Consider the following 115,343-nt stretch of genomic DNA (forward strand, 5'->3'; position numbering starts at 1 on the left):
CCGATGGCAATTCTTTCAATGACCCAATGAATAGATTTTTATTCTCCAAGATATCAAAATTGATCTTCACAGCTTCCTCCACAGTTCTTCATGTAGGCCGGAAGTGTATCAGATAAAAAAGACTCCGTCTATAATTTTATATGTCGCTGTCGTGTTAAAAGACCGGTTTTTAATAAAGGTCTCACACCTTGTGTGTGATGTAGCCGGGGTAAAAGAAATTGCCGGTGAATTGTCAAAAATTTTTTTAACCGCCTTAAAGACGATCCGGATTTCAAACCGGAACCGGATCTTGAGGATTAGCGGGGATTCTGGCAGATTTTCCGGCAAGTCCCTGGTATGCCGTCCCCAGGTGTAAAAAAACTCTGAGTTTTGCTTCCAATAGGGTTTTTGGCAGTCAGTCCTAATTGTTTATGCCGGCCCATAATTCGAATTGCACATTTTTTCCTATTTCTCTGTAAATAGAGAAAGCTATTTAAGTAAGTTCACACATTTTTTTCATAGTTTTTCGGCAATTGTGCCAGACTTTTCAATTATTCCTTATTGCTGCGTTATTGCTCCTTGACTTTGTGCTTTAATTTGGTAGACCATTTTGGATAAGAAGAGGTATCCGACACTGTTTTATAAAAAAGTCGCCGGTAAACCCGGGTTGTCACGTTCAACTTCCGTTGTGGAGCACGCCTCGGTTAAAAACCAAGTTGGTCCGAGGCCGTTATATCGGTCAGCGGAAGGACATCGTCTGACATAACTTTCACCTGGCTCAATGCCGGTACAATTTATGGGGGGCATTATGATTCGCAAACTCATTTTGGTATTGGTTATCCTGATGTGGACAACCATGTGCGGCACAGCATCGGCAGAAGACTTGGGCATAATCACCGGCGGCGCCAAAGGTACTTACTTCCAATTTGGCCTGAACCTGAGGGAATTGGGCAAAAAATTCGGATATAATATCCATGTATACAACTCCCGGGGATCCGTGGAAAACGTATATGCCGTGTACAAGCGCCCCAAGACCCAGATGGGGATTGTCCAGTCCGATGTGCTGGCATTTGTGCTTAAGGTGAAATCCAACAAAGTTCTGAAGCAGATCGCAAGAAAAACCAAAATGGTTTTTCCCTTGTATAACGAAGAGATCCATCTGCTGGGTAAAAACGAAATTGCGTCGTTTGATGACTTGGAGAACAGGCGGGTGGCCGTGGGCAAGGAAGGTTCGGGCACCTATCTCACTGCCAAGCTCCTTTTTGAGGTATCGGGCATCAAGCCCGCTCAAACCCTGGCCGTGGGCACGAACGAGGCCCTGGCCATGCTCAAGGCAGGCATCATCGACGCCATGTTCTACGTGGCCGGATTTCCCGTGGCTCTTTTTTCCGAGCATGTCTCAGCCGGAGACGGCTTGCACATCGTACCCATCGGGAACAAGAGTATTACCGAATTTTATCCCATCGCCCAGATTCCGGGCGGTACCTATCCATGGCAGAGCCAAGCCGTATCCACCGTTGCGGTAAAGGCTGTGCTGGTTTCATTTGATTTCAGGCGGAACAACTGCGACAATGTGGGAGAATTTGCCAATATTGTCTATGAAAATTTGGACTGGCTCCAACAAAACGGCCATCCAAAATGGAAAAGTGTAGATCTGGACTACCCTCTTAAAGGATGGGAGCAGTATGACTGCGTGAAGAAATACCGCAGACGCGGCAATTTTGGAGGAACGTCTCAGCCTATGGAAAAGAACCCGCTGCTGGATGCCATTAAGGAGATTCTATGATTCCGGCCTGGCGAAATTGGTCGGCTAAGGACCACAGATGAAATAAGGCAGACGAAATAAGGCAGACGAAATTGCGGTTCGATTAAGTGGAGGCACCCCATGTATTGCACCCATTTTAACCTGAAGAAAAAACCGTTCCAGCTCAGTTCGGATAACAGCTTTCTGTGGCTGGGTGACACCCATGCCAGGGCTTTAGGTCTTCTCAAGGCCGGCATTGACGGATCCCAGCGGTTGATGGTCCTCACTGGTGACATCGGTACGGGCAAGACCACACTGATCCATGAACTGCGTCAATGCCTGCCCCAAACCACCGCCGTGGCCCATGTCACCGATCCGAGCATTGAACTTGATTATCTGTTTCGTTCCATTGCCCAGGATTTGGGATTTGATGCACTTTATGGAGAAGGAGAAGAGTTTGCCCCGATACTGTCCGCTTTTTTAAACCGTCGGCACCAGGCCCGGGAAAAATGCCTCATCATCATTGACGAGGCCCACTTGATTCCGGAGCGATTCCTGGCACTGCTTCCCTCTTGGGTAAAAGTTGCACCGGACAAGACCCTCACGGTCATTCTCGCCGGTCAGTTGGAGCTTCACCAAGTCATGGAAGAAACCCTGGGGCGTTCTTGGAAAGAGCAGGTAGATGTCCGTGCCATGCTCTTTCCCTTGGAAGAAGAACAGACCCGGGACTATATCAACCGGCGCCTTGAACTGGCCGGTGCCGCACACAGTATTTTTACTCCGGGAGCTGTCCGGGAAGTACACAGATATACCAAGGGCATTCCCCGGCGTATTAACATCGCCTGCGACCAGGCCATGATCGCCGCTTGCGCCAAAGATATGCAAACCGTTGATGCCCAGATCTTTCATGAGGCCGTGGGGATTCTGGAACTCCCCCTGGTGCCGATGGCTGTCTCTCAACCGGCGCTGGTCGCTCCAAAATCCCGGCGGTCGGTAAGGGTTCTGCCAGCCCTGGCCGCAGCCGTTCTCCTGGTCGTCGTCGCCTATATCTCTTATTTCCGGGTGCTTTCCGTTCCGCCCCCTGAGGCTACGGCAGCCCATGGGGATCTGCCCGGAGCCGGAGCCCGGCTGGAGGCATTTCAGGCAGAATCCTACGAACCTGTGGAATCCCAGGCTGCTACCTTGGAACCTAGTAAAGTATCGCTGCTCCCCTCTGAACAGATCGTTGTTAAACCAAGAAGGAGTGCAGATATGGATGCGTTTATCAAAGAGGTCTTCATTATGCATAAGGCCGATTCTATGGCCCGAGTCCCAGATCCGTCCCACCAGCCATCGGCCCATAACGTACCGGCATCTGAAACGCCCGCCTCTGGCCCTGCCCACGAATCTGTCCGGGCCTCATCCGCCCAGCCGGAACCGGATGCCATCATCGACTGGCTTATAAAAGAAAAATCTCAATGATTTCCCTCTAAGGAATGAGTCTCTTGCAGAAATAATTTATCTGCAAGTCAATGTTCTATATGTTGTGGTTAGGATGACATGGTTAAACCATATGTTCTAATCCCGCTTACAGAAACGTTTTATCTGCAAGAGGCTCGAATGAATCCGAAATAATTTATACATCATCTAAAATTTCACTTGGCTTCGATATATTAAGCCATTTTAAATGGAAACCTTTGCGAATCATCTCGAATATGTGGTAAGGTTTTTATTGATCTCCTTAATTTTCAAGTGTTCTCCCGTCAGCAAAGTGGGTATGAAAGATAAATCAAAGATCCATTTGTCAACCATATAAAACCGAAATGAATTTAGAAACCGGCATCATATCAAACTGGAATAGAGAAAAAGGGTTTGGTTTCATAACACCAACATCTGGTGGAAAGTCATTATTTTTCCATATCAATGACTACAGCCGACGGCATAGATATCCTATTGAAAACTTAAAAGTACAATATGCCAAAGCAACTGACCAAAAAGGTCGGGTATGTGCAATTGGTGTTGCGCCATTGGCAGGGCATAAAAACGGTAGTCGGGAACTATGGCAAAAATTTTTTTCCTTGGTGCTGTTTGGTTTTTTCTCTTTCGTTTTATTTTACCTCTTTGATTCAAAGTTAATTCCCATAGAGCTGGTTTGCCTGTATGCCGTCATGAGTGTTACTGCATTTGTGATGTATGCAAAAGATAAAAGTGCGGCACAAGGGGGTAAATGGCGTACTGCTGAGCGTACATTGCATGTATTGTCGTTATTAGGGGGGTGGCCGGGAGCCAATGTTGCACAAAGTTTTTTAAGGCACAAATCTAAAAAAGTATCTTTTCGAATCACGTATTGGGTAACTGTCATCGCAAATTGCAGTGTTCTGTATTGTTTAACCACACCAAGGGGAGGTGTTTGGTTAAACCGTTTTATACGGAACATCTGCGCTTTGTGGGATGGGATTTACCATGAGCTTCTTCATTGGCTCTCTCGCCTGTGAAGAAACAGGCGTTAACCTTTTAAATCAGGCATGCGACTTTATCTTGACACAGGCTGTAATTCCCGGGTATTAAAAGAGTTTTTTTTATTAACCCAAACGGTTCAGGAAGTCTGGTAATGGCATATAAGATAGCAGTGAACGGATATGGAAGGATCGGACGTTGCGTGGTGCGTGCCCTTTACGAGTCCAGGGCATACAGAGAAAAACTTTGTCTTGTGGCTATTAATGAAACCTGGCATCCGGATACGGTGTATCATTTAACCCGGTTTGATTCCACCCATGGGCGGTTTCCCGCAGATGTGAAGAAAACTGCCCGGGGGATGTCCATTGAAACCGATGAGATTTGCCTGCTCCAGGAAAAAGATATTGAGCGCCTGCCCTGGAAGGACCTTGGGGTGGACGCGGTCCTGGACTGCACCGGGATTTTTAATGACAGGCAGGCCGCTCAACGGCATATCCTGGCCGGTGCTGCCAAGGTTATTTATTCTCATCCCGGCAAGGATGAAATGGATGCCACCATTGTATACGGGGTGAATCATAACAATCTGAAAGCCGGACATGCCGTTATTTCCAATGCCTCCTGCACCTCTAACTGTCTGATTCCCATTTTAAGTGTCATTGATGCTGTGCTTGGCATCGACAGCGGCTCAATTACCACCATTCATTCTGCTATGAACGACCAGCCCGTGATCGACGCATATAATACGGATCTGCGAAAAACAAGGTCTGCCCTGCAATCCATAATTCCGGTGACTACATCTCTTGCAAAGGGAATCGGCAAGTTTCTGCCCCATCTGGGCAACAGATTTGAAACCCTGGCCATCCGGGTCCCTACCACCAATGTTTCCATCATGGACATTGCCCTTGTGGTGGCGGCGGATACGGATGCCGATCAGGTCAATGGCCTGCTTGCCCGGGCTGCAGAATCCGATTTACAAGGCATTTTAGGGGTGAATGATGAACAACTGGTGTCCTGTGATTTTAACCATGATCCCAGGTCCGCCATTGTTGATTTGTCCCAGACCCGGGTATCGGGATCACGGCTCGTAAAGATTCAGGCATGGTTCGACAATGAGTGGGGGTATTCCAACAGAATGCTTGACACCACAATTGCCGCCCTTAATAAATAGTGTCTGAGCGAAAACCTGGAAATTTTGTTGAGTACAAGGCGGGCTCAAATTTTAACCGGAGGAATATATGAAGTATTTCGAGGATTAAAATTTGCGACCAACGCCGTAATCGGCAAAATTTGCGGTTTTCGGTCGGGCACTAAATAACAGCCATGGGCTGCTGACCTGGCCTATCAATACCCAGGCTCAACCCACAACAAAAGTTGAAAGCGCTGTGTGGATAATAAAGACTTTTTTTAAAAAAAGTAAAGGAGGTTGGCTATGGCGTTGGATCCAACCAAACATGCAGATTGGGAAATTGCAGAAGATGCAGAAAAACGGATGCTCACCATTTATAAAATTGGTGAAAAACTTGGATTAACCAAAGAAGAACTGCTGCCCCATGGGCATTACATTGGCAAAATTGATTTCATGAAAGTACTTGACCGGCTGAAAAACAAGCCCAACGGAAAGTATATTGATGTCACCGCCATTACCCCCACCCCCCTTGGCGAAGGTAAATCCACTTCCGCCATAGGGCTGGTGCAGGGCCTTGGAAAACTGGGAAAAAGTGTTTCTGCGGCCATTCGTCAGCCGTCAGGCGGCCCGACCATGAACATCAAGGGATCTGCCGCCGGCGGCGGTCTGTCCCAGTGCATTCCTTTGACGCCCTTTTCTTTAGGGTTTACCGGCGACATCAATGCCATCATGAACGCCCATAACCTGGCCATGGTTGCTCTGACTGCCCGTATGCAGCACGAAAGAAACTATACGGATGAGCAGCTGGAGCGCCTCTCGGGCATGGAGAGAATCGATATTGATCCCACCAACATCGAAATGGGCTGGGTCATGGATTTCTGCTGCCAGGCCCTGCGCAACATCATCATCGGTATTGACGATGTAAACGGCAAGTTCGACGGTTTTATGATGAAATCCAAATTCGGTATTGCCGTGTCTTCGGAAGTTATGGCCATTCTCTCCCTGGCCACCGACCTTAAGGACATGCGTGAAAGAATGGGCAAGATCGTTGTGGCATACACCAAAAAAGGTAAACCGGTTACCACCGAAGACTTAAAGGTTGCCGGTGCCATGACCGCCTGGATGGTTGATGCTATGAAACCCTCTTTGATGCAGACCCTGGAGGGCCAGCCTGTTATTGTTCATGCCGCGCCGTTTGCAAACATCGCCATTGGCCAGAGCTCCATCATTGCCGACAAAGTCGGCTTGAAATTGGCTGATTACCACGTGACCGAATCAGGCTTTGGTGCCGGTATCGGTTTTGAAAAATTCTGGAACCTGAAATGCCGTTACTCCGGGTTGACACCAGACTGTGCAGTTGTTGTTGCAACGATCCGTGCCTTGAAGTGCCATGGCGGCGCACCTGTGCCTATTCCGGGTAAACCCATGCCCGAAGCGTACAACTCCGAAAACGTTGAATGGGTTGAAAAAGGATGCGTTAATCTCATTCATCATATCCGCAACGTGCGTAAAGCCGGCATCTCTCCGGTTGTTTGCATCAATGCGTTCTATACCGACACTGACGCTGAAATCGCCAAGGTGCGTGATATGGTCGAAGCTGAAGGTGCAAGGGTGGCGCTTTCCCGGCACTGGGAAAAAGGCGGCGATGGTGCCATTGAATTTGCCGAGGCCGTTGTGGACGCATGTGAGGAGAAAACCGAATTTAAGTTCCTCTACATGCTGGATATGCCGCTTAAACAAAGAATCGAACTGATTGCCAAAGAAGTTTACGGTGCCGATGGTGTTGATTACTCTCCTGTTGCCGACAGGAAACTGGCTCAACTCCAGGCCGATCCGGACGTTACTAAGATGGGGGTGTGTATGGTGAAAACCCACCTGTCCTTGTCTGATAACCCTGGGCTTAAGGGCGCCCCCAAGGGGTGGCGCCTGGCCATCCGTGAAGTTTTGATTTATAGAGGCGCAGGGTTCATTGTTCCAGTTGCCGGGGATATTTCTTTGATGCCGGGGACCTGTTCCAACCCGGCTTTTAAACGCATTGATGTTGATGTTGAAACCGGTAAGGTTCAAGGTATATTTTAATTTTTAAGTTCAAGATTTAACCAGCCCGGTAAAGAAAACGGCGTTGTCCGTTGTTTTCCCCTTGCCGGACCATATCAGGAGAAAGTGCATGACCGCAGAAATCATCAGCGGAACCGAGATTAGAAAGACTATTCTGGCTGAAATTAAGGCCGATGTTGAAAAGATGAAGGCCAAACACGGCAAAGTGCCTGGCCTGGCAACTATTCTTGTGGGCAAAGACCCGGCGTCTATCAGTTATGTAACCTTGAAGGTAAAAACCGCGTTGTCGGTTGGATTCAATGAAATTCAGGATGATCAGCCCGAAGATATCAGCGAAGCAAATCTATTGGCTTTAATCGATAAATACAACAATGATCCCGACATCCACGGTATTCTGGTTCAGTTGCCGCTACCCAGGCATATTGACGAAAAAAAAGTGATTAATGCCATCAATCCGGACAAGGACGTGGATGCATTCCATCCGGCTAATGTGGGCAGTCTGATGATCAACTGCGATGAAGCTAAATTTTTGCCCTGCACCCCGGCCGGTATCCAGGAAATGATTGTCCGTTCAGGCACCCAAACATCCGGTGCCGAGGTCGTTGTGGTCGGCCGTTCCAATATCGTGGGCAAACCCATTGCCATGATGCTGGCCCAAAAAAGTGTTTGTGCCAACGCGACTGTAACCATTGTTCATACAAGGACCAAGGATCTTGCCGCCCATTGCAAACGTGCTGATATTCTGATTGTTGCAGCCGGCGTACCTGGTCTTGTTAAACCTGAATGGATCAAGCCGGGGGCCACTGTTATTGACGTCGGCGTTAACCGTGTGGGTGTGAACGAAGCCACCGGAAAAGCCATCCTTAAAGGTGACGTGGACTTTGATGCAGCCAAGGAAATTGCAGGAAAGATCACCCCTGTTCCCGGTGGCGTCGGCCCCATGACCATTGCCATGCTCATGAAAAATACCCTGAGGGCCGCCCAGTATGCTTTGGGAGATTTATAGTTTAAAATTGAAAGTTTATCTGCCGGGTATGGATTGACAGCGCCTAAAGGTCATGGCAGATTCTTTTATCCCATGATATAACGGCAGTGGATATCGTAATATTGTGGGGTGGATAAACCTTTTGTTGTGACAAGAAGGAGGAAAAATGGCTCAGGGAGATGGATTTGTAATGAATGAGGCGCAAACCGATGGATCAGCCTCTGGAGGCGCATTACCCAAGATAGATTTTTCAAGTTTTATTTTGTCGTTGTATTCATCCGGTCTTGTTCAGCTTGGAACGGTGGAGGATCCCTCCACCGGGAAAAAAACAAAGGATCTGGAAATGGCTAAACATACCATTGAGATGATTGCAATGCTTCAGGAAAAAACTTCAGGCAACCTGACTGGGGATGAAGAAAACTTGCTTAAAGCCTTGCTCAGTGAACTGCGCATGGCCTATGTGAAAGCTAAGGGCTGATGCCGGTGCACCTTTCTCCTGCTAAAATTAATTTGTTTCTTTATGTCACGGGCCGGCGGGCGGATGGTTACCACGAGCTGTTTTCCCTGATGGCTCCTTTGACACTTGCCGATCGTCTGGAAATTGTCCGGTCAGGCAGTGGCATTAGGGCGGTGTGCAGCCATCCGGATGTGCCCGAAGATGATACGAACTTGGCATGCAGGGCGGCAGCCCTTTTCAGGTCTGCGATGATTGAAAAAAAAGGGGATCCCGGTTTTCATCATCTGACCATTTTTATTGATAAAAAAATCCCTGTGTGCGGTGGGCTTGGCGGGGGCAGTTCCAATGCAGCCTGTGTGCTGCTGGCCTTAAATGAATATAGCGAAACGCCGTTTTCCACAGAAGAACTGATGTATTTAGGCTTGACCTTGGGGGCGGATGTACCTTTTTTTATTATCAACGGGCCGGCGTTCGCCTCCGGTGTCGGGGAAAAGCTTGTTCCTTGTAAGCAGATGCCTGGCCTGTCGGTGATTATTGTTAATCCGGGTGTGGCTGCCTCGACAGTAAATGTTTTCAGAAAGTTGGAATTTGGATTGACATTCACTCCTTCATATATTATAAATCCGAGTTCGAATGCACTGCCATTCGGAATAAAACTTGATGGCAGGGAAATTTTGCATAACGATCTTGAAGGACCGGCATGCAGTTTATACCCTGAGATCGGTGTTGCAAAAAAAGAGGTGGCGTTATTGCTGCAAAGAAATGTATATATGTCTGGAAGCGGCTCGTCTCTTTTTGCTCTTTATTCGGACCACGATGTGGCCGAAAGGGATTATGAACAGCTTTTGAAGGCCCGGTCGGAAAATATGAAATTTGTTTTTCTTTCCAGGATTGGGTTTTTGGACGGCTGATGTAAATAAAGTTTTGGGGCGTCGTCAAGTGGTAAGACACAGGGTTTTGATCCCTGCATTCAGAGGTTCGAATCCTCTCGCCCCAGCCAAAATTTTAAAAGGCCAGGAATGGTTAGAAAACAAAGAGGTTTATTATGAACGGCCTGTCAATTTTTGCCGGAAACTCCAATGCCCCCCTTGCAGAAAGAATATCGGAATATTTGGCCAAACCTCTGGGGCGATTGAAAGTCAACCGGTTCAGTGACGGGGAAACCCAGGTTGAGATTCATGAAAATGTACGTCGACGGGAAGTCTATGTCATTCAATCCACATGCAAGCCTGTCAACGACAATTTGGTGGAGCTTCTTCTGCTCGTCGATGCCTTCAGACGCTCTTCTGCTGCACGGGTGACGGCTGTAATTCCCTATTTTGGTTATTCCCGCCAAGATAAGAAGGTTGCGCCCCGGGTGCCCATCAGTGCCAAGGTGGTTGCAGAACTGCTTGAAACTACCGGTGTTGACAGGGTTATCACCATGGACCTGCATGCCGGACAAATCCAGGGCTTTTTCAATGTGCCCGTGGATAATCTTTATGCTGCCCCCATTATTATTGACGATATAAAAACTCGTTTCAGTGATAATATTGTTGTCGTTTCTCCGGACGCAGGCGGAGTGGAGCGGGCCAGAGCCTATGCCAAGCGCTTGGATACCGGCCTTGCCATCGTGGATAAACGCCGCAGTGCACCCAATCAGGCCAAGGCCATGGCCATCATCGGAGATGTGGAGGGCAAAATTGCCTTGGTCATTGACGACATGGTGGACACCGCGGGCACTCTGACCGAGGCTGCCGGCGTTATCAGGGAAAAGGGTGCCAAGGAAGTGCATGCCTATTGTACCCATCCGGTATTGTCAGGTCCGGCCATTGACAGAATAACACAATCATCTTTGAGCTCCCTTGTTGCAACGGATACCGTCCCCTTGTCGGAAGAGGCCCGTTCCTGTGACAAGATAAAGACGCTTTCCATTGCAAAACTTGTCGGAGAGGCGATTATGCGCAGCTACAGGGGAGATTCTGTAAATTCTTTATTTGTATAAAAAGATATATTTGATCAACCTGTCTTTTGTGTGAAAGGGCAGGTACGAAAGGTTTAAGCATGGAACTTATAGAACTAAGTGTCGCAAAAAGAGAGGGCACCGGAAAGGGTGCTGCCAGAAGATTACGGGCAGACAATGCTATCCCGGGCATTGTTTATGGCGCAAAAAAGGAGCCTGTAAAGCTGTCGATTGATGTTACCGCCTTTGATAAGGTGATCCGGGAAAATGGTACCACAGGTCTTTTTTTTGATTTGAACATCGAAGGGGACAGTGCTAGGAGTGTTATGCTCAAGGAGATTCAGATGGATCCCTTTGGCCTGCGCTACCAGCATATTGATTTCCATGAAATTGATATGGATAAAAAAGTGTCCATCGTCGTTCCGGTTGAGACCGAAGGTGTCAGTGCCGGCGTTAAGGAAGGCGGGATGCTCCAGATTATCCGTCGTGAGCTTGAAGTTATTTGCAAACCCAAATTTACCCCTGAAAGTATCAAACTCGATATCTCGGCATTGGAGATCGGGGACGGCATTCATGTGGAAGATATTGACCTGGGTGATGAAATTGAGATTCCCTTTGATAACAATTTTACAGTAATCACCATTGTTCCGCCTGAAAGTGATGCAGGCGAGGACGAGGAAACTGAAGACCAAGCTGAAATTGGTGAAGTTGCTGAAGCGGCTGAAGAAGCCAAAGCTGCTGCTGAATAGACACAACGTTTTTTATGTTTCCGTTTTGTCTTTGCCTCAGCACTTTTTGATTTTAGATTCTTCGTATAGTTCATGTCTGACTCAAAACGATTATTAGCGGGTCTGGGAAATCCTGGAGATCAGTATTCCCGGACCCGTCATAATATAGGCTTTGATGTTGTTGATGCTTTGGCGAGTCGGGCCGGATGCCGTGTAAACAAGGAAAAATTCAATGCTGCTTACATCGGCACACGTATGGGGCTCCAGGATATCATTCTGGTCAAGCCCCTTTCTTATATGAACAAAAGCGGTATTCCCATCCAGAAGCTGGCAGCGTATTTCAAAATCGATATCGCGGATATCATCGTGGTTCATGACGATATGGATCTTGCCTTTGGAAAGATTAAGATTGTGCAGGGCAGGGGGCATGGCGGCCATAACGGCATCCGTTCAATTATTGATGCCTTTGGCCAAAAGGCATGTGTCCGGGTTCGGGTGGGTATTGGCCGGCCCGGAAGTGACAGGTCCGTGACCGGACATGTTTTGGGTAAATATGCCCCGGATGAGCAGGCCTGTCTGGATCAGGTTATTGATGATGCCTGTGATGCCTGTCTCGCGATCCTGGAAAAAGGGGTGATCAAGGCCATGAATATCGTTAATTCTTCTCGGTAACAAGCTTTCCTCTATTTCTCCCACGTTTCATTCTTTTTGCTAAAAGGTTCATTCTAAGAGAATCGGTCCAGAATCTGCTGCATTGATCCTTTCATTGTCCTTATAATGTGTCGTTTTCTATCTCCTCGAAGCAGGTACGTTCACAACTTATTGATTCTTATTAATTAGGATTGTTGCCTTTAAATTTAAAATTACTGATTAATAATGTTGACAATATTGTTTAGATATGGTTCTCTGCCTGAGAATGGATAACGTGTATCTTTAAAATAATAAGGTAGGCATAAATGGCAAAACAATCTGGGACAACGAAGGCTAAAGAAAATTGCAAGTCAACCAAAACAGCGTTTTCAAAGGGCGACATGGCGGTCTATCCTGCACACGGTGTCGGCTGTATTGAATCCATAGAAAGCCAGGAGATAAATGGGGATACTTTGAATTTCTACATGATGAAAATTGTGGAAAACGGTATGACAATCATGATCCCTACATCCAATGTTGAATCCGTGGGTTTGCGCGAAGTAATTCCTGAGACTGAAGTGGCTCAGGTTTACGAGGTTATGCAGAAAAAGGCTCAGGCCAGTGACAACCAGACTTGGAACCGTCGTTACAGAGAGTACATGGATAAGATTAAAACCGGTTCTATTTATGATGTGGCCGAGGTCTTCAGGGATCTTTTTCAGCTTAAGCTTGAAAAAGACCTTAGTTTTGGCGAAAGAAAACTTCTTGATACTGCCCAGAATCTTTTGGTCCAGGAACTTTCCATGGCCAAAGATGTTGATGAAGCGCACATGATTAAAGAGATCGAAAATCTGTTCAACTAAATACCTTAATTCTGATACAGCAAACATACCGGCAGGTGTTACCCCTGCCGGTTTTGTATTTTTATATGCACATAAAAATAGAAATTCCACCTGATCAGGCAGGTCTCAGACTTGACCAGGCCGTTGTTGCTTCCCAATCCCAACTGTCCCGCTCCAGGGTTGCCGGCCTGATTTCCCAGGGTATGATTTTGGTGAACAACGGGTGTAAACGCCCAGGTTATAAAGTTAAGCCAAGAGACTTGGTTGAAGGGGATGTTCCCTCATCGGATCAGTTGAGTAGAAAACCACTCCTCCCGGAATTTATCCCTTTGGATATCCTTTACGAGGACGACTATATCCTAATGATTGATAAGCCTGCAGGTCTTGTGGTGCATCCCGGAGCAGGAAATGATTCCGGTACCCTGGTCAACAGTTTGATTGCACACCATCCGGTTTTCTGCGAACAAGGCTGGGACAAAGAACGCCCAGGTATTGTTCACCGTCTGGACAAAGACACCTCGGGGCTGATGGTCATCGCCAAAACCCTGAAGTCCCTTGAATTTCTTCAAAAAGAATTTAAACAACGGCGGGTGGAAAAGCACTACCTGGCCCTGGCCCGGGGAGAAAATATTCCGGATGCAGGGGTGATCGAGCGTCCCATTGGCCGGCACCCCCATCATCGTATGCGCATGGCCGTCCTGGATGAAATCGGCAGATACGCAAAAACTCAGTTTCGTGTAATAAAACGGTTCAATTCAGGGTGTCTTATGGATGTCCGTCTTTATACAGGCAGAACCCATCAAATTCGCGTTCATTTTTATGACCAGGGCATGCCACTGTTCGGCGACTGCGTCTACCAGGAGCGAAGGTTCCGGAAAAAAGACCCTATGGCGCCGCGTCAGATGCTTCACTCCCGGACTTTATCCTTTCGTCATCCCTATTCAGGTTTGCGTCTGCATTTTGAAGCTGCCATGCCCGAAGATTTTAAAACCACTTTGCTGCATCTATCCGGTGCATCCCAATAGAAATTGAGATGTTTTTATTTTTCAAGGGATAACTTTTTTGCGCAAAGGCATATACCATGATATATGTGATGATTAAGGCTTTGTAAAAGCATACGAATTTGGATCAAACCATGGCTTTTTATGAACGGAACTGAGGACTCTATCCGGTATCTGGACTGGAAAAGACGGCTGTTTGGGGAGAAGTGATGAAGAAATATTTTACGGTAAAAAAAGTGGCCTTAAGTGCTGCCGCCCTATTTATCTTTTATCTGCTTTTAACAGGACTTGTGGCGCCCTGGGCCGGAAAACGCATCGCTGTAAATTCTTTGACCGAAACCCTTGGAAGGCAAACCCGGATTGAATCCATATCGTTTAATCCGTTCACCCTGGAAGCCCGGGTTAAAAATTTTTCCATTGAAAGTAAAATCAATGGGGAAAATTTAGCCTCGGTTCAAGAGATTTATCTTAACCTGTCCACCACCTCCTTGTTTCATCTGGCCCCGGTGATTTCGGATATTCAGGTGACGGCACCTGAATTTTCCCTTCATTTGAATAAGGACAACACCTTAAATATTTCAGATCTGCTTGAAGGGCAAAAGACAACGGCCGCACCGGAGCCGGAGACCGCCGAAGATGAGCCCGGCGCTTTGTTTGAAATCAAGGTGTCTAATGTAAAAATTACGGGCGGGGCCCTGGTTTTCACCGATCATATCCGTTCCGTCACTCATTCAGTGGCGCAGTTAAATTTTGATCTTCCCTTTGTCAGTACCATGGAAAAGGATCTGGCAACGCCTATCAAGGCAGTTATGAGTTGCCTGATGGATAAGGCCCGGGTGGATGTCGATGTAACGGGTGTTCCTTTTGATGTCACCCGTAAACTGTCGTTTTCACTGAATATGCTGCCATTGGATCTCAACACGTTTGCTCCCTATATTGATCTGCCGGCGCCCTATAAAATCAAATCCGCCGGTAACCTTGCCCTGACCGTTTCAGGCCAATATGAGATTCCGAACGGAAAAGCCGCTGAAGACCAAATGCTTGCCGTTAACCTGAAGACTTTAGTCAAAAATATAGATCTGGACAGTGTAGCCGGGGGCAATTTGTTTGCCTGTCCTCAGCTGACGGTGGAGGCTTCATCCCGGAATGTATTTGATATGAATTTTCTGGTGGACAAGATGTCCATTGGCCAGGCCTCTTTGTTTGTTGAACGCAATGCCCAGGGGGGTATCAATCTGATTCCCCCTGGGCCGGGAACAAAAGCGGCATCCCCACCCCAAACATCTACCCGGACGCCGGACGCATTAAATTCCGGCACCCAGGCAGAAGTCTCCCCGGATCAGGCTGCCCAAGCCGATACGGCGGCAGCTGAAAATGAAACGACTCAGGCCGATGAGATTCAATCTCCGGCTGTCTCTGCTGATTATTCAAAGATCGATGGTGCGGATGCTGCCCCCCCGGTGCCCCATACTGTAGCCAACGAAAATGTGCCGGCATCGTCCGAACAAATTGCAGAGATCCCGTCCGAAACCGATACCGGAGGGGTGCCGGTCATTCAGAATCAGGCGGCCCCGGTGCAAGAAAACAACGACTCTTTAAATCCGGTCATTGCACTATCTTTGCCCTTTACTGTGACTATCAATCAGGCCGCCGTGAAACGCATGCATATCCGTTTCAGGGATAAGATGGTATCACCAGAGGTGGTTAAAGAGATCTCCAGCCTGGATTTTATCCTCACTGACGTACACTTAGGTGCCAAGGCCGCAGGAAAGTATGACCTTCACATTTTGACCGGGGATGACGAAGAGATAAAAACGGCCGGGGATTTTCATATTCAAAATGATCTGGCTGTCAACGGCACTGTTTCCGTGAACGGCATTGACCTTAATAATTTTCGCCCCTATCTGGCACCCTATCTTGGCGATAATGTCACCCTTGAAAATGTAGCCGCTGCACTGAACTTTAAGGTGGGGCTGTCCCAGGCGGGTTTAGGTGTAAATATCGCCGACGGCCGGGTAATCCTTGATAAATTCGGTCTGACGGAGCAGGGCAAAAAAGAGCCCCTGGCGCAGTTCGATCAACTGGCATTATCCCGGATTTCCTGCAACCTTTTAAAACAGGAGGCAGAGGTGGGCCTTGTGGAATTGCATAAGGCCCAGGTTGAGGTTAACCGGGACAAAAACGGCCGGATGGATCTGCTTACAGCGATTGAGCAGGCCCTGAAAACAGGAGCGGATTCCGGCCAAACGGTTACGACAGCTAAACCTGTACAAACAAAACAGGCCTTAACCACGCAGGGTGAGCAGAACGTGTCTGCACCGGCCTGGATTGCAACGATTCATAAAACGGTTTTAGACCGGTGTCAGGCTCAGTTCATTGATCAGGCAAAGAAAGAGCCGGTGAAAGTGATTATGAAAGACATTGGTGTCACCGTTGAAAATATTTCCACAAAAAAAGGGGAAAAAGCAACCTTCAAAGCATCCATGACCAATAAGAACGAGGGAGAAATTAACCTTGACGGAAGCTTTGACATTTCAGGTCCTGCGGCAACGGTAAACATTGACCTCAACCGGATTGACGTGAATACGGCAGAACCTTATTTTACTGATTTTTTGAAGATTTCAATATCCAAGGGTTATCTCGACACCAAGGGAACCGTGGTCATGACCCCGGCCAAAAAGAAAAATGATCCGCCAACGATCACATACAAGGGCCGGGTTTCCCTTAATAATTTTTTGTCTAAAAACAAGGTGGATGACACAGATTTCTTTGCATGCAAATCGTTGTATGCCACGGGCATGGATATTTCAGTAAACCCCATGAAGGTGATAATTAAAGAAATCGCGCTGACCGATTTTTATCAGCGGGCTATACTGAACAAAGACGCCCAACTCAATTACAAAGAGATCATGGTAGAACAGCCCGAAGACAAAACCGCGGCAAAAAATAAACCCAAGAACAGGGCGGCATCGGGTAAGGAGAACGGCAGTGCGATGCCCGATATCCGCATTGATGCCATTACCCTGCAGGGTGGCCATATCAATTTCAGCGATTACTTTACCAAACCCAATTTTACCGCCAACATGACCGAGATTGCAGGCAGCCTCACAGGACTGTCATCCAGGGGCAATACACATGCCCAGCTTGTACTCAAAGGTGTCCATGGCGGGTATGCACCTTTGGATATTACAGGGCAGGTGGATCCTCTAAAAGACAATCGTTTTGTTGATCTGACCATCTCCTTTAAAAATATCGAGCTGCCTAAATTTAATGTCTATTCCAAAAAGTTTCTGGGGTATGAAATTGAAAAGGGAAAACTGATCCTGGATTTGCATTACAATATAGATCAGGATAAGCTGAATTCAAGCAATCGCGTCCTGTTTGACCAGTTGACTCTGGGCAAGAAAGTGGACAGTAAGGATGCAACCTCTCTTCCTATTGAATTCGCCATTTCCTTACTTAAAAATTCCAAGGGCGAAATTGACCTGGATCTGCCCATTACCGGGGATATCAGTGATCCCAAATTTCATTTCGGAAAAGTTGTGGGAACGGTTCTGAGAAATTTCATTATGGGAATTGTGACGGCCCCGTTTAAATTTTTAGGCAACCTTGTGGGTGTCGGCAGTGGTCAGGATCTGGGATATGTGACGTTTGATCCGGGAAAAAGCCGGCTTGGTCAGGCCCAGAAAGAAAAACTGGACAAGCTTATAACGGTTCTGGGTAAAAAACCGAGCCTGAAGCTTGAAATCATGAGCCTGTACAATAACCGATACGATGGTGAGCAGTTAAGATATGAGGCTTTTGAAGCCATGGTCTTGTCCTTGGACAAAAAATTGCCCGCAGACGGTACGGTGAAACTGGCTGATTTGGATGAAGAGAAACGTACCCGTCTCATTGAAAAGTCTTATGACAGGGCCCAGTTCCCCAAACCCAGGGACGCATCCGGAAAGGAAAAAGAGTTGACTCTTGATGAAAAAGAAAAGCTTCTGGTTACCAGCATGCCCCTGGATGGGGATGCCTTAAGTGCGCTTGGGCGGGAACGTGGGCATGAAGTCGCTCGTTATCTGACAGAAACGGGCAAGATTGATATAAGACGTGTCTTTGTTACAGAGCCTGATCCTGTTGCTGAAGATGAAGAAAATAATGCCAGGATTAAGGCGACATTTAATTTGAAATGAGGAATAATGACAGATCCCATAAATAATTACTGGCAGCTGAAGCTGGAAGCCGTAAAGCAACGTCTTGAAGCCAATACGTTTGACGTTTATATTGCTGATTCCGCAGAAAAGGCCAAGGAAATAGCCTTGAGCACCATCATTCCGCCCCTGGGGGCAAAGAGCGTGTCCTGGGGTGGTTCTGTCTCTTTTGTGTCCACAGGTCTTTTCCATGCCTTAAAGGACAACCCCGATTTTGAAGTGATGGACACTTTTGATACAAGTTTACCGGCAGAGCAGAAATTTGAACTGCGCAGGCGTTCCCTGATGGCCGATTTGTTTATCACCGGGACAAACGCCATTACCGAAGACGGCCGGTTGGTCAATCTGGATATGATCGGCAACCGGGTGGCAGCTATCATGTGGGGACCCAAACATGTGCTGCTCATTGTGGGCCGTAACAAGATCTGCGGGAATATTGAAGATGCCATGTACCGGGTTAAAAATTATGCGGCGCCTGTAAACTGCATGAAACTTGACAAGAAAACACCTTGTGCCAAAAAGGGGTTCTGCCACGATTGTTCAAGCCCGGACAGAATTTGTAATTACTGGACCATAACGGAAAAATCCTTTCAACAAGGCCGGATAAAGATCATACTTGTCAATGAGGACCTGGGATTCTAATATCGGATTTCAAAATGTGTTAATGCATGATCCACTGGAACCGTTCGGGTGTTGACATCCTTTACTTCTGAAAACGTGGCTCCTTTGCGGCACCAGGCCAGCATATCCTGTATATTTCCCTGCTCACCCTGGAACAGGGCATGGACAGATCCGTCGGGCATATTTCTGACATAACCTGAGAGCCGGCGGTCCTGGGCGGCCAGGTGGGTTTCATGCCTGAAGCATACGCCCTGGACCCTTCCTGTAATATTGACTTCCACAGCACAAAGCGGGTTCATTTTCTGGTCTCCTATGTATTTGTTTGAAACTTTATAGTTTTTTAGGTTTGCTTTTTTTAGGGCATCCGGGCCGAATTTTGCGAGAACCGAATCCATGGCCCGGTCCACATCCTCCCATTGTCTGCTATTTATTTGGTTTTTATCTGTAAATAAAGACAGTTGTACGGGCGTTTCCCGGTTCCGGAATTCAGATACCCCCACTCCCACCAGACGGATTTTTTTTGTAATTTTTAGATTATTATATAATGATACGGCCTGGTCAAAAATTGCATTGGATGAGCAGATCCATGTTTCAAGTGTTTTGCTCCGGGTGATCTGGGAAAAATCGGAGAATTTAAGTTTAATGCTGACCGTTTTGCATCTTTGGTTGCCGGCCCGCAGTTCAGTGCCGACTCTATGTGCCTGGGCAAGAAGCACTGATTTTACGTCCCGGGGATTTGAAATATCCCGGGACAACGTGACTTCACCGGAGATGGATTTTCGGGGCCTTTCCGGTTCTATGGGGGTGGCATCAATCCCTTGGGCCAGCTGGAACAGCCTTTGTCCGAAGCTGCCGAATTTGTTGTTTAACAGCTTGGGATCAAATTTCTTCACATCGCCTAAGGTTTCGATTTGAAGGTTTTGCATCTGGGCCATGGCCTTGGCGCCGACGCCCGGCACCTTACTGATGAGAAGGGTGTCAATCACCTGGGCCATGTCCTTTCGGGAGATAATGGTCAGCCCGTCCGGCTTGTTCATATCCGATGCGATTTTTGCAAGAAACCGGACCGGTGCCCCGCCTACTGAGCAGGTCAGGGCGAGCTGATTGACAATTGCCGTTTTGATTTTTTTTGCTGCCTGTTCAGGCGTTCCGATCAGTTTTTCACAGCCCGTGATGTCCAGAAAGGCTTCATCAATGGAAACAGGCTCCACCAAAGGGGAAAACTGCCTTAAAATCCCCATGATCTTTCTTGAATCCCGGGCATATTTTTCCCGGCTGCCCGGCTGGATAATGAGATGCGGGCATCTCTGTTTGGCTTGAAATACCGGCATGGCTGAGTGGATGCCGAATTTTCTTGCCTCGTAACTGGCCGCAGATACCACACTGCGGCTGGAATGCCCTGCCACAATAACGGGTTTACCCAAAAGGTCCGGGTTATCCCGCTGTTCCACTGAAGCAAAAAATGCATCCATGTCCACATGGAGGATCATGGGATGAAAACTCCTCTTGGATCAGGTTAAAAATTGCTGTATTGTTTTACTTTTTGAAAATTGCTGTCAAGGATTGATTGTAATCTTTTTACACGCTCGGGAAGATATAATAAAGATGCTGTCCAGACGGGTTCTATTTGCAATATCGGCTATTCTTTTGTTTAGCCTTTTAGGCGGGTTGTTGGGATGTTCATCATCAGACCGGCCCCAAGATGCGCCCTCATCTGAACTGCCTTCCAATGCGGGGCTTGCACCCCTGGTGTATCAAAAATTGCCGGATAATATACAATGGCTCACCAATGATACAGACCCGGTGTTTGCCTCGGACAACGCTGAAAAAGGCGGGATGATCCGGGAAGCCATCATAAATTTCCCCATGACCTTCAGGGTGGTGGGGCCGGATTCCAACGGCTCTTTCAGAAGCGCAATTTTGAACAATCAGCTCGCTTTGATCAATATTCATCCGGTCTCCCGGCGAATTATCCCCGAGCTTGCTACCTACTGGGCCTATGATTCTGATAAAAAAACCATGTATTTCAAGCTGGACCCTGGAGCCCTGTGGTCAGACGGGGTGCCGGTTACCGCCAGGGACTATTTGTATACCCTTACGTTCATGCGTTCTGAACATATTGTGGCACCCTGGTATAATGATTACTACACCCGGGAGATCGAATCCGTTACCGCCTTTGACGACTACACCATTGCGGTAAAAAGCACCAAGGCCGTGCCGGACCTTTATCTGAAACTTGGCATCAGTCCAACGCCTGAACATTTTTTTAAAAAACTGGGGGGTGATTTTGTATCTCGGTTCAACTGGGCGGTCGTGCCCAATACCGGGGCGTATCAGATCAGTGACTTTAAAAAAGGGCGGTTTATCCGTTTTCTTCGTAAAAAACAGTGGTGGGCAAAAAATCGGCGGTATTTTAAAAACCGGTTTAATGTGGATTCGGTGCTTTTTACGGTAATCCGTGATTTCAACATGCAGTGGGAATATTTTAAGAAAGGCCGGCTGGATACCTTTGGTATGGTGCTGCCCAAATTCTGGCACCAGAAATCCAACACCCCGGTTATTAATAAAGGATATGTGGAACGGATTTGGTTTTTTAATGATCTGGAACAGCCGTCCAGGGGACTGTGGCTGAACCTGGATCGGTCCATATTCAAGGATATTCGGGTCAGGCAGGCCTTTGCCCATGCCATGAACATGGATAAGGTGATCAAGCAGGTTTTACGGGGGGATTATTTCCGATTGCCCCAGGCTTTTTATGGCTATGGCGACTATACGGATTACACCATTAAACCCCGTGGGTACGATATTTCAAAGGTAGAAGCGCTGATGAACCAGGCCGGCTGGCACAGAGGGCCGGACGGCATCTGGCAGAAAGGGGATATGCGATTCTCCGTTACCGTTACCTATTATCTGGAAGAGCATATGCCCCGGTTGGCCGTCTTGAAGGAAGAAGCGCTCAAGGCCGGCATTGACCTGGAGCTGGAACGTCTTGATCCCACGGCCATGTTCAAGAAAACCCTGGAAAAAAAACATGATGTGGCCTGGATGGGGTGGAGTACCGGTATGCGGCCCTCCTTTTGGCAGGGGTGGCACTCGGACAACGCACACAAACCCCAGACCAACAACATTACCAACACGGATGACCCTGAACTGGACAAACTCATTGACCGGTACCGGGACAGCCTGGATGAGCAGGAGCGCATCAATCTGTCCAAAACGATTCAAGATAAGATTCATGATATCTGTGCGTATGTACCTTCTTATATGGTACCCTATGTCCGATTGGCATATTGGCGGTGGATGCGGTTGCCTGCATTTCACGGCACCCCTGTGTCCGATGGTTTGTTTGATCCTTTTGCCTCGGATACGGGAGGGCTTTTTTGGATTGATGAGCACATTCGGCAACAGACCCTTGCCGCCGTGAAAGCGGGACAGGTGTTTGCCCCCGTCACCATCATTGACGACAAATATAAAAGAAAGGGCCGTTCAGAATGAATCAAAAGGATTGTCCACCGCTTTTAGCTGTTAAACATCTTGGGGTTGCATTTGAGACCGATCAGGGACAGGTCCTTGCCGTGGATGATGTCAGTTTTGAACTTACGTCCGGCCAGGTACTGGGTATTGCCGGGGAATCCGGGTGCGGCAAGAGCGTGACGGCCTTGAGTTTAATGCGGCTGTTGCCAAAGCCTGTGTCAAAAATTAAAGAAGGAGAGATCCTGTTCAAAGGGCAAAACCTGCTTGACCTTTCCACTGACGCCCTAGGTAAAATCCGGGGCAAGAAAATATCCATGATTTTCCAGGAACCCATGACCGCATTAAACCCGGTTCACACCGTAGGCCGCCAGATCGTTGAAAGTTATTCCCTGCATTCCCCGGGCATGGGAGAAAAAGAAAAAATCAGGGCGTCGTCACAGATGCTTGCAAAGGTGGGAATCCCAGATGCCCGGCAGGTCATGAAAAAGTATCCCCATCAATTGTCCGGTGGGATGCGCCAGCGGGTCATGATCGGTATGGCGCTTGCTTGTGAACCCGATATTCTTATTGCCGATGAGCCGACCACGGCCCTGGATGTAACCGTGCAGGCCCAGATTATGGATCTCATTTTTCAATTTCGGGATAAAACGGGGATGGCTGTGATTTTAATTACCCATGATCTTGGACTGATTGCAGAGAACTGCGACCGGGTTGTTATCATGTATGCCGGTACCGTGGCGGAGAGCGCCTCTGTGACAACCCTGTTTCGGAATCCCTTTCACCCTTACACCAAAAAACTTTTGCAATCCATACCCTCCCGGGCCCAAACGGCGAAAGAGCCGCTTCCCACCATTCCCGGAAATGTGCCTGCTTTGTCTGAAATGCCTGCCGGGTGTCGGTTTGCAAAACGTTGCGAACATGCATATACACCGTGCGAAAAGCATCTCCCCCGGCTGATATCCGTCTCTTCCGACCATTTTGCCGCGTGTCATTTGGCACATTCCGGCGGAAAAAAATCAAATTTTAATAAATAATCCTTGATTTTTAAGCAAAAGCTAATAATATACATTCAAAGCTGCGAAATGCAGGGCTTTGAAAGTTTCGTTCTAAGGGCTGGACCCCATTGTTGGCGTGGCAGGACCTGAGTTTGAAACTAAATTTATTCACTACAAGTAAGGAGAGAGTCGCAATGGCAAATGGGATCGTAAAGTGGTTTAATGATGCAAAGGGGTACGGATTTATTGAGCAGGAGGAGGGACCTGACGTATTCGTGCATCATACCGGCATCAATGCAACAGGCTTTAAATCTCTTAATGAGGGTGACCGGGTCACTTTTGATGTAGAGGACGGACAGAAAGGGCCTGCAGCGGTCAATGTAACTGTCCAGTAAGACTATTCTCAAAGGGTTTTTGAACAACGGTTTTGTTCGGAAGCCCTTTTTTTGCGTCCTTTTTTTTACCATTTCTTTAAAATCCGTTCTTAATTATGTCTTTTCTGTCCGTGATCATAACCCATGTCTCCATATTCAAGAAAGAGCAAAATAGAACAAATTTTGTAATAATTCAATTGAAAAAATGTAAATTTTTGTTTTATTTTTAATGGTTAGTTTTTTCTACCATAGCTGCGGCCTTGGGTGTTTTGAAGTATCTTGTTTTTTTTGCACCTGTCGTGCTATTTTCCGGGTGCAGGTCATTTGGAAATTGCGTTTATAAGAAAGTCTGGGTAAGTTACTCAGATTTTTCAAGCTTTGTTGTGGGCCGAAGTCTTGGTGTAGATAGACCAAGGACGGCCCGTGGCCGTTATACGGAAAAGGATGAATGGGACACTCAGACTATGCAGCAAGCTGCCGACCGATTCTGGATATTCAGCATCTGAAAAAATATTTTCCGGTCACTTCGGGTGTTTTCATGCGCCGGACCGGTAATGTTCATGCGGTGGACGATGTCAGTTTTTCGGTTTTCAAGGGGGAAACCCTTGGTATCGTGGGAGAATCCGGGTGCGGAAAAACCACATTGGGGCGGTGTATCATGGGGTTGTATCCTTTGACACAGGGGCGCATTCTTCTGGATGGAGAACCATTGTCCTCCATGACCCGGAAAATGCGTAAAGCGTTTTCAACCCGGGCGCAGATGATTTTTCAGGACCCCTTTGAATCCTTAAATCCCAGGCAGACCGTACGTCAGATCCTGGAAGAAAAATTTCGTATCCACGGGGTGTCTAAACAAAAAACGGCTATTCAGGTTGCGTCGTTACTGGAGCAGGTGGGCCTTGACCCTGGGGCTTTGACCAAATATCCCCATGAGTTTTCAGGGGGGCAGCGCCAACGCATCGGTATTGCCCGGGCCATCAGCATGACCCCACAGATTGTTATCTGTGATGAACCGGTTTCCGCCCTGGATGTCTCGGTTCAGTCAAAGATTTTGAATCTGTTGCTGAACCTGCAGTCTGAAATGGACCTTACTTACCTGTTTATTTCCCATGATTTGTCGGTGGTCCGCCACATGTCTGATCGCATTATTGTCATGTATCTGGGCCGTATCATGGAAATTGCGGATGCCCAAAAGGTATATAACCATCCGGGCCATCCCTACACAAAAGCATTGTTGGAGGCTGTCCCCGTAGCCGATCCGGATCATCCTTCAAACAGAACCCCGCTTAAAGGTGAAATCCCTTCAGCGGAACATCCGCCTTTGGGCTGTAGATTTTCTTCCCGATGTCCCGTGGCTCGGCCTCTATGTTTTGAGAAGGCGCCAACGCTTGCTGTCCGTCACCATGACCCGGAGCATCTGACGGCCTGCCATTTCCCCTTGTCCGATTAACCTGGTTTTCTTCAAAGATTATGTTTTCGTGAGGGGGTGTCAATGGTTTGAGGGGGGGTTGCGAAAAAACAGGCATAATGCTAAAAGTTTCCAAAATTTAAGGAAACGGGCCATGATTTGCTTCTTTTTCTTATCTTTGTTTTGAAAAATTTTTGAAGGAAAAATTCCCAAAATACATACACCGGCTCATGGCAGTGGGTCACAATGGGAATATAAAATGAACGGTATTGGAAATATCTGGTACGGCATAAAAGACGTCAATGGATTTTCAAGGGGATTTTTAAATACCTTGTCTTTTGGGGTTATATTGCTCATAGCCGCAGGGCTTGCAATTGTACTGGGATCCGGGTGTACGGATCAGAAAAAAATTGAACAGAAAGTCAGCATCATAAAAGCCGGCAACGTGGAAATCAGCCGGGCTGATTTTGCCCTGGAACTAGAGGTCAAACAGGCCAACTACCCCTATGATATAAAAGACAATCCCCGGGAATATAATGCCATGGTTCTGGATCTTGTTTCTGATTTGTCTGATGAGGCTGTCTTGCTGGCGGCCGCCTCAGCCAAAGGGATTGATGTCTGTGCCAAAGAACTTGAAGCTGCCGTCGACGACTTTAAAAAAGACTATCCGGAAGACAGCTTTGACCGGATGCTACTTGAAAGGGCCATATCATATCCTGTCTGGAAAAAGAGATTAAAAAAGGATATGGTCATCCAGAAATTAATCATGCAGGATCTGGTGGCGTCCCAGAATATTCATCCAGAGGACATGATTGCCTTTTACGACCGCTTTGCAGAACAGACCGAAGTCCAGAACAATGATAATTCAAAAATGATGGATGAAGAAGATTTGGTGCTTAGGTTGCGCATGGAAAAAAGTCAGGAAGTGTTTGGAGAATGGCTGCAGGGAATACAGGACAGTTATCCTGTGCACATTGACAGACAGGTGTTAGGCTCCTTTTTAATAAACGCTGAAAATTAATAAGGCGGATGTATGGGAAAGAAACGAGAGATTCTTTTAATAGTTTTTTTACTTGGTTTTTGGGGGGCGGCAAGTTGCCTGGCCCAGGAGGAGGTGGTTGACCGGATAGTCGCCATTGTAAATAACGATATTGTCACCCTGTCCCAACTTGACTTGGCAGCGGCCCCATACCGGGAAAATATTGAGGCATCCCAGGAGTCTTTGGCCCGGAAAAAAGAGATGATGACGCAAATGTATACCCAAATGCTCAATCAACTGGTGGAAAACAGTCTGGTGGTCCAGGAGGCTAAACGAATGGGCATTGGCGTGGATGACACGGATGTGGATCATGCCGTGGAAAATTTTAAAAAAGAGCACAATCTTGACCAGGAAAGTCTGAAACTCGGCTTGGCCGCCCAGGGTATGACCCTTGAGCAATATCGCGAAAGAATTCGGGAGCAGATTCTCCAGAGTATGATCGTTTCAAGGGCTGTCCGTGCCAAAATCGTTGTCACGGATGAGGAGATAAAAGCGTATTACGACAGCCATTATCAGGAATTCAAGGGCAAGAAAAAATATCATTTGAAAAATATAATCGTAAGAAATTCAAAGGATCTTTCCACGGTCCTGGAAAAATTGAAAAACAACATTGATTTTTCACAGGTTGCCAAAGACTATTCAATCGGCTCCAATGCAGCCTCCGGTGGTGAACTCGGTACGTTTGACATATCAAGTTTCAGCGATGAGATCAAAAAGGCGCTTGAGGGGGTTGGCAAGGGTCAATACTCCAGGCCCATAGATATGGGGGATTCCTACCAGGTTCTTTATGTGGCGGATATCATTTCCCAGGGACAGGGCCCCGTGCAAGAAGAGGTTGAAAAACAGATCCAGAATATTTTATATCGGGAACACGGGGAAGCACAGTTTAAAAAGTGGATGGAAAATCTTAAAAACAGTGCTCACATTAAAATAATGCTTTAGCCCCCTTCAATGCTGTCTGCCTAAAGGAACGTTACCCATGCAAAAAGAGCAAATTCTGATACTTGAGAACAGTATTACCCGGTTGCTACGCCGGGGAGCCAATAAGCAGCTTCTCAATATCATAAAAAAAACCCACATGGCAGACTTGTCTATCGTTTTTGAGAATCTGACCCCCCTGAACCAGGAAAAGTTGTTTAATTTGCTGGACAATCCCGAGGATATCGGCCTGTTATTTTCTCACCTGCCTGAAAAGACCTTTGTGGATTTTGTCAAAATTGTAGATTTCGACAAGCTGGTAACTGTTTTTGACCACATGGCTTCGGATGACGCTGCCGAGCTGCTCGGATGCCTGGACGAGGAAGTGTCCGACAAGATTCTGTCCAAAATGAAAAAGGAAGAATCTTACAATGTCGAGCAGATCATGAGCTATGATGAAGATACTGCCGGCAGCCTCATGGTCAAGGATTATGTGGCACTGGAAGAAGACGTAAAGGCAAAAGAGGTTATCGAAGCACTGCAAAACAAGTATCTTGATGTTGAGATGCCTTTCTATATCTATGTGATAGACAGCTATGGCAAGCTCGTTGGGGTCAGTTCCCTTCGTCAGTTGGTGGTGGAATCCCCTGATAAACCCCTTAAAAATTTCATGTCCACGGATATTGTATCGGTCAAGCCTTATACGGACAGAGACGTTGTGGCCCGTCTGGTTTCCCGGTATGATTTTTTGGCCATACCGGTCGTGGACGATGATAACCGGATTATCGGTATTGTTACCGTGGATGACGTCATTGACATTTTGCACGAGAGCGCCACCGAAGATATGTTGAAAATGGCGGGTGTGGGTGAAGATTATGTTGAGACACAGTCCATTCTCAAAGGTACCCGGATCCGGTTGCCCTGGCTGTTTGCAAGCTGCCTTGGCGGAATCGCCAACTTTTTTATCATCGGCCGGTTTGAATCCACTTTGGCTCAGCTCACAGGTCTTGCCGCTTTTCTCCCCATCATTATGGGCATGGGGGGTAACATCGGCACCCAGAGTGCCACCATCGTGGTCCGGGGAATTGCCACGGGCCGGGTGAATATCCGGGATTTTGCCAAGGTCATTTCCAGGGAACTTGGCGTCGGGTTTATTTTGGGAATGACCTATGGTGCTTTAATCGCCGCTGTGGCCAAGTTTAGTTTTATGGCCGAATCCTTTTCCTGGGCCTTGTCCGTGGTCGTTGGATGTTCAATTTTGTCTTCCATGACCGTGGCGGCTTTTGTGGGGACCTCGGTGCCTATGATTTTCCAGCGGCTCAATATTGATCCGGCAGTGGCCACAGGCCCCTTTGTCACCACCACCATGGACCTGATCAGCGTTTACTGCTATTTCACGATTACAAGGCTGCTGCTTGGTTTTTGAGAACAATATGGGCGATTTCAGTACGGACGCCATACTGCTTCGCAAAATTGAATACGGAGATCACGACCTGATCATCACTTTTCTGACCCGGGATAAAGGAAAGATCAGTGTGATGGCAAAAAACGCCAAAAAGAGTGTGCGCAGGTTTTCCGGTGCCATGGATCTGTTTTCGGTCAATCATATTCAATGCGCCTTTCCCAAAAAAAACAGGGACGCCATGATTAATTTGTGCCAGACGGTCCTTGAAAACGGGTTTTCCCATATCCGGTATGATGTGCTGAACACGGCTTATGCCTCCTACTGGACGGAAATTGTGACCCAATGGCTGGAGGAGGGAAAGGCCCAGCCCGATATTTTTGAACTGCTTTACACGGCCCTTGAAATGGTGGATGACGGTTTTATCCGAACCGAAGTGATCAGCCTGCTGTTTCAGATCCGTTTTATGCGGTTATCCGGGTTTTCTCCGGGGCTTGACCAGTGCGATGCCTGTCGTACAGGTATAGAGGACGTTGATTCGGCTAAGCTTTGGTTTGATTTTAAAGCGGGTCGGGTCGTTTGCCCACAGTGCAAGGGCTGTATATGCGGGGTGCAGGACCCTGCCGGACCTTTTGGCGGCGGTGCCCGGGGGTGCTGGGTGTCCAAGGGGACCTTAAAGCAATTGTCCTGGATCAATACCGTGGAGATGGCCCGGGCAGATCGAATCAAGTTTTCTTCCGTTGCCATTCAGGAGGGCGAGACCCTGCTTGAATCCTTTATCCCGTTTCATATCGGACGTAATTTCAATAGCTTGAAGTTTTTACATAAAATGAGATCTGAAATATGAATCTTGCCCCAATACTTGAGAACAAACAGATACATGTTTGCGTGCCCTGCCGCATTGATTTTGGCGGCACCCTGGATATTTCCACCTTTTATCTGCCCCTGGCCGATTTGAAGCCGGCGACCCTGAACCTGGCCCTTGATATGCGCACCCATGTCTATCTGTCGCCGGGGGAACAGGGACGGATTAAAATTTCTTCCAAGGGTTTTGACACCATTGACCGCAGCCGGGATGAGAAGGGATGGGACGGCCCCATGGGGCTGATGTTTGCCGTTTTTCAGTATTTTAATGTCCATGGGGTACATCTGCACATTGAATCGGAATCGCCTGTCCGAAGTGCCCTTGGCGGATCTTCCTGTGCTGCTGTGGCCATTATTGCTGCCGTTTATACTGCTTTGGAAAAACCGATTGACCCTGAACATATTGTTTGGTTGGCCCATTATCTGGAAGGTGCCGTGGCAGGTGTGCTGTGCGGGGTCCAGGACCAGGCGGCTGCAGCCTTTGGGGGCGTGAATCTGTGGGAATGGACTTTTGGACATAAAGGCCCTGAATTTCAGCGCTGCCCGGTGTTTGATTCCCATGAAGAAATAGAAAAATTGAATCGCCATATATTGGTGGCCTATTGCGGCATTCCCCATGAGTCCAGTGATGTCAACTCCCGGTGGGTGAATGATTTTAGATCTGGCAGGGCGTATGATGCATTTGAACAGATCACCCGTCTTACACGGCAATTTACCAACGCTTTAGGTGCTTTTTCCTTTAAGGAGGCCGCACGGTTAATGAACCGGGAAACCGCTGTTCGTTGTGAAATGACCCCGGATGTGTTGGATGATACCGGTATAAAGCTGTGGGAATCGGCAAAGGCGAAAGGCTGCGGGGCCAGATTCACCGGTGCCGGGGGCGGTGGCTGTCTGTGGGCCATTGGTGAAGAAGCAGATATTAATCAGCTGAAAACACAGTGGCAGAAAATTCTTGATCCCATTGACGGGGCGATGGTACTGGATACGGCCATAGATCCCAAAGGAATTTTTGTACATTAATCGATAAAAGGAGATAAAATATGGCAGGATATGATCCCGAACAGGATAAAAAGATAGCTGAATGGAAAAATGAGGAAACCGGATTAATTATTTCCATCATGCAGTATGGCCAGGGCGAACCCAAACTACAGGTCGGTCCCAGAATTTTGAAGAAAAAAGACGGATCGGACCGGGCGCCCATGAAGGCGGGCCGGCTCTCCGTGGAAGATGTCATGTGGCTGTATGACATTATTGATGAGGTTAAAGATGAATTATCCGACATGGTCGGACCTGAATAGCCCTTCAATTGTTCCGCCGTTAGGGAAAAGAAAAGCAAGGGGCGTGGGGCCCGCTGCATTGATGGTCAGCGCGGACCCGGATATGGGACTGATCCGCCAGGGGTTTGGCAAGTGGCAGTCCCGCGCTTTTTTTAACAGCAGTCTGCTGGTCAAAGAAGATGACCCTTTGGGGGTGAGTGTGACCGGTCCTTTTATCGGGGCGCCCTATGGGGTGATGCTGCTGGAGTCATTGATTGCAAAGGGAGCCCGGGCTGTTATTGTTCTGGGCTGGTGTGGCGGCCTTTCCCCGGATCTTTCCCCGGGTGATCTGTTGGTGGCGGAAAATGCATTGGTGGATGAGGGGACATCCCGGCATTATGTGGATTTACGGGGTGATTTTCCGGCAGTCAATGCCGATGCCCGCCTTACCGCAACGCTTTTTGCCGCCCTTGGCGCAGCCGGGCTTGAGGCCCACCCCCAAGCTACTATCTGGACCACGGATGCCATTTACCGGGAAACGCTCGAAAAGGTGTCCTGGTACAAGGATAAAGGGGCCTGCGCCGTGGAGATGGAGTGCTCGGCCCTGTTTGCGGCCGCCGCGTTTAGAAAAATCCCCATCGCGGCGCTGCTTGTGGTGTCCGACAGCCTTGCCCGGGCAGACGGCGCCTGGGACCCGGGTTTTGATAAAAAAAGGTTTAAAGCCATGCGCAAAAAGGCCTGTGGCGTTGCCATGACATTGACGGGAAAACTTGCCCATGGATTTTGAGACATGCCGGATTGAGGCGCAAAAACTGCGCCGGGAATTAACAGAACACAGTTACCGCTATCATGTATTGGATGATCCGGTTATTGATGACCAGACCTATGACATGATGTTGAGGCAGCTCATTGACATTGAAACCCGCTACCCTGAGCTTGTCACGGAAGATTCCCCCACACGGCGTATCGGGGCACCGCCCTTGACCGCCTTTGATACGGCCCCCCACTCGGTCCCCATGCTCAGTTTGGACAATGCCTTTAATGATCAGGAGATTCTGGAGTTTCATACCCGGTGTCTGAAAACTTCCGGGGCCCATGCCCTGACCTATACGGCAGAGCCCAAGCTGGACGGCCTGGCTGTGGAATTGACATATGAAAACGGGGTACTGGTTTTGGCCACCACCCGGGGGGACGGATACATAGGCGAGGTGATCACGGAAAATATCAGGACCATCCGATCTGTGCCCCTGCGTCTGATGGACACTAAAACACCTGTACCGGATTTCATTGAAGTGCGCGGAGAGGTGATCATCCGGCATAAAGATTTTGAAATGCTTAATCAGCGCCGCATGAATAAAGGTGAATCTGTTTTTGCCAATCCCCGAAATGCTGCTGCAGGCTCCCTGCGCCAGCTGGATTCAAAGATCACAGCTCAGCGGCCGTTGACCATATTTGTCTATGGTGTGGGTGTGGTGCGCGGTCTTGACTTTTCCTCCCAGGCCCGGATGCTTGAATTTCTTTCAGATTTGGGATTTCCAGTGAATCCGCTTATTAAAAAAGGAATCTCAATCCAGCAAGTGTTAGAGCATTTTAAGCATCTGGAAGGTCTTCGTCCGGAACTGGCCTATGACATCGACGGCATGGTGATCAAGGTGGATGATATTTTAATCCAGCAGGCCCTGGGCGAAAAAATAAAAAGTCCCAGGTGGGCCATTGCCTATAAATTTCCGGCCATGGAGAAGACCAGTAAAATACTGGATATTACAGTCCAGGTGGGCCGCACCGGAACCCTGACCCCTGTGGCGGAACTTGCGCCGGTGAACATCGGCGGTGTAACGGTTTCCAGGGCCACCCTGCACAATGCCGATGAGATTGAACGAAAAGATATCCGTATCGGTGATACGGCATTAATCACCAGGGCAGGGGATGTAATCCCCAAGGTGGTGAAAATCATTCCTGCAGCCCGTACCGGTGAAGAACGGGTGTTTACCATGCCCGACACCTGTCCGGTCTGCGGTTCCAGGGTAAGACGCCTTGAGGGCGAAGCTGCCGTCAAATGCATTAATGCCGAATGCAGCGCCCAGATCAAAGAGCGCATCCGCCATTTTGTATCCAAAAAAGCGTTTGATATGGACGGGCTCGGCAAAAAGCTGGTGGAACAGCTGGTGGATCAAAAACTTGTAAACTCTTTTGCCGATCTCTTTCATCTGGACCGGGATACGCTGGCAGGGCTTGAGCGTATGGGATTAAAGTCTGCCGACAATATCATCGCTGCCGTTGAGCAGTCCAAAACAGTTTCTTTTCCACGGTTTATTTTTGCTTTGGGCATTGACCACACAGGCGAGCATGCGGCCCGTCTGTTAGCTCAAAAGTTTGCGGATCTTGATGCACTGATGGCCGCAGATACACAGACGATCAGCAGCATCCATGGCATGGGGGACACCACGGCCGGGGCAGTGACCGGATTTTTTTCCATTGAAGAAAATATCAAAACGGTGAAAAATTTGCTTGGTGCAGGCGTATCCATTACCAATGACCTGTACGGTGAAGCCGATGGAAAGGATAACGCATTCAATGGAAAAACCATTGTCCTGACAGGCAGTTTTGAAACGCTGACAAGGAATCAGGCCAAGGCAAAGCTGCTGGCCTTGGGTGCCAAGGTGACAGGGTCGGTATCAAAGAAAACCGATATTGTTATTGCCGGCAGTAAGGCCGGTTCCAAACTGACCAAAGCCGAAGAATTCGGTATCACTGTTTGGGATGAAACCCGGCTTCTGGCGTTGATTGGCAGCAAAAATAATTAAGGGCATATATCTCAATATGCCCTGGCGCCGGACCAAAAATTCGAATAACGGCCATGGGCCGACCTGGTCTATCAACATCCAGGACCACTCCAAAACAAATCATGAAAGTAATTCAGTAATCTCTCATGTGTCGGAATTTGTTCGTATAGGTTAGAATTTTCTTCTGGGTGGTCCTGTTTTTAACTGTTAATCTTGAAGAATAACTTATTTGCCTTAATGCTGAATTTTATAAAATATAATGATTTTAATTAGTTGACATGGAATTTTCTAAACTTTAATATATAGAGCAGTGTAAAACATGGCCAAGTTTTTAAGCGGTGGATTGTGAAAAAAGACTGGCCGATTTAAAGTACAGATTCAAGGAGCAAGCACCACATGTCACAAATTTTAAGAATTAACACCAGGGAAAAAACGTATTCATTTGAAACACCGGCTGAAGAGATTGCAGGGCTTGGCGGACGGGCCCTGACGTCGAAAATGATTTTAAATGAAGTCCCTGCCACATCCCATCCTTTAAGCAAATATAACAAACTGGTCTTTGCACCGGGATTGTTGTCGGGTACTCCAGCTGCCAACTCAGGACGGCTTTCAGTGGGCGGAAAATCTCCGTTGACCGGCGGCATCAAAGAGAGTAACAGCGGCGGCCTGGTTTCTCAGAAATTGGCCCGGCTTGGGATTAAAGCCTTGGTTTTGGAGGATAAACCCGAGGACGATGCGTTCTCCATGATTGTTATTAAAAAAGACAGTGTTGAGTTCCTTGCTGCAGACGAGTACGTGGGTGTAAACAACGGCGATATGATCACAAAGCTCTGGGACCGGTTTGGAAAACGTGTGGCCACTGCAAGTATTGGGGTTGCCGGGGAACAGCGCCTGACAGCCGCATCCATCCACTTTGCCGATCCCAAAGGCCATCCTGGTCGGGCTGCCGGCCGCGGCGGTCTTGGGGCGGTCATGGGGTCAAAGAAGATCAAAGCCATTGTGGTGGATGACAAAGGTGCAGGGCGTGTAGAGCTTAATGATCCCGAAGCCTTTAAGGCTGCCAATAAAAAATGGGTGGAACTGCTCACGACCCATCCGGTTTCAGGCCAGGGCCTGCCGGCCTTTGGTACCGCCGTACTGGTCAATGTTATCAATGAAGCCGGTGCCATGCCGACAAAGAATTTCAGGACCGGACGGTTTGAACATGCCAAGGAGATCAGTGGCGAAGTTCTGGCCGCCAACATTGAAAAGCGCGGCGGGGTTGCAGCCGAAGGGTGTCATCCGGGCTGTGTGATCAAATGTTCCCAGATTTACAATGACAAGGACAACAACTACCTTACCTCGGGGTTTGAATATGAGACGGTCTGGGCTTTTGGTTCCCACTGTCTGATCAAGGATTTGGATGATATTGCCATGATGGACAGGCTGTGTGACGAGTATGGCCTGGATACCATTGATACGGGTGTGGCTATGGGTATTGCCATGGAAGGCGGCGTTATCCCTTGGGGAGATGGCAAGGCGGCCATAGAGCTGCTTAAAAAAGTGGGCACAGGCGATCCCATGGGTAAAATCATTGGAAACGGTGCGGCATTTACAGGCCAGGCCCTGGGCGTTGACCGGGTGCCGGTGGTAAAACGTCAGGCCCTGCCGGCTTATGACCCAAGGGCGGTCAAAGCTGTGGGTGTCACATATGCCACAACTCCCATGGGCGCGGATCATACCGCAGGATACGGTGTGTGCCAGAACATTTTAGGTGTAGGCGGTTCCATTGATCCTTTGAAAAAGGACAATAACGTGGAAACCTCCAAGACGCTGCAGATCGCCACCGCAGCCATTGATGCTGCCGGGTTGTGTCTGTTCGTGGCCTTTCCCATACTTGACAATCCCGAAGGTCTGCAGCTGGTTGTGGATATGATCAATGCCAGATATGGCCTGAGTCTTACGACTGATGATGTGGTAAACCTGGGTATTTCCATTCTGAAGGACGAGCTGGAATTTAACCGCCGGGCCGGTTTTACGCCCAAGGATGACCAACTGCCCGATATGTTCAAGGAAAAGGTTGCACCGCACAATGTCTCTTGGGATTTCACAGATGAGGAATTGTCTGAAGCCGTAAAATTCTAATTTGTGTTTTAACCGTTTGTTTTCCGGGGCAGTGCCGCGTGCGGGCTGCTCCGGTGTTTTTTTATGCAATGCCGGAGATTACATGGGCTCTATACTATTTAATGCGTTTTCATTTCTGCAGAAAAAACTTAAAGCGCAAAATATTCCTTGTGTAGATGCGGTTCTTGATTTAGATGATGGTCAATGTGTACAGGATATTTTAGACGGTCTGGGAATCGCCCCCCAGGAGATTGAAGGGGTTTTTGTTAACGGGAAGATCGCACCCCTTGACACACTGCTTCATGACGGAGACCGGATCGCGGCCCTGCCGCCCGGTACCCCCGGGCCATACCGGCTTCTCTTGGGGCTTGTCTCTTCCCCAAACAAAGAATCGGATAAAAAATCAGACAAAAAAACGGACAGCATGAAATGAAAATCGAAATCAGGCTTTTTGCCACCCTTGCCTCCTATGCCGACCATGGGGATATGGATTCCGACGGTTGTCTCAGTTTTGACGGACCTGCCACGATACGGGATGCGGCCCGGCGTTTAGGTGTTCCTGAACAGGATATTAAGCTGGTGTTTCTCAATGGGGTTGGCGCATCCCTGGATTCCTCCCTGAAAGACAAGGACCGTGTGGGGATTTTTCCCCCAATTGGAGGCGGATGATGCCAAAGGATCATTCACTGGAATCCAGGGCCCGTACTGAAAAAGACTGCCAAGGGAAGCGTTTCCGCGTTATTTCCGATCAGGATCTGTGGGAACTGGCTGATATCTTGAACATCCCCTTGCATCAGGTGTATCTGCAAAGCATGGAAAAGGGTATTTTACCCTTACGTTATTTTCGCAACATGCCTTCCATCACTTTAAAAGAGCAGATCATCCTGCAAACGTCCCAAGTGGCCGTGGTCGGGGCAGGGGGCCTTGGGGGGCGTGTTATAGAAGGGCTTTCCCGTTTGGGTGTCGGCGCGCTACACATTTTTGATCCGGATTTTTTTGATGAAACCAATCTCAACCGTCAGATTTTTGCGGACCAAAATAGTCTGGGCAACCCCAAGGTCGAAGTGGTGCAGGAGTGCTGCCGGCTGATCAATCCTACTGTACGGATTACTGCTCATCGGATTGCGGTGACGGATCAAAATCAGGATGACCTGTTTGCAGATGTCCAGGTGATTGTTGATGCCCTTGATACGCCGGGTGACAGATTGACCCTGGCTGCAATTGCCGGCAAATGCCGGTTACCCCTGGTGCATGGGGCCGTTGCCGGATTTGGGGGGCGTGTGATGGTCATCCAGCCCCTGGATGGGCGCATGGAAATGCTCTATGGCGGCCAGGAAGAGGCCCGTTCCGCCGAACACCTTTTAGGTACGCCGGTCCTGTCTCCGGCACTTGTTGCATCCTTTCAGATGATGGCTGTGCTTAATATCCTTCTTGGAAAAAATCAGTCCAGGGACAGCCGGATGGTCTATATGGATATGGAGAAACCATCCCTGGATCTTTTTGAATTATAGAATCAGTTATCTACATATTCCGTCTGTATTTCCCACCTACTTCATATAAGGCGTTTGTCATGGTTCCCAGGCTGCAGACACGGACGGCCTTCATCAGCTGTTCAAACATATTACCCGAACCTAAGGCCGTTTGCTTTAAATCCCCAACAGCTTCTTTAACCTCTTTTTTATGCCTCTCTTTAAAAGCGTTTAATCGATTCAGCTGGGAATCTTTCTGCGCTGTTGTGGACCTGGACAATTCCAGGTGGTCGGCCGTCTCTTCATAGTCGGCATCCGGATCAGTAAATGTGTTGACCCCGATAATCGGATATTTTCCGCTATGTTTAAGATATTCGTAATAGATGGATTCTTCCTGGATTTTTCCCCGCTGATACCCGGTTTCCATGGCTCCCATCACTCCGCCCCGCTGGGTGATGCGGTCAAACTCCGAAAGGACGGCCTCCTCAACAAGATCTGTCAGTTCGTCCACGATAAAACTGCCCTGCAGCGGATTTTCATTTTTGGCAAGTCCCCATTCCCGGTTGACGATCAGTTGAATGGCTAGGGCTCTTCTTACCGATTCGGCAGAAGGGGTCGTGATGGCCTCGTCAAACGCATTGGTGTGCAGACTGTTGCAATTATCGTATATGGCGCACAGCCCCTGGAGGGTGGTACGGATATCATTGAATTGAATTTCCTGACTGTGCAGGGATCTCCCCGATGTCTGGATATGATACTTCAGTTTCTGGGATTTTTCGCTTGCTTTGTATTTATACTTCATGGCAAGTGCCCATATCCGCCTGGCGACCCGGCCGATGACGGTATATTCCGGGTCCATTCCATTTGAAAAGAAAAAGGATAGGGACGGTGCAAAATCGTCAATATCCATCCCCCTTGATAAATAATACTCCACATAGGTGAAACCGTTGGCCAGCGTCAATGCCAGCTGGGTGATGGGGTTAGCCCCGGCCTCGGCAATGTGATAGCCTGAAATGGACACCGAATAAAAATTACGGACCTGATGATCGATAAAATACTGCTGGATGTCCCCCATCATTCTCAAGGCAAATTCAATGGAAAAGATGCAGGTGTTCTGTCCCTGGTCTTCTTTGAGGATATCTGCCTGGACCGTTCCCCGTACATTTGACAGGGCATACTGCCGGATTGTTGCCGCTTCGTCTTTTGAGGGCGCACGCCCATGCTCTTTTTTAAACTTTTCCGTCTGCTGATCTATGGCGGTATTTAAAAACATGGCCAGGATCATGGGGGCGGGCCCGTTGATGGTCATGGAAACAGAGGTATTGGGCGCACAAAGATCAAACCCGTCATATAACACCTTTACATCATCCACGGTACAGATGCTGACCCCGGATGTACCGATTTTACCGTAGATATCCGGCCGGATATCCGGATCAAAGCCGTACAGAGTCACTGAATCAAACGCAGTGGACAGGCGCTTGGCCGGGTATTCAGCGGACAGCAGCTTGAACCTTTTGTTGGTATCTTCAGGGCCACCCTCCCCGGCAAACATCCGGGTCGGATCTTCATCTGACCGCTTTAACGGAAAGACGCCGGCGGTATACGGAAAAAACCCTGCAAAATTTTCTTTTCTGACCCATTTATACTGTTCTGCCGGATCATCAAACCGCGGGATTGAAATCCTTGGGATCTTTGAATGGGACAGGGACTGTGTAAACAGCGGGGCCCTGAATTCTCTGCCGCGTACCTGATAGACCAGCTCCTCCTGTTGATATTGGGTTTTCCTGTCGTTGAATTCATCAATGGCCCGGTCGGTTTCCGAATTAACCCCGGCGGCCGCATCATCGACGGCTTTTTTAAGTTCCGCCAGTAGATCCTGGGACGAAAGCTCATCCCTGCTTTCAAATATCTTCAGGGTATACATCAGGTGCTCTCGGCTTCGAACCGCCTTGGCCTGGATTTTGGTCGTTTCGTGGTACCCCCGGATGGTATCTGCGATTTCAGAAAGATATCGTACACGGTCACCGGGAATGATAATAGTTTTGGAAGAAGACTCCTTTTTATCCGTTTTCGGAAGGCATGATTTATACTGGATCTGTGTTTTGTTCTCTATCAAATTCAGCAGACCATGATAAAAAGCGGTAATCCCGTCATCATTGAATTTAGAGGCAATTGTGCCAAATACCGGCATTGCGTCCGGTGACTGGTCAAAGGCTTTCCGGTTTCGCTGGACCTGTTTTCTGATATCTCGAAGCGCATCTTCGCTACCTTTTTTTTCGTATTTATTGAGTACCACCATATCCGCATAATCCAGCATGTCGATCTTTTCCAGTTGGGATGGTGCCCCGAAATCCGCAGTCATGATATAAACGGACAGGTCCACCAGATCCACGATTCTTGAATCACCTTGTCCGATACCGGCGGTTTCCACAATAATGATATCAAATCCCGCCGCCTTGACCACATTAACGGCATCCGGCAATACCTCCGGCAACTCTGTCTGTGACCGGCGGGTGGCAAGGGATCGCATATAAACCCGGTTGTTTTCAATGGCGTTCATCCGTATCCGGTCTCCAAGTAAGGCTCCCCCTGTTTTTCTTCTTGAAGGGTCGCAGGAGATCACGGCAATGTGAATATCCGGAAAATCATGAAGGAACCGGGTGATTAATTCGTCGGCAAAAGAGGATTTGCCGGCACCGCCGGTGCCGGTCAGGCCGATTACCGGGACTTTTATGTCGGCGGCAGCCGTTTTTATCTTGGATAATGTCAGATCCTGTCGATCCCCGGCAGATTCGGATTGTTCCTGTACTGCTGTGATAAACCGGGCCGTCATGGCAGGATTATGGACATTCAAAAGTTTCAGATCAAGTTGGTCCGGATTTACCGGCGGTTCGTCCATTTTTTCCAGCATATCGTTAATCATGCCCTGGAGCCCCATTTTGCTGCCGTCTTCCGGGGAATAAATCCGGGCCACCCCATAATCGTGCAGTTGTCTTATCTCCGAGGGGATAATCACGCCACCGCCGCCGCCAAAGACCTTGATATGGGAAGCATTATTTTCCTTTAAAAGATCCACAATATATTTAAAGTACTCAATATGTCCGCCCTGATAACTGGAAACCGCGACGCCCTGGGCATCTTCCTGTATGGCTGCATTCACGATTTCACCGGCAGATCGATTATGCCCGATGTGGACGACCTCGGCACCGGAATCCTGCAGAATTCTTCTCATGATATTGATGGCTGCGTCATGGCCGTCAAACAGGGACGTGGCCGTAACAACCTTAATGGAATGTCTTGGGGTGTAAACTTCGATCTTTGTGTTCATAACACCTTCCTTTCTGACCGTTGAAATGATTATTTCAGAACTAATTAAAAGAAAAATCGGGCGTTACAGTATTAAATTAAGGATAGGAAGATAGAATCGTTCTTTTTTAAAGCAAAAATATAACAAAGAATAAAAAGATTATCAAGAGCCTGAAATACGGTCCTAAACGGGTACGACCACAACAGGTTGGGGAATAGGGAAAATCTTATAATAGATTTTCCCTAATGGACGCTGAGGACTAAAAAGCCCGCAATCAGTCATCAAACAGCGCATCAATAAATCGTTTTGCATCAAATTCCTGCAGATCTTCTATGGCCTCACCCACACCGATGTAGGCAATGGGCAGCTTCATGGTGGATGAGACTGCCGCTACAATCCCCCCCTTTGCCGTACCGTCCAGTTTGGAAACACTTATCTGGGTAAGCCCCACGGCCTCGTGGAAAATCTCCGCTTGGGACAAGGCATTTTGGCCGGTGGTGGCGTCAATGACCATCATGACATCATGGGGGGCCCCCTTGTATTTTTTATCCACGGAACGCTTGATTTTCTTTAACTCTTCCATGAGATTTTTCTGGGTGTGCAGCCTGCCTGCCGTGTCAATGAGCACCACATCAACGCCCCTGGCCATGGCTGCTTCAACGGCATCGTAGGCAACTGCGGCAGGGTCTGCCCCTTCTTTGTGCCGGACAATGTCTGCCCCGGCGCGCTGGGCCCATATTTCAACCTGCTCAATGGCTGCGGCCCGAAACGTATCTGCCGCTGCAATCAATACTTTTTTGCCTTGGGCTTTATATTTCATGGCAAGTTTGCCGAGTGTGGTGGTTTTGCCGGTTCCGTTCACACCCACCATCATGATGACATGGGGTTTGGATACGGATGGGGCAGGGGGCGCTGATTCCTGGAAAAGGGTGATCAACTCCTCTTTTAGCACCTGGCGAAGCTCATCCCCCGTGGATAGATTGCGGCTTTTTTTCTTGATCCGCTCCATCATCTCCATAGTGATGTCAATGCCGAGGTCAGATGTGACCAAATGTTCTTCTAGGGTATCAAACAGATCGTCATCTATGGCTTTGGCTGAGGAGAACAGTTCTGTGATATCCGTATTCAAAACCGTCCGGGTTTTGGCCAGACCGGATTTAAGCTTTGAGAACAGTCCTGTGCTCTCTTGGGTTACAGGCTTTTCTTGAACCGATTCCTGTGTCTGGAGAGCCGGTTCTTCAGGCTGGGCCGGCTCCTGTTCTATGTTCGATCCCTTTGCCCCCTCAGATTCATTTGACTGTAAGTCCGGTTCTAAGTCTGATTGCAAAGAAGGTCCCGGTGAACTTGACTCTGCTTCAAACCTGTTTTCTTCTGAAACGATTTTTGTCTCAGGGGTTTTCTTATTCTTCTTAAAAAAGCTAAATACCACCCTTGTGTCTCCTCATTGGGTCTTTATTAATTATCTTAATTTGCTGATTTTAAATCCTGATTTGCCAATCGGGTAAAATTCGGGTTAATATGTGGCATCTTTTACAATTTTTAGCAGACGCAATCAAGCCTTGGGGTCTGTTAAATTAACTTTACTTTCCTTGTCTCACTGGTTAAAAATAATCAACCACTGCAAGTCGTTTAAACTTGGGGATACATTATGGCCGGACAACGCGACGATAGACCAGACCAATTACAAGCTGAAATAATTAAATTAAGATCCCAGAAGGAGCGTCTGCTTAAAGAACTGGATGCGGTCGAGGCGCAGTATGGAAACCTGGATAGCCTTTACAGAAGGTATTTTCCCATTATTTTAGAAGAGCTCTCCCAAGATGGAACGGCATTGGGCAAGGCATGCACCCAGCTGGGTACCGCCATGCGAAAAAAGGCTTCCCCGGCTAAAATTGAATACATTTTCGGCCAGATCAAGACCGCCATGATCCAGGAAGATGTCGGCCCTGTTGCTGCTAAAAAAAAGAAAGGTTTTTTTGCTTCTTTTAGAAAAAATTCATCTGAAGATCAGATGCTGGACAATATCAGGCAGAGTTACCAGGATGTGGTGAATCATCTGAAGTCCAATCTTGATAAAAAATATACCGGAAAATTGGAATCCATCACCACAAATCTGATTAGGATAGAAGACATAATAGATTTTGAAGGGGTTCGGGAAAATATTTTTTCCCTTATTTTCAACTATATTTCAGAAACCAGCCAGGACCGGGAAAAGGTAAATGCGTTTATCCGGGATATCGTGGCAAGGATTTTTGAAATTGAAAAGAGACTGGCCTCTTCCTATGAGCACACAAGCTCTTTGCTTTCTTCAAATCAGGGATTTGAATCCCTTTTAACGGATGAAATGGCCGGGATCAAAAAGTCATTTGATGTGGCTGAAAGCCTAGATGATTTACGGGCAAAGATTTCCACGGGGCTTTCTTCCATTGAAAAGGCATTGCAAAAAAAACAGAAGGTGGACCAGGCCATCAGTCAACTGGCTAAAAAAAGCAAGAACTCCTTTACCTCGGGATTTGCAAAACTCAAGCAGGAACTGCATGCAGCTACAAAATATTCCGAAGAGCTGGAGAAAAAACTCAACGAGGATCAGCTGACCGGTGCCAAAAACCGCAGGGCCTATGATAAGAAAATTGAAGAGGAGATGGACCGGTTTCTGCGGTATAATAATATTTTTTCCCTTTTGATCATTGACGCGGATAAATTCAAAGATATCAATGATACCTATGGGCACGCCATTGGTGACAGATGTCTGCAGGAAATTATTAAACGGACCCGGCCTTTATTAAGAAAAAGTGATATGCTGGCCCGGTATGGCGGCGAAGAGTTTGTCGTCATTATGCCCGAGACCGATGTCGACGGCGCAATGACGGCTGCGGAGAAAATCCGCCAGACCATAGAAAAAATTGAATTTCTTTATAAAGAGGAGACTGTTCGGGTTACGGTCAGCATTGGCGTTTCCTGCATCAAGGAAGGAGATAAGTCTCCAACGGATTTATTTGAACGGGCGGATATGGCTGTATACAAGGCAAAAGAAAATGGTCGAAATCAGGTTATGGCACAGTAAACAAATGAATCTGGAGTAATAATGGAAGACAACACCATCAAGATCAACTCCGATGTGCGGACAAAGGCGCTTGACATTATGAATGAGGACAGCAGGGAAACCCTGGCAAGAAAGCGGTTTTCTCCTGAAAAGATAGATATTTTCAATTCATCACAAACCTGTCTTGAGGCATTGGATGAATACTGCTTTTTGAAAAATACCGAGGCCGAACGTATGCTGCCCGGAATTATCAATAACCCGGTACAGCAGGTGGTTACAGATCCTGACCCCGATGAAAATGCAAAGGCGCAATTTTCAAGGCCGCGGCACATCGGCGTGGTGTTTTCCGGCGGTCCTGCCCCGGGGGGGCACAATGTCATTGCCGGCCTTTTTGGTGAGATGAAGCGTTTTAACAGTGCATCAAAGATGTTCGGGTTCATTAAAGGGCCTGAAGGGCTGCTTGAAAACCGGTACATTGAGATCACCGCAGAACTGGTGGACTATCACCGGAACATGGGCGGTTTTGACATGATTAAAACCGGGCGGACCAAAATTGATTCGGGCAGCAAAATGGAATTGGCTCTGACCGTATGCAAGGGATTGAACCTGGATGCATTGGTGATCATTGGCGGGGATGATTCCAATACCAATGCCGCCTTTCTGGCCCAGCATTTTAAATCGTCAGGAATCAAGGTTATCGGCATCCCCAAAACCATTGACGGCGATATCCAGGTAAAAACAGAAGACGGCAAGGTGTTGTGCGCCACTTCCTTTGGATTTCATTCTGCGGCCCGGGCCTTTGCACAAAATATTTCCAACCTGGCCAATGACAGCAGCTCCGATATTAAATACTGGCATGTCTGCAAGGTGATGGGCCGGGTGGCAAGCCATCTGACGCTGGAGACAGCACTTCAAACCCATGTAAATATCGCCTTGATCGGTGAGGAATTAGCAGACTATGTGGACCAGGAGCGTATGTCCAAGGCCCTGGAGCGGGACGGGCAGATTGATTATAATGCCTATGGAATTACCCTGCGCCATCTGTCCCGGGTAATTTGTGACATTATTGTCCGGCGGGCCGCATTCGGCAAAAATTACGGCTTGATGATCATCCCCGAAGGCATCCTGGAATTCATCAATGAAATTCAAGTGTTCATCACAAAACTGAATAGAATCATAGCCGATTATAATAGAATCCATGACCTGGATTTTCACAGGGCATTTCCCTCTCTGAACAGTAAATTGGATTATCTGCGCAGAATCTCCCAGGGTATGATGGACAAGGACCGGTTTCCCATATGGAATGTTCGGGACGATGAACTGTTCAACCAGCTGCCCGGGTTTTTCAGGGAAGGGCTTTTGGTGGAACGGGATCTTCACGGGAATTTTCAATTTTCCCAGGTCAAAACCGAGAAGATCATCATGGACATGGTGAAAGAATATCTGGACGTGCTTCGGGAGCAGGGGCGCTACAAGGTGGGTATTCTTCGGGACGACTATGTTTCCCTCATGGAGGGTGCGGGCATGGATCCGGACCTGTTTGCCCCGGCATTGTTTAAAAATCCCAAGGATAAATATGTGCTGGTCAAACCGGATATTATTTCCCTTAAAACCCTGAAGCTTGCCCTGGTCCAAGCGGGTATGCTGGATGACGAAGAAGATATCCCGCAGGTTTTTGTAAATATATTTAGAAAGTCCCAGGCCGATTTTAACATCCAGACCCATTTTTACGGGTATGACGGCCGGGGAACCGATCCAACCTATTTTGACTGTTGTTATGCCTACAATTTAGGGCTTACCGCTTTTCACCTGATCGCAGGCGGTGCCACAGGACAGATGGCGGCCATTATCAATTTAGAAAAAGACTTTCACCAGTGGCAGCCGGCAGGCATCCCCATTGCCCGGCTCATGCACCTTGAGGAACGCAAGGGACGCCTGGAACTGGTCATGGAAAAAAGTATTGTTGATCTGGAATCCAACGCCTTTAAGGTGTTCAAGGCGATTCGGGAGGATTGGGTGGCAGCCTGTGCATGTCCTGACCGGTTCAGGAATCCGGGGGCCATCGGATTTTCTCAAGAGACAGACGAGGACCGGCCGTTGACTCTTCGGCTCAACGCTCTGGAATCTTAAGGATCAGACCTGATGTGAATCTGATATAGACTATAGACCGGGCCCTGCCGGGCCCGGTTGTGGTTGCTGTCAGACCCGGCCGCTTTGATTATACACCTTGACACTGATAACTATTTTATACAATAAGGTCAAAACGAACAGGCCCAGGGCCGTGATTCCGGCGGAAATCATTAGTTCATGATGGCTTGGACTGTATTCCGTGACATGGTGCAACGGCGAGGGTACAAATCCACCGGAAATCATTCCCATCCCCTTATCTATCCAGGTGCCTGCAAACAGCGCTGCACAGGCAGCGGCCAGGGTGATTTCATTTTTTCTTAGGATCGGCATCAAAAGGATACATGCAGCCGTTACCATAAGCGCCACCGACGACCACATCCAGGTTACCAGGCCTGTCTTGCCGTAGAGCCCGGCATACAGATAAGTAAAATGGGCCTTGTGGGACGGAATATTTGAATAAAATACCACGAATACCTCACAGACCATGAAAAAAAGGTTGACCACCAGGGCGTATGCCGCAATGACGGCCAGGGATTGAATTGCCTTTTTACCCGGATCAAAATCACTGATTTGCCGGATGACGAGGCTGAGCAGAATGAGCAGGGCAGGGCCTGAGGCAAAGGCAGATGCCAGAAACCGCGGGGCAAGGATCGCAGTCAGCCAGAACCCCCTGCCGGGAAGACCGCAATAGATAAATGCGGTCATGGTATGAATGGACACTGCCATGGGAATGGAAAGGTAGATCAGCAGTTTTGTCCATTTTGGCGGTGCCGCCCAGTTTCTTTCAGCCTCCAGTACCTTCCAGCCAATGATGATATTGAGCAAAAGGTAACCGGACAATACATTCCCGTCCCAGAAAAGCATGGACCAGGGTGTGGGATAAAGGAAAATGTTTAATGCCCGCATGGGCTGCCCCAGGTGGACAAGCAGGTATGACAGACACATAACAATGGACGCCACCGCCAGAAATTCCCCCAGGATCGTAATTTTGCCGAATGTTTTGTAATCATGGAGGTAATAGGGAAGCACCAGCATGATGCCGCCGGCCGCCACCCCCACCAGGAAAGTCATCTGCGCCGTATAAAATCCCCAGGATACATCCCGGCTCTGGCCTGTGACCATAAGACCGTGGGTCAGTTGATCTATATAAAACAGGCCGCCTACCGCCATGACCGCTACAAGTCCCCCCATCCAAATCCAATAGTTCCGGTTTCCCTTTAATGCCAGTTCAAGCATGGATAATTCCTTTCAAAAAAATTTATACCAGGATTAAACGGCTATCTTTATATAAGGGCGGTCTAAATTTTGTCTAAATAGTGCCCGACCGAAAACCGTAAATTTTGCCGATTACTTCGTTGGTCGCAAATTTTAATCCTCGAAATACTTCATGTATTCCTCCGGTTAAAATTTGCGACCGCCTTGTACTCGACAAAATTTCCAGGTTTTCGTTCAGACACTAAATCAGGGCAAAAATCTTTAAAGAAAATACTTCGGCACCAAACGGTGTTTATCCGTCAGGGTAAGAAACACATCAAGCCGATGGGATATTTTTCATTAAATCCAAGGTCTGCGGGCTCAAAGGACAATCCATCTCTTTCATTCTTTCCCGGCACGCTATGAAGGTTTTATGGGCAAGACCATATTGTCCGCCCGCCAGGAAAAAACAGATCAGTTCCCGGTGCATGGATTCATCAAAGGGGCCTGCTTTAATAAAATTTTGTGCGTAAATAATGCCTGAATCCATATCCTTCGCCTCTCGGCACAACACGGTCAGCATGCGGCAGAGTCTACAATAAATATTTTTGGTTTCATCCTGGAGCCGGATACACCAGTCCTGGTAGGGTCCGTTCTTTAAAAACGGACCGGTGTAAAGCCGTTCTGCCTCCCTGGCAATGGCAAAGGCATCCCTGGATGAACTTTTTTCCATTCTCAGTGCTTTTTCTGCCATTGTCCGGAATTTTATCAGATCCAGCCTTCCCCCGGAGCCCAGAGAAAGTGCGTAATGATCATTTTTGCGTTGGATATATGAGGATGGAGCGCGCGGCGGCAGGTCCGGTTCCAGAATCTTGCGCAACCGGCTCATAGCGGTGTTGAAGCGTTTGCCTGTTTTGTCCGGGTTTTGGTCAGGCCAGAGCATTTCCACGAGCACATCTTTGGGGATAAATCCCCGGGACTGATGTACGGCCAGGTATTGAAATAAGATAAGGGCTTTGGAACCTGGCCATTGGCTGTGTTCAATCTCCCGGCCTTCCACAGATACCCGGAACCGGCCCAGCATCCAGACTTGCAGCCCTTGCCGGGACGGGACCGGTTCGGGCCGGGCACCGAGGGCTTTAAGATAGGATGAAAAGATTGACCCGGGCATGAATTCGGCCATGAACTGAACCAACTTGCCGGCCTCTGTCAGCACAAGCCGGTCAAACTGTTTTTTCCTGGCAATGGCAAGTCCTTTTTGAAAATGGCGCCAGGCCGCCTCGTTTTGACCCAGGGAATGGCAGCACCCGGCATCCAGAAGCCAGGCCGAGCACAAATACCAGGGTGCCGGCTTCAGATGTTTTCGAGCCTGGGACAGACAGGCCCTGGCATCTTCAAACGCGTTGAAAGCCATGAAGATCCGGGCATGGGTGATCAAGATGATGGCTTCTGTCACGGGCAGTCCATACCCCTTGATAACATTTAAGGCCCGGGTGGCTTGGGACCGGGCATCTGAAATATTATCTGCGGCCAGGCTGATTTTAGCCATAAGATCCAGAGCATTTGCCATGCCCCATCGGTTTCCGGGCCGCCGGAAAATTTTAAACGCTGTGTCTGCATAGGTTCGGGCGGCATCCGGTTGCCCCAACCCCAGATGATTTTCAGACCGGGAAAGAAAAAGCCAGCCATTCTGGCTGTCCCGCAAATGGATTTTTTCTGCTGCCCGTATCCCTTTTTCAGCAAAGGCCAATCCTGTTTCATATTTTCCCAGCAAACAATCCGCGGCAGATGCGTGGTAATAGGCCAGGGGAAGAAACGCTTCCGTCCCTGCCGATGTGCACCGGGAAATCAAATCCAGGTTCACGTCCTGGGATTCCTCGAAATCCCCTTGGGTATAAAGAATATACGTCCTTGAAATATCCATGGCCGCAATGGCGGTGAATTTTTCAAATTCAGGGAAATTTTCGATAACAGCCCTGGCCTGGGATTCATACGTCTGTGCATCGTGTAAGTCCCCGAGTACGGCACAAAAAAAAGACAAATACATAACCGCCAGGATATAGGTGGCGGGGTCAGCCTTGGCTTCATCCAGAACCTGAACCATCAGGCCTCGGGCTTCCGGGATATGTCCGGTGTAATAATATTGGGCCCCTAAGTCCACCAGGCATTTGGCCACATACGCATCCGAGTTGGACTGTCTAAGGATTCGGCAGGCCGCAGTTAAGCAGGAAATGGATTTATCCGTCCGGCCGAAATAAGAGTATTGCTTGGCCTCCATGAACAGCAGCTTGGGGTTTGCTGCGATGATTCTTTTAGGAATTTTTTCAAGACAATTCCGGACAAATCTGATTTTCCCCTGGGTCAGAAATTCCAGCTCAAACGCCGTCATAAAACGAACCGCCTCATCGTAGGCATGGGCCTCTATGTAATGGACCAGAGCTATTGCATTTTCCCGGGCCTCCATAAGACCTGCAATTTCTAAGTGAATTTGTTTGATCTTAGATTTCGTATGGGTTTGATACAGTTTTTTTAAAAGAAAATCACGGAATAGGTGGTGGTAATGAAAAACGGTTTTGGTTTCGTCTATGGGGAATACCATCAGATGCGCTGCCATCATTTGGTCAAAACGGCTTTTGGAATCCTTTAGGCCTAAAATGCGGTCACACACGGTTGTGTCCATGGGATCCATGAGGGCCGTTCTGACCATGAACTGCTGCATGTCAGGCGGCTGGGTTTCAAACAGGTTTTCCTCCAGGAAATCAAACATATGATCTTTGGACATGCCGGTATCCATGGTGCCGGGGCAGGGCAATGTGCTGCCTTGTTTTTCAAGGGCTGCACCAAACAGGATAAGGCCGGCGGCCCAGCCGCCTGTCTGGTTGTGAAGGGCTGACAACGTCTCTGCACCGGGTGCCTGGTGATGTACCCGGGAAAAAAGGGCGGCAGTCTCATCAAGAGAAAAGACCAAATCAGATTCGTGGATTTCCAGGGTCTGCTGCCGTACCCGCAGGTTAGACAACTTTAAAGGCGGATCGGTCCGCGATATGAGAACAAACCGGACATGGTTCGGCAGTCGCTTTAGAAGAAACTCCATGCACGAATGAATACTCAAGAATCCGGGAGCATCATTTTTTCCGGTAGCGCCTAAAAGGTGGTAATCGTCCAGGACAATAAAAAGTTCATTGTCCGGCCTTGATTCCAGTGCCTTGACAAGCCCCAGAAGCCGTGCCTCGGGCTCATTTGTGAAGCTTTCGTCATATCCGTTTTCAGAAAGCTCTTCCCCAATGCCGGGATAAATTTTTTCAAGTCCCCGGATCAGATAGTTGGTGAAGGTGGTGATATCCCGGTCAAACCGATCCAGGCGATACCAGACCAGGGCCCGGTTCCGGGTATTCGGGTCCGATAGGGCCTGGGCCACCATTGTCGTTTTACCGTAGCCGGCCCCGGCGGTTACCAAGATCAGGCGATTTCCTTCAAGTTGTTTCAGTTTCCGGATTAATCGCTTCCGTTGCAGCAGATTGCCCAGGTGGGGCTTAACCAGTTTTGATTCCAGAATATCCATTTTTAATCCATACATGACTGGTGACAAGAAATACAGTGATTTGCCGCGCTGTTTTTCACAAAGTCAAACCCCCACCGCCCTGTTCCGGCAAAGAAGCAATCCCGGCCCGGGAGATCAGGCGTATAAACTCCTGGAGGAAAACAAGGGATGCGTATATCCTTAAGCTCAGAGAGTTGGGGTGGACTGACAGAGATATGGTGGATGCCATGATCCAGGGGGCTATTATGGCAGATCATGCCGTTATGATGCGGGTGTTTGATATGGACCCCAATTGCCTGTTGTAAAGTTAGCTACCCAATTGAATCCAAACATATGATTGAAACAGGGATAAACTTCTATAATGTTTTCAATCTAAAACTCATATCCTCTTTACGGGCAATCATCTTATCCGCTAACTCTTTACTACCGCCATTTTCAACAATCACATCACTAATTTTTTCATCCGAAATTTTAGTCACAGATTGAATCGAACAATGTAGCTGTTCTGGAGTTATATCAGAAAATAGTTTTATTGCATGGGGGTTATCTTGATCATTCCGCAATACATTCAGCTCTTCAACACGAGTTCCAAATGCCTTTCCTTTTGGCGCTCCATGAGCACGAAAATCAAGTGCCCCACCGACATCCAGCGTTAACACTTTACCATTAACAACGCCCTGGTTATCACCATCAAAACCCGCGGCATCCCAGTTAGCTGTCCAGGCATGAACGGCAAACCAACGCTGAGCCTGTCTACGTTCACTTTCTGAAAAGCGTGAGATCTGTTTTTTATCAAGTTCAACCCAGCGGGTTACGATCTGGCAAGGATCTATACTAGGAAGGTAATTAAGAACCGGAGCTCCGGCTAACTGATAAAGCTTTGCCGCCAAAAATTCATTACGGGCATGCATGGGAGATTCCAGTGTCTTTACATAATATTTTTGCCCGTCACTATCGCTGTATATCCCTGCAGGATTAGACCCTAGTTGCCCACCAACCCGCTCCATGCAACTGATATCAATTGGAACTATTTCTGAATTCATTTATAAGGCTCTTCATTAATCACTGCCGTTCGTCTCACCAATGCTAATTGAGCGTAAGTTTCAATGGCTCCGGATCGTACTCTGCGTACCATTCTGATGGCCTTTTCCGGCTCAGTACCTAACTCAACTAATAAACGGGCAGCTATCATCCCGGCTCTTCCCAGACCGCCTTTGCAGTGTATGAGTATATTCTCTCCCTGACACAAACGATGGCGGATTTCTTTGCCATAAACAATCCAGTTTTGCTCAAATTCATCATCAGGAACAGAATAATCTGCAATAGGTAAATGAACCCAAGTCATACCCCAATGCTGTATTTCCTCTCCCAGTGCCGGAACTTTCAGCTCTACCATTTCCGTTGTTTCTAATAGCGTAAGCACGAGACTGGCACCCCAGTCTTTTATTATATCTAAATCAATATCCAGATTTCTGGCCCAAATACCTGTTACGGCAAACCGATCATGTTTTCCCGGACAAAAAGTAATTCCAATTTTTCCGCAGTCAGTTCCAGCCTGAACTTCAGCAATCTGAAGAGGGTGAGAATGGCTTGTTCTTGCTACCATGCTAATTTCCTTATGAGCAGATAGTTGATCGGTTCAATATAAACGCAAAAACCATGAAATATAAAGGGATAAGTTATCGCAATAAAAATTAAATTGATCTGATGATGATTCATCACGTTTTTCAAAAATCATAAACCCGGCAAGTCAATACTTTACAGCGGTTATATATACATATATTTGTAAAGAAAGATCATCATAATCAGATTAAATATAATGAACTGGAGGAAGACGTATGCTAAAGCCTAAGAAAATTATTCACTTGACGGACCTACACTTAGGGTATGAAGATGATAAAATCAAATGTGCAGTAACACTTGAAAGGGTTAAAACCTGGATAATGACGAACTGCACGCCTCGTTCCGATTATGTTATTGTGATCACAGGAGATCTGATCGATAATGCCAATGTTCAGGCACAATGGAATCTGTCTGCGAGTTTTATTCAGCAGCTATCGGAATCAGGGCCTACCGGTGATAAATATGAAGTTTTGGTTATTCCCGGAAACCATGATTATGGAACGGGATCTAATGCGGATCCAAAATTTGTACCTGTCTTTAAACAGCAATATTTTAATAATCCGAATTTTGAGTATCCACGTGTAAAGATCGTCGGTAATGGAACAACCCATGAAAAGGTTGCCTTTATCGGTTTAGATTCTAATGAGGATGAGTTAAACCCATCAGATCACCGTTTGGCCGATGGTGAGATTGGTGAGAGACAGTTGGGTGAATTAGAAAATGCATTGCGGCGCAATGATGTAAAAGCATGTGCTTATCGGGTCGTCTATCTTCATCATCACCCTTTTGAAAGTCCTATTTTTAAATTTGGACACTGGCTAAAGGATCGTGGTGAGCTTAAGGATGTTTTATATGATGCGGCGGATGAGGGAATTAAGGTAGATGCTCTGCTATTTGGTCACAACCACGGAGGGAAACCCAAACATAATAAGTGGCATATTTCGCGAGTATATGACGGGGGTGTGACGGGCGGAAAACGGAAGCCCTCATTTATTAGGATTATTGAGGATCTTTCAGATCCTGATGTAGATAAAGATAAGGTAGTGCAATTTACCGATGGTACTCATTCTTAGGGGCTTGAACTGACACTTTGCCTGCCGCGCAGTAATGATTAAACCAGTTTGGCCACAAAATCACCTTCATGATTAAGTACAGCCCAGACGGTTTTGGTGGTGGGGTCCACCCCATAGGTGCCCAGTCCATAACTGGATTGCCAGGGTCCTTTTTTAAATGTTTTGGTACCGCCGTCGTTAAGTTCCACTGCATTGACCCATTCGTCATTTTCATTTCTGGCGGCAATGCAGAAACTGCCGGTCCCGAGCTTGGACATTTTTCTGGGATTGTAGGATATGGAAAGGGTGTAGGTGTCGGTCACCTGGCTTTCATCCTCGTTGGGCCACATTCCGGTCAGTTCTCTATCATGGAGACTGAGGTTGTCAACAAGCCCCCACAGGGTAAAAATGTTGGAGGCGGCATCGTCCACCAGACTGCCGTCTGCCCAACCCGTGTTCACTGTCTTGGTCAGGGCGTTTCCAACAAGGTCTGTTTCATGGTTGCTGTTGGTTCCGCTGAGTATTTTTGCCGTGGTACCGTTATAACTGTCAACAATGCTGGTATAGCTTTCACTCTGGGCCACTTCAAACCGTGTGCCGTTCAGGCTATAGCCGAAACGCTCCCTAAGGAAAAAGGGTTCTTCTTTGTAGCTATACAGCTTATCCTCATCGCTGTCGCCGTAATCCTCACCAGTACTTGAAGAATAAAAATCAATGGTCACCCGAGGGCCGTCCACAGTAAAGATGTAATACCCGATGGTCCATAATTCTTCCTGGAGCATGGTTTCCCGACCATCATCCCCCGATTTAGGGGTGTAAAACTTGTAGGAGTTGGAGGAGGTGATAAGCTGCTGCACATTGTAGTATCCGTCATCGTCTGATACCAGGGACCTGTGGTGCATGTGGTCATGGCCACTGATGTAACAGCCCGCGTTGTTGGTATTCAGGCTTTTAATAAATTCGTTCCTTGAGTCGGCATTGGCGGTGAGATTTTCTCCAAACAGGTTGTCCTTGTGGTTCCCGCCGATGAGATTTTTGTGCGCCAGCACAAATGCGTGGTAGTCATCAGGCCTTGAACTGACCATGGCATCCACCCACGCCACCTGGTCTACCATGTTATTGTTGTAGCTTGAAGTGCCGTCGTAGTTGCTGCCATCCTTCCGAACGAACTGGTCAATCATGACACAACGAACATTTTCATAGTCAAAAGAGTAGCTCAAGCCCTTGAGCGCTTCAATGTCGGACTGAACGAAATTGGTGGCACCGTTTACATTGTCTCCTCCACCCTGGGTTTGGGGCCAAAGTGATACAAATTCATTTGCTGCCTCTTGGCTGGATTCATGGTTACCGCGCAAGGGATAAAATCCAATGCCCGCGTCGTAAAGGACTTCACGGTGTGCCGCATGAGTTGCCAGGTTGTGGGAACCGTCGCTGGAATCAGTATATCTGTCCTTGTCCACCAAATCCCCAACCTGAATGACAAACTTGCAGTTATGCTCAATGAACTGCTGGTTCAGGACATCAATGATGCCGGTGGCGCAGGTGTTTTCTCCTCCGGTCGCTTCATTGTCGGGTTTCCACTGGGTGTCGGACATTACGCCAAAACACCAGGCATTGCTGGAAATGGCCGCAGAGGCTTTACCTATACGGAAAAATGGCACATTAAGGGTGGACAGACCAAGACCTGCCAGCCCTGCACCGCTGTATTTCAAAAACTGTCTTCTATCCATGGTCTTTTTCATAAACCGTCTCCTCCTAAACATGGTTTGACTTTCCTTATACGTCTGGAATGTTAAATAATTATGTCCTTTTGTATAGTTTCTTATTTGAATAAGAATAGAAAATTCAGTAATTATAAAAATTTTATTGAGTGATTATTGAAATAACTTCCTGATATATGTAGTTTTTTTCACACTTCCATGAATCGTAATGATAGTTACGGCAAAAAAAATGATTAATAATTTCTATAAACAATCTATCAGCCATGTGGTGACTTGATTTTTCACAGTGTCTCAGCCCACAACGAAAGTTAGGAAATTACAGAGACTTTCTCATAAAACAACTTGAAATCTATCAAATGGAAACTCATTTCGTTCAATTTATTTAAGGCGTAACAACAACGCAGGCTTATTTTTTGCTGTCTATTTAGTGTTTAGTTGTAATGCGAAAGTCTAAAATTAGAAATTTGTTTAAGGATTTGGGAATATGAAGAGGTCTTGAGGTAACAAGATCTTGTAGTCATGCTCGGAAAAGGGGTCAAGTCTTCAGTTGACCCTTAGGAGGAATTATTCACCAAATCCTGCGTTGACATCAAGAGGCCGTTATTATGTGTGCGAGTTTTTTAAAGATGGTTACAATCACTAAAGAAGAAAAAAATCTGCTTAACAGACAAGGTCAGGTAAAAAGATTCCCAATTAGCTACAGAGGCAAAGTGTGGCTATTATGCGCGGCCTTCTGCTGCGCGTTTTGGGCATGTGTTATTGGGAGCATTGTTGCCTTGAATTGATGAATAAATGAGGATTATCCGGGATAAAGAATTGCCACTTTTTTAAAAACGCTCAGGAAATGCCTTCACGGGAGACATGTGTACTTGATTTGTTATTAGTAAGGGGCTCTGAGTCCCAAATAGTCCGGATCAATACCATTGCACGGTCTTGTTTCCCATTACAGTTTCCTTCAAGCTTTCTATTTACATCCGGTTGCTTGACTGCTATTGAAAAGTATCCTGTTTGCCATTTTCCTAACGGGATAACAATTACAACTGCTGGCTTTAACAGAAAAAAACTACAGAATTACTTGTTCGCGTACCACAGAATACGGCTTAAGTCCGAAGCTACTTAGAATCTTAGAATCACGAAGGAGTCTCAGCATGAAGTTTGTGTTTGTGAGCCATCACACCGAGGACTTTGAGGCAGCTGAAAGGATTACAAACGAACAGCTGAGTCACCTCTCAAACAGGTGTCGGTTTTTCATGGCTGAACATCATCTCAAACCTGGCGCCAAGTGGGTAAGAGACATAAAGGAAAATCTCAGGCGTGCTGACGCGTTCGTTGTGCTCTGCAGCAAGAAATCGCTTGCTCGCGACTGGGTTCGATATGAGATCGGAGCCGCTTGGGCGTTAGGTAAGCCTATCTATCCCGTACGACTCGAAGAGGAGCCCAAGGAGTTTTCCGAACCACTTTCCGGCTATCAGATATACGACGCTCGACGCAAAGACAGTACTCTCCAAAGCAAAGCTGTGCTAAATTTTCTGAAAGAGTTAGGAGATGATCCAGCTCCCTTTAGCGCTGAGTCAGGCTCAGCCCTCTTGAAGAAGATCAATGACACGCTTAACGACGTCAAGAATGACTTCAAGCTTATGCGTGAAGGCGGAACTCCCCAAAAGTTAACTTTTAGCGGCGCTGAGACTAAAGAATTGACGCGCACCTTCATTGAACTCACTAACGAGGACAACAAGACAAAGCTCGGAAAGGTGTGGGACCCGCTCTGGCAAAAATACGAGCTTGTACGTAACATGTGGGACCGAAATAGAAACTGGCAGGAATTCGAAGTGCAATGGTCACGTATAGACGTAGAACTATGGGAGTTTTTTCCTGAAATCCACATTCCTTGTCTAATTAATGAGGACTTATGGCGGGTGTTGCCGGCGCTCAAACCCTATGCTGGACAGATGGTCGAGTTCATCATGCGTGAATGAGGCAGCCAGGATGCATCACGCGAACCATTTCTGGGAAGCTTTTATCTGTATCCGAGACAAATACCCTTATCCATGGCGTATCCAATAATGGCGAGTAACCTCATCTTAGTGTTCACGGGTGTATATTGTGGGAAAAGGCAATTCAAGATCTCTGGCCGGTTTAGAAGTACCAGGTGATCCATGCTGAAATTGTGTCTGCGGGTGCCAGGGTAAAGCCTGTGTCCGGGATGACATACCCGCCGTATTCGGTGCCGGTGGCCCCCCAATTTAAAAGAGCTGTCAGGGTGATGCGGATATTGTCGGAAAAATCGTAAACAATCCGGGGCAATAACATGCCTGAGTCGTCATGGAGGTTGATGATGGGGGTGATGTACAAATTGACCAGGGGATGGATTTCCAGATTGACATTGGCGCTGGCATACCACCGGCCCAAAGCAAACAGTTCGCCCCTGTCCAGGCGGTCAGATACAGCCGGGTCCATCAGTTCTTGAGTGTAATCATTGTCGGAAAGCCCGTTGTAATACAGTTCAATATATCCGTACCAGTTCCTGTTGAACCATACCCAGGAATAATCTATGTTGGCCACACCGGAGATGTAAAAAGAGCGTCCCCGGCTTTTTTGATCAAGGAATGTGCCGGTGAGATCCAGACGGAAGGCAGCATCTCCTAAGGTGCCGGCTGTGCCGATGCCGGTAACCATGTCTTTATAGTGCCGGGCCACCATGATATCTGTATCCACCCTGTTAAGGTTGGCGTGAAGTTTTACACCCAAAGATGACTGATCCATGCCTGCCTTATCAGTTTCCGGGTCCCTGTGGGCTGCATAAATCATATCCACATCCACCCCTTTTACCGGAAAATGAACCAGAATAAGGTCATCACCGGTTTTATAATCGCGCTCAAGATCTGTGGGGGCGAAAGGATTGAAAAGATCCATGGGGTTAAAGGTAAATCCATGCCCCCAGGTCACGGCCTGGCGTCCGATGCGGATTTCCCCCCAAGATGGCGAAAAGGAGAAAAATGCCCTGTCCAGGCGATGGTATATGACTGAACGTTGCCCCTGGTGCAGGGTCGCGGTCAGATCAAAAAAACGGTGGTCGTCCCTGATGGGGCCGGACAGGCCGTTGGGAAAGAGGGCCGGGTAGCGGGCTTTAAGTTTTTCGCCGTCCTCGCGGGTGCCGCCGCCTCCGGCTAACGCTTCATAGTTGACCTCCATATACAAGGTGTCGCCAAAAAAGGTTTTGTTGTTCAAGCGCAGCTCCCCATACCCGTCATAATTGGGGGACAGGCCCACTGCCTGGTAAGCGGAATTTGATTTTGGAAAAAGGATTCGGCTGTAAAGCTTCAGATGACCGTCCCATTCCATTTCCGGAAGAGACGTTTCCTCTTGTGCATATCCTAAAAAGATAGGAACCAACCAGAACAGAACGCAAAACAAGGCCACGTCCGTGATTTTTAGAACCGTTAGGTTGCGTTGAATGGCTTTTCTTTTACTTGGTATGATCATCAACCACACTTCCGTCCTTGAGACGGATGATTCTTCGGGAAAAACCCATTACCATTTGGTCATGGGTCGAGAAGATAAAGGTGACCTTTCGCTGTTCATTCATCCGGGCCATCATTTCCAAAAGGCCCTGTCCGGTCTGGGAATCCAGGTTGGCCGTAGGTTCGTCCGCAAGGATTATGGCCGGGTTGGATACAAGGGCTCTTGCCACAGCCACCCGCTGCTGCTGGCCCCCGGACAGTTCGGCCGGCCGTCGGTCGTGCATGCCCGAAAGGCCCACATCATCCAGGACAGCCCTGGCCCGCTGCCTTCTTTCCTTTGCAGGTACCCCCTGCATGAGCATCACATATTCCACGTTTTCCCGGGCCGACAGCACCGGGATGATATTGTAGGCCTGGAATACAAAGCCGATTTTGTTCAGGCGCATCTCAGCAAGTTTTGACTGGGACAGTCCGGTGAGTGTTTCGCCGTCCAGAATAATTTCTCCATGATTCGGGTTGTCCAGTCCGCCCATTATATTCAGCAGTGTGGTTTTCCCCGAACCTGATGGTCCTGCAAGCGCACAAAACTCCCCCTTTTCAACACAAAGGGATATATGGTCCAGGGCATGAATCAGCCCATTGCCTTGTTTATAGGTTTTGCTGACGTCTTTGACTTCAACCATATTCATTGGATGCCCTCTCTTAAGGATTGATTTTGGCGTTTATTCTAATATATACTAATTAATTAATTTCTCACAACTGATTCGCATATTCCCAAGCTATTGACAGGAGACGTTATGCCGCGGCGCTCGTTTAGTATTCGCACCAAGCTCATTGCTATTTTTGTTTTGATAAAAGTTCTTCCTCTGGTGGCGTTAGCCTGGTTTTCCTGGCATGTTATTTCAGATCTGGCAGATACATTGAAAAAACAGACCGAACAGGTGGCCCAGGATACCAATAAGCTTGTCGGCGGTATTGCGGATATGGCGACAAACAACTCCATTGAGGCGTTGGATGACCGCTCGCGGCAAGCTATTGAACGACTGACCACAGATACGGCACGGCAGGTGGCCGATTTTTTATACGATCGTGATGTGGATATCCGGTTGGCCGCCCAACTTACACCGGGGAAAAAGGCATTTCAGACATTTTTATCCGGGCGAACCCGCAAGGTGGTCATGGATGACGGCAAATGGAAAATGAATGAAGACGGGACTAAATGGGTCTCTGCGGACCCGGCCCCTGTGCAGTACAAAGAAGTGACGGCTAGGATCGAAGATAACCGGAACCAGTTTCATTACCGTCCGCCGGAAGCCACAGGCGTGATTGAGTATCGCCCCCTGTATCTTGAAATGACATATGTGGATTTGTCGGGCATGGAAAAATTTAAGGTTTCCAACACCCGCCTTTTACCTGAGACGCTATTGGATGTGTCAAAAAAGGAAAACACATTTTGTAAGGCAGAAACGTATTTTGAATCCTTGAAAAAACTTAAACCCGGTCAGATTTATGTCTCCGATGTCATTGGGGCCTATGTGAAAGGCTTTTTACCCGGCGGCGTCTACAGCAAAGCCCGGGCCGAAAAAGCGGGTATTGCATTTGAACCGGAAAAATCCGGATATGCAGGACTTGAAAACCCTTTAGGTATTCGTTTTAATGGCCTGGTGCGATGGGCCACTGCGGTTGTTATCAAAGGTAGAATAACAGGGTTTGTCACCTTGGCCCTGGACCATATCCATATCATGGAGTTTACCGATCATGTTATCCCCACCAATGACCGGTATTGTATTACATCCGATGCCGGGTCCGGCAATTATGCGTTCATGTGGGATTATAAAGGGCGAAATATTTCCCATCCCAGGGATTATTTTATTGTGGGATATGATTCTGAAACCGGTCAACAAACCGTTCCATGGCTGGAAGAATCGCTTTATGACAAGTGGCTTTCATGCAATTGTTCCATGTCGGAATTTGAAACACAGGTTCCCTGGTTTGATGCCCAGTCTTTAAAGAAAAAACCTGCCAAAGACCTGACACAGCAAGGATTTTTGGGTCTGGATGGGCGGTTTCTTAATTTCGCCCCCCAGTGCACGGGTTGGCATACCTTAACCCAGCATGGGGGCTCCGGATCATTTCTTATTTTCTGGAGCAAGCTGTGGAAATTGACCACTGCGGCGGCCATTCCTTATTACACCGGCCACTACGGTGATCACCCCAGGGGGTTTGGATATGTCACCATTGGGGCCAATGTGGATGAATTTCATAAACCTGCGGTGCATACTGCGGCCATAATCAAGTCCACCCGAAAAGATTTTGAAACAAACCTTATTGCGCAAAAAGAACACAATCAGGCTTATCTTCGCAGCAGTCTTCATGACACCGCCATTAAAATGACTTTATCCACAGGTATCATGATCGTATTGGTCATTTTCATTGCCCTGTGGATGGCTGCAGCCCTGACCGGAAAAATCACCAAGATGATTTGGGGCATCAATAATTTCCAGAAAAGGGACATGGATTTTCGCCTTGAAGAAACATCCAATGATGAGATAGGTCAACTGACCTCTTCTTTTAATGAGATGGCAGACAGCATCCAGCAATACCTGTCGGTCGTGGAGGATGCAAAAAAAAATACCGAACTTGCCAATGCGCGTTTAAAGCAGGAGGTTATTGAGCGAAAAGCGGCCCAGGTTGAATTATCCTTGCACCGGGATCAGCTTGAGGAGATGGTCAAAAAAAGAACAGCACAGCTTGAGGCTCAGATCCATGAACGTGAACGGGCCGAAGAAGAATTGATGCAATCCGAGAAGATGGCGGCTTTAGGTCAACTTATTGCCGGTATTGCCCATGAGATCAATACCCCCATGGGAGCCATTAAGTCCTCAGGGAGCAATATTTTAGCTTTTCATGAAAAATTACAAAAAGACATACCGGATCTAATCAAAACGTTGACAGATCAGCATCTGCCGCTTTTTTTCGCCCTGTTAAACCAGTCCCCCCACAAGGCTGTGTTAAGAACCAGCCGGGAGGAACGTAAATTGATTCGATCACTTAATGACACTTTGAGTGGGGCCGGCATTGAAGGTGGCCGGCAAATGGCATTTTTTCTGGTGCAGATGAATGTGCATGACCAATGGGAAATGTTCAAGCCGCTATTACTTCATCCGGAATCTGAATTTATCCTTGAGACCGCTTACAGTCTTCATTCCATTACCAGTAACACCACAAATATTAACCAGGCTGTGGACCGGGTCAGCAAAATTGTTTATGCTCTGAAATCGTATATCCGCCAGAGTGATACCAATGAAAAGATAGAGACCGATATTATTGACAGCATTGAAACTGTGTTGACCATTTACCACAATCAGATCAAACAAAGCACCGAACTTGTCCGGGAGTATGATACGGTTGAACCCATACTCGGATATCCGGATGAACTTAGTCAGGTCTGGACAAATCTGGTATATAATGCCCTGCAGGCCATGGATTATAAAGGCATCCTGACCATCCGGGTAAAAAGTTTGGAAAACCATGTGCAAATTTGCGTTGCAGATACCGGCTGCGGCATCCCGGAAGAGAACAAAAGAAAGATTTTCCAACCCTTTTTCACCACCAAGAAAAGAGGCGAGGGCAGTGGATTAGGCCTTGACATTGTGGCTAAAATCATCAAAAAACATGACGGTCAAATAGACTTGGAGTCTGAAGTGGGGAAAGGAACAACCTTTACCGTTTTACTTCCACGAAATAAGGATTAACTATGGCTGATACGACCACAGAGATTGCTATTTTATGTGTGGATGATGAACCCATTGTCACTGAAAGCCTTCGGTCTTTATTTTATAAATCGTTAAAAGACGTTGCCGTGATTGAAGTTGCACACAGTGCCGAAGAGGCCATGGAAGTCATTGAAGAGTTTATAGATGACGGCATTGACCTACAGGTGGTGATTTCCGATTATATTATGCCCGGCATCAAGGGCGATGAACTGCTGGTTAACATTCACAGCAAACTGCCTAAGGTTAAAAAGATTTTGCTCACCGGTCAAAGTGATATTGATGGTATTCGGCAAGCCATCAATAAGGCCCAGCTTTACCGTTTTCTTGAAAAGCCATGGAGCAATGATGACATGATTTTAACCATCCAAAGTGCCCTGACCGCTTATGATCAAGAGGCCCGCCTTGAAAATAAAAACCGTCAGTTAATAAAACTTAATCAAGAGCTTGAGGCCAAGGTACAGGAAAGAACCCGGGAGCTGGAACAAAAAAATAGGGAGCTGGAGCGCCTGGCCACTTTTGACCAGCTCACAGGCTTGGTCAACCGGGCTAAACTTGACGAAGTGCTCACGGCTGAATTAATCCGCTCTAACCGGTATGGTAACTCTCTTGGTTTGATCATGGTGGATATCGATCATTTCAAAGTGGTTAATGATACCCATGGCCATCAGGTTGGAGACCAAGTCCTTCGATTGTTTGCCGAACAGCTTAGGCATGGGGTGCGTGATGCGGATGTTCCCGGGCGTTGGGGCGGAGAAGAGTTTTTAATTATTTGTCCGGAGTCAGATCTGCATGGGGTGGTGACATTAGCCCAGTCCCTGAGGAAACGCGTCCGGAATCATGAAGTTGAAGGCGTGGGCAAAAAAACAGCCAGCTTTGGGGTTACGGTATTTGAGAAAAAGGATACGATTGCAACCATTATCAGCAGAGTTGACAAGGCGTTGTACATGGCCAAGGTGGCAGGACGGAACCGGGTGGAATGTGTGATGCCGGGCGTTTGAAAAATAGTTCAAACACGGGCCATCGCCTCCACCGGAGTAATTCTTGCCGCCTTGATTGCCGGATACAGGCAGACAAGGACGCCCAACCCCATAATGACGGCATTCACGTAACAGATATCTTTGATCGTAAAAAACGGGAATACCATCCGTCCCATGCCCCAGAACTCAGATCCCTGGGCCATGAAGGACATATCAATCCCGCCGGAAAAAAGATAAAGGGTTAAAAGTCCTAAAAGATTACCCACCACAAGGCCGATCATAAGAAGAATAAGGCACTCCAGTAACACGTTGATAATGATTCTTACAGGTTTAAGTCCCAGCGCTTTGAGCAGCCCGAATTCCCGGGTTCTTTCCAGGACTGCCATGAGCATGGTATTGACCAGTCCGAACGCCATGGCAATGAAAATGACCAGGTACCAGAGCAGCATAAATCGGTCAAACATTCCCAGATAGCCCTTGAGCAAAGGCAGCATATCCATCCATGTCAACGCGCAAAGATCCCGGGGCAGGTTTTGACGAATAGTCCCAAGTACCCTATTCAACCCTTGGGAATCCATGCCGGTGCTGTCGGGCAGGCGCACACAGGCTAAAGAAATGTCGTCTTTTATTCCCAGAAGCGTCTGGGCTGCCCTTAGCGTAATGAAAACATATTGTTTTTCAGTGGACTGCATTTCAGCTTTAAAGGTTCCCCTGATTTTAAAGGCCCTGGACGCGGTTTCCCGGTTTGCACCCTGGGTCATGAGCACCAGCTTTCGGCCGATTTTTGTCTCAAAATTGTTTAAAAGAGTCTCCCCCACCACGATTCCATGGTCGTCGCCGGGTGCCAGCAGCTCTCCTTTGGGAGTAATATCCCCGTAAAATGAGAGGTTCGGTTCTTTTTCAGGGTCAATGCCCAGAATGGTGATACCCTGGGAGTTTCCGGCATTGGCGGCCACACCGTTCACCTGGATGCGAAACGCCCACAACGCCCCTTTGGGCAGGCTTTGGTCCAGCAATTCCGCCACAGGGGCCGGGTGGGTGATCCGATTCTCAACTGACGGATCTTCCCGGAACATGGCATTTTGGATCTGGATGTGGCCGGTCAGCGTGTTTAATGCGTTTTCCAGGGTGGAAGCCATCATACCCCGGGACAGGGCGCTGAAGGCCAGCATGGTCCATGCCCCGATGACCACGGCAACCAGAATGATGCCGGTCCTTTTGGGATTGCGCCAGATATTGCGCCAGGCCATGAGAATTTGCATGATCTCTCCTTATACGGCTCGCATGGCCTCAACGGGTTTGATGCCATGCACTTTGAATGCCGGGTACAAGGCTGTTAGGATGGTGATGAGAAATACGGCTGCCGGGCCTGCGAACGCCGTGATTAGCGTCAGCTTTGGCCGGATCAGGCCGGGAATGCCGTATTGCCGCATCATGCCCTCAGCCTCTCCCATGGGGATACCGGTGTGTTCCAGCCAGAGGGTGAGTATACAGCCGGCCAAAATGCCCAAAATAATTCCGCACAGGGTTAAAAATCCCGATTCAAGGATCAGCACCCGTGATAACCGCCAGGGCCCGGCACCAATAGCCATGAGGGTGCCGAACTCTTTGGTTCGCTCAAAAACAGCCATGATAAAGGTATTCATAATACTGAAGGCTACCATGACCAGCAAGATAGCATAGAAGATGAGTCCACCCCCAAGGTCCATCTGGATGGACTGGATCAGTCCGGGAGTCAGTTCATCCCAGGACATGCAGACAAGGCCGGGTTGTATTCCCGGTTGTGAGAGGTGCTTGAATATGGCAGATTTTACCTTCCCCACATGCCACAGACTGTCACAGGAAATGATGATTTCATGCACGGCACCTCCCATGGCAAAGGTCTCCTGGAAATGAGGCAGGGGGATTTGAATGGCGGATCGATCGTACTCATCCATTCCGGATGCGAATATGCCTGTCACCTCAAGCACCGTAGCGGCAATGGAGCCGTCCATGGCTGATCCGAGGATCACCAGTTCATCCCCGATGTCAATTTTAAGATTTTTAGCCAAAAGCGATCCGATCACGGCGGCATTGGTATCCGAAGGGTTCAGATATCGTCCTTTACGGATGGTCTGGGGTACGCTTGAGATTTCGGCTTCCTTTTCAGGGTCAATGCCGGTGATGAAACCACCGCTGGTGCGCAGGGCGGAAGAGAGTAGGGCAAAGGCATTTGCCCTAAAGGAAACGGCTGTGATATGAGGTGTTTGATCAAGTGTACGGACAATATCTGACGGTGCTTCTACCACCTGCCTGATCTTGTGGTCCGTGTTATACCCTTGTTTAAGTATCTGGATGTGGCCGGTACGGGTCTTCACCGACGTATCAATCATAACTTCATAAGTGCCGATCTGAAGTGACAGCATGAATATCAGCAGCACACAGGCAAAGGCAATGGCTAAAATGGTCAGGATGGTTCGCCTGGGATTGCGCCGGATATTGCGCCAGGCCATGAGCATCTCCATAAAGCTTACCTCAGTGGTTTTTTTAATGCATTCAGGGTAAACCGACTGTCCTGCAACGGCACATCAAATTCAAGCGTTTCATATTCAAGCAAGGTATAATCCTCCTTGGAGTCTGCGTCCATGGCACGCATGACCCAGTGGGTGGGAAATAATTTTTTTCCCATTTTCTTTATTTCAGAGGTGGTCAGGATTTTTACCGCTGCCATGTCCTCGTCATAAAAGCCTTGCTCCAGGATAATGCCGTCTTCACGGATTTTAAGCTTTTGCATGCCCCATACGACAGGTGCATCCGGCTTGGGAACAGATTTAATTTCATAGACGATTATGCCGTTTTCCCGGGAGGTGCTTTCCATTTCATGGGTATAGTCATTGAGAATGCTGTCCGCCTTGGACAGATCGTTGTTGGAAAAGTCAGATCCCATCCAGGATTGGGACATCATGGAGGGCGGGATTTTGATCACCCGGTTAATTTTTGGATTATACGTCCACATGTCCCGGCCGATTTTCAATGTGCCGTTGCCCTTATCTTTTTTGGGCGCCGTAATCTGGAAAATGGAATCATTTCTCCCCCTTGTCCAGGCTTTTATAACCGATACCCGTTCCCAGCTCGCACGGTGCACGGTCATTTTTACCTGACTGACAGACGTTTTGCCCCGCATGTAATCCCAGGCCTTGGCGATAACATCCAATGCCTGGGGGTCTTTCGCAAATGCCGGTGATGAGAAAAGTACAAGGAGTAATCCCGCAATGAATACTGGTTTTTTCATGTCAAGCACCCTGTTATCCATTTTTGATGATATTGGTGTGTAAAATGTTGCCAAACAAAGGATAGGATCAGATCTTCCGGGCCGGCACCATGTAAATAAATAGGCAATAATAACGTTCTGCATGACTACGGCGGCTTAGAGTTAAACCCTAAAATAGGATAGGATATTGCTTTTTGTCAAGATCAGTCTGAAAAGAGACAACTGGCAGGTTCGATACGCTTTTATGGCCGATTTTAAAAGAAATTAACCGGACAGCTCTGAGTTACGACCAGCAACATTTTGTAATTTTAAATGCATTTTTTGTAACTGCTCTTTGTATGTTGAAAGGGTGTTTTTTAAAAAAATCTTTAAAATTAAGTGAGTTATTGTCTTTGGTATGCCATTTGAATTGTCTGGAATGTTGGCGCGATGCAGCAAAGAATTGATTTGCTGCCGGCAGATTTTAATTCTGTATTATGAAGGAGTAAAGAATGAAAAAAACAAAATCAATCTACTTTGTCGTCATAATTTTGATTTGTTTGATTTTCCCAACCATTGGCTCTGCGCACCCACCGTCGCGGCATGAACGATTTAGGCACGATCCGCCGTACCAGGATAGACGATTCAGGCACGGTCCACCGCCACATAGCCAATTCAGACATGGTCCGCCGCCACATAGACGGTTTAGGCACGATCCACCGCCACCACCACATAGACGATTTAGGCATGATCCGCCACCACGTGAACGATTACTGATACCGGTACCCATACCCATACCGTTGCCGCCATTGCCACACAACTTATTTTGATACGGTCTGTTACCGCGCCACGAGCGTTTAAGTCGCAAATATAAAGAGCCTGTTGCAGATAAATTGTTTCTGCAACAGGCTCTAAATTCTAAAGATTTAGCGCTAAAGTATAAGGGACTTTGATTGCCTATTTATCAGAGTCCCTTACTTTCTTTTCTGTCTAATGCCGGGCCGGCTGGTATGTGCACAACGGCTCCTGGGCCAGGTAATTGCCGGTGGCTTCGTATGCCCTGGCCCGGCATCCGCCACACACCTGTTTGTATTCACAGATTCCGCATTTGGGTTCAAGGTTGCTGAAGTCCCGCAATTTATTGAATACGTCTGAGTTTTCCCACACATCCTTAAAATGCTGGGCTTTAATGTCTCCACAGGTAACGTCTAAAAAACCGCAGGTCTGTACCCGGCCTACATGGGAGATAAAGCAGAAACCGGTGCCTGCAAGGCAGCCCCTTGTGACCGCATCAAGCCCATGGGTTTCAAAACTGACTTTTTTGCCCTCAGCCTTGGCGCGCTGGCGTAGAATCCGGTAATAGTGGGGGGCACAGGTGGCTTTAAGCTGCAAAGATGTTTTGTCCCGCTGGTCGTAAAACCAGTTCAGAGTCTTTTCATATTCCTTTGCGTCAATGGCCGTATCCACGATGTATTTGCCCCGGCCCGTGGGTACCAGCAGGAAAATGTGATGGGCCGCAGCCCCCAACGATTCTGCCAAGGCAAGAATGGCAGGAATTTCATCAAGGTTGGTCTTTGTGATAACGGTGTTGATCTGAAATTCCAGGCCGGCCGCTTTGGCTGTTTTTATGCCGTTTACTGCCCGGTCAAAGGCTCCTTCAAGCCCCCTGAACGCATCATGGGAAGCTGCAGTGGCACCGTCCAGACTTACGGAGATACGTTTGATGCCGCTCTCTTTAAGGCGTGCCACATTCTCTTCATTGAGCAGGGTGCCGTTGGGGGCCATGACCATACGGAGGCCGATTTTGTCTCCATAGGCGGCAATATCAAAGATATCATCCCGGAGCAGCGGTTCGCCGCCGGTGAGAATAATGATGGGTTGCCCCACCTCTCTGATCTGGTCCAGAAGTTTGAAGGACTCTTCAGTGGTGAGTTCGTCATCGTATGCATGGTCTTCGGCCGCAGCACGGCAATGCTTGCAGGTCAGGTTACACCGGCGGGTTGTCTCCCAGGCCACAAGGCGCAGGGTCTTGTTTTTACCCGCGCCGTGGGGGGTGCCGTGTCCCGGGGGGACTTTTCCGTGGGGATGTGCCATCAGCTATTCAACTCCCTTGCCACGTCTATGGCTGCGTAGGTCATGATAATATCGGCTCCGGCCCGCTTGATGGACAGCAGGGTTTCCATGATCATGGCTTTGCCGTCCACCCATCCCATCATCTCAGCTGCCTTAATGATGGAGTATTCACCGGATACGTTATATGCGGCCACAGGCAGATCGATCTCTTCTCTTACTCTGTAAATGATATCCAGGTAGGAGAGCGCCGGTTTTACCATAATAATGTCTGCACCTTCCTCGATGTCCATGGTGGCTTCCCTGATCGCTTCAAGGGAATTGGCAGGGTCCATCTGGTAGGTCTTGCGGTTTCCGAATTGGGGCGCGGATTCCGCAGCTTCCCGGAAAGGGCCGTAAAAGGCCGAGGCGTATTTTACGGCATAAGACATGATGGGGATATGGGAAAACCCCTCGTCATCCAAGATACCTCTGATTTCTGCCACGCGACCGTCCATCATGTCGGAAGGGGCCACCATGTCGGCACCTGCCTGCACATGGGACAACGCCGTTTTGGCAAGCAGATCCAGGGTGGAATCATTGTCAACGGTGCCGTCATCCATGACCATACCGCAATGACCGTGGTCTGTATACTCACACAGGCAGACATCGGTGATTACGGTAAGATCCGGGACCTGTTCCTTGACGGCCGTCACTGCTTTTTGAACAATACCGTCATGGGCATAGGCCTGGGTGCCAAGGCAGTCTTTTTTATCGGGAATACCGAACAGCATAATGCCCGGAATACCTTCGTCTTTGGCTTGTTTTGCCGTCGTGACAATGTGATCAATAGAGAGCTGGAACTGTCCAGGCATGGAATTGATAGGCTTTTTAACGGATTTGCCTTCAACCGCAAAAAGGGGAAGAACCAGATCATCTCTGGAAAGCTTTGTTTCCCTGATCATCCGCCGGAAATTGGCCGTGGCCCTAAGCCGTCTGCCTCTGTATTCGGGAAACAGCATTATACACCCTCCTTTTTGATCTCTTCATCCGTAAGGTAACAGGCCGGATCCGAATCCCAGGGGTCTCCTGCGACAGACTCGGCTCTGGCCCTGAAGTTGCCGGCACAGATGTCCAGCCAACGGCATTGGGCACATCTGCCTTTAACGTGTTTTTTCTTCTCTTTCATTTTCATCAAGAATTCGTTTTCAGAATCTGTCCAGATTTCGCTGAAAGGTCTGTCCTTGATGTTGCCGAAACTGATTTCCCGCCAGAACTGGTCCGGATGAACTTCACCATCCCAGGATATACACCCGATGCCACGGCCCGAGTTATTGCCTTCGTTCATCTCAAGCAGTTCGAGCACTTCGGCGGCCCGTTCGGTGTCTTCTTTAAGCAGGCGCTGGTACAGGTAGGGACCGTCTGCATGGTTGTCCACGGTGAGGATCTCCTTGGGCTTATTACGGTCGTGAAGGTCCCTTGTGCGGTCCATGATCAAATCAAGCACCTGACGGGTCTCCTCATGACTTAAATCCTCCTTGGCAATTTCCTGTCCGCGGCCTGAATACACCAGGTGGTAGAAACAGGCCCTGGGAATTTTTTTCTCTTCCAGCAGATCAAAAATGCCCGGGATATCCTTGACGTTTCTTTTATTAATGGTAAACCGCAGCCCCACCTTAATGCCGGCTTCCTGGCAGTTGTCAACGGCCTGCAATGCCTTTTTATACGCACCGGGAACGCCCCTGAACATGTCATGGGTGGCTTCAAGTCCGTCCAGGCTGATCCCCACATAGGAGAGCCCCACTTCTTTGAGCTGCTTGGCCTTCTCTTTGGTGATCAGGGTGCCGTTGGTGGAGATGACGGCGCGCATGCCTTTGGATACGGCATACTGGGCATATTCCACAAGGCGTGGATGCATCAGCGGTTCTCCGCCGGAAAACAGAAGCACCGGAACCCCGAATTGAGCCAGATCATCCATCATGGCAATACTTTGTTCATGGGTCAGTTCATTGTCATAGGCAATATTTTCAGACTGGGCATAGCAGTGAACGCACTTCAGGTTGCACCGCCGGGTCATATTCCAGACCACCACCGGCTTTTTGTCCTTTGAGAACTGAAGCAGATGGGAGGGTAGTTTGCCTGAATGCCTTGAATAGCGTAACGTATCCGAGGGTTCCACCGTAGCGCAGTAAAGTTTTGAAATTCCAATCATTTTATCTCTTTTCTGATAAGCTCGTTGAGGTAAGTTTCGTGGTCGGTTAATGCCTTTCTGGACAGGAAAAACCTTGCTTTTCCCGTTTTTTCTCGAATAAGGTTAAATCCGTCAAAAAAATCCGTGTATATTTTAGAAAGGACTTCCTCTGTGGTTGCATTGTGCTCTATAAACTGCTGGATGAGAAAATCCGCTGCATCTTCTTCAAACACGACATTTAAATCATAGTTTTTGGAAATTTCCAGTTCCATCTCTCTAACATTGTCATAGAATTTTTTGACCTGTTTAACCGCGTCCTCTATCTCCATGACATGGGCCGTATAGTACTGGACCACCATTTTTGTACGAATCTGCGTTAAGGTCAGGCCGTGGCGGATGGAAAATATTTTCCAGTTATTTTTAACATATTCACTGATGTAATCTGAGAAAAGGACCAATGCATGGTTATATTCAGCCAGGTATTTTTCTTTGTCATTGCCCTGGATCAGATCGTTTAACACTTGTTTGGGGTCCGTCAGTACCTGTTTGGTGACCGCAAATTGACCCACGGATTCGGAAGGCAGTTTTTCTTCAAAGCAGAGCATGGCTTCTTCAACCACGGATACAAGCCCCCGGGCACCGGTATTTTCCTTGTGCGCCTTTTCCGCAAGCATCTCTAACGCCTCGTCGGTGAACAGCACGTCAATCCCATATGATTTGAAATCAAGGCGTTTGCTTAAAATAACCGGATTGTTGGGCATTTTCAGGATGTCGTAAAGATCCTTTTGGGTCAGTTCGTCCAGTACACAACGCACCGGTACCCTGCCGATGAATTCGGACTCAAATCCGTAGGCCACCAAATCCTCGGACCGGGTCTCCTTTAAAAGCTCATTGTCTTTTCTGGTATGACTGAGTGAGGCACCAAACCCTATGGCTTGTTTGCTCAATCGTTTTTTCACCATATCTGTCAAGCCTGAAAACGCACCTGACAGAATAAAAAGAATATTGGCCGTATTCACTCGTCTGGCCGAGCGTTTTCCGGTTCTCTGGAATGCCTCAAGCTCCTGCATCATGGATACGGGATCATGGGGCACCTTTAAATCTACATCGGTTTCTTCCATGGGTTTGAGCAGGGCCCGCTGAACACCTGTCCGCGATATCTGGGCGCCGATAACATTGGGGCTTGCAGCAATCTTGTCCACTTCGTCGATGTAAACAATGCCGCATTCGGCAAGTTCAATGTCATCCTTGGCTTCTTTAACCAGATCCCTGATCAAGTCCTCTACATCCCCGCCCACATACCCGGTTTCGGAGAATTTTGTGGCATCGGCTTTGACAAAAGGCACCCCGATTTTTTTGGCGATAAGTTTGATCAGATAGGTTTTGCCGATACCGGTGGGACCGAGCAGCAGGATATTGCTTTTAATGTTACCCGTGATCTTAAACGGTTCCGTGATCATGGTTTCCTGGTGCCGGATTCGGTTGAAATGGGTACAGATCTTTGTGGCAAGTACCGATTTCGCCTTGTCCTGCCGAACAACGTACTGGTCAAGGTAACTGATCAGTTCCGCAGGCTTAATATTGAAATCAATCAGTTTTTTTTTGCCGGACTCGGGTGTTGTGCCGGTAATGATCTCCTGCTGGGGCTGGATGGAAGGTGCCAGGATTTTAACATTTCCACCAAATCTTTTGTTCAGAAATTCCCCAAGCTCTTTTTCGATTTTTTTCGGGTCAGGCCCGGTGGCATCATTGTGATTAGTCATAATTACCTATAATAAGCTTGTCTGCCCATAATTCAAGGCGCAAGTTCAGAGCCTATTTTTTTTTCTCTTTAAAGTATTCACAGGGCTTTCCCGAAGACTGGAATACCGTGATGCTGGGCAGTTGGCGGCTTTTAAACCCTAAAGCCCTGCAGCCGTTTGGGTGGGCCGGTTCCCAAGTGACATAAAAAAATCGACACTTGTAACAATTTCTTTTATCGTCTTCGTTCATATCAGCTTATGTGGCCCGGCAAAAGATAACTCTCCAATTTTGCTCGTCTTTTTTCTCGTATTCTTCGGTGAAACCCAGGGGATATATTTCATGGGTCCCTAATAAAAAAAGCCGCGGCAATTACGCCGCGGCTTTGAATTTTTGGTGCCGAAGGGGAGATTTGAACTCCCACGGGTCTCCCCACACGCCCCTCAAGCGTGCGTGTCTACCTATTCCACCACTTCGGCAAAAAATTTACTCTTATTCATTCTGCTGCCGGTACCTGCTGTCCTGCCGGAGCAGATGTGTCCTTCATGATACTGGACTGTGACTGATGTCCTGACATGTAAGCCAAAGTCAGCGATGTGATCATGAATATAATGGCCACGGCTGTGGTAATTTTAGTCAGGATGTTTGCGGGACCGGCTGCTCCGAAAAGTGCCTGGCTGCCTGCGCCACCCATGGATACGCCCATTTCTGCACCTTTACCGGTCTGTAACAGCACGACAAGTATCAGGAAGATGCAAACTGCTACATGTATTGTAACTAAAATGCCAGTCATATTATAAAATATCTAAAACCTAATAATCTTATTAAAATCTTCAGGGTTCAGGCTCGCTCCGCCAACCAGTGCACCATCTACGTCTTCAAGTTGCATCAGATCTTTGATGTTGCCGGGTTTTACTGATCCACCGTATAAAATTCGGATCTTTGCAGCCAGATCTTCTGCGTACTTTTCTTTGATCAGATGTCTTAAAAATACATGAACTTCTTTAACCTGATCAGGTCCTGCCGTCTTTCCGGTTCCGATTGCCCACACCGGCTCATAAGCCAGAATCAGGGAATCAAGTTCCGCAAGATCAAAGCCTTTTAACCCATCTGATATCTGCTTGTCAAGGATAAAAAACGTTTTATCCGCCTCCCGCTGGCTTTCCGTCTCTCCGATGCACATCACCGGGATAAGTTGAGCATCAAGGGCTGCACGGATTTTAATTGCCACGCTTTCATCGGTTTCACCAAAGAACTGTCTACGTTCGGAGTGACCGATAATGACATAGTCGGCACCGGCATCCTTAATCATTTCCCCGGACACTTCACCTGTGAAAGCCCCTTCCTTGCCAGGGTAAATGTTCTGGGCTCCCAGCCGGACCTGGGAGTCTTTACCCAAGGCCGCAGCCACCAGGGGCAAAGACAGAGCTGTGGGTGCGATCATAATATCAACGCCTTGGGCCCCTTTGCTTAAGTCTGCCAGCTGTTTTGCCGCTGCAACCGCCTGGGTACCGGTCTTGTACATTTTCCAGTTGCCGGCAATCAATGGAATCCTTGTCATTTTTTCCTCCTCTAAAGGGCGCTGCCCACCATCTCAGCCAGATCAACCATGCGGTGGGAGTAGCCGGCCTCGTTGTCGTACCACGAAAAGATTTTTACCATCTCGCCGTTGATGACGTCAGTGCAGGAGGCATCAACAATGGAAGAAAGCGGGCAGGAGTTGTGGTCAATGGATACCAGGGGTTGATCAACATATCCCAGATATCCCTTCAGGTTGGTCTCCGATGCCTTTTTAAGGGCCTGGTTGATCATCTCCTTGGTCAGATCTTTTTTCTCAGTGGTAATTACCAGATCCACAAGGGATACATTGGGTGTGGGTACCCGTACCGCAAGGCCGTTGAGTTTGCCTTCAAGCTCGGGTAAAACCAGGGAAACCGCTTTGGCGGCACCTGTGGTGGTGGGAATCATGGACAACGCGGCGGCCCTTGCCCGGCGCAGGTCTTTATGCGGGAAGTCAAGCAGGCGCTGGTCACCGGTGTAGGAGTGGATCGTAGTCATAAGCCCGCATACAACGCCGAAATTTTCCAGCAGTACCTTGGCTACGGGAGCCAGGCAATTGGTGGTGCAGGAGGCATTGGACAGAATATGGTGGGCGCCGGGGTCGTAATCTTCATGGTTTACGCCCATGACAATGGTCACATCCGGATCCTTGGCCGGCGCTGAGATGATGACTTTCTTAGCCCCGCCCTCAAGGTGCTTGCCTGCGGTTTCGCGATTTCTGAAAAGACCAGTGCATTCCAGGACAATGTCCACACCGGCATCCGCCCAGGCAATCTGGGCAGGATCCTTTAACGCGGTGACCAAAATCTGTTTTCCATCCACGGCAATGAACCCTTCTCCATGGCTGACCTCGTTGGGCAGGCGTCCGTGGACAGAGTCATATTTAAGCAGATGGGCAATGGTTTCGGTGTTTGTCAGATCATTAATGGCCGCAACTTCAATTGCATCATTTTCCAAAGCAGCCCGAAAGACCATGCGTCCGATTCTGCCGAATCCGTTAATTCCTATTCTTACAGTCATTATTAGTCTCCTTCAAAAATGAAAAGCAGTCCATACCCGAAAGGGGGAAGCCGGGCATGGCACGGGTTAGGATAAGGACCGACTGGTCCCTTTCAGGATGTCGCTGGCAAGGGAAATGCTCTTTTTCCCGTGTTCAATCAGGGCTGCGGTCAATGCTTTAATCTCCATCTTCTTCCGGCTTGTTACCGCTTTGAGAAGAATGGGCAGGTTGACGCCTGAAATCACCTCCACCTTTCCTTCTTCCAGAAAGGCATAGGCCAGGTTTGAAGGTGTACCCCCGAACATGTCGGTTAAAATAATAACTCCATTTTCGCAATAGACATCTTTAATACCCCGTTTGATTTTATTTCGTAAGCTTTCAGGGTCCTGTTTGATGTCTATGGATATGGCGCCAAGCTTTTCTTGCTTAGCCCCCAGAATGAATTCCAGGGTATCAATCAATGCTGCACCCAGATTCGCATGGGTGACAATTAAAATTCCTGTCATAATTTGCCTGTTATAGTTCTTTGATGTCTCTGTCAATATCTCTGTGCCGCAGGCTTGGGTTCAGGCCCTTTTTCATCAGCCGTTCAAATACGGCCCGGGAAATGGCGACACTGCGGTGGCGGCCACCGGTACAGCCCAAGGCGAGTGTTAGATATGCCTTATTTTCTTTTTTATATAAAGGGATGAGATAGTCAATAAGATCGTTATATTTTTTTAAAAAGGTTTTTGTTTCCGCATTTTCCAGAACAAAGGTTTTTACCGCATCAGATTCTCCGTTATGGGCTTTGAGTTCCGGCACAAAATAAGGATTTGCCAGAAACCTCAGATCCACCACAATATCCGCATCCACCGGGATACCGTATTTGTAGCCAAAGGACATGATATTCAGTTTCATGAAATTTTCAGAACCGATATCCTTGGACACAAGAGTTTGTATTTCTGCTTTAAGCTGGTGCACATTGAAATTAGAGGTGTCGATGATCCGGTGGGCTAATTTCCGGATGGCGGCCATCCCCTGTTTTTCGGATCGGATGCTGTCCAAAAGATTTTTTTCATCGCCCAGGGGATGGTGTCGGCGGGTCTGGCTGAACCGTTTGACCAGGGTTTGGGTATCCGCTTCAAGAAATATGATGACCGGATGAACGCCCATCTCTTCTAAAGCGGAAACGCCTGAAACAAATGTGTTTAAAAAGGTTTTTGACCGCATATCCATCACAAAGGCCGCCCCCTTGACCTTGGAACTTTCCCCTAACGGCAGTTCAAGCACCTTGGGTACAAGTTCCATGGGCATATTGTCAATGCAGTAAAAGGATGCATCTTCAAATGCCTGGGCAACGGTTGTCTTCCCGGAGCCCGAGATGCCTGTGATGATATAAACCTTGAGGGTTTCCATGGTCAAAATTCTTCGTCATTCTCCAGAATGATCTGATGAATCTGTTCTTGTGAACCTGCCGATAACAGACGTTCTTTAAACTGATCCATTTTCAGCAGTTTTGAAATCTGGGCCAGAACCTTTAAGTGCCCTCCTGTGGAATGCTCGGGTGTTAAAAGCAGAAAGAAAAGATGGACCGGCCGGTTGTCCAAAGAATTAAACTCGATTCCTTTGATGCTTCGACCAAATCCCACTGCAATGGATTTCACCGTCTCCAGTTTGCCGTGGGGAATGGCGATGCCGCCGCCGATGCCTGTGGAGCCCAAGTGTTCACGTTCCAGCAAGACGGCTGCAACATCTTCGGCCTCGGCCCCGGCTACCGGTGCAACAGCCCGGGACAGTTCTGTTATGGCCTCTGATTTATTTTGGGCTTTCAGGTCTGCGATAATAGCGTCCAGCTTTAGAATGTCACTGATTTTCATTGGTTCCGACCATCCTATCCTTGGGGGGCGATAAGTCCCAGTTTTCCGTTATTATGTCTATAAATCACATTGACTTGCTCTGTACGGGCATTCATAAATACATAAAAAGATTTTTTGCCCGATTCCAGTTCAATTACCGCATCTTCAATGTCCATGGGTTTTGTCTCAAGGGGTTCTTCAATAATATCACCCATGTCCCCGGGCAGTGGTTCATCAATGCTGAACTCCCGGGTATCTGTCAGGCTTGCCTTGTTGCCCGACATGTGTTTTTTTTCTTTTTCTTTGTGCTTTGTGATCTGGCCTTTCACTTTATCCGTTAAAATATCAATGGTTGCATACATGCTTTCGGACGATTCCTTGGCATGGATGTTCAACGGACCGCTGGTTAGGGTGATTTCGGCAATATGTCTTATCTTTTCAACGCTTAAGACCACACTGGCCTCGGCCGGACCATCCAGCATCTTGTCAAACCGTTTAAGCTTCTTATTTACATAGGATTTCAGGGAATCAGATGCTTCTATTTTTTTGAACGTGATGGTGACCTGCATAGATTAGCTCTCCCTATAATTGTTTGCGTTTATTGGACGGCAGAATATTGAGCACCTTTCTGTATTTTGCTACGGTTCGCCGGGCAATCTGGATGTCTGATTCCTGCAGAATTGCGGCGATTTTATCATCACTTAAGGGTGCGTTGGGATCTTCGTTGTCAATGAGTTGTCTTATTCTCTCCTTGACACTGGCCGATGCCATGGAGGGCCCGTCCCCCCGTTCTATGGAACTATTGAAAAAATATTTAAGCTCAAACAATCCCTGGGGGGTGTACGCATATTTGTTGGTGGTCACCCGGCTGATCGTGGACTCATGCATTTCAATATCTTCGGCAATGTCTTTTAGAATCAAGGGCCTCAGATAGGCGATGCCCTTTTCAAAAAATTCCCTTTGAAATTTTATGATACTTTCCATGACCAGGTAAATGGTTTTCTGGCGTTGATGAATGGATTTTATCAGCCAGGAAGCGGACTGCATCTTTTCATTAAGATAGGTCTTGGTTTCCTTGGGGATTTTTTTGCCGGTGGCCACAGCGTCTCTGTAGAATCTTGAAATTTTTAATTTGGGAAGGCCGTCATCGTTCATAACAATTTTGAAATCATCACCGACTTTGTAAACGTATATATCCGGGGTGATGTAGGCCGGTTCCTCCGTGGCAAATTTCCTGCCGGGCTTGGGTTCAAGGAATTGGATGATTTTTACTGCGGCCCGTACATCCTCAACGGAAATCTTAAGGGCCTTTGCTATTTTTTTGCTGTTCCTGTTCTCAAGATTTTTTAGATGATCCGTAATGATCCGGGTGATGATATCGTTTTCAATGCCCAGCTGCAGGACCTGAATCAAAAGCGTCTCGCATAGGTTTCTGGCACACACGCCGGGGGGGTCAAAGGTCTGGAGCACAGCCAGCACCTCTTCAACGGTTTGAATGTCGGCCTGGGCCGTCTGGGCCAGTTCTTCCACGTCGGCACATAAATATCCGTCCCGGTTCAGGTTGCCGATGATGATGTGACCAATGTTTTCCTCTTCGTCCGGCAGATCCGAAAGCATCAACTGCCACTTCAAATGCGCCTCAAGGGTTGTTTTTTCGGATGTGAATGCTTCGTAATTGGGGGCTTCACTGCTTTCAGACTCCATGTAGACTTTACCGGTGGAGTTGTATTCATTGATATAATTTTCCCAATCCGTATCCGAGCGCACCCGCTCTTCAATAGTTACTTCCTTGACAGGCGTTTCGGTTTCCGTTTCTCGGGTTTCGGTTTCCTGGGCAGTGATGGCTTTGTCGGAGGCATCATCAACGGAGACTTCTTCAAGCGCCGGATTTTGCTCCATTTCCTGCTGGATCATTTCGGCAAGTTCAAGCCGGGACAGCTGAAGCAGTTTAATAGCTTGCTGGAGCTGGGGTGTCATAACCAGCTGTTGAGTCAGTGCAAGGCTTTGTTGTAATCCAAGTTCCATGATTAAAGTCTAAAGTTGTCTCCCAGGTAAATTCGTTTGGCTACTTTGCTTGAAATAATTTTTTCCGGCGGACCTGATTCCACAACCACGCCCTGGCTCATAATGTAAGCTGTGTCGCATACGCCTAATGTTTCCCTGACATTATGGTCGGATATCAGTACCCCGATACCTTTTTCCGTAAGCTGGGATATGATCTGCTGGATGTCGATGACAGCCAACGGATCAATGCCGGCAAAGGGTTCGTCCAGCAGGATGAACAAGGGGTCTGTGGCAAGCACCCTTGAAATTTCCAGACGGCGCCGCTCTCCGCCGGACAGGGATGCTGCCTTTTGGTCGGCTAAATCCAGTATCCCAAGTTCTTTCATCAGGCTTGCGGCTTTCCGGTCGATATCCATGACTTTTTTGTCAATAACCTCCAGAATGGCCGTTATATTTTCTCTGACCGTCAGCTTTTTGAATATGGATGTTTCCTGGGGTAGGTAACCAATGCCCTTTCTGGCCCTTACATACATGGGGTACCGGGTTATATCCTCCCCGTCAAGATGAACCGTGCCTTTTTCCGGCCGGATCATACCCACGGTCATATAGAACGTAGTGGTCTTGCCGGCCCCATTGGGACCTAACAGCCCGGTCACCTGGCCCTGGTCCACAGTCAGGCTGACCTGATCCACTACGGTTTTACCGCCATAGGTCTTTACAAGGTTTTCCAGTACCAGTCGGCTCATCTGTTTTGTCTTTATTTATAGTTAGGCGTCCAATACGTCAGTGGATTATTTTTGCATTTTGTCCGATGCTGCGCCCTGGTAAAATCCGGTTTGCCGGCTGTTTCAGGGTTTATCCGAAGCCCCGTCCTGGTCTTCGGCATCAAAAAACGCCTCGACCCTGGTTTTTTCAGTACTTTCCACAACCACCCGGTCCTCGGCTTTAAACAAGGTAATTTTTTTGCCGGTGATCCAGCTTTTTCCCTTAAGCAGGCGGGCTTGTTCTCCGGTGAGTATCAGTATCTGTGTTGCGGTGTCATAATCGGCCTGATCCGAGAATGCTTTGCGTTCCCCTTCGGTATATTCAACATTTCCCGTGGCAAGAATTCGCTTGACGTTTGATTGGCCTTCCTTTTTGGTTTCTGAGGTATGAAAAAACACCTTGACCGAATCTGCCAAAAGCACACTGTCGGCCCGAACGGCTTTAACCTTCCCCATGAATTCCACCATGGACTGATTTTTTCCGGCGACCATTTTATCCGAAGTGATTTTCAGGTCAGCCGGTGGTTGCTTTTTATCTGCGGCTTTGTCCTCCGGGGCTGCAAAGGCTACTTGTGCAAAAAGAAACAACAGCATCAGCAATACAATCAAAGAAGTATTATAATAAGTTGGAATTTTGACTATTTTCACTAAACCGTCCTTTTACGTGTCCTTTTAGGATGATCAGATCCTGGTTTAGCAGGACCTCCATGCTGTCGCCTTCTATTACGGATTCTCCGTCATCAACCGTAACCCTTGAATCGGAGCGTATTATATGTGGTTTTTTGGCATAATGCAATGTTTCACTTGTCAGGGTGTAGTGCTGATGCCGGAGTGTAACATGCTTTGAAAAGATCATGTCATGGGTCTTGGTGTCGAGTTCTCCCTGGTCTGCTGTGAGGTGGACTTGGGTGTTTTGATCTGTGTAAAAAATAATGTCCACATCTTTGAGTTCAGCTTTGTTCTGGTCCTTGAGCAACGTTGCACTGGATGCCTTGAGCTTCCATTCGGTGATGCCGTTTTTTTTTGAAATTTGTTCAAGTGCGTTGAGCTTGAGTGAAGCCTTGTCATCCACCTCAATATTTTCAAGCTCAATGGGCGTGGTGAGTAGGTGGTTGATGTAATAATAAAGACCTACCCCGGCAAGAATGAGGCCTATGAGCACAACCAGGGGCAGTATCAGTTTTTTTTTGCCGATGCTGCTCATGATAAAAACCTTGAGACAGAAGTTTTCCAAAGGCCTTTGGCTTTTAGGATGGCCTCACAGACCTGGCGGACAGCACCTTTGCCCCCGGGCAGATCCGAAATCATATCTGCCCGGGTTTTTACTTCGGCAGGGGCGTCGGCCACGGTAAAAGCAAATCCCGCCCGGGTCATGGCAGGCAAGTCTATTAAATCGTCTCCCATGAATGCAATATGTGCAAGGCTTATTTGAGTGCTTTCAGATATGGATGTCAATACCTTGGCTTTATCCCCGGCACCATCAAAAACCAGGGTGATGCCCAGATTGTCGCAGCGGTGGCGCAGGGCCCCGGAGATTCTTGCCGTTACAATGCCTACATTAACGCCTGCATCCATGAGCAACCGGATGCCAAGGCCGTCTTTGACATTGAAGCTTTTGATTTGTTCACCTGAGTCTGTGTAGGTAATGCTGCCGTCGGTGAGCACCCCGTCCACGTCTAAAAGCAGCAGCTGGATATCCGCCAATTGTGTTGTCATAGAGATTGTCCTGCAACTTTTTTAATATTGACCAAATGGGTCAACAGATTTTTCATCTGATCCAGGGGGATGGAGTTGGGTCCGTCGCACAAGGCTTTGTCTGGATCAGGATGGGTCTCCATGAACAGGCCGTGGGCGCCGCAGACTACTGCGGCTTTGGCAAGGGGTGCAACAAACTGCCTTTCCCCTGCCGATGCATTGCCGCTGCCGCCGGGAAGCTGTACGCTGTGGGTGGCATCGAAAATTACGGGCAACCCCAATTCCCGTAAAATATGTATGGATCTGAAATCCACCACAAGATTGTTATACCCGAAACAGGTGCCGCGTTCCGTTATGGCAATGTCCCGGTTCCCTGTGGATTTGGCTTTTTCCACAATATTTTTGCAATCAGCCGGTGCAAGAAACTGGCCCTTTTTGATGTTCACGGGTTTACCTGTCCTGCAGGCGGCTGTAATCAGGTCTGTCTGACGGCATAAAAACGCCGGGATTTGGATAATATCAAGCACTTGTGCCGCTTTTTCGGCCTGGTCCGGCAAGTGAATATCGGAAATAACAGGAATGCTCAGTTCGGTTTTAATTTGCTTTAAGATTTCAAGGCCGTGTTCGGGGCCGGGACCCCTGAATGACTGGATGGAAGTGCGGTTGGCCTTGTCATAGGAAGCTTTAAAAATATAAGGAATGTCTAAATCGCTTGTGATTTGTTTTAGCTGCTTTGCAATCGTAAGGCTTGTGTCTAAATCTTCTATCACACAGGGGCCTGCTATTAAAAAAAAACGATTTGGGTCGTTATGGGTCAGATCAAAAAAAAAATTTGTCATAGGGCATATCCTCAAAACAAAAAAACATAGTGATGATGGACCTAAACTATTATTCGTCCGGGTAAATGTCAAGATGGATCAGTGCCGGGGGAAATGTACCAGGGAAAATTCCTTGATAAGAAAGGCGTTTGCTGGTATCCTAATTTGGTTTTTAACGTAGCCGCCTAACTTCTTGAAAAATAAGGTTGTTTGATGAAAAAAACGCTGTTTCTGATTATATTTCTGGCAATTGTCGTGCCTGTGGGCTGGGTTCTGTTCTGTAAATATGAGGGTGAGGCCCCCAAAGCAAAAATTAGCCTGCCCTCTCAGTATCTAAAACAATCCTATGAAATAAACGTGACCGCAACGGATAAAGGCGCCGGTCTGAAGCATGTAACCGTTTCTCTGGTGCAAAAAGATAATGAACACGTCCTTTTGGATAAATCTTATCCACCCTCGTCCATTCTTTCTTTGTTCAGTGACAAGACAGTGCTGTCAGATACTTTTACCATTCCCGTTGAAATGCGTAAATACGGGATGAGCGACGGCCAGGCCCTTATCCGGATTGTTGTCACTGATTATGCCTGGCGTCAATGGACCAAAGGCAACCAATTTAACGACGAGCAGTCGGTGACCATTGATACGGTGCCGCCCCGGCTCCAGGTTCTGACTTCCCAGCATAATGTGTCCAAGGGCGGTGTCGGTCTTGTAATCTACAAACTTGATGAGGAAAATGTTCAAAGCGGCGTCAGGGTGGGGGAGAATTTTTTCCCCGGATATTCCGGTGTGTTTAATGATCCCATGGTTATCACAGCCTTGTTTGCTTTGGATCATACCCAGGGACCGGATACCCGTATTGTCGTCGAAGCCCGTGACCCGGCCGGAAACGAGACCAAACGCGGATTTTATCATTATATCAAAGATAAGAATTTCCGGGCTGATACCCTGCGCATTTCAGATGGTTTTTTGGAATTTAAAATGCATGACTTTGACCTGGGCCCCCAGGAAGCGCAGTTCCTGACCGAAGAGAATCCTTTGCTGGCAAAATTTTTATATATTAACGAAATTCTTCGTCAGCAGAATGTGGAAACCGTAGCTAAAGTGCCTTCGGATACCCGTGCCGAATTGATGTGGAAAGGCCGTTTCAGTCGCCTTCCCGGGGCTGCTAACCGGGCCCAGTTTGCCGATAAGCGTACCTATAAATACAATGGGAAGGTGATCAGCCACTCCACCCATTTAGGCATTGATCTGGCTTCCACTGCCAACGCGCCGGTGGGCGCGGCCAACAATGGGCGGGTGATCATGGCGGAAAATATCGGTATTTTCGGCAATACCATTATCATCGACCATGGGCTTGGCCTTGCCAGCCTTTATGCCCATTTAAGCCAGATGAACGTGGCCAAAGGCGATATGGTTAATATGGATGATATCATTGGCCGAACCGGCTTGACCGGCCTTGCCGGCGGAGATCACCTGCATTTTTCCATGATGCTTCACAATGTGTTTATCAGCCCTGTGGAGTGGTGGGATGCGGCCTGGATAGAAAATAACATCACCTCAAAAATTGAGTCTATTAAAGCGCAGATTCAGTGAACGTATAACTTTTTTAAAAAAATCAGGACAATTCAAATCATGAGCACCTTTCAGGTGAATAAGACCTATGAAGAGATAAACGCCAAAATTGCGGCCGGCGAGGCCGTGGTGGTAACGGCGGAAGAGATTATTGATATCGCAGACAAAGAAGGAATTGTGGAAGCGGCCCGCAAAGTGGATGTGGTGACCACAGGCACCTTTGCGCCCATGTGCTCCTCCGGGGCATTTATAAATATCGGCCAGTCCAAGCCTGTGATCCGTACGACCAAAACCTGGTTCAACAATGTACCGGCCTACTCGGCCATTGCAGCGGTGGACTGCTATCTGGGGGCCACCGCTGTTTGTGAAGAAGACCCCTTGAATAAATATCACCCGGGTGAGTTCAACTACGGGGGCGGACATGTCATCCAGGACCTTGTGGCCGGCAAACAGGTACACTTGAAAGCAGAAAGTTACGGCACCGATTGTTATCCCAATCTTGCCATTGAGAAAACGGTGGCCTTGAAGGATTTGCCCAATGCCATACTGTGTAACCCGAGAAACGCATATCAAAATTATAATTGCGCCATCAACCGCTCGGATAAGACTAAATACACGTACATGGGCACCCTTAAACCCAATGTGAGCAATGCCAATTATTCCACGTCCGGTTGTTTAAGCCCCTTGTTCAACGATCCCTACTTGAAAACCATCGGGTTGGGCACACGGATTTTTCTGGGCGGGGCCCAGGGCTACGTGACCTGGTCCGGTACCCAGCATAAAAAAGATGTGGATAGAGGCCTGAACGGCGTGCCCTTAAGCGGGGCCGGAACATTATGCGTTATGGGGGATCTTAAGCAGATGTCACCTGAGTGGCTGGTAGGTCAGAGCATCCGCGGCTATGGCGTGTCGCTCTCTGTGGGGCTTGGCATTCCCATTCCCATTTTAAATGAAGAGATTCTTAAATACACGTCCGTGTCCGACGACGAGATCTTCACCCAGATTATTGATTACGGACATGATTATCCCAAGGGTATCTCCAAATCCTATGGCCAGGTCAGTTATGCCGAGCTTAAAAGCGGGACGATTATGATCAAAGGGGAGGCCGTTCCCACAGTGCCTTTGTCCAGTATGGTCAAGGCAAGGAAAATTGCCCGGATTCTGAAGACCGAGATTCAGAAGTCCAGATTCTATATTGGAGTTCCCCAGCATCTGTTCTGTTAAATGACATGGGGATACTTAAAAAAAAATTATGTCCTGCCTTTCCACGATAAAAAATAAAAGGAAGAGCGCGTACGCGCTCTTCAATCAAAAAATAATTTACAACAAAGAACTATAAAATGAGTCAAAAAAAGAAAAGCGCCTGGCGGGAGAATATCGAAGCGATTCTCATTGCCGTTGTTATTGCTCTGTTTATCCGTACCTTTATTATCCAGGCCTTTAAGATACCGTCCGGTTCCATGCTTGAGACCCTTCAGATCGGAGATCAGATCCTTGTCAATAAATTTATTTACGGGGTGAAAATTCCTTTTACCGACGGGAAAACCCTGATCCCTGTAAAAAATCCCCAGCGTAATGACATTGTGGTGTTTAAATATCCGGAAGATCCATCCAAGGATTACATCAAGCGGGTGATTGCCGTTGGCGGCGACACCCTGGAAATCGTGAATAAAAAACTGTATGTCAATGACAAGCTTGTCACTGATCAGCCCTGGGCCCAGTACAAAGATCCCCGGATCCTGCCGGGTCAGATCACCACCCGGGATAATTATAGAAAAATTACAGTACCGGCCAACAAGCTTTTTGTCATGGGTGACAACCGGGATAATAGCCATGATTCACGGTTCTGGGGCTTTGTGGACCTAAGTGAAGTGCGGGGCGAAGCCATTATTATTTACTGGTCCTGGGACAAGGCGCATTTCAGCGTCCGTTGGAACCGGATCGGCACCTTGCTGTTTTAAGGAATAATAGATATGCGGTTTGAGAAAAAAGATATTCTGGATATTGATTCCCTGAGTCGCGAGGAGATCACTTATATCCTGGACACGGCCCGGGGGATGAAGGAGATCTCCCAGCGGGCCGTTAAAAAAGTACCCACCCTCAGGGGGAAAACCATTGTGCTTTTCTTCCAGGAGCCGTCAACCCGGACCAAGATGTCCTTTGAGTTGGCCGGTAAGCGGCTGTCCGCGGACACGGTGGCCATATCCAAATCTTCCTCCAGTATTGTCAAGGGGGAAACGTTACGGGATACGGTTAGAACCCTTGAGTCCATGAAGCCTGATATCATTGTGATGCGGCATGCATCTTCGGGTGCAGCGTACCAGGTGGCAAAATGGGTGAAATGTGCGGTCATTAACGCAGGAGACGGCACCCATGCCCATCCCTCCCAGGCCCTTTTGGACATGATGACGATTCAGGAAGAAAAAGGCGGCTTTGAGGGCTTAAAGGTGTCCATTGTGGGCGATATTTCCCATTCCAGGGTGGCCCGGTCCAATATTATCGGTTTGTCCAGAATGGGGGCAAAGGTGACCATTTGTGCACCCGGGACCATGATCCCCGTAGGCATTGAACAGATGGGCTGCACCGTGGCCCGGGATATGGATGCCTGTGTGGCAGGCGCGGATGTGGTCATGATGCTTCGGATTCAAAAGGAGCGCCAGGGCAGCCTGCTTTTCCCCAGTGAGCGCGAGTATGCGGCGCTTTACGGGTTGAATCAGGCGCGCCTGGCCCTGGCGGCAAAGGATGCCCTGATCATGCACCCGGGACCGTTGAACCGTGGCGTTGAGATTTCAACCCTGGTGGCGGATGGTGAACAATCCGTAATTCTGGATCAGGTGACCAATGGTGTGGCCCTTCGCATGGCCCTTTTTTATTTGGTGTCAGGAGGCAGTAGAAATGCAGATTCAAATTAAAGGCGTCCGGGTGATTGATCCCGGTAATATTGAAGGCATAAAAGATATCAGTATAAAAGACGGCCTGTTTGAGAGGGTCTCGGAACCTGGACAGTTGCCGGAAGTAACCAACGACTTTGACGACATCACAGTCATTGACGGCCAGGATCTGATTGCCGTGCCGGGGCTCATAGACGTGCATGTTCATTTGCGGGAGCCTGGCCAGGAGTATAAAGAAACCATTGAGACCGGGTTAAAGGCTGCTGCTGCCGGCGGGATCACTGCGGTCTGTTCCATGCCCAACACCAAACCTGTGAATGACAATGCGCAAGTTACCTCCTTTATCCTTTCCCAGGGGAAAAAGGCAAATGCGTCCAGGGTATATCCGGTGGGGGCAATTTCCACTAATCTTGAAGGCCAAAAGCTCAACGACATTGCGGATATGAAAAAAGCCGGGATACGGGCCGTGACCGATGACGGAATGCCGGTTACCGATTCCCAGCTCATGCGACGGACCCTGGAATACTGCAAATCTTTAGACATTCCTGTGTTTGTTCATGCTGAAGACAAGCGGCTCGCCGATGGGGGATCCATGAACGAAGGGTTGCCGGCCACGGTGATGGGGATAAAAGGAATTCCCAATGCTGCAGAATCCGTCATGGTGATGCGCGATATCGCCCTGGCCGAACTGACTGGCGCCAGGGTTCATTTTTGTCATATGAGCACAGCCCAGTCCATTGAGGCCATCCGGCAGGCCAAAGCAAAGGGAGTGCCCGTCACTTGTGAAACCGCCCCCCATTATTTCACTTTCACGGATGCGGATATCCCTGCCTATGACACCAATTTCAAAATGAATCCGCCCTTGCGCAGTGACAAAGACCGGGCAGCCATTATTGAAGGACTGATCGACGGCACCATTGACATGATAGCCACCGACCATGCTCCCCATGCCGAGGATGAAAAACAGGTGGAGTTCGACCAGGCTGCATTCGGTATTGTAGGGCTTGAAACCTCCCTGGGGTTAAGTCTGGACCTTGTGGCCCAGGGCCATCTGACCTTGGTTCAGTTGGTGGAAAAAATGGCCAAGGCCCCGGCAGAGCTTATGGGGCTCAACAACGATATTGTGCCGGGCAACCCGGCTGATCTTACCCTTATTGATATAAATGCGGGCTGGACCGTGGACCCCAATTTATTTGTGAGTAAAGGACGCAACACACCTTTTGGCGGCCGCAAACTAAAAGGGAGAGCTGCTTTGACCATTGTTGACGGCCGGGTCGTTTACCGCAGAGAGTAGTCGGGGATAGAGCATATGGCAAACGCACACAGCATTCTGGTGGTCGATGATGAATTGAGCATGCGTGAGTTCCTTGAGATGCTTCTGTGCAAAAAAGGGTATCAGATCACGCTTGCGAAGAACGGCAAACAGGCTCTCAACAGCATCAAACAGAAAAAATATGACCTAGTGCTCACCGATATCCGCTTAGGCGATATTACCGGTCTGGATGTGTTGCGGGCCGTGAAAAAAGAACACCCGGATACTGTGGTGATCATGATTTCCGCCTATGCCACAACGGAGATCGCTGTGGAAGCAATGAACGAGGGGGCTTACGATTTTGTGCCCAAGCCCTTTGACAACAATGAACTTTGCGCCACCATCGCCAAGGCCCTTGAACTTTTGACCCTGGACCAGGAAAAAGTATACCGATCAACTGAACTTAAAAACCATCTGCATTTCAACCGTATCATCGGAAACAGCCCGGGGATGCAGGCGATTTACCAGCGGATACGCCAGATTGCCCCAACCAAAACCAATGTACTGATCACCGGTGAAAGCGGCACAGGCAAGGAGCTTATCGCCCGGGCCATCCACGATAATTCCGAGCGTAAAGACAGGCCCTTTGTCGTGGTGAATTGCGGCGGCATTCCAGACACGCTCATGGAAAGCGAATTTTTCGGTCATGTTAAAGGCTCTTTTACAGGGGCTGTGGCAGATAAGCAGGGATTGTTTGAGGCCGCCAATACTGGTACGATTTTTCTAGATGAAATTGGGGAACTGTCCACCTTTCTGCAGGTAAAGCTTTTGCGGGCTGTCCAGGAAACCCGGTTTAAGCCCGTTGGCGGCACCCGGGAAATTGATGTGAATGTCAGGATTATTTCTGCCACGAATAAAAAATTGGAGCAGGAGGTCATTGACGGCAATTTCAGGGAAGATCTGTTTTTCCGCCTCAACGTAATTCCTATTAAGGTGCCCCCCTTGCGGGATAGAAAAGGGGATGTGGAATTACTTGCCGCCCATTTTGTTGAAAAATACTCAAAAAAACTGGGCAAGGATATCGTAAAGCTGTCGTCCTATGCCGTTGATTTTTTGAACCGGTATTCCTTCCCAGGAAATGTCAGGGAGCTTGAAAACCTGATCGAGCGATCTGTGGCTCTTTCCTCTACCAACATCATCCTGCCCGAAAGCCTGACCATTTCCTCGCACAAACGTCGACGCTGGATAGAGGGCATTACGAACAACCGCTATGATTTGGAAGATGTGGTGACCGGTGTGGATTTAGACAAAATCATGTCTGACATTGAAGGCGCATATGTTAAAAAAGCCATGGAAGTTACCCATGGTAACAAAAGTAAGGCAGCTGAGCTTTTAAATTTAAGCTTAAGATCTTTCAGATATCGCCTGGACAAAACCATGCCGGACAAAAATGAATCCGTTAATAGTGATGCGGGGCAAGGGAATCAAGGTTGACATTTTTTGTCAACCGGATTATCCTTTTTGTAAAAATTCAGCGAAAAATCGTTTTAGTTCATTTGTAATATTTTAGTTCATTGAAGTAAATTTTATTTAAAATTAAAAGGTTATGAATAAATATAAGTTGTTCTTTGTTCTGGCATTGCTTTTGCGATAAGCATTGTCATTCATGAAAAAAGGTTTGTCACATCATTTAACCCAACAAAGAGGAGAGTAAAAAATGACAAAATTTATTAGAAACATCAGAAACAACCAGAAGGGCTTTACCCTGATCGAACTGATGATTGTTGTGGCCATTATTGGTATCCTGGCGGCCATTGCAATCCCAAATTTTATGAACTATCAGTGCAAAGCCAAGCAGAGTGAAGCAAAATCCAGTCTTGGAAATATCAGATCAATGCAGGAAGCATATTTTGCCGAATGGGATACATACTCCGCCATCGGGCCAATCGGATTTGAAACTAAAGGTACACCCCGTTACTCTTATTCTGTGACTAAGGCTGATACTGCTGGCTATACTGCAAGAGCTACAACAACTAATCTTAATGGAACAACGGATACGTGGACCATTAATTCCACAGGAACTTTGATAAATACTGCCAATGCTTGTCAATAAAAATTGGATTGCAATCTGAAAAAGGGTTGTTCCTGTATGTGTGGAACAGCCTTTTTTAAATCATGTAAATGAAACTAAAACTTTCGTATATCCTTTTATTAATACTTCTAATCAGCACGATACTGTGTCAGTATGACCTTTTGAAAAAAAGATTTGTCTTGACATACACCAACCCGTATTGTTCCTGGTGTAACGATAATCAAGTTGACGAAATCCAATTTATTCCGTCCAAAACGATTTTCATACGAATGTTTTCGCCAGCAGATCCGGATTTCCTGGCAGATCTTTTATGGATGAGAACCAGTTATTATTTCGGCTCGCATACCGTAACGGACCAGGATTATTTTTATTTGTATTACCTGTTAAGCAGAATTACAGATTTATCCCCTAAATGGGAGTTTCCCTATGTTATGGGAGGTATCATTCTTTTCCTTGAGGCCCAGGCACCTAAGCAGGCCCTTGCCATAATTGACAAAGGAATATTACAAATTAAAAATTCATGGGAACTATTTTTTCTAAAGGGATACATCCTTTGGAAAGCATACAATAATTATGAAGAAGCTTCAAAACAGATACTATCCTCATCCCTGAAAAAAGGGGCGCCCTCTTATTTACCATTACTTGCTGCCTCCTTCTCGTTAAAAACATCAAACAAAATGTTTATAGAAGGGTTTTATAAGATTATCTTGAATACAGTTAAAGATCCTGCTCAAAAACAATTGATACTGAAAAAAATGGAAAGGTTAAAGGAACGTGACGGATAATACGTCGATCGTATTGAATAATGTGTCATATGCCGTAAGACAGGGTTTTTTTTTACAGCCTAAGCAAATAATTAAAAATCTGAGCTTTGTTATTCCGAAAGGTGTTTCCTTTGGGCTAATCGGATCGAACGGAGCTGGAAAGACAACTACTATAAAGTTATGTACAGGGATTATTTCGCCCGACTCTGGTGAAGTGCTTATTAATGGTCGTCCTTTGAACTCCGATCATGATAACAGACATGCTGTGGGATTGTTAACTGAGAATCAATATATCCCCCAATATTTAACGGTTACAGAATGGCTTAGCTTTTTAGGTACTCTGTCCGGGTTATCAAAACATGAATTAAATGAGTCTATGTCAACGCAGTTAAGTCAATTCGATCTTACTTCATTGGCTGACAGGAAAATAAATAGCCTCTCCAAAGGTCAAGTGCAACGTGTCGGGTTTGCCCAGGCTTTTCTCAATACGCCTCAAATTTTATTTTTAGACGAACCCATGAGTGGTCTTGATCCTGCTTGGAGAGCAAAAATTCATAGTATACTACTCAGTTTTAAAAAAAGCGGAGGCACTCTTTTATTCAGTTCTCACGTCATATCGGATGTATTGCAGCTTTCAGATATGATTGCCGTGATTAATTGCGGACAGATAAACTGGCAGGGAACTATGGCCGACATAATGAATGTTGTCAACCAATACCAGGTGATTGTACATGCACCTTCAGCCCATGTTCTTGAGAGCCGTCTTCAGTGTAAAGAAATGATATCTCAGCCTGATGGGTCGTACAAGGTCTTAATAGATACCCAAAATATAAATGAGGTATTACAATTGGGGTTAAAAGAAGATATTTCGATCTATTCATTTTCACCGGTTTATAATAATATTGAGGACTTATTATCGTGAAGAGGTTCAGTCGACAGATTTATGCATTCACTCGGGTGATTGTGGTGGAGAATATCAGGAATAAATCCTTTTTCATTTTTATTTCGGCTGGTTGTTTGTTGTTTGTGCTATCCAGTTTGCTTGGCAATATTGCTATAGGAGATAAAAGAAGAGTTTTTTTAAACAGCGGATTTTGGATCATAGGAATTTGGGGCCTGATTACTTGTTATTTTTTAAGTGCTAAAGCCATCCAAAACGATATTCAAAAAAAAATCATTTATATGCCGTTGTCTCGGGCGGTACCTCGTTGGATTTATATTTTAGGGAAATTCAGTGGAATATTAACCATGAATTTTTTCGTGTATATTTCTTTGTCAATCCTAATGGTTCTCGTACTCGTATTCTCAGGTGAGGCGGTTTCTATCAATATTATAATTGCTTTGATTTCAATTTTTTTTGAATGGTGTGTTTTATCTGGACTCAGCCTTTTACTTGCGTCCTTCACTTCGCCGCTGCTTCATCTTTTTTTGCTTGTCTCAAGCTACGTTATAGGGCACTGGAGTTCATACCTTTATACCTGGGCTCAAAATAATAATGAAGCTGTTTTAAGAAGTATTTTAATCCTTCTTTATTACATCTTTCCGAATCTAGAGTCTTTGAATTTCAGGGCAGCCGCTTTGTATGAGGATAATATCGACCCATCACTTTTTATTCACGGTTTTTTAACCATGTCCGGTTGGACCGCTGTCTTTGTCATTGGTTCGGTCATCATTTTTACCAATCGTAAAATGGTATAAGATCAAATGGAAGCTTCTTCCAAAACTTTTTCATATTTGTCTGCCGTATCGCTTATCGCAATTATAGTTGTTACGGTCTACAGCAATAGCTTTGATGCAACCTGGCACCTTGATGATTATGATAATATAGTCAAAAATCCCGGTATTCATCTAACAGATTTGTTTCCCGGTTCTATTATTCAAAGTTTTTATGCCTCGATTGACGGGGGGCTTTATATAGGGAAAACTCTTTACCGCCCGGTAGCTATGTCTAGTTTTGCTTTAAATTGGTATTGGGGGCAGAATCACGTATTCGGATACCATCTGGTCAATATAATCATTCATATTCTTTCCTCAATTTTTCTGTTTTTAGCAGTGCTGTCTCTGCTTAAAGCGAAAAGCGTAGCAGTTGAAAGTGATTCCATCAGATACCAAACGGCTCTTTTATGTGCGGTGATATGGGCCATTCATCCCATTCATACTTCTGCCGTGACGTATATTGTTCAGCGAATGGCTTCAATGGCCGGCATGTTTTATATCATGGGCCTTTTTTTTTATGTTAAAATTCGTTTGGCACAGTCGTCCTGGCTGGTTACAGTTTTATTTTGTGCTGGTTATATAATAGCATTTGTATTTGGGCTGTTAACAAAACAAAATACTATTTTGTTACCAGCTTCCACTTTATTGGTGGAATGGGTATTTTTTCAGAAAATACCTGTCCGGTCGCTGTTCAAAATTAAATTTTTCGTTTTAATGGCAGGTTTTGTATTATTTTTTGGGGTTTCTGCGATTATATGGACCAGAGGAGATATCGCATCACTTTTTGCTGGTTATGAAACAAGACCTTACACTCCGATAGAGAGGTTAATGACACAGTCCCGTATTGTTTGTATGTATTTATATCAATTGATATATCCAATAGCATCACAGTTTTCCGTTGAACATGATGTTGTCATATCTAAAAGTTTGTTTTCACCTTGGACGACATTACTCTCAATTGGCATCATTGGTTCTCTTATTTTTTGGAGTTTGCGGTCATTAAAAAAATATCCTTTATTTGCTTTTGCCATACTTTTTTTCTTTATTAATCACTCGGTAGAATCAACAGTGCTGAATCTTGAACTTTTTTTTGAACATCGTAATTACATCCCGTCCATGTTTTTTTTTCTGCCCGTTTCATTATGGATGACAACTCTGTTGAATGAATATAGCAAAAATAAGGAAAAGCGATTTATTGGGGGGGTAGTCTTTGGTCTAGTGACAATAGTAATTATTGCATTTGGTTTTGGAACCTATATACGGAATATAGATTGGAAAACGGAAAGAAGTTTGTGGGAAGCTGCTCGAAATAAGGCTCCTGGAAGAGCGAGGCCGTATCAAAGTATTGGAACCCTTTACTATTTAAAAATAGGCGAATGGAAGAAGGCTGAAGAGTTCCATAAAAAGGCACTTCCGCTTAGAGACAGCAAGCCTGCCACTTCTAAAATGATCTGTTACGATAATTTGCGGTCGATTTACATCAGTATGGGAAAGATAGATGCCGCCGTAGAATGTGGCGCAAAAGCAGTTCGCGCTAAGCCCGAAATTAATGTAGTGTATAATTATATTGAAACGCTTGTCCTTGCAGATCAACTTGAAGTCGCAGAGAATAGTATCAAAAATTATTTTGGAAAGCATTTTAAAAGAGTACAGGATATTAATCTTCAAACGATAATTTACCTTAAACGCCAGAAATTCGAACTGGCTATAGAAAGTGGTCTTACTGCCATAGAAAAAGCGCCTTTTGATGTCGATGCAACTACATATTTCGGGTATGCCAATTTGGTTAATAGAAAATATGAAAAAGCACGGTATTATTTGAAAAAGTCATTGGAGAATAACACGCCAAACGCATTTTTTGTCAGATTGTGCTTGATTCAAAATAGCCTTAATGAGAAAAGCGAAGAGATGAGTAGATTTGATGTAACTCAATTAATTGATGATTTTTCCTTAGAAAGGATTCTCAAAGGTCTCAAAGATCTCAAGTCAGTATCGTATCCGCTTGTTCCGTTAGAGGTAAATAAGATAAGAGACTCAATTCTCATTCAGGTCAGCAATAAAATTGTTGAAGCAAATACCTTTTAAATCAAAATCATGATCCAGACTCCAGATAAAAATAGAATGAAAGTTCATCTTTTCATATGGATATATCTGGCGATATTTATTTTTTTATTATCATTGTTATGGATGTTGTGCCTTGTTCCACCTGTTAGCCGAGATGCGCTCGTTCATCACCTTGCAGTTCCTAAGATCTATCTGAATCATGGCCGTATTATTGAACTTCCCTGTATGCGATTTTCGTATTATCCTATGAATTTGGATCTTCTTTATTGGGGAGCCTTATATCTTGGAAGTGATATTCTTCCCAAATTTATTCACTGTTCTTTTGGGATCGCGACTGTCGGCTGTGTTTTTTATTATCTTAAGACAAGATTGAATATCCATTTTGCAGTGTATGGGGCATTGTTGCTAATGATTGTTCCCATTTTTATCCGCTTGTCAATAACAGCCTATGTAGACCTCGGCCTTATGTTTTTTTCTTTTGCCGCTTTATTGGGTGTTATTAAATGGGACGAAACTAATCAGATGCGATATTTGGTCTTAGGTGCTCTTTGTTGCGGTCTCGCAATGGGGACCAAATATAATGGATTGATTACCTTTGTATTTCTTGCTCTTGGTGTCCTATTCCTGGCTTCCCGAAAAGTGCCACAAATTAAGGCTCTAATGCTTTTTACCAGTTTTGTTTTAATTTCTCTGACAGTGTTTTCTCCCTGGATGATTAGAAATATGGTCTGGACAGGAAATCCAGTTTACCCTTTATATAATGGTCTTTTTGACTCAGAGCATCAAAAGCAGTGTGAGGTTGCAAGCTATGCATTGAGTGATCATAGGCTGAAGATTAATAAATTTTTATACAGAAAAAATGTCTATCAAGAGGACACCTTGGATCTTTTGATGCTGCCTTTAAGATATTTTTTTCAGGGTAAAGATCATGATCCACGCTATTTTGATGGAAAATTGTCCATCGCCCTTTTGATTTTTCCTTTTTTTTCATTATTAAAAACTAATCATAAACAGGCAGTTAGAAGTGAAAAATGGTTTATAGTTTATTTCACTGTGTTATTTTTTTTGTCGGCTTTTTTTGGGGGGCCGCTTAGAGTAAGATATGTTGTTCCTATTTTGCCTTGCTTAGTTATTTTGAGCGTTTATGGTTTGGACAATATGCTTCGTTTTATCCGGAATAATAGAATAAGAATCTCAAGCTGGTCTTTTGCCTGTATAATCCTATTTGGAATGAGCCATTCTTTGATTTCGTCGTTCAAGTATATTGTTCAAACTATAGAGAATATTTCGCCGGTTCAATATATCCGGGGAGATATCAGTCGGGAAGATTATATCACACATTTTCGACCGGAATATTCGACTTTTGAGTATATAAATAATAACCTGCCGGAAGATACAAAAATATTATTTTTTTTTCTCGGTGGAAGAGGCTACTATTGTGACCGGCAATATATTCCTGATCAAGATCTTAATCTGTTCAAAATCTATGAGCTGATTCGAGTAGAGGAAAAATTGGATGATGTCGCTGAATGGTTTAGAAAAAAAGGTATCACTCATTTTGTTTTTAATTATAAAATTGTTCAAGAACGAATTGAAAATGATTTGAGCCAATCAGAAAAATTACGATTATATACCTTTCTTGATATGTATACCTCTAAGGAATTTGGCAAAAATGGGTTTGGTGTCCATTCTATTTGTTTTAATTTTTATCGGAAGTAAAAGATGAACCTTCATTCTATGGGAATTGACAGTTTCAAAGATGTGCTTGTATTGTTCAAGGGGTTTTGGGAATACCGGCAAAAATATGTGCAAGATAAATGGAGAAGATCTTTGCCTTTTGGCGACTATGTTGTTGACCGATGGGAAAAGGCTAAGCTTCTTGGGTTTGGCGAAGGAACCAGCGTTTATGACAGCTCGGTTGTCATCGGGGATGTTTCAATCGGAGAAAACACCTGGGTCGGCCCTTTTACCGTTTTAGATGGCTCCGGTGGCCTTAAAATAGGAAGCTATTGTTCTATTTCAGCAGGTGTCCAGATTTATACCCATGACAGTATCCGCTGGGCAGTTAGTGGTGGAACGGATAAAATTGAGCGGGCACCCACGAACATAGGATCCCGTTGTTACATCGGGCCCAATACAATAATTACCAAAGGCGTAACCATCGGTAGGGGATGTATTATCGGGGCAAACAGTTTTGTGAAAGATGATTTGGCCGATAATAGCAAAGCGTTCGGTTCTCCTTGCAAAATTGTAAATAAAGTTAAGATGTAAGCATTGATTTGTTTGGTGTTATATGACTATTGATTTCACACTTCAAAAATATGTCCGGTTTTGTCGCATAATCAAAGAGTCAAGCCTTCCGATATTGACATTTTCAGAATTCATTGAGAAAGGCCAGCCCCAATTTCCTTTAATTGTTTTGAGGCATGATATAGACAGATCATTTCAAAAAGCGGTTCAAATAGCAGAGGTGGAAGCCTCTTACGGCCTGCGGTCCACCTATTACATTAGAATGACAAAGCAGGTTTACAGGCCTTCAATGATCAGAAAACTGGTGCGACGGGGACATGAAGTAGGATATCATTACGAGACTTTGACCCGGGCTAAGGGCGATTGTTTTTTATCCATCTCTCTTTTTGAAGAAGAGTTAGAAATGCTTCGTAGAATTGTCAATATCAAAACAATAAGCATGCATGGAAGTCCTCTGTCCAAATGGAATAACATGGACATCTGGAAATTTTATGACTACAAAAAGTATGATGTTGATGAGATTTTATTAAGCATTGCTTACTTTAATATCCACTATTTTACCGATACCGGGCGAAGTTGGGAACGCAGTTACAATATCAGGGATAGGGTGGGGTCAATATCGCCCCAGAATTCTATTTGTTCAACTGAGGATCTTATTGAGTATTTGCAATTCAAGATAGAAGGGCCTGTTTTTATCAATGTTCACCCCAATAGATGGACTTCAGGTTTTTTTAATCTATGTATCAGTATTTTTTCCGATTGGGGAATTAACCAAATTAAGCGAATGATATCAAAAATCAATGGAACTTGGAACAGCTAAAAATCAGTTTTTAATACTGCCCCAAAATTTATATAAGGAATGGGATAGATTCGTTGATATCAGTCCCCAGGGAAGTGTATTTGCTAAAACCCATTACCTTGACGCCATAGGTTTTCCCTATCAAATTGGTGTGCTGGTAAAAAAAGGGAATATTGCAGGAGGAATCATTCTTGTCAAAAGTGAAATAAAAACATATTCTAACCCTTTATTCGCAAAATATCTTGGTATTCTACTAAGACCCGTTGAAGGGAAATATGCAAATAAAATTACTATTGAAAAGAAAATTATAGAGCAAATTGTTTCGAACATTAAGTGGTGTAAAACCTTTGATTACACATTTCATTACGATTTTCAGAACTGGATGCCTTTTTATTGGGCTGGGTACAGGCAGGAATCAAAATATACGTATCTAATAAGCAATTTGAAAAACATGGATTCTCTCTATGACAAGATGCAGTCAAACGCTCGTAAAAATATGAGGAAAGCAGTAAAGAACAATATAAGCATAATTTATGATATCTGCCCGGAAAATTTTTATCGGATCAACGAAATGACATTTCTGAGACAGGGCGGGCCAATTCCATATTCTCTGAGTTTTTTCAAACGATTCTATGCAGCATTAAAAAAAAAGGATTCAATTAAGCTGTTAGGTGCTTTTGATAGGCAACAAAGGTGCCATTCTGTCTGCGGGCTTGTATATGATAACAAAGCCTGTCACCTTTTATTAAACGGGAGTAATCCTGATTTGCCGAATATGGAAGCTAATACGCTATTGGTTGGCAAGGCAATTGAATATGCCTCACAGGTTTCTGAGGTATTTGATTTTGAAGGGTCAATGATAAAATCAATTGAAAGATTTTATCGCGGCTTTGGAGGTGTTATGACTCCCTATCACAATATTTGGAAAGATAATTTTTTCAATTTCTGCAAGAAAAACGCACTTAAAAAATATAAGAAAATAAGATATGGAAAGACGTTTTAATGCTTACCGGATATTTATGTTAAAGTTGCAACAATGTGTTGGTAATTTATCAATATTGCGATCTTTTGAAACTGGTTTATTAAATCAGGTTGATGAAAGAGGTACTCTTCCGCCAATCTTTATTGTTGGCTCCCCAAGAACGGGATCAACACTATTGTTTCAACTTATGATCGCAAAATATCATTTTAGTTATATTAATAATATTCAATCTTTTTTTTATGGAACTCCTGCATTGGCAGCAAGACTTACCCATAAAATGACAAAAAAACACCCTGAATCTTTTTGTTTAAAAAGCAGATATGGGTATATCAGGGGCATTTTCTCCCCGGCCGAAGCCGGGTTGATGTTTCGAAACTGGTTTACTGATGATATGAATCATGGGTTATTGAATACTGATGAACGGCATAAAAAAAAGGTAAGAAAAACACTCAACTATTTCACATCATTTTTTTCCTCCCCTTTTCTTGGGAAAAATTTATATAATAGTCTGAGGCTTAAAAGAATATCCACTATATTTCCAGAAGCCTTTTATATATGGGTGAAGCGTGAGCCTTTGTACACATGTCAGTCGCTGCTAAAAATGCGGGAGCAGCTTTATGGGTCAAGGCAAAAATGGGCAAGTGTCAAACCTTTTAATTATGACAGCCTGAAAGCGTATGATCCGTTTGAACAAGTTGCAGAGCAGGTAAAATCTATTGATGAATACATAGAAGAGAATATAGACAATGAACAATATATTATAATTAATTATGAAGATCTTTGTACTTCCCCAGATATGGAATTGGGCAGGATTTCAGAGAAATATTGTAAACTATACGGAATACATTTACGAACCAGAACACTGCTGAATATTGAGTTGAATTTGAGAAACAAGCAGGAGCTTGACGATATCGAGTGGCAGCAGCTTCGCAGTGCAGTTAATAGATCATATGAAGATCGCCGTTTATAAAATTAAAGGTAACACTAAATGCATATTTTAGTCCTTGCTCCTGGTTTTCCCACCTTATCAAAATTAAAAAAAGAAAAAGGCAATTTTTATGGCGGCTCCTTTGTCCTTCCCGAAGTTTTAGCCTATCATTCTGCAGGGGCTATAGTAACGGTCCTTACACCACATGTCCCAGGTCTGCCAAGGAAAGAAACAATAAAAAAGGGGATTAATGTCATCCGGTTTAGGTATTTTTTTCCTTATCGATGGCAAAAAGTCAGATTGCCGAAACATCCCCTTTATTCTTCTAAATTATTATGGCTGCGTATGTTTCAGCTTCCTCTTTTCATCCTATTTTTTTTCATATCCATTTATCGTTTTAGACATACCATTGACATTATCCATGCGAATTGGACGCCTACTGCATTATTGGCAATTCCTTATAAAGCTATATTTAATATTCCAGTTGTTTTAACATACCGTGGATCAGATTTAAGATTATTGCCCTTTATAATCAATAAATTTATTATTCGAAAGGTAACCGCTGTTCTGGATATATGGGGCAACATGGAATTTGCCAGAAAATATCAACCTTATTTAAGAAACAAAGCAGTCAAACTTCCCCTTATCACGAGAACAATTGAAACCTCTTCTATGGAGAATAAAAAAAGGACAGGTAACAAAGCACAATTTGTTTTTATTGGGCGTTTAAGTATCTTGCCGGATATCCATAAGGGGCTTGACATCATTGTTCCCGCGGCTAATGAGTTGAGAAAGAAATATGAAGAGTTTAGAGTGGTTATTCTCGGAGACGGGCCATCAAAAGCCTTTATTCAACAGCAGATCAATTCTTATAATTTAAGTTCCCACGTAGAGCTATGCGGCTACAGGCATGATATTTTTAAGTTCTTATCCCATAGCAGCGCAGTGATAGGCGGTGTTGGGCTGAATGCTGTCGTCACTGAAAGTGCTTACAGCAAGGCGCTTTTACTTCTGCCTGATGATGAAAGATGGAATAATGATATCTGGGTGCATAAATATAACGCTTTATTGTACCACCCTGAAACAGCTAGTGCTTTGGCTGAAATAATGACTTATGTTATTGAGCAGCCAGATAAATGTGAACAAATCGCATTAAACGGTTTTAAGACAATTAGAAAGTATGTTTTGGATATAAAGGATGGCGGAAAAGTATATATAGATGCATTTCATACAATTATCGGGAATACTGGAAAACTTTAGCGGGTCTGCTGTTTTTTTTAATATTGTTTAAGTAATGATTGAATGCAGAATTCAAGTTTAAAAGGCATAAAAGCAAAATTTAAGTATTGGAGATGTATGAGCTTGTTTCTGTATTCTGCTGTTTTTTTTCTTTTTTTTGCGATATGTAAAAAAATGTATGCGGAGTGGGGCTCCATAGACTGGGAAAAACTCGACATTAAAGGACTCTGGCTTATTCTGGCGTCTTTATCGATAATGGCCAATAGCCTTTTGCAGGTTCTGATTTGGAAGAAGGTTTTGGCTATATTTCATTATGAAATTCCGTATTCGATATGTTTCAGAATAGAAATGATTTCCCAGATAGGCAAATATCTTCCCGGAAAAGTGGGGCTGGTTTTTACCAAACTTATTGAATGCAATAAAGTTGGAATTCCAAACAAAGTTTCAATTATAGCAGCATCATACCATGTTGGCATGGGGTTATACTTCCAATGCCTGATTGGAATGATTACTCTGCCTGTGATTCTCAATGCAACAGAATATATTAATATAGGATTCTCAATAACAGATTATACTATTCTGTTATTTATTGGATTTATCCTGATATACCCCCAATTTTTTGTTTGTTTTATCAATTTTTTTTTTGCAGCAATCAAAAAAGAGCCGGTTGAAATTTATTTAAAATTTTATGATTGGATCTATATTTGTTCAATTTTTATCTTGCAGGCGTTTATTAGTGGATGTATTGGTCTTTTTTTGCTGAATACCTTTTACTTTATACCGTTTGAAAAAATACCCTATATAATGGGGGCAAGATCCTGGGCATTTTTAATAGGACTTTTGAATCTATTTGCTCCTTCGGGTATCGGGGTTCGGGATGGGATTCTAGTTGAATTATATTCATATCTCATTCCAATACCCATTGCGTTTGCCGTTGCCATTGCATCAAGACTGGCTGGTACAATTGTTGAGTGGTGTTTAATAGGAATCGCTTTATTTTTTAGGTCAAAAGAATATAGGAAAGAGGAATAATCAGGCTATGGATATCAGAGGGAAACGGTTTTTGGTAATCGGAGGCGCAGGCTTCATCGGATCAACACTTGTGGATCAATTAATACAGGAGGATGTCGCTGAAATTCGTGTTTATGATAACTTTACGCGGGGAAGCGAAGAAAATTTGGCTGCAGCATTAAAAGACCCGAGAGTAAAAATATATGAGCTTGGCGGGGACCTGCTCCACAGAGATATTTTAAACAGTGCCATGAATGATATTGATGGCGTGTTTCATCTGGCGGCACTTTGGTTGCTTCATTGCTATGATTATCCCCGATCCGCATTTGAAGTGAATATAGGTGGTACGTTTAATGTGCTTGAAGCAATGCTCAACAAGGGCGTACGTCGACTGGTTTACTCCTCTTCTGCAAGCGTCTACGGAGACGCAGTTGAAGAGCCTATGACCGAAGAGCATCCTTACAATAATAATAATTTTTACGGTGCAACTAAAATTGCTGGTGAGCAGATGTGCCGGGCCCTTTATCACCGCTACAAGAAAACGGATCAGCATTTTGATTACACGGGCCTCAGGTATATGAATGTTTACGGCCCCCGGCAGGATTATCAGGGGACATATATTGCCGTGATCATGAAAATTTTGGATCGATTAGACAATGGATTGCCGCCGGTTGTTTATGGGGATGGCAGCCAGGCTTATGATTTTGTGTATGTAGGCGATTGTGCAAAGGCAAATATTCAAGCGATGAAATCCGACGCAACGGATTCATTTTACAATGTAGGAACAGGTATAAAGACCTCAATTGAGCAGCTTGCCCGCCTCATCCTGGAAATAACAGGTTCGGACTTGGATATTGAGTATAAAGAGGGGGGATTGACCTTTGTTAAGAACAGAGTTGGGTCTCCAGTTAAAGCTGAAAAAGAAATCAATTTTAAAGCAGATATAGGGCTAAAACAAGGGTTGAAGCGTCTGATTGAATGGCGAAATGCTCATAAGAAGGAAGTGGAAAAGCGAAGAGAAAAGGCTAAATCATAATGAAAATTCCATTGATAAAGCCGTACATCACAGATGAGGTTAAGGACGAGGTGCTGAAGGTTCTTGACTCGGGTTTTCTCACGGAAGGTGAACAAACCAGGGCGTTGGAGGAAGCGGTTGGCCAATATTTAAACGTGTCCCATGTGGTGGCCGTATGTAATTGCACCTTAGGTCTTGAGATGGCACTTCGGGCATTGGGCATCGGCTCTGGTGATGAAGTTATTGTGCCGGATTATACCTATCCTGCAACAGCTTCGGTCGTAAATATTGTTGGTGCGGATATTGTTCTTGTTGATGTAAATCCGTCCAACATGCTAATTGACTATGACGTCATTGAAAAAGCCATCACCCCAAAAACAAAGGCTATTCTTCCGGTATCCCTTTTTGGATGTCCCCTTGATTATACTCGGTTAGACGCCTTAAAAAAAAAGTATGGCATCTATGTAATTGAAGATGCCGCCTGTTCCCTTGGGGTTAAATCTCAAAATCAGTTTGCTGGGTCTTTGGCCGATATTTCTGTGTTTAGCTTACATCCACGGAAATTCATCACCACAGGAGAAGGGGGCTTGGTTACGACAAATAAACCGAATCTTGCACATTGGATGAATTCGTATAAGCATTTTGGAATTGGCGAATCTGAGTCGAGAGAGAAAACCGCTTTTGTTCAAATCGGTACCAATTATAAATTGAGCAATATTCAGGCTGCTGTCGGCCTGGTTCAAATGAAGCATATTAACAAATTATTGGAAAGCAGGATTCAGTTAGCTAAAAATTATAAAAGAATGCTTTTAGGTGTTGAGGGGATCTCATTGCCAGAATATCCGGAGAATGGGAGACACTCTTTCCAGTCATTTTGCATATTTGTAGAAGACAGGAATAGAATTATGGAACGGCTTAGATCAAAAGGGATTGAGGTTCAGATTGGAACTTACAGCCTGCACATGCATCCAGCCTTTTATAATAATCAAAAGTGCCGAGTTTCAGGTTCCGTAAAAGGAAGTGAATATGCTTATCATCACTGCCTGACATTACCAATGTATTATGGAATGACAGAAGAAATACAAAATCAAGTGGTTCATCATCTTGTCAAAGAATTATAGAAGAAACTGAGAGGAATCATGTGCGGTATTAGTGGTGCTTTATGCCTGGATCATAGAGGGATTGATACACAATTTTTTAAAAGCATGCTTGATGTGATCTGTCATCGAGGTCCTGATGATGCCGGCTATCTCTTATTTCATACGGGATGCCGCCATATTCAACCGGTTTCTTTCCAGTTTAATCTAACCGATAACAATTTTAGTCATCTTTCTCCATTACTCCCTTCCATTGATTCCGTAGAAGCTCAGAGCAAGATTAACTCTCATGACTGGGATCTTTTCTTGGGGCATAGACGGCTGAGTATCTTAGATCTTTCTTCTGCAGGGCACCAGCCGATGAGTGACCTTTCAGGGAATATTTGGATTTCATACAATGGGGAAATTTATAATTTTAAAGAATTAAGGAATGAGCTAAAAGCGCTTGGCCATCATTTTTTTACTCTGACAGATACAGAAGTCATTATTTACGCATATATAGAGTGGGGAATTTCATGTGTTGAAAAATTTAATGGGATGTTCGCCTTTGCACTATATGATAATTTTAAAAAACAATTTTATATTGCAAGAGATAGATATGGTATAAAGCCGGTATATTATACAATTTCCCAAACTTCACCAAATCAGCGAACATTTCTTTTTGCCAGTGAAGTGAAATCAATACTTGAATATAAGGTGTATCAGGCGGATGTCGACTGCAAGGCTCTTGTAGAGTATCTTACATTTCAAAATATATTTTCAGACAGGACTTTGTATAAAAATGTTAGGCTGTTACCTCCAGGTCATATTTTAACCATTGATCTTAAAACCAGTGACAGAATTGTCAGCATTAATGAACTAAAAAAGAAGCAGTATTGGGATTTTAATTTTACAGAGCCAAGTGGGCCTGTCAATGAGCGAGACTACCTTCATGAGTTGGAGCATTTGTTCGTTAAAGCGGTTGAACGCCAACTGGTTGCCGACGTAGAAATTGGGAGTTATTTGAGTGGCGGAATGGATAGTGGGGCCATTTCTTGTGTGTCGGCAAAATCGATTTCTGAATTGAAAACATTCACAATCGGCTTTGATATGAATTCAATTTCAGGAATGGAATTGGCATATGACGAACGATCAATTTCTGAATACATGTCCTATTTGTATAAGACTGAGCACTATGAAATGGTGCTAAAGTCAGGAGATATGGAAAGGTGCATGCCTCGTTTTGCCTGGCACCTTGAAGAGCCCCGGGTTGGGCAGAGTTATCCAAATTATTATGCATCGAAATTAGCTGGAAATTTCGTTAAAGTTGTATTGAGCGGAACAGGCGGAGATGAACTTTTTGGTGGTTATCCGTGGCGATATTACAGGGCCGTTGTAAATAAAAATTTTTCTGATTACATTGATAAATATTACGCGTTCTGGCAGCGAATGATTTCGACAAAAGATCTGGTACAAGTGATCGCTCCAATTTTTAAAAGAGTGGAGAATGTATCAACCCGGGAGATATTCAGATCTGTTTTTCCAACAGACATAGCGTTTCCGAAGACGCCCGAAGAGTATGTGAACCAATCTTTATATTTTGAAACCAAAACCTTTCTGCATGGTTTATTTGTAGTGGAGGATAAATTAAGTATGGCCCACTCTCTTGAATCACGAGTCCCATTCATGGATAATGATTTGGTTGATTTTGCCATGAAATTACCGGTAAGTTTAAAATTAGGAAGACTTCAGAACGTAATCTCTTTTGATGAAAATGAAATTGGTAATAAAAAAAATAAGTATTTTTTTAAAAGCCGGGATGGCAAACTTTTATTACGCCGGATGATGAAACGTTATGTGCCGGATAAAATAGCAAATGGAGTAAAGCAGGGGTTTTCATCTCCTGACCAAAGCTGGTTTAAAGGAGACAGCATGGATTATGTAAAAAAACGTATATTCAATAAAAATGCACGAATATACGACTATCTGTCTTCTGATATTACAATGAATCTTGTAAACCAGCACCTGGACGGTTCTCAAAACAGGCGGTTGCTAATTTGGTCTTTGCTTAATCTGGAACAATGGTTGGAGATATTTATACCTTCACAATAGGGTTTAGATTAGAAAAGCATTAAGTGTAGCTTGGAGGAAATATTGATTAAAAATTTTGCATTGATTGGAGCTGGCGGATATGTAGCACCTAAACATCTGAAAGCCGTTAAGGATACCGGCAATAATTTGATTGCGGCTTTGGATAAAAATGACTCTGTTGGAATTTTGGACAGCTATTCGTATGATATCTCATTTTTTACTGAGTTTGAACGCTTTGACCGCCATGCTGAAAAATTAAGGCGGATGGGAGAAGATAAGCGTATTCACTATGTAAGCATCTGTTCTCCCAATTATCTTCATGACGCGCATATAAGATTTGCCCTCAGAATAGGTGCAGACGCCATTTGTGAAAAACCGCTGGTTCTGAATCCATGGAATCTTGATGCCATAAAGCAGCTTGAACAGGAAACGGGCAGGACTGTTTATAATGTATTACAGTTGAGGGTTCATCCTGCAATTGTGGCATTAAAAAAACAAATAGAAAAGGCACCTGACTCAAAAACTTATGACATTGATTTGACCTATATCACCTCAAGGGGAAAATGGTATTTTATTTCGTGGAAGGGTGACCTTACCAAATCAGGGGGGATCGCCACCAATATCGGCATTCATTTTTTTGATATGTTGATTTGGATATTCGGTGAGGTGAAATTTCAGGAAGTGCACATATCCCAGGATCGAAAGATGTCAGGGTACATCCAGCTTGAAAGGGCCAATGTGAGGTGGTTTTTATCTTTGGACCCATCGGATTTACCTGAAAAAGCAACCGAACAGGGGTATCCTACATATCGGTCCATTCAGGTCGATGGGGCAGAAATAGAATTTTCGGGCGGATTTACTGATTTACACACTTTGGTCTATAAAGATATTTTCTCTGGCGGTGGATTTGGACTTGAGGATGCCAGGCCCTCTCTTGACTTGGTGTCAACTATTCGGAATGCCCCTGAGGCGGTTGGGGATTCCAAATCTCTTCATCCATATGCCAAAAAGTGCAGAGGGGAAGTATGAAAAATTCCGGATATTTTGTGCATGAATCCTCTTTTGTGGATTCCGGGGCCAGCATCGGCCGTAAAACACAAATCTGGCATTTTAGCCATGTCTTAACAGGGGCGGTGATCGGAGAAAAGTGCAGCTTGGGCCAAAATGTATCGGTTGCCGGGGGGGCTGTTATCGGCAACCGGGTTAAAATTCAGAATAACGTGTCAATATATGACGGCGTTACAATAGAGGATGATGTCTTTTTAGGACCATCCTGCGTCTTAACTAATGTGACCAATCCCCGCTCACAAGTCAGCCGGAAGCATCTTTATGAAAAGACGTTAATAAAAAAAGGTGCCAGTGTCGGTGCCAACGCGACAATTTTGTGCGGGGTTACCATCGGCAGATATTCATTCATAGCGGCCGGCGCTGTTGTCACAAAGGATGTGTGTGATTATTCCCTGGTGAAAGGAGTTCCGGCTAAATTCGCAGGATGGATTTCCCGTCATGGTCATTTGTTAACACGAAAAAATGAAGACGGGGTCTACCTCTGTCTTGAATCAGGACTTCAATATAAGGAAATAGAACCCAATCGACTGATTTGCCTTGATATAGATGAAGATGATCCCCTTCCCGAAGGTATGTCAAAGGGGAATAAATCATATAGAGATTATAAAAAATGAATATGCAACAGGAAAAGGTGGTTTCGTTTGTTAATTTAAAATCACAGGCGGACAAACTGGAACACGGCATTCAGAACGCAATAAATCGGGTAATCGCCCATGGCCGGTTTATTATGGGGCCTGAAGTTTTTGAGTTTGAGCGCAAACTGGCAGAATACTGTGGTGCTAAATATGCCGTAACATGTTCAAGCGGGACCGATGCTCTGCTAATGGCGTTGATGGCGATAAATCTTCGGCCCGGAGATGTGGTCCTTACTACACCTTTTTCATTCATCGCCACAGCTGAAGTTATTGCCTTGTTAGGTGCCGTGCCCGTATTCGTGGATATAGAACCTGATACCTATAATATTGATCCTGAGAAATTAAATAAAACAATTTCAGTATTAAAAGGAAATAAGAAAAAGAATGTCCGATGTATAATCCCTGTTGACATTTTTGGGTTGCCTGCAGATTTTGAAAAGATAAATGAGGTGGCCAAGTCCCATGGGCTCCACGTAATTGAGGATGCCGCCCAGGGGTTTGGCGGTTCCCTTAAAGAAAATAAAGCCTGTCACCTGTCTGATATCGGGACGACCAGTTTTTTTCCCGCAAAACCGCTTGGGTGCTATGGAGATGGCGGCGCAATCTTTACTGATGATGACAAAATTCATGAAAAACTGGTTTCCATTCGTATCCATGGTAAGGGTGAGGGTAAATATGACAATGTCAGGATTGGAATTAATGGCAGACTGGATACGATTCAGGCTGCTGTTCTACTGGAAAAATTAAAGATTTTTGATTGGGAGCTTGAACGCCGAAACGTTATAGCTGCATATTACAGGGAGCGCCTTGAAGGTAAAGTCAACTGCCAGCAACTAAATAAAGGGTTTCAAAGTGCCTGGGCACAGTTTTCTTTTGTTTCGGAACAACGAGAGATGATAATGGAAAAATTAGATGAAAAAGGTATACCTTGGGCGGTTTATTACCCCAAAGCCCTTCATCTGCAAAAGGCGTTTTCATTTTTGGGCTATTCAAAAGGAGACTTTCCTGTTAGCGAAAGGGTCTCAGAAACAATTTTAAGCATCCCTGTTCATCCCTATTTGTCAATCGAATCCGCCGAATTCATATCCAACACCATAATATCGGCTTTATGCAAGAGATAGAATTTTAATACCAGGAGTAATTATGTTTAAGTCGCAAACAGTGTGTGTGGTTGTGCCTTGTTATAATGAAGAGACCCAAATTGAGACGGTGATCAACACGATGCCGGATTATGTGGATGCCATAGTAATCATAGACGATAAAAGTCCTGACAATACCGTTGAAAAAGTTCGTCAACTGATGGTGTTGGACAAACGTGTTGAATTAATTATTCATAAAAAAAATCAGGGGGTCGGTGGTGCCATCGCCAGCGGCTATATCTGGGCAAGGGATAATGAAATGGATTTGACCGTTGTTATGGCCGGCGATGGCCAGATGAATCCTGACGATCTGCCTTCGCTTCTTAAGCCGGTAGCAGAAGGCAAAGCGGATTATTCTAAAGGTAACAGATTGTTTACGGGGCAGGCTTTCAGTAAAATTCCTACTGTTAGGTATTTGGGGAACGGTATTCTTTCTCTGCTTACCAAAATTGCATCCGGATACTGGAATGTTGCAGATTCCCAATCCGGTTATACCGTAATAAATAAAAAAGCATTAAAGACAATCGACTGGAATAAGATGTACAAACGTTACGGCCAACCCAATGATATTCTGGTCCGTTTGAATGTAGAAAATTTCAGGGTAATTGATGTGCCCGTCGAACCTGTTTATAATGTCGGAGAACGATCAGGTATTAAAATACCAAAAGTTATAATTACGATTTCCTGGCTTTTAATACGATTATTTGTGTGGCGGATGAAAGAGAAATATGTCATTCGTGATTTCCATCCCTTGGTCTTCTTTTACTTTTTAGGGTTTGTGTTTTTTGTATGTACCTGCCTGCTTTTTACCCGGCTTTTTTTTATTTGGGCGTTGACGGGTCATATTCCTTCCATAAATGCATTAGCTGCAATGTTCTCTTTTATGAGTGCCAATCAATTTACATTGTTTGGCATGTGGTTTGATATGGAGGCTAATCGTAACTTAGGTTAAGTCTTGTTTATGCCGTTGTTCTGATTACCCTCACGATTTTAACTTTCCTGAATGGAACTTCCCTGAGATGGATGGGGATGGTTGAGGGTATTAATCGGAACGTTTTAGGAGTTCTTTTCTCCTAATTTTAGGGAGCAATTTCATCGCTTTTTCCATCCCCTTTCCTGAAAATACAACTATTTTATGAGCCTTCCAGAAACCGTCTTTATCTTTTCCCAAAAGAATTACCCGTGCCGGTTTCCCTACTTTAAGGTAACTTTTATTGACCTGTTCAAGCGTTTCACCGCCCCGGTCAAGCCATACAGAATTAATTCTGGAAATGGTCTGGTTGCCTACCTGAATAATTGTTCCGCCAGGTTTCCATTCGTAAATGATATCGGTAAATTCTCTATAGTCCGACTGAACTTCATCGGCCATTGAAAAACCGGGAACGACAAGGATAAGAAAAACAAAACAGACGATTAGTATATTTGCTTTCATGGTTTCTCCCATATTAAATTCATATGATGTTGCCTGTGATTTTTTGTTAATTAAACTGTCTTTTCCAAGATCTCAGCCTGCTTTGCAGTGCCCCGAGGTTTACTTTGACCACTGTCGGGTCATCATCAGTGGTGCCCACAAACAGGATGTCATTATGAATTACCAGTTCCGGAACAGGTTTTCCGGTGCCGATGTAAAGACCCACCACTTTTTTGGGGCTATCCGGATCGTTAGGATCCTGAACAGTTTGATCCGCTTCTGTATATTCATTGTCGCCATTAAGATCAAACACTGCGTTTGATACAAATTCTCCGCTCTCCCAATCCACAGCAAAAAGATAGGTGTCTCCGTTACCGGCGCATACATCCCCATCAGGGATAAATGTTGTGAAAAAAACCACTCCGCCCACGATCAGGGGCTGTGAAATAGATCTTTCACTGGCCGAACCGCTTGGGACTGTAAGTTTAAGCATCCACGATTTGTTGTCCGGGTTGCATCTTCCTTCTTCATCAGGCGAATTACAGAATACAGTCCGGTATTGTTCCAGGTCATCAGCATCCACGTCACCATCTTCGTCAAGATCAACGGGATCTCCATTATCATCCAGGGCATACGCCTCAACGATTTCGGTCTGCATTTCAACGAGATCTGATTTTATGTAGGGTGTTGACTTGGATGCGCCTTCATCGAACAAGCCATAAAAATACTGTTGATCGGCAGAAATCTTGTCAATCTGATACTGGTATCTTCCGGTTCCAAAAAAGATCCAGATATCACCGTCGTTGTATCCACTGCATGCCTTTGCTGTGACAGGAGTCGCGTGATCCGTGTTTTCTGAATTAAAAAGCAGTTCGATCTCGGGTTTTTGAAAAAAGCCGATATGTTGGGCACGGTATAAATTTCCATACAGGTTGCCCACATAGATCCTGTCATACACAGCGTCATCGTCAATATCAACCAGATGTGGTGATGAGGGGACATCATTTTTTAACTCACTGCTTGAAAGCTTAATTTTGTATACCGGGTCATTGTTTTCATCAATCCACACCTTACTTTTGTTATAGCTTTTTACGGCAAACAGATACGCTTCCTTGTCAGCTTGCAAAAGATCTGTTGCTGCAGCGCCTGAGCTGAAAACTGTGGCCCATCCGGTTCCTGTCCCATTGCTGAGCCTTGCCGTGGTGGGCCAGGAGGTCGCATACCCCAGTTCGGCATCATCCGTGTCGTTGAATTCCCACAAATATAGAGATGGTGCAGTCGAATCATCAAAATCTTTACCATAGGTAACATCCAAGGTAAAAAAAGCGCTGCCGCCTTTTCCAAGCCCGGTCACCAGAATGGTTCTCCATTTTGTTGTGGTGTTAACATAAATATCCGCTGGTTCCGGGGTCCCGTCCACCAGAAATTGATGGCAATAGGAGCTTGAACAGGGATCTTTGCTTGGATCTGTTTCTGCCTGGGCCATTTTTGAAATCACACTGTTAGGGTAGAATCGCCATTTTTCGGTGCCATCTGACACGCGAACCGCATGGAGGGCGCCGTCATTGGCTCCAAAGTAGGCCATTTCATCCCTGTTGTTGACGGCAGGACTGTATTTGAAATTGTAATATAAATCTTCACCATTATCATTGCCGAATTTATAGTAGTAGGGTGGGGCTTCAACAATAGCAGGGGTTGAGTTGATGATATCTCCCATGGCCTTGCACAGGTAATTATCCCCTGAAATTGAAGCCTCTGTATATTGACTGACGTGATCTGCTTCGGTCGCATCATAGATGAATGCGTTGATATTGCCAGTGGTTACAGTATTGGTTGTTTCCCAGGTAGTCGTGGATTCAAGTTCGCCGGTGAAGGCATTGAACAAGGTTGCTTTCAGGTTGCCGCTCCAGTCCGAGGCATCAAAGTTGGCATTCAAAAGAATCGCTCCATTATCCACAGAGGTTGTGGGGGCTGGAGATGACCCATGGAACACCTGGGCCTTGACGCCTGTAACAATTTGATTCATCACATCGATAAATTCCTGCCGATTTTGTGCCATGAAGGGTTCGGCATCTCCGTTGACGTCTTCATTGTGCAGATGGTAAAGATAATCATCGTCAGAGGCTTCACCTGCTGTCTGCATTTTTTGTACAATGCGGTCCAATTGGGTGGCATCATCAAGGCCGAACCCCACTGCCACAATGGTGATGCCCTCGGCAATCAAGCTGTCGGTAATCGCATCTATTTTGCTGTTATCCGTCGCTGTATTTCCCTGTCCGTCCGTCACCAGCACCAAAATTCTCGGCTGGCACGATAATTCAGTGAATGTTTCGTTATAGTAATCATCCTCGCGATTCCCCTGAAAATAGGCAAGGGCTGCTTTCATGGTGGGGACAAGGGGGGTATATCCGGAAGCACTTCCGTCATCTGCCTTGTCCTGGAGTGCGTCCTGATGGTCGTCATCATGATCATGGCAGCCGATACGGTAGGTGGTATAATAATCGGGCGCATTGTCGCTATCGTAAGAGTGCCCACTTCCGCCTGCCCAGGTAGCAAACCCCCAGGAAATACTGCGGTCTAAGAACATCTCTTTTAACACATCTTCTGCAATGGCAATACGGGTCATATATCCATCATCCGTATTCATATAGTTGCCCATACTGCCTGAAGTATCCAGCTGAACCATGATGGCTGGGTTCACCAGATTTTCAGCATACAATGGGATCTCTCCACATGCGGCCGAGGATGGCGCAGTTTTTATCAGCAGGGTGATGGGAATTTCAAGGGGAGAGTTTTCCACACCGCCGTTACTGGTGATGGTCAGGGTTGCTGTGTGCGTGCCTGCGGCTAGCGTAGATGTGTTGAAATTCACAGTCACTGTATGGGATTGATTAATTGCCAGTGCTGGTACAGTGCTGTTGTCCACTGTTGCCCAGGTTTCGCTGCTGGTGATCGTGGCCGTGGCGGTGTCATCTTCTGTCCCTGTATTGGTGATATCAAAGGTTAAAGATATTGCATTGTACCCTACAAAGCAGGTAGGCTCCAGCTGTAATGGGTCTGTTGCCCATGTTGGCCCATTGCAGCCAGCTTGGGGGTTGATGGTGGTCACGCCAGATGGGACGGTTGCATCTGTTGGAGTTTCGGTCCCTTTGGTAATATAGAAACCATCAATTTCCGCATTGTCCTCCCGCATGGCAATTTTGATGGTATGGCTGCCTGTTGTGTCTATGTTGATCATATTATCAGATCCAACCTGCATGGAATCTGTCCAGATAAAACTTCCATAGTCTCCACCGAAATTCCAGGCCTTCCAGGCGTCGTTATCCACAGTGAAAAACATGGAATCCTCAGAGCCGCTGAATCCCTTGCCACGCATCCAGATATAGAAGGTGCCGGTCGCCGTAAAATTTACTTCATATGTTTTCACTTCATTTTCAGGCGTGTTAGTGGCAACACCGCTGCTTCCGGATTTAAGAACGACCTCGCCGTTGGCTGAATTGTCAGGGTGCGACTCAAAATAATCACCTGCCCAGTGATACCCTTCATCCAGCTGGTAATCACCTGTGAAATGTTCTGCTTCAATATAGGTTCCGTTTGGATCGATACTGCAAAGGGCCAGAGCATTCCCGGGTATCGTCCAAAACGTGCTGAACAGCATCAAAATAAAAAAGAGAACGAGCTGGTTTGGATATTTTTTTATCATTGATGTTTTCTCCTTTGTCTGTTCTCTTATTGCATAATGGTTGGGTTGCCGGATCAATAACCTACCTTGTACACTTTTCGGATTAGTGTATGGACTTCTGTCGTACCTTCGGCATTGCAGGTTACTTGATATTGAAAATCCCTGTATTCAGGGCCAAACCCGGCAGCCTGCCAGTCATCATCATGCTGTATCCGATACCAGTAGGGCACACTGCTGACCGACCCGTCAACAGCGTCTGTCGGCAGATCATCTTTGTCTGCCGGGAAATCTGTCTGGTCACCAAAATTACGGACAATATATTCGTAATCCCCCCACACATAGTCGTAGTCAACACTTGCGGGGTTCACGTTGACATAATCAGGTGGTGTGGCCAGGGCGTTTAAGAATGGGCCGGACTGTTTCCATCCGCTGTCAGCTATATAGAACCTCTGGTTTGCCACGCGTTCATTACCGGCTATTTTAAGTTCAAAGCTCGTGGTGTTTATTCCAGCTAAACCTATGAAAGTCAGGATCGATAGAACAAGAAGGGTTGTGATAAGTGCAAACCCTTTTTCATTGTTAAGATCTTTGACCGGTTGTTGAACATGCTTCATCATAACATTTCACTTTTATAAAAACTAATTGTTAATGTTTTTGCACGTCTATCACTGTAATTGACATTAAGCGTGACAGCTTTGATGTTCAGTTCATCGGATTCGTCTGTGACGCCATCACCATCATTGTCTGTACCATCTGTATTTGTCCACTCAGTGACATTCCATGACACAGACGAAATATGTGAAGGCAACTGCAGTCCGGTAAACTCCGTATCACTATGCGGGTTTGTGGCAGGATCCATGGTTGAATCGTCATATGAAACATTTAATAAGCGTTCGTATACGTTACCGGCAAGTGTACTGGCTGTAGTCAGCTTATTTGCAGTTGTATTTCCCTGTATACTGCTTGTCTGCATTGTATTTAGCGCCAGGATTCCAATGGCCAGTACAAGCATGGCTATGAGTACTTCTATCAAAGTAAAGCCCCGGTCGTTTTTCAAAATAGTCATGCTTTTTACATTCCTATAGATTACGGCATTTTATTGTTGTTGTGAGCAGCCGACGGCGAAAATTGTCGTTGTATGGCCCCCAGTTTTGGCCTGAAGGGGTGGTATACGTCATGGAATTTGTAAATTGAGGATCTGAATGTTCAGACCTTGCCAGTAGCGTGATTTGGATAGAACGAACCGCACTCAGATTTACCGGTGGGGTTAGGGCAAGATTTGTTCCCGCAGAATTAAGGTATAAAAATTCAACCGCCTGGATATTTTCTGCTATGGCTTGATATCCTCCCGGATTTCCAGCAGTGCTGTATTCCTGTATGCTTAAGTTGACAGCATTGGGGACGCCATTGGTACTTAAATCAGGTATCCCATTTCCATCAACATCACGATGTTCAGAACTGACAGCATTGGTAAAGCCGATATCAAGTCTTTCTTCCGGATCAAAAACACCGTCCTCATCTTCATCCTTAGTCAATTGTAGTCTTCCTGCAAGCGCCGATGTAATGCCGAAATTTCCACTGCCCACAGGGTTATAACCTGCCATTTGAATTTCTTTTATAACTGAGTAAAGCGCGGCACGAAGATTTTGCTGCATTTCAGCCACCTGATCCTGAGTATAGTAGGATTTCTGTTGAAATATATAGGTGGCATAGGCCGCCCCTGCAATCATTGCACCGATGACCAGGGTCATCATCAGTTCGATCAGAGTAAATCCCTTCTGGTTGTTTATTGCCATGTTGTTCCATTCCATTTTAGTAGTATGACAAGCCCACTGGTCCGTGTACCTACGGCATAGGCCGTGCCGTTATTCGGATTGGTCAGGTAGACATATCCGGCATCGCCAATACCCCTTGAGTTAACAACGAGAACATTATTTGTTGATGCATAAGTGATGAAATCACCAAAGGCTGCACCCACAGGTGTGGTTGCATTTCCATTGCCGAACTGAACTCTGTTTTTATATGCTGACGACAGCAGCGACACACGTCGTTCAATGACATTATCGCCTGATCCGGTCATATCTGCGGCAGCCCCCCAGTTGCCGTCAGCGCCTGGGTCGCTG

101 protein-coding genes and 2 tRNA genes (1 of these 103 running past the window's edge) are annotated in these 115,343 nt (G+C 46.2%); 65 read left to right on the top strand and 38 right to left on the bottom strand.

Translation table 11 applies throughout. The features are described 5' to 3' along the window. Window positions 1-787 precede the first annotated feature (787 nt). The 17 genes from B147_RS0112310 (at window position 788) to B147_RS0112385 (ending at window position 18,766) form a co-directional block, all read left to right on the top strand. Window positions 788-1,765 (top strand): TAXI family TRAP transporter solute-binding subunit, encoded by a 978-nt coding sequence (locus tag B147_RS0112310; RefSeq protein WP_026259627.1) that lies wholly within the window; start codon window positions 788-790, stop codon window positions 1,763-1,765. Window positions 1,766-1,864: 99 nt separating this feature from the next. Continuing rightward, window positions 1,865-3,184, top strand: a complete 1,320-nt coding sequence (locus tag B147_RS0112315) for an ExeA family protein (RefSeq protein ID WP_020587504.1) — start codon at window positions 1,865-1,867, stop codon at window positions 3,182-3,184. 341 nt (window positions 3,185-3,525) lie between these two features. Further along, window positions 3,526-4,197 carry a DUF1294 domain-containing protein gene (locus B147_RS28275; RefSeq protein WP_020587505.1) on the top strand — a complete coding sequence of 224 codons (672 nt, stop codon included), beginning with the start codon at window positions 3,526-3,528 and terminating at the stop codon, window positions 4,195-4,197. Next, on the top strand, window positions 4,166-4,270 hold the full coding sequence (locus B147_RS33510; protein ID WP_211216941.1) for a hypothetical protein: 105 nt from the start codon (window positions 4,166-4,168) through the stop codon (window positions 4,268-4,270). The genes B147_RS28275 and B147_RS33510 overlap by 32 nt, the downstream gene beginning before the upstream one ends. A 43-nt stretch (window positions 4,271-4,313) precedes the next feature. Continuing rightward, a complete protein-coding gene (locus B147_RS0112325) occupies window positions 4,314-5,327 on the top strand; it encodes a type I glyceraldehyde-3-phosphate dehydrogenase (protein ID WP_020587506.1) in 1,014 nt (337 codons plus the stop codon). 261 nt (window positions 5,328-5,588) lie between these two features. Continuing rightward, window positions 5,589-7,364 (top strand): formate--tetrahydrofolate ligase, encoded by a 1,776-nt coding sequence (locus tag B147_RS0112330; protein WP_020587507.1) that lies wholly within the window; start codon window positions 5,589-5,591, stop codon window positions 7,362-7,364. Window positions 7,365-7,452: 88 nt separating this feature from the next. Next, on the top strand, window positions 7,453-8,349 hold the full coding sequence (gene folD / locus B147_RS0112335; protein WP_020587508.1) for a bifunctional methylenetetrahydrofolate dehydrogenase/methenyltetrahydrofolate cyclohydrolase FolD: 897 nt from the start codon (window positions 7,453-7,455) through the stop codon (window positions 8,347-8,349). 145 nt (window positions 8,350-8,494) lie between these two features. Then, complete coding sequence (locus B147_RS0112340; RefSeq protein WP_020587509.1) at window positions 8,495-8,806, top strand: DUF1844 domain-containing protein; 312 nt, start codon at window positions 8,495-8,497, stop codon at window positions 8,804-8,806. Beyond that, on the top strand, window positions 8,806-9,696 hold the full coding sequence (ispE, locus tag B147_RS0112345; RefSeq protein WP_020587510.1) for a 4-(cytidine 5'-diphospho)-2-C-methyl-D-erythritol kinase: 891 nt from the start codon (window positions 8,806-8,808) through the stop codon (window positions 9,694-9,696). Before B147_RS0112340 ends, ispE begins: the two co-directional genes overlap by 1 nt. Before the next feature lie 14 nt (window positions 9,697-9,710). Continuing rightward, window positions 9,711-9,785: transfer RNA gene (locus tag B147_RS0112350), tRNA-Gln, on the top strand. A 45-nt stretch (window positions 9,786-9,830) separates the two neighbouring features. Further along, window positions 9,831-10,769, top strand: coding sequence for a ribose-phosphate diphosphokinase (locus B147_RS0112355; RefSeq protein WP_020587511.1), 939 nt, complete (start codon window positions 9,831-9,833; stop codon window positions 10,767-10,769). Window positions 10,770-10,828: 59 nt separating this feature from the next. Further along, entirely contained in the window at window positions 10,829-11,476 is a 648-nt protein-coding gene (locus B147_RS0112360) for a 50S ribosomal protein L25 (RefSeq protein ID WP_020587512.1), read from the top strand. 72 nt (window positions 11,477-11,548) lie between these two features. Next, the gene (gene pth / locus B147_RS0112365; RefSeq protein ID WP_020587513.1) at window positions 11,549-12,127 is read left to right on the top strand and encodes an aminoacyl-tRNA hydrolase; all 579 of its coding nucleotides are present in this window, start codon (window positions 11,549-11,551) and stop codon (window positions 12,125-12,127) included. Window positions 12,128-12,411: 284 nt separating this feature from the next. Then, window positions 12,412-12,948: a CarD family transcriptional regulator gene (locus B147_RS0112370; RefSeq protein ID WP_020587514.1), complete on the top strand. Its 537-nt coding sequence runs from the start codon at window positions 12,412-12,414 to the stop codon at window positions 12,946-12,948. A gap of 65 nt (window positions 12,949-13,013) precedes the next feature. Further along, entirely contained in the window at window positions 13,014-13,952 is a 939-nt protein-coding gene (locus B147_RS0112375; RefSeq protein ID WP_020587515.1) for an RluA family pseudouridine synthase, read from the top strand. 185 nt (window positions 13,953-14,137) lie between these two features. Next, window positions 14,138-18,106, top strand: coding sequence for a DUF748 domain-containing protein (locus B147_RS32910; RefSeq protein WP_020587516.1), 3,969 nt, complete (start codon window positions 14,138-14,140; stop codon window positions 18,104-18,106). A 6-nt stretch (window positions 18,107-18,112) separates the two neighbouring features. After that, window positions 18,113-18,766: a lactate utilization protein gene (locus B147_RS0112385; protein WP_020587517.1), complete on the top strand. Its 654-nt coding sequence runs from the start codon at window positions 18,113-18,115 to the stop codon at window positions 18,764-18,766. Here the strand turns inward: B147_RS0112385 and dinB are convergent. Continuing rightward, window positions 18,763-20,235, bottom strand: coding sequence for a DNA polymerase IV (dinB, locus tag B147_RS0112390; protein WP_020587518.1), 1,473 nt, complete (start codon window positions 20,233-20,235; stop codon window positions 18,763-18,765). The genes B147_RS0112385 and dinB overlap by 4 nt on opposite strands. Window positions 20,236-20,350: 115 nt before the next feature. On the opposite strand from dinB, the gene B147_RS0112395 reads away from it, so the two are divergent. The 16 genes from B147_RS0112395 to B147_RS0112475 all read left to right on the top strand — a co-directional run bounded on the left by B147_RS0112395 (window position 20,351) and on the right by B147_RS0112475 (window position 36,872). Beyond that, the gene (locus B147_RS0112395; protein WP_033397361.1) at window positions 20,351-22,240 is read left to right on the top strand and encodes an extracellular solute-binding protein; all 1,890 of its coding nucleotides are present in this window, start codon (window positions 20,351-20,353) and stop codon (window positions 22,238-22,240) included. Beyond that, window positions 22,237-23,253, top strand: a complete 1,017-nt coding sequence (locus B147_RS0112400) for an ABC transporter ATP-binding protein (protein WP_020587520.1) — start codon at window positions 22,237-22,239, stop codon at window positions 23,251-23,253. Before B147_RS0112395 ends, B147_RS0112400 begins: the two co-directional genes overlap by 4 nt. A 155-nt stretch (window positions 23,254-23,408) precedes the next feature. Beyond that, window positions 23,409-23,609: a cold-shock protein gene (locus B147_RS0112405; RefSeq protein WP_004071947.1), complete on the top strand. Its 201-nt coding sequence runs from the start codon at window positions 23,409-23,411 to the stop codon at window positions 23,607-23,609. A gap of 427 nt (window positions 23,610-24,036) precedes the next feature. Then, window positions 24,037-25,038, top strand: coding sequence for an ABC transporter ATP-binding protein (locus B147_RS0112410; RefSeq protein WP_020587521.1), 1,002 nt, complete (start codon window positions 24,037-24,039; stop codon window positions 25,036-25,038). Window positions 25,039-25,255: 217 nt separating this feature from the next. Further along, window positions 25,256-26,017 carry a SurA N-terminal domain-containing protein gene (locus tag B147_RS0112420; RefSeq protein WP_020587523.1) on the top strand — a complete coding sequence of 254 codons (762 nt, stop codon included), beginning with the start codon at window positions 25,256-25,258 and terminating at the stop codon, window positions 26,015-26,017. Between the two features lie 12 nt (window positions 26,018-26,029). After that, window positions 26,030-26,977 carry a SurA N-terminal domain-containing protein gene (locus tag B147_RS0112425; protein WP_020587524.1) on the top strand — a complete coding sequence of 316 codons (948 nt, stop codon included), beginning with the start codon at window positions 26,030-26,032 and terminating at the stop codon, window positions 26,975-26,977. A 37-nt stretch (window positions 26,978-27,014) separates the two neighbouring features. Then, on the top strand, window positions 27,015-28,379 hold the full coding sequence (mgtE, locus tag B147_RS0112430; protein ID WP_020587525.1) for a magnesium transporter: 1,365 nt from the start codon (window positions 27,015-27,017) through the stop codon (window positions 28,377-28,379). 7 nt (window positions 28,380-28,386) lie between these two features. Continuing rightward, window positions 28,387-29,202 carry a DNA repair protein RecO gene (gene recO, locus B147_RS0112435; protein ID WP_026259628.1) on the top strand — a complete coding sequence of 272 codons (816 nt, stop codon included), beginning with the start codon at window positions 28,387-28,389 and terminating at the stop codon, window positions 29,200-29,202. Further along, window positions 29,199-30,239 (top strand): GHMP family kinase ATP-binding protein, encoded by a 1,041-nt coding sequence (locus B147_RS0112440; RefSeq protein WP_020587527.1) that lies wholly within the window; start codon window positions 29,199-29,201, stop codon window positions 30,237-30,239. Before recO ends, B147_RS0112440 begins: the two co-directional genes overlap by 4 nt. Window positions 30,240-30,259: 20 nt before the next feature. After that, window positions 30,260-30,517, top strand: coding sequence for a hypothetical protein (locus B147_RS0112445; RefSeq protein ID WP_020587528.1), 258 nt, complete (start codon window positions 30,260-30,262; stop codon window positions 30,515-30,517). Beyond that, window positions 30,486-31,262: a nucleoside phosphorylase gene (locus B147_RS0112450; RefSeq protein ID WP_026259629.1), complete on the top strand. Its 777-nt coding sequence runs from the start codon at window positions 30,486-30,488 to the stop codon at window positions 31,260-31,262. The genes B147_RS0112445 and B147_RS0112450 overlap by 32 nt, the downstream gene beginning before the upstream one ends. Continuing rightward, window positions 31,252-33,279 carry an NAD-dependent DNA ligase LigA gene (gene ligA, locus B147_RS0112455; RefSeq protein WP_020587530.1) on the top strand — a complete coding sequence of 676 codons (2,028 nt, stop codon included), beginning with the start codon at window positions 31,252-31,254 and terminating at the stop codon, window positions 33,277-33,279. Before B147_RS0112450 ends, ligA begins: the two co-directional genes overlap by 11 nt. Before the next feature lie 375 nt (window positions 33,280-33,654). Continuing rightward, entirely contained in the window at window positions 33,655-35,382 is a 1,728-nt protein-coding gene (locus tag B147_RS0112460; RefSeq protein ID WP_020587531.1) for an aldehyde ferredoxin oxidoreductase family protein, read from the top strand. An 82-nt stretch (window positions 35,383-35,464) separates the two neighbouring features. Continuing rightward, window positions 35,465-35,794: a MoaD/ThiS family protein gene (locus B147_RS28280; protein WP_033397362.1), complete on the top strand. Its 330-nt coding sequence runs from the start codon at window positions 35,465-35,467 to the stop codon at window positions 35,792-35,794. Further along, on the top strand, window positions 35,791-36,030 hold the full coding sequence (locus tag B147_RS0112470; protein WP_020587533.1) for a MoaD/ThiS family protein: 240 nt from the start codon (window positions 35,791-35,793) through the stop codon (window positions 36,028-36,030). Before B147_RS28280 ends, B147_RS0112470 begins: the two co-directional genes overlap by 4 nt. Next, window positions 36,027-36,872, top strand: coding sequence for a HesA/MoeB/ThiF family protein (locus tag B147_RS0112475; RefSeq protein ID WP_083927889.1), 846 nt, complete (start codon window positions 36,027-36,029; stop codon window positions 36,870-36,872). The genes B147_RS0112470 and B147_RS0112475 overlap by 4 nt, the downstream gene beginning before the upstream one ends. A 10-nt stretch (window positions 36,873-36,882) precedes the next feature. Here the strand turns inward: B147_RS0112475 and icmF are convergent, their stop codons facing one another. Further along, a complete protein-coding gene (gene icmF, locus B147_RS0112480) occupies window positions 36,883-40,158 on the bottom strand; it encodes a fused isobutyryl-CoA mutase/GTPase IcmF (protein ID WP_020587535.1) in 3,276 nt (1,091 codons plus the stop codon). Window positions 40,159-40,411: 253 nt separating this feature from the next. After that, entirely contained in the window at window positions 40,412-41,566 is a 1,155-nt protein-coding gene (gene ftsY / locus B147_RS0112485; protein ID WP_020587536.1) for a signal recognition particle-docking protein FtsY, read from the bottom strand. Window positions 41,567-41,785: 219 nt separating this feature from the next. Here ftsY and B147_RS0112490 point away from each other — a divergent pair, with 219 nt between their 5' ends. Both B147_RS0112490 and B147_RS0112495 read left to right on the top strand, forming a co-directional pair. Continuing rightward, window positions 41,786-43,201 carry a diguanylate cyclase gene (locus B147_RS0112490; RefSeq protein ID WP_020587537.1) on the top strand — a complete coding sequence of 472 codons (1,416 nt, stop codon included), beginning with the start codon at window positions 41,786-41,788 and terminating at the stop codon, window positions 43,199-43,201. 21 nt (window positions 43,202-43,222) lie between these two features. Further along, complete coding sequence (locus tag B147_RS0112495; RefSeq protein ID WP_020587538.1) at window positions 43,223-45,310, top strand: 6-phosphofructokinase; 2,088 nt, start codon at window positions 43,223-43,225, stop codon at window positions 45,308-45,310. Between the two features lie 69 nt (window positions 45,311-45,379). On the opposite strand, the gene dsrP is transcribed toward B147_RS0112495, so the two are convergent. After that, the gene (dsrP, locus tag B147_RS0112500) at window positions 45,380-46,546 is read right to left on the bottom strand and encodes a sulfate reduction electron transfer complex DsrMKJOP subunit DsrP (RefSeq protein ID WP_020587539.1); all 1,167 of its coding nucleotides are present in this window, start codon (window positions 46,544-46,546) and stop codon (window positions 45,380-45,382) included. A gap of 295 nt (window positions 46,547-46,841) precedes the next feature. Next, window positions 46,842-50,066 carry an AfsR/SARP family transcriptional regulator gene (locus B147_RS0112505; RefSeq protein WP_020587540.1) on the bottom strand — a complete coding sequence of 1,075 codons (3,225 nt, stop codon included), beginning with the start codon at window positions 50,064-50,066 and terminating at the stop codon, window positions 46,842-46,844. A 35-nt stretch (window positions 50,067-50,101) separates the two neighbouring features. Here B147_RS0112505 and B147_RS0112510 point away from each other — a divergent pair, with 35 nt between their 5' ends. Next, entirely contained in the window at window positions 50,102-50,350 is a 249-nt protein-coding gene (locus B147_RS0112510; protein ID WP_020587541.1) for a hypothetical protein, read from the top strand. A 51-nt stretch (window positions 50,351-50,401) separates the two neighbouring features. Here the strand turns inward: B147_RS0112510 and B147_RS0112515 are convergent, their stop codons facing one another. Both B147_RS0112515 and B147_RS0112520 read right to left on the bottom strand, forming a co-directional pair. Next, window positions 50,402-51,088, bottom strand: coding sequence for a hypothetical protein (locus tag B147_RS0112515; RefSeq protein WP_020587542.1), 687 nt, complete (start codon window positions 51,086-51,088; stop codon window positions 50,402-50,404). After that, window positions 51,085-51,651: a cyclin-dependent kinase inhibitor 3 family protein gene (locus tag B147_RS0112520; protein WP_020587543.1), complete on the bottom strand. Its 567-nt coding sequence runs from the start codon at window positions 51,649-51,651 to the stop codon at window positions 51,085-51,087. The genes B147_RS0112515 and B147_RS0112520 overlap by 4 nt, the downstream gene beginning before the upstream one ends. A 232-nt stretch (window positions 51,652-51,883) precedes the next feature. Here B147_RS0112520 and B147_RS0112525 point away from each other — a divergent pair, with 232 nt between their 5' ends. Beyond that, window positions 51,884-52,741 (top strand): metallophosphoesterase family protein, encoded by an 858-nt coding sequence (locus B147_RS0112525; RefSeq protein WP_020587544.1) that lies wholly within the window; start codon window positions 51,884-51,886, stop codon window positions 52,739-52,741. Window positions 52,742-52,779: 38 nt separating this feature from the next. On the opposite strand, the gene B147_RS0112530 is transcribed toward B147_RS0112525, so the two are convergent. Further along, window positions 52,780-54,462, bottom strand: a complete 1,683-nt coding sequence (locus tag B147_RS0112530) for a metallophosphoesterase family protein (RefSeq protein ID WP_020587545.1) — start codon at window positions 54,460-54,462, stop codon at window positions 52,780-52,782. 1,127 nt (window positions 54,463-55,589) lie between these two features. On the opposite strand from B147_RS0112530, the gene B147_RS0112535 reads away from it, so the two are divergent. Continuing rightward, on the top strand, window positions 55,590-56,417 hold the full coding sequence (locus tag B147_RS0112535; RefSeq protein ID WP_020587546.1) for a toll/interleukin-1 receptor domain-containing protein: 828 nt from the start codon (window positions 55,590-55,592) through the stop codon (window positions 56,415-56,417). Between the two features lie 160 nt (window positions 56,418-56,577). Here the strand turns inward: B147_RS0112535 and B147_RS0112540 are convergent, their stop codons facing one another. Both B147_RS0112540 and B147_RS0112545 read right to left on the bottom strand, forming a co-directional pair. Continuing rightward, window positions 56,578-57,924, bottom strand: a complete 1,347-nt coding sequence (locus B147_RS0112540; RefSeq protein ID WP_020587547.1) for a hypothetical protein — start codon at window positions 57,922-57,924, stop codon at window positions 56,578-56,580. Beyond that, the gene (locus B147_RS0112545) at window positions 57,908-58,591 is read right to left on the bottom strand and encodes an ABC transporter ATP-binding protein (RefSeq protein WP_020587548.1); all 684 of its coding nucleotides are present in this window, start codon (window positions 58,589-58,591) and stop codon (window positions 57,908-57,910) included. Before B147_RS0112545 ends, B147_RS0112540 begins: the two co-directional genes overlap by 17 nt. Before the next feature lie 108 nt (window positions 58,592-58,699). On the opposite strand from B147_RS0112545, the gene B147_RS0112550 reads away from it, so the two are divergent. Both B147_RS0112550 and B147_RS0112555 read left to right on the top strand, forming a co-directional pair. Continuing rightward, complete coding sequence (locus B147_RS0112550; RefSeq protein ID WP_020587549.1) at window positions 58,700-61,657, top strand: ATP-binding protein; 2,958 nt, start codon at window positions 58,700-58,702, stop codon at window positions 61,655-61,657. Between the two features lie 2 nt (window positions 61,658-61,659). Next, a complete protein-coding gene (locus tag B147_RS0112555) occupies window positions 61,660-62,676 on the top strand; it encodes a GGDEF domain-containing response regulator (protein WP_020587550.1) in 1,017 nt (338 codons plus the stop codon). Between the two features lie 8 nt (window positions 62,677-62,684). Here the strand turns inward: B147_RS0112555 and B147_RS0112560 are convergent, their stop codons facing one another. The 22 genes from B147_RS0112560 to kdsA all read right to left on the bottom strand — a co-directional run bounded on the left by B147_RS0112560 (window position 62,685) and on the right by kdsA (window position 81,564). Continuing rightward, window positions 62,685-63,917: an ABC transporter permease gene (locus B147_RS0112560; protein ID WP_020587551.1), complete on the bottom strand. Its 1,233-nt coding sequence runs from the start codon at window positions 63,915-63,917 to the stop codon at window positions 62,685-62,687. Window positions 63,918-63,926: 9 nt separating this feature from the next. Then, window positions 63,927-65,159 carry an ABC transporter permease gene (locus B147_RS0112565; RefSeq protein WP_245569006.1) on the bottom strand — a complete coding sequence of 411 codons (1,233 nt, stop codon included), beginning with the start codon at window positions 65,157-65,159 and terminating at the stop codon, window positions 63,927-63,929. Between the two features lie 5 nt (window positions 65,160-65,164). Continuing rightward, entirely contained in the window at window positions 65,165-65,926 is a 762-nt protein-coding gene (locus B147_RS0112570) for an outer membrane lipoprotein-sorting protein (RefSeq protein ID WP_026259631.1), read from the bottom strand. Between the two features lie 485 nt (window positions 65,927-66,411). Further along, window positions 66,412-66,633: a hypothetical protein gene (locus tag B147_RS31780; protein WP_157237871.1), complete on the bottom strand. Its 222-nt coding sequence runs from the start codon at window positions 66,631-66,633 to the stop codon at window positions 66,412-66,414. Window positions 66,634-66,874: 241 nt separating this feature from the next. Further along, window positions 66,875-67,978, bottom strand: coding sequence for a heme b synthase (gene ahbD / locus B147_RS0112575; RefSeq protein ID WP_020587554.1), 1,104 nt, complete (start codon window positions 67,976-67,978; stop codon window positions 66,875-66,877). Then, entirely contained in the window at window positions 67,978-68,955 is a 978-nt protein-coding gene (gene hemB, locus B147_RS0112580; protein WP_020587555.1) for a porphobilinogen synthase, read from the bottom strand. The genes ahbD and hemB overlap by 1 nt, the downstream gene beginning before the upstream one ends. Continuing rightward, on the bottom strand, window positions 68,955-70,145 hold the full coding sequence (gene ahbC / locus B147_RS0112585) for a 12,18-didecarboxysiroheme deacetylase (RefSeq protein ID WP_020587556.1): 1,191 nt from the start codon (window positions 70,143-70,145) through the stop codon (window positions 68,955-68,957). The genes hemB and ahbC overlap by 1 nt, the downstream gene beginning before the upstream one ends. After that, complete coding sequence (locus B147_RS0112590; RefSeq protein ID WP_020587557.1) at window positions 70,142-71,887, bottom strand: AAA family ATPase; 1,746 nt, start codon at window positions 71,885-71,887, stop codon at window positions 70,142-70,144. Before B147_RS0112590 ends, ahbC begins: the two co-directional genes overlap by 4 nt. A 371-nt stretch (window positions 71,888-72,258) precedes the next feature. Further along, window positions 72,259-72,343 (bottom strand) — tRNA-Leu (locus B147_RS0112600). Between the two features lie 17 nt (window positions 72,344-72,360). Further along, window positions 72,361-72,657, bottom strand: a complete 297-nt coding sequence (secG, locus tag B147_RS0112605; protein ID WP_026259632.1) for a preprotein translocase subunit SecG — start codon at window positions 72,655-72,657, stop codon at window positions 72,361-72,363. 12 nt (window positions 72,658-72,669) lie between these two features. Next, window positions 72,670-73,425: a triose-phosphate isomerase gene (gene tpiA / locus B147_RS0112610; RefSeq protein ID WP_020587560.1), complete on the bottom strand. Its 756-nt coding sequence runs from the start codon at window positions 73,423-73,425 to the stop codon at window positions 72,670-72,672. 11 nt (window positions 73,426-73,436) lie between these two features. Continuing rightward, on the bottom strand, window positions 73,437-74,444 hold the full coding sequence (gene gap, locus B147_RS0112615; protein WP_020587561.1) for a type I glyceraldehyde-3-phosphate dehydrogenase: 1,008 nt from the start codon (window positions 74,442-74,444) through the stop codon (window positions 73,437-73,439). Between the two features lie 66 nt (window positions 74,445-74,510). Continuing rightward, window positions 74,511-74,930 (bottom strand): PTS sugar transporter subunit IIA, encoded by a 420-nt coding sequence (locus B147_RS0112620; protein WP_020587562.1) that lies wholly within the window; start codon window positions 74,928-74,930, stop codon window positions 74,511-74,513. Window positions 74,931-74,940: 10 nt separating this feature from the next. Further along, entirely contained in the window at window positions 74,941-75,822 is an 882-nt protein-coding gene (gene rapZ, locus B147_RS0112625; protein ID WP_026259633.1) for an RNase adapter RapZ, read from the bottom strand. Window positions 75,823-75,824: 2 nt separating this feature from the next. After that, the gene (locus B147_RS0112630) at window positions 75,825-76,283 is read right to left on the bottom strand and encodes a PTS sugar transporter subunit IIA (RefSeq protein WP_020587564.1); all 459 of its coding nucleotides are present in this window, start codon (window positions 76,281-76,283) and stop codon (window positions 75,825-75,827) included. A gap of 14 nt (window positions 76,284-76,297) precedes the next feature. Further along, window positions 76,298-76,831 (bottom strand): ribosome hibernation-promoting factor, HPF/YfiA family, encoded by a 534-nt coding sequence (hpf, locus tag B147_RS0112635; RefSeq protein ID WP_020587565.1) that lies wholly within the window; start codon window positions 76,829-76,831, stop codon window positions 76,298-76,300. Between the two features lie 13 nt (window positions 76,832-76,844). Further along, window positions 76,845-78,287: an RNA polymerase factor sigma-54 gene (gene rpoN, locus B147_RS0112640; protein ID WP_020587566.1), complete on the bottom strand. Its 1,443-nt coding sequence runs from the start codon at window positions 78,285-78,287 to the stop codon at window positions 76,845-76,847. A gap of 2 nt (window positions 78,288-78,289) precedes the next feature. After that, window positions 78,290-79,012, bottom strand: a complete 723-nt coding sequence (gene lptB / locus B147_RS0112645; protein ID WP_020587567.1) for an LPS export ABC transporter ATP-binding protein — start codon at window positions 79,010-79,012, stop codon at window positions 78,290-78,292. A gap of 102 nt (window positions 79,013-79,114) precedes the next feature. Further along, on the bottom strand, window positions 79,115-79,678 hold the full coding sequence (locus tag B147_RS0112650; protein ID WP_020587568.1) for an LptA/OstA family protein: 564 nt from the start codon (window positions 79,676-79,678) through the stop codon (window positions 79,115-79,117). Then, entirely contained in the window at window positions 79,647-80,234 is a 588-nt protein-coding gene (lptC, locus tag B147_RS0112655) for an LPS export ABC transporter periplasmic protein LptC (RefSeq protein WP_020587569.1), read from the bottom strand. The genes B147_RS0112650 and lptC overlap by 32 nt, the downstream gene beginning before the upstream one ends. Further along, the gene (locus B147_RS0112660; RefSeq protein ID WP_020587570.1) at window positions 80,231-80,746 is read right to left on the bottom strand and encodes a KdsC family phosphatase; all 516 of its coding nucleotides are present in this window, start codon (window positions 80,744-80,746) and stop codon (window positions 80,231-80,233) included. Before B147_RS0112660 ends, lptC begins: the two co-directional genes overlap by 4 nt. Continuing rightward, complete coding sequence (gene kdsA / locus B147_RS0112665) at window positions 80,743-81,564, bottom strand: 3-deoxy-8-phosphooctulonate synthase (protein WP_020587571.1); 822 nt, start codon at window positions 81,562-81,564, stop codon at window positions 80,743-80,745. Before kdsA ends, B147_RS0112660 begins: the two co-directional genes overlap by 4 nt. Window positions 81,565-81,756: 192 nt before the next feature. Between kdsA and B147_RS0112670 the strand changes: the two genes are divergently transcribed. From B147_RS0112670 to B147_RS0112790, 25 genes are all read left to right on the top strand, one after another. Beyond that, window positions 81,757-83,136 (top strand): M23 family metallopeptidase, encoded by a 1,380-nt coding sequence (locus B147_RS0112670; RefSeq protein ID WP_020587572.1) that lies wholly within the window; start codon window positions 81,757-81,759, stop codon window positions 83,134-83,136. A gap of 39 nt (window positions 83,137-83,175) precedes the next feature. Continuing rightward, the gene (locus B147_RS0112675) at window positions 83,176-84,339 is read left to right on the top strand and encodes a homocysteine biosynthesis protein (RefSeq protein WP_020587573.1); all 1,164 of its coding nucleotides are present in this window, start codon (window positions 83,176-83,178) and stop codon (window positions 84,337-84,339) included. 116 nt (window positions 84,340-84,455) lie between these two features. Continuing rightward, window positions 84,456-85,076 carry a signal peptidase I gene (gene lepB / locus B147_RS0112680; protein ID WP_020587574.1) on the top strand — a complete coding sequence of 207 codons (621 nt, stop codon included), beginning with the start codon at window positions 84,456-84,458 and terminating at the stop codon, window positions 85,074-85,076. A gap of 12 nt (window positions 85,077-85,088) precedes the next feature. Further along, a complete protein-coding gene (locus B147_RS0112685) occupies window positions 85,089-86,027 on the top strand; it encodes an aspartate carbamoyltransferase catalytic subunit (protein WP_020587575.1) in 939 nt (312 codons plus the stop codon). Next, window positions 86,011-87,300 carry a dihydroorotase gene (locus B147_RS0112690; RefSeq protein WP_020587576.1) on the top strand — a complete coding sequence of 430 codons (1,290 nt, stop codon included), beginning with the start codon at window positions 86,011-86,013 and terminating at the stop codon, window positions 87,298-87,300. Before B147_RS0112685 ends, B147_RS0112690 begins: the two co-directional genes overlap by 17 nt. A 15-nt stretch (window positions 87,301-87,315) precedes the next feature. Beyond that, window positions 87,316-88,752 carry a sigma-54-dependent transcriptional regulator gene (locus B147_RS0112695; protein ID WP_020587577.1) on the top strand — a complete coding sequence of 479 codons (1,437 nt, stop codon included), beginning with the start codon at window positions 87,316-87,318 and terminating at the stop codon, window positions 88,750-88,752. A gap of 223 nt (window positions 88,753-88,975) precedes the next feature. Then, window positions 88,976-89,371: a type IV pilin protein gene (locus B147_RS28285; RefSeq protein WP_020587578.1), complete on the top strand. Its 396-nt coding sequence runs from the start codon at window positions 88,976-88,978 to the stop codon at window positions 89,369-89,371. 410 nt (window positions 89,372-89,781) lie between these two features. Further along, window positions 89,782-90,135, top strand: a complete 354-nt coding sequence (locus B147_RS31785; RefSeq protein ID WP_157237872.1) for a hypothetical protein — start codon at window positions 89,782-89,784, stop codon at window positions 90,133-90,135. After that, complete coding sequence (locus tag B147_RS28290) at window positions 90,125-91,036, top strand: ABC transporter ATP-binding protein (protein WP_020587580.1); 912 nt, start codon at window positions 90,125-90,127, stop codon at window positions 91,034-91,036. The genes B147_RS31785 and B147_RS28290 overlap by 11 nt, the downstream gene beginning before the upstream one ends. Further along, window positions 91,033-91,812, top strand: a complete 780-nt coding sequence (locus B147_RS0112715) for a hypothetical protein (RefSeq protein WP_020587581.1) — start codon at window positions 91,033-91,035, stop codon at window positions 91,810-91,812. The genes B147_RS28290 and B147_RS0112715 overlap by 4 nt, the downstream gene beginning before the upstream one ends. A 6-nt stretch (window positions 91,813-91,818) precedes the next feature. After that, window positions 91,819-93,915: a tetratricopeptide repeat protein gene (locus B147_RS0112720; protein WP_020587582.1), complete on the top strand. Its 2,097-nt coding sequence runs from the start codon at window positions 91,819-91,821 to the stop codon at window positions 93,913-93,915. A gap of 36 nt (window positions 93,916-93,951) precedes the next feature. Further along, window positions 93,952-95,613, top strand: a complete 1,662-nt coding sequence (locus B147_RS0112725; RefSeq protein WP_157237873.1) for an ArnT family glycosyltransferase — start codon at window positions 93,952-93,954, stop codon at window positions 95,611-95,613. Between the two features lie 3 nt (window positions 95,614-95,616). Further along, entirely contained in the window at window positions 95,617-96,165 is a 549-nt protein-coding gene (locus tag B147_RS0112730) for an acyltransferase (RefSeq protein WP_020587584.1), read from the top strand. A 268-nt stretch (window positions 96,166-96,433) separates the two neighbouring features. Beyond that, entirely contained in the window at window positions 96,434-96,964 is a 531-nt protein-coding gene (locus B147_RS28295; RefSeq protein ID WP_157237874.1) for a hypothetical protein, read from the top strand. After that, window positions 96,945-97,946, top strand: coding sequence for a hypothetical protein (locus B147_RS28300; protein ID WP_020587586.1), 1,002 nt, complete (start codon window positions 96,945-96,947; stop codon window positions 97,944-97,946). Before B147_RS28295 ends, B147_RS28300 begins: the two co-directional genes overlap by 20 nt. Then, on the top strand, window positions 97,930-98,895 hold the full coding sequence (locus tag B147_RS0112745; protein WP_083927891.1) for a sulfotransferase family protein: 966 nt from the start codon (window positions 97,930-97,932) through the stop codon (window positions 98,893-98,895). The genes B147_RS28300 and B147_RS0112745 overlap by 17 nt, the downstream gene beginning before the upstream one ends. A gap of 18 nt (window positions 98,896-98,913) precedes the next feature. After that, window positions 98,914-100,113, top strand: a complete 1,200-nt coding sequence (locus tag B147_RS0112750; protein ID WP_020587588.1) for a glycosyltransferase — start codon at window positions 98,914-98,916, stop codon at window positions 100,111-100,113. A gap of 96 nt (window positions 100,114-100,209) precedes the next feature. Beyond that, window positions 100,210-101,124, top strand: coding sequence for a lysylphosphatidylglycerol synthase domain-containing protein (locus B147_RS0112755; protein WP_020587589.1), 915 nt, complete (start codon window positions 100,210-100,212; stop codon window positions 101,122-101,124). Window positions 101,125-101,131: 7 nt separating this feature from the next. Then, window positions 101,132-102,139 (top strand): NAD-dependent epimerase/dehydratase family protein, encoded by a 1,008-nt coding sequence (locus B147_RS0112760; RefSeq protein ID WP_020587590.1) that lies wholly within the window; start codon window positions 101,132-101,134, stop codon window positions 102,137-102,139. Then, the gene (locus B147_RS0112765; protein ID WP_020587591.1) at window positions 102,139-103,239 is read left to right on the top strand and encodes a DegT/DnrJ/EryC1/StrS family aminotransferase; all 1,101 of its coding nucleotides are present in this window, start codon (window positions 102,139-102,141) and stop codon (window positions 103,237-103,239) included. Before B147_RS0112760 ends, B147_RS0112765 begins: the two co-directional genes overlap by 1 nt. A gap of 18 nt (window positions 103,240-103,257) precedes the next feature. Continuing rightward, window positions 103,258-105,306 carry an asparagine synthase (glutamine-hydrolyzing) gene (gene asnB, locus B147_RS0112770; RefSeq protein ID WP_026259636.1) on the top strand — a complete coding sequence of 683 codons (2,049 nt, stop codon included), beginning with the start codon at window positions 103,258-103,260 and terminating at the stop codon, window positions 105,304-105,306. A 42-nt stretch (window positions 105,307-105,348) separates the two neighbouring features. Next, complete coding sequence (locus tag B147_RS0112775) at window positions 105,349-106,314, top strand: Gfo/Idh/MocA family protein (RefSeq protein WP_020587593.1); 966 nt, start codon at window positions 105,349-105,351, stop codon at window positions 106,312-106,314. Then, on the top strand, window positions 106,311-106,967 hold the full coding sequence (locus B147_RS0112780) for an acyltransferase (protein WP_020587594.1): 657 nt from the start codon (window positions 106,311-106,313) through the stop codon (window positions 106,965-106,967). The genes B147_RS0112775 and B147_RS0112780 overlap by 4 nt, the downstream gene beginning before the upstream one ends. Next, the gene (locus tag B147_RS0112785) at window positions 106,964-108,109 is read left to right on the top strand and encodes a DegT/DnrJ/EryC1/StrS family aminotransferase (RefSeq protein WP_020587595.1); all 1,146 of its coding nucleotides are present in this window, start codon (window positions 106,964-106,966) and stop codon (window positions 108,107-108,109) included. The genes B147_RS0112780 and B147_RS0112785 overlap by 4 nt, the downstream gene beginning before the upstream one ends. Window positions 108,110-108,131: 22 nt before the next feature. After that, window positions 108,132-109,079, top strand: coding sequence for a glycosyltransferase family 2 protein (locus B147_RS0112790; protein WP_020587596.1), 948 nt, complete (start codon window positions 108,132-108,134; stop codon window positions 109,077-109,079). Between the two features lie 90 nt (window positions 109,080-109,169). On the opposite strand, the gene B147_RS0112795 is transcribed toward B147_RS0112790, so the two are convergent. The 6 genes in view from B147_RS0112795 to B147_RS0112820 are tightly spaced (at most 53 nt apart) and all read right to left on the bottom strand, a layout consistent with a single transcriptional unit that may run on beyond the window. Next, window positions 109,170-109,559: a hypothetical protein gene (locus tag B147_RS0112795; protein ID WP_020587597.1), complete on the bottom strand. Its 390-nt coding sequence runs from the start codon at window positions 109,557-109,559 to the stop codon at window positions 109,170-109,172. Between the two features lie 46 nt (window positions 109,560-109,605). After that, the gene (locus B147_RS0112800; protein WP_020587598.1) at window positions 109,606-113,241 is read right to left on the bottom strand and encodes a PilC/PilY family type IV pilus protein; all 3,636 of its coding nucleotides are present in this window, start codon (window positions 113,239-113,241) and stop codon (window positions 109,606-109,608) included. 53 nt (window positions 113,242-113,294) lie between these two features. Beyond that, entirely contained in the window at window positions 113,295-113,837 is a 543-nt protein-coding gene (locus B147_RS0112805) for a pilus assembly PilX family protein (RefSeq protein ID WP_020587599.1), read from the bottom strand. Beyond that, the gene (gene pilV / locus B147_RS0112810; RefSeq protein ID WP_020587600.1) at window positions 113,834-114,286 is read right to left on the bottom strand and encodes a type IV pilus modification protein PilV; all 453 of its coding nucleotides are present in this window, start codon (window positions 114,284-114,286) and stop codon (window positions 113,834-113,836) included. The genes B147_RS0112805 and pilV overlap by 4 nt, the downstream gene beginning before the upstream one ends. Before the next feature lie 13 nt (window positions 114,287-114,299). Then, window positions 114,300-115,016, bottom strand: a complete 717-nt coding sequence (locus B147_RS0112815; protein WP_020587601.1) for a prepilin-type N-terminal cleavage/methylation domain-containing protein — start codon at window positions 115,014-115,016, stop codon at window positions 114,300-114,302. Further along, window positions 115,007-115,343, bottom strand: the 3' portion of a protein-coding gene (locus B147_RS0112820; RefSeq protein WP_245569009.1) for a GspH/FimT family pseudopilin. 245 nt of this gene lie beyond the right edge of the window; the window shows 337 of its 582 coding nt (coding positions 246-582); the start codon falls outside the window, past its right edge; its stop codon occupies window positions 115,007-115,009. Before B147_RS0112820 ends, B147_RS0112815 begins: the two co-directional genes overlap by 10 nt.

The organism is Desulfobacter curvatus DSM 3379 (assembly GCF_000373985.1).
Taxonomy (GTDB): Bacteria; Desulfobacterota; Desulfobacteria; order Desulfobacterales; family Desulfobacteraceae; genus Desulfobacter; species Desulfobacter curvatus.

What these genes read in the sequence shown, in the direction of transcription:
- B147_RS28295 (WP_157237874.1), top strand. Translation starts at nt 96,434, where the DNA reads ATGATCAGAAAACTGGTGCGACGGGGACATGAAGTAGGATATCATTAC.
- B147_RS0112505 (WP_020587540.1), bottom strand. Translation starts at nt 50,066, where the DNA reads ATGGATATTCTGGAATCAAAACTGGTTAAGCCCCACCTGGGCAATCTG.
- ahbC (WP_020587556.1), bottom strand. Translation starts at nt 70,145, where the DNA reads ATGATTGGAATTTCAAAACTTTACTGCGCTACGGTGGAACCCTCGGAT.
- B147_RS0112630 (WP_020587564.1), bottom strand. Translation starts at nt 76,283, where the DNA reads ATGAAAATCAGTGACATTCTAAAGCTGGACGCTATTATCGCAGACCTG.
- rapZ (WP_026259633.1), bottom strand. Translation starts at nt 75,822, where the DNA reads ATGGAAACCCTCAAGGTTTATATCATCACAGGCATCTCGGGCTCCGGG.
- B147_RS0112490 (WP_020587537.1), top strand. Translation starts at nt 41,786, where the DNA reads ATGGCCGGACAACGCGACGATAGACCAGACCAATTACAAGCTGAAATA.
- B147_RS0112515 (WP_020587542.1), bottom strand. Translation starts at nt 51,088, where the DNA reads ATGAATTCAGAAATAGTTCCAATTGATATCAGTTGCATGGAGCGGGTT.
- B147_RS0112570 (WP_026259631.1), bottom strand. Translation starts at nt 65,926, where the DNA reads ATGAAAAAACCAGTATTCATTGCGGGATTACTCCTTGTACTTTTCTCA.
- hpf (WP_020587565.1), bottom strand. Translation starts at nt 76,831, where the DNA reads ATGCAGGTCACCATCACGTTCAAAAAAATAGAAGCATCTGATTCCCTG.
- B147_RS0112555 (WP_020587550.1), top strand. Translation starts at nt 61,660, where the DNA reads ATGGCTGATACGACCACAGAGATTGCTATTTTATGTGTGGATGATGAA.
- B147_RS0112525 (WP_020587544.1), top strand. Translation starts at nt 51,884, where the DNA reads ATGCTAAAGCCTAAGAAAATTATTCACTTGACGGACCTACACTTAGGG.
- B147_RS0112790 (WP_020587596.1), top strand. Translation starts at nt 108,132, where the DNA reads ATGTTTAAGTCGCAAACAGTGTGTGTGGTTGTGCCTTGTTATAATGAA.
- B147_RS0112560 (WP_020587551.1), bottom strand. Translation starts at nt 63,917, where the DNA reads ATGCAAATTCTCATGGCCTGGCGCAATATCTGGCGCAATCCCAAAAGG.
- lptB (WP_020587567.1), bottom strand. Translation starts at nt 79,012, where the DNA reads ATGAGCCGACTGGTACTGGAAAACCTTGTAAAGACCTATGGCGGTAAA.
- secG (WP_026259632.1), bottom strand. Translation starts at nt 72,657, where the DNA reads ATGACTGGCATTTTAGTTACAATACATGTAGCAGTTTGCATCTTCCTG.
- B147_RS0112590 (WP_020587557.1), bottom strand. Translation starts at nt 71,887, where the DNA reads ATGACTAATCACAATGATGCCACCGGGCCTGACCCGAAAAAAATCGAA.
- dsrP (WP_020587539.1), bottom strand. Translation starts at nt 46,546, where the DNA reads ATGCTTGAACTGGCATTAAAGGGAAACCGGAACTATTGGATTTGGATG.
- B147_RS0112475 (WP_083927889.1), top strand. Translation starts at nt 36,027, where the DNA reads ATGATGCCAAAGGATCATTCACTGGAATCCAGGGCCCGTACTGAAAAA.
- B147_RS0112445 (WP_020587528.1), top strand. Translation starts at nt 30,260, where the DNA reads ATGGCAGGATATGATCCCGAACAGGATAAAAAGATAGCTGAATGGAAA.
- ligA (WP_020587530.1), top strand. Translation starts at nt 31,252, where the DNA reads ATGGATTTTGAGACATGCCGGATTGAGGCGCAAAAACTGCGCCGGGAA.
- B147_RS0112460 (WP_020587531.1), top strand. Translation starts at nt 33,655, where the DNA reads ATGTCACAAATTTTAAGAATTAACACCAGGGAAAAAACGTATTCATTT.
- B147_RS0112690 (WP_020587576.1), top strand. Translation starts at nt 86,011, where the DNA reads ATGCAGATTCAAATTAAAGGCGTCCGGGTGATTGATCCCGGTAATATT.
- B147_RS0112340 (WP_020587509.1), top strand. Translation starts at nt 8,495, where the DNA reads ATGGCTCAGGGAGATGGATTTGTAATGAATGAGGCGCAAACCGATGGA.
- B147_RS0112540 (WP_020587547.1), bottom strand. Translation starts at nt 57,924, where the DNA reads ATGATCATACCAAGTAAAAGAAAAGCCATTCAACGCAACCTAACGGTT.
- B147_RS0112730 (WP_020587584.1), top strand. Translation starts at nt 95,617, where the DNA reads ATGAACCTTCATTCTATGGGAATTGACAGTTTCAAAGATGTGCTTGTA.
- rpoN (WP_020587566.1), bottom strand. Translation starts at nt 78,287, where the DNA reads ATGGAACTTGGATTACAACAAAGCCTTGCACTGACTCAACAGCTGGTT.
- pth (WP_020587513.1), top strand. Translation starts at nt 11,549, where the DNA reads ATGTCTGACTCAAAACGATTATTAGCGGGTCTGGGAAATCCTGGAGAT.
- B147_RS0112450 (WP_026259629.1), top strand. Translation starts at nt 30,486, where the DNA reads ATGAATTATCCGACATGGTCGGACCTGAATAGCCCTTCAATTGTTCCG.
- lptC (WP_020587569.1), bottom strand. Translation starts at nt 80,234, where the DNA reads ATGAGCAGCATCGGCAAAAAAAAACTGATACTGCCCCTGGTTGTGCTC.
- B147_RS0112815 (WP_020587601.1), bottom strand. Translation starts at nt 115,016, where the DNA reads ATGGCAATAAACAACCAGAAGGGATTTACTCTGATCGAACTGATGATG.
- B147_RS0112420 (WP_020587523.1), top strand. Translation starts at nt 25,256, where the DNA reads ATGAACGGTATTGGAAATATCTGGTACGGCATAAAAGACGTCAATGGA.
- gap (WP_020587561.1), bottom strand. Translation starts at nt 74,444, where the DNA reads ATGACTGTAAGAATAGGAATTAACGGATTCGGCAGAATCGGACGCATG.
- B147_RS0112405 (WP_004071947.1), top strand. Translation starts at nt 23,409, where the DNA reads ATGGCAAATGGGATCGTAAAGTGGTTTAATGATGCAAAGGGGTACGGA.
- B147_RS0112535 (WP_020587546.1), top strand. Translation starts at nt 55,590, where the DNA reads ATGAAGTTTGTGTTTGTGAGCCATCACACCGAGGACTTTGAGGCAGCT.
- B147_RS0112720 (WP_020587582.1), top strand. Translation starts at nt 91,819, where the DNA reads ATGGAAGCTTCTTCCAAAACTTTTTCATATTTGTCTGCCGTATCGCTT.
- B147_RS0112395 (WP_033397361.1), top strand. Translation starts at nt 20,351, where the DNA reads ATGCTGTCCAGACGGGTTCTATTTGCAATATCGGCTATTCTTTTGTTT.
- B147_RS0112765 (WP_020587591.1), top strand. Translation starts at nt 102,139, where the DNA reads ATGAAAATTCCATTGATAAAGCCGTACATCACAGATGAGGTTAAGGAC.
- pilV (WP_020587600.1), bottom strand. Translation starts at nt 114,286, where the DNA reads ATGACTATTTTGAAAAACGACCGGGGCTTTACTTTGATAGAAGTACTC.
- ispE (WP_020587510.1), top strand. Translation starts at nt 8,806, where the DNA reads ATGCCGGTGCACCTTTCTCCTGCTAAAATTAATTTGTTTCTTTATGTC.
- B147_RS33510 (WP_211216941.1), top strand. Translation starts at nt 4,166, where the DNA reads ATGAGCTTCTTCATTGGCTCTCTCGCCTGTGAAGAAACAGGCGTTAAC.
- B147_RS0112675 (WP_020587573.1), top strand. Translation starts at nt 83,176, where the DNA reads ATGAGCACCTTTCAGGTGAATAAGACCTATGAAGAGATAAACGCCAAA.
- hemB (WP_020587555.1), bottom strand. Translation starts at nt 68,955, where the DNA reads ATGCTGTTTCCCGAATACAGAGGCAGACGGCTTAGGGCCACGGCCAAT.
- B147_RS0112755 (WP_020587589.1), top strand. Translation starts at nt 100,210, where the DNA reads ATGAGCTTGTTTCTGTATTCTGCTGTTTTTTTTCTTTTTTTTGCGATA.
- B147_RS0112545 (WP_020587548.1), bottom strand. Translation starts at nt 58,591, where the DNA reads ATGAATATGGTTGAAGTCAAAGACGTCAGCAAAACCTATAAACAAGGC.
- icmF (WP_020587535.1), bottom strand. Translation starts at nt 40,158, where the DNA reads ATGAACACAAAGATCGAAGTTTACACCCCAAGACATTCCATTAAGGTT.
- B147_RS0112695 (WP_020587577.1), top strand. Translation starts at nt 87,316, where the DNA reads ATGGCAAACGCACACAGCATTCTGGTGGTCGATGATGAATTGAGCATG.
- lepB (WP_020587574.1), top strand. Translation starts at nt 84,456, where the DNA reads ATGAGTCAAAAAAAGAAAAGCGCCTGGCGGGAGAATATCGAAGCGATT.
- B147_RS0112410 (WP_020587521.1), top strand. Translation starts at nt 24,037, where the DNA reads ATGGGACACTCAGACTATGCAGCAAGCTGCCGACCGATTCTGGATATT.
- B147_RS0112760 (WP_020587590.1), top strand. Translation starts at nt 101,132, where the DNA reads ATGGATATCAGAGGGAAACGGTTTTTGGTAATCGGAGGCGCAGGCTTC.
- B147_RS0112805 (WP_020587599.1), bottom strand. Translation starts at nt 113,837, where the DNA reads ATGATGAAGCATGTTCAACAACCGGTCAAAGATCTTAACAATGAAAAA.
- recO (WP_026259628.1), top strand. Translation starts at nt 28,387, where the DNA reads ATGGGCGATTTCAGTACGGACGCCATACTGCTTCGCAAAATTGAATAC.
- B147_RS0112550 (WP_020587549.1), top strand. Translation starts at nt 58,700, where the DNA reads ATGCCGCGGCGCTCGTTTAGTATTCGCACCAAGCTCATTGCTATTTTT.
- B147_RS0112375 (WP_020587515.1), top strand. Translation starts at nt 13,014, where the DNA reads ATGCACATAAAAATAGAAATTCCACCTGATCAGGCAGGTCTCAGACTT.
- B147_RS32910 (WP_020587516.1), top strand. Translation starts at nt 14,138, where the DNA reads ATGAAGAAATATTTTACGGTAAAAAAAGTGGCCTTAAGTGCTGCCGCC.
- folD (WP_020587508.1), top strand. Translation starts at nt 7,453, where the DNA reads ATGACCGCAGAAATCATCAGCGGAACCGAGATTAGAAAGACTATTCTG.
- B147_RS0112310 (WP_026259627.1), top strand. Translation starts at nt 788, where the DNA reads ATGATTCGCAAACTCATTTTGGTATTGGTTATCCTGATGTGGACAACC.
- B147_RS0112565 (WP_245569006.1), bottom strand. Translation starts at nt 65,159, where the DNA reads ATGGAGATGCTCATGGCCTGGCGCAATATCCGGCGCAATCCCAGGCGA.
- B147_RS28300 (WP_020587586.1), top strand. Translation starts at nt 96,945, where the DNA reads ATGGAACTTGGAACAGCTAAAAATCAGTTTTTAATACTGCCCCAAAAT.
- asnB (WP_026259636.1), top strand. Translation starts at nt 103,258, where the DNA reads ATGTGCGGTATTAGTGGTGCTTTATGCCTGGATCATAGAGGGATTGAT.
- ahbD (WP_020587554.1), bottom strand. Translation starts at nt 67,978, where the DNA reads ATGGCACATCCCCACGGAAAAGTCCCCCCGGGACACGGCACCCCCCAC.
- B147_RS31780 (WP_157237871.1), bottom strand. Translation starts at nt 66,633, where the DNA reads ATGCCTAAATCGTCTATGTGGTGGTGGCGGTGGATCGTGCCTAAACCG.
- B147_RS0112795 (WP_020587597.1), bottom strand. Translation starts at nt 109,559, where the DNA reads ATGAAAGCAAATATACTAATCGTCTGTTTTGTTTTTCTTATCCTTGTC.
- B147_RS0112520 (WP_020587543.1), bottom strand. Translation starts at nt 51,651, where the DNA reads ATGGTAGCAAGAACAAGCCATTCTCACCCTCTTCAGATTGCTGAAGTT.
- B147_RS0112495 (WP_020587538.1), top strand. Translation starts at nt 43,223, where the DNA reads ATGGAAGACAACACCATCAAGATCAACTCCGATGTGCGGACAAAGGCG.
- B147_RS28280 (WP_033397362.1), top strand. Translation starts at nt 35,465, where the DNA reads ATGGGCTCTATACTATTTAATGCGTTTTCATTTCTGCAGAAAAAACTT.
- B147_RS0112440 (WP_020587527.1), top strand. Translation starts at nt 29,199, where the DNA reads ATGAATCTTGCCCCAATACTTGAGAACAAACAGATACATGTTTGCGTG.
- B147_RS0112400 (WP_020587520.1), top strand. Translation starts at nt 22,237, where the DNA reads ATGAATCAAAAGGATTGTCCACCGCTTTTAGCTGTTAAACATCTTGGG.
- B147_RS0112725 (WP_157237873.1), top strand. Translation starts at nt 93,952, where the DNA reads ATGAAAGTTCATCTTTTCATATGGATATATCTGGCGATATTTATTTTT.
- B147_RS0112425 (WP_020587524.1), top strand. Translation starts at nt 26,030, where the DNA reads ATGGGAAAGAAACGAGAGATTCTTTTAATAGTTTTTTTACTTGGTTTT.
- B147_RS0112330 (WP_020587507.1), top strand. Translation starts at nt 5,589, where the DNA reads ATGGCGTTGGATCCAACCAAACATGCAGATTGGGAAATTGCAGAAGAT.
- B147_RS0112370 (WP_020587514.1), top strand. Translation starts at nt 12,412, where the DNA reads ATGGCAAAACAATCTGGGACAACGAAGGCTAAAGAAAATTGCAAGTCA.
- B147_RS0112530 (WP_020587545.1), bottom strand. Translation starts at nt 54,462, where the DNA reads ATGAAAAAGACCATGGATAGAAGACAGTTTTTGAAATACAGCGGTGCA.
- B147_RS0112780 (WP_020587594.1), top strand. Translation starts at nt 106,311, where the DNA reads ATGAAAAATTCCGGATATTTTGTGCATGAATCCTCTTTTGTGGATTCC.
- B147_RS0112670 (WP_020587572.1), top strand. Translation starts at nt 81,757, where the DNA reads ATGAAAAAAACGCTGTTTCTGATTATATTTCTGGCAATTGTCGTGCCT.
- mgtE (WP_020587525.1), top strand. Translation starts at nt 27,015, where the DNA reads ATGCAAAAAGAGCAAATTCTGATACTTGAGAACAGTATTACCCGGTTG.
- B147_RS0112685 (WP_020587575.1), top strand. Translation starts at nt 85,089, where the DNA reads ATGCGGTTTGAGAAAAAAGATATTCTGGATATTGATTCCCTGAGTCGC.
- B147_RS31785 (WP_157237872.1), top strand. Translation starts at nt 89,782, where the DNA reads ATGGGAGGTATCATTCTTTTCCTTGAGGCCCAGGCACCTAAGCAGGCC.
- B147_RS28285 (WP_020587578.1), top strand. Translation starts at nt 88,976, where the DNA reads ATGACAAAATTTATTAGAAACATCAGAAACAACCAGAAGGGCTTTACC.
- tpiA (WP_020587560.1), bottom strand. Translation starts at nt 73,425, where the DNA reads ATGACAAGGATTCCATTGATTGCCGGCAACTGGAAAATGTACAAGACC.
- B147_RS0112360 (WP_020587512.1), top strand. Translation starts at nt 10,829, where the DNA reads ATGGAACTTATAGAACTAAGTGTCGCAAAAAGAGAGGGCACCGGAAAG.
- B147_RS0112660 (WP_020587570.1), bottom strand. Translation starts at nt 80,746, where the DNA reads ATGACAACACAATTGGCGGATATCCAGCTGCTGCTTTTAGACGTGGAC.
- B147_RS0112800 (WP_020587598.1), bottom strand. Translation starts at nt 113,241, where the DNA reads ATGATAAAAAAATATCCAAACCAGCTCGTTCTCTTTTTTATTTTGATG.
- B147_RS28275 (WP_020587505.1), top strand. Translation starts at nt 3,526, where the DNA reads ATGAATTTAGAAACCGGCATCATATCAAACTGGAATAGAGAAAAAGGG.
- B147_RS0112385 (WP_020587517.1), top strand. Translation starts at nt 18,113, where the DNA reads ATGACAGATCCCATAAATAATTACTGGCAGCTGAAGCTGGAAGCCGTA.
- kdsA (WP_020587571.1), bottom strand. Translation starts at nt 81,564, where the DNA reads ATGACAAATTTTTTTTTTGATCTGACCCATAACGACCCAAATCGTTTT.
- B147_RS0112750 (WP_020587588.1), top strand. Translation starts at nt 98,914, where the DNA reads ATGCATATTTTAGTCCTTGCTCCTGGTTTTCCCACCTTATCAAAATTA.
- B147_RS0112325 (WP_020587506.1), top strand. Translation starts at nt 4,314, where the DNA reads ATGGCATATAAGATAGCAGTGAACGGATATGGAAGGATCGGACGTTGC.
- B147_RS0112620 (WP_020587562.1), bottom strand. Translation starts at nt 74,930, where the DNA reads ATGACAGGAATTTTAATTGTCACCCATGCGAATCTGGGTGCAGCATTG.
- B147_RS0112315 (WP_020587504.1), top strand. Translation starts at nt 1,865, where the DNA reads ATGTATTGCACCCATTTTAACCTGAAGAAAAAACCGTTCCAGCTCAGT.
- B147_RS0112745 (WP_083927891.1), top strand. Translation starts at nt 97,930, where the DNA reads ATGGAAAGACGTTTTAATGCTTACCGGATATTTATGTTAAAGTTGCAA.
- dinB (WP_020587518.1), bottom strand. Translation starts at nt 20,235, where the DNA reads ATGATCCTCCATGTGGACATGGATGCATTTTTTGCTTCAGTGGAACAG.
- B147_RS0112355 (WP_020587511.1), top strand. Translation starts at nt 9,831, where the DNA reads ATGAACGGCCTGTCAATTTTTGCCGGAAACTCCAATGCCCCCCTTGCA.
- B147_RS0112785 (WP_020587595.1), top strand. Translation starts at nt 106,964, where the DNA reads ATGAATATGCAACAGGAAAAGGTGGTTTCGTTTGTTAATTTAAAATCA.
- B147_RS0112470 (WP_020587533.1), top strand. Translation starts at nt 35,791, where the DNA reads ATGAAAATCGAAATCAGGCTTTTTGCCACCCTTGCCTCCTATGCCGAC.